Source organism: Kitasatospora sp. NPDC090308 (assembly GCF_044769485.1).
GTDB lineage: Bacteria > Actinomycetota > Actinomycetes > Streptomycetales > Streptomycetaceae > Kitasatospora > Kitasatospora fiedleri.
Genome location: NZ_JBIVXY010000007.1, coordinates 57,672 through 168,078, shown reverse-complemented (window position 1 = coordinate 168,078; position 110,407 = coordinate 57,672). Strand labels below are relative to the sequence as shown.

The 110,407-nt window shown below is 75.4% G+C and carries 111 protein-coding genes and 2 pseudogenes (2 of these 113 only partly in view); 69 read left to right on the top strand and 44 right to left on the bottom strand.

Going from position 1 to position 110,407, the window contains the following annotated elements:
* A protein-coding gene (locus ACIQVD_RS18695; RefSeq protein ID WP_402290381.1) for an LCP family protein crosses the window boundary here: on the top strand, positions 1-1,074 show its 3' portion. Its footprint begins 564 nt before the window's first position; the window shows 1,074 of its 1,638 coding nt (coding positions 565-1,638); its start codon lies off the left edge, out of view; the stop codon is at positions 1,072-1,074.
* 88 nt (positions 1,075-1,162) lie between these two features.
* Here ACIQVD_RS18695 and ACIQVD_RS18690 read toward each other — a convergent pair whose 3' ends face one another.
* Positions 1,163-2,095 (bottom strand): M56 family metallopeptidase, encoded by a 933-nt coding sequence (locus tag ACIQVD_RS18690; protein ID WP_400681234.1) that lies wholly within the window; start codon positions 2,093-2,095, stop codon positions 1,163-1,165.
* A 3-nt stretch (positions 2,096-2,098) separates the two neighbouring features.
* Positions 2,099-2,542 carry a BlaI/MecI/CopY family transcriptional regulator gene (locus tag ACIQVD_RS18685; RefSeq protein WP_400681236.1) on the bottom strand — a complete coding sequence of 148 codons (444 nt, stop codon included), beginning with the start codon at positions 2,540-2,542 and terminating at the stop codon, positions 2,099-2,101.
* Between the two features lie 314 nt (positions 2,543-2,856).
* On the opposite strand from ACIQVD_RS18685, the gene ACIQVD_RS18680 reads away from it, so the two are divergent.
* The 3 genes from ACIQVD_RS18680 (at position 2,857) to ACIQVD_RS18670 (ending at position 4,289) form a co-directional block, all read left to right on the top strand.
* Entirely contained in the window at positions 2,857-3,144 is a 288-nt protein-coding gene (locus tag ACIQVD_RS18680; protein ID WP_400681237.1) for a hypothetical protein, read from the top strand.
* A gap of 225 nt (positions 3,145-3,369) precedes the next feature.
* Positions 3,370-3,852 carry an SsgA family sporulation/cell division regulator gene (locus ACIQVD_RS18675; RefSeq protein ID WP_402290376.1) on the top strand — a complete coding sequence of 161 codons (483 nt, stop codon included), beginning with the start codon at positions 3,370-3,372 and terminating at the stop codon, positions 3,850-3,852.
* A gap of 122 nt (positions 3,853-3,974) precedes the next feature.
* Complete coding sequence (locus ACIQVD_RS18670; RefSeq protein WP_400681241.1) at positions 3,975-4,289, top strand: hypothetical protein; 315 nt, start codon at positions 3,975-3,977, stop codon at positions 4,287-4,289.
* Positions 4,290-4,350: 61 nt separating this feature from the next.
* Here ACIQVD_RS18670 and ACIQVD_RS18665 read toward each other — a convergent pair whose 3' ends face one another.
* A complete protein-coding gene (locus tag ACIQVD_RS18665) occupies positions 4,351-4,989 on the bottom strand; it encodes a gamma carbonic anhydrase family protein (RefSeq protein WP_400681244.1) in 639 nt (212 codons plus the stop codon).
* Between the two features lie 270 nt (positions 4,990-5,259).
* Here ACIQVD_RS18665 and ACIQVD_RS18660 point away from each other — a divergent pair, with 270 nt between their 5' ends.
* Both ACIQVD_RS18660 and ACIQVD_RS18655 read left to right on the top strand, forming a co-directional pair.
* Positions 5,260-5,421, top strand: coding sequence for a hypothetical protein (locus ACIQVD_RS18660; protein ID WP_159072917.1), 162 nt, complete (start codon positions 5,260-5,262; stop codon positions 5,419-5,421).
* Entirely contained in the window at positions 5,418-5,741 is a 324-nt protein-coding gene (locus ACIQVD_RS18655; RefSeq protein WP_402290371.1) for a hypothetical protein, read from the top strand. Before ACIQVD_RS18660 ends, ACIQVD_RS18655 begins: the two co-directional genes overlap by 4 nt.
* 62 nt (positions 5,742-5,803) lie before the next feature.
* On the opposite strand, the gene ACIQVD_RS18650 is transcribed toward ACIQVD_RS18655, so the two are convergent.
* A complete protein-coding gene (locus ACIQVD_RS18650) occupies positions 5,804-6,298 on the bottom strand; it encodes an NTP pyrophosphohydrolase (RefSeq protein ID WP_402290369.1) in 495 nt (164 codons plus the stop codon).
* 125 nt (positions 6,299-6,423) lie between these two features.
* Here ACIQVD_RS18650 and ACIQVD_RS18645 point away from each other — a divergent pair, with 125 nt between their 5' ends.
* A complete protein-coding gene (locus tag ACIQVD_RS18645; RefSeq protein WP_400681251.1) occupies positions 6,424-7,221 on the top strand; it encodes an MHYT domain-containing protein in 798 nt (265 codons plus the stop codon).
* Positions 7,222-7,570: 349 nt separating this feature from the next.
* On the opposite strand, the gene ACIQVD_RS18640 is transcribed toward ACIQVD_RS18645, so the two are convergent.
* Positions 7,571-8,395, bottom strand: a complete 825-nt coding sequence (locus ACIQVD_RS18640) for an NAD(P)H-binding protein (protein WP_402290366.1) — start codon at positions 8,393-8,395, stop codon at positions 7,571-7,573.
* An 88-nt stretch (positions 8,396-8,483) separates the two neighbouring features.
* On the opposite strand from ACIQVD_RS18640, the gene ACIQVD_RS18635 reads away from it, so the two are divergent.
* The 3 genes from ACIQVD_RS18635 (at position 8,484) to ACIQVD_RS18625 (ending at position 10,711) form a co-directional block, all read left to right on the top strand.
* Positions 8,484-8,903 (top strand): winged helix-turn-helix transcriptional regulator, encoded by a 420-nt coding sequence (locus ACIQVD_RS18635; protein WP_402290364.1) that lies wholly within the window; start codon positions 8,484-8,486, stop codon positions 8,901-8,903.
* 82 nt (positions 8,904-8,985) lie between these two features.
* Positions 8,986-9,996 (top strand): GlxA family transcriptional regulator, encoded by a 1,011-nt coding sequence (locus ACIQVD_RS18630; protein ID WP_400681259.1) that lies wholly within the window; start codon positions 8,986-8,988, stop codon positions 9,994-9,996.
* A 94-nt stretch (positions 9,997-10,090) separates the two neighbouring features.
* Complete coding sequence (locus ACIQVD_RS18625) at positions 10,091-10,711, top strand: isochorismatase family protein (RefSeq protein ID WP_402290362.1); 621 nt, start codon at positions 10,091-10,093, stop codon at positions 10,709-10,711.
* An 85-nt stretch (positions 10,712-10,796) separates the two neighbouring features.
* Here ACIQVD_RS18625 and ACIQVD_RS18620 read toward each other — a convergent pair whose 3' ends face one another.
* Complete coding sequence (locus ACIQVD_RS18620; RefSeq protein WP_402290360.1) at positions 10,797-12,068, bottom strand: MFS transporter; 1,272 nt, start codon at positions 12,066-12,068, stop codon at positions 10,797-10,799.
* Between the two features lie 144 nt (positions 12,069-12,212).
* Here ACIQVD_RS18620 and ACIQVD_RS18615 point away from each other — a divergent pair, with 144 nt between their 5' ends.
* Positions 12,213-12,884, top strand: a complete 672-nt coding sequence (locus tag ACIQVD_RS18615) for a hypothetical protein (protein WP_402290357.1) — start codon at positions 12,213-12,215, stop codon at positions 12,882-12,884.
* Positions 12,885-12,981: 97 nt separating this feature from the next.
* On the opposite strand, the gene ACIQVD_RS18610 is transcribed toward ACIQVD_RS18615, so the two are convergent.
* Entirely contained in the window at positions 12,982-13,830 is an 849-nt protein-coding gene (locus ACIQVD_RS18610) for a GntR family transcriptional regulator (protein ID WP_100834439.1), read from the bottom strand.
* Positions 13,831-14,102: 272 nt separating this feature from the next.
* On the opposite strand from ACIQVD_RS18610, the gene ACIQVD_RS18605 reads away from it, so the two are divergent.
* The 5 genes from ACIQVD_RS18605 to ACIQVD_RS18585 all read left to right on the top strand — a co-directional run bounded on the left by ACIQVD_RS18605 (position 14,103) and on the right by ACIQVD_RS18585 (position 20,489).
* A complete protein-coding gene (locus ACIQVD_RS18605; protein ID WP_402290354.1) occupies positions 14,103-15,383 on the top strand; it encodes an extracellular solute-binding protein in 1,281 nt (426 codons plus the stop codon).
* A gap of 71 nt (positions 15,384-15,454) precedes the next feature.
* Positions 15,455-16,369, top strand: coding sequence for a carbohydrate ABC transporter permease (locus ACIQVD_RS18600; protein ID WP_400681269.1), 915 nt, complete (start codon positions 15,455-15,457; stop codon positions 16,367-16,369).
* Positions 16,366-17,208: a carbohydrate ABC transporter permease gene (locus ACIQVD_RS18595; RefSeq protein WP_400681270.1), complete on the top strand. Its 843-nt coding sequence runs from the start codon at positions 16,366-16,368 to the stop codon at positions 17,206-17,208. The genes ACIQVD_RS18600 and ACIQVD_RS18595 overlap by 4 nt, the downstream gene beginning before the upstream one ends.
* A gap of 91 nt (positions 17,209-17,299) precedes the next feature.
* Positions 17,300-18,832 carry a beta-N-acetylhexosaminidase gene (locus ACIQVD_RS18590; protein ID WP_400681271.1) on the top strand — a complete coding sequence of 511 codons (1,533 nt, stop codon included), beginning with the start codon at positions 17,300-17,302 and terminating at the stop codon, positions 18,830-18,832.
* A gap of 193 nt (positions 18,833-19,025) precedes the next feature.
* Positions 19,026-20,489, top strand: coding sequence for a cellulose binding domain-containing protein (locus ACIQVD_RS18585; RefSeq protein ID WP_400681274.1), 1,464 nt, complete (start codon positions 19,026-19,028; stop codon positions 20,487-20,489).
* A 106-nt stretch (positions 20,490-20,595) separates the two neighbouring features.
* Here the strand turns inward: ACIQVD_RS18585 and ACIQVD_RS18580 are convergent, their stop codons facing one another.
* Positions 20,596-21,096, bottom strand: coding sequence for a hypothetical protein (locus ACIQVD_RS18580; protein ID WP_400681275.1), 501 nt, complete (start codon positions 21,094-21,096; stop codon positions 20,596-20,598).
* 273 nt (positions 21,097-21,369) lie between these two features.
* Between ACIQVD_RS18580 and ACIQVD_RS18575 the strand changes: the two genes are divergently transcribed.
* The 3 genes from ACIQVD_RS18575 (at position 21,370) to ACIQVD_RS18565 (ending at position 24,505) form a co-directional block, all read left to right on the top strand.
* Positions 21,370-22,536, top strand: a complete 1,167-nt coding sequence (locus ACIQVD_RS18575; RefSeq protein WP_402290349.1) for an FAD-dependent monooxygenase — start codon at positions 21,370-21,372, stop codon at positions 22,534-22,536.
* Between the two features lie 212 nt (positions 22,537-22,748).
* Entirely contained in the window at positions 22,749-23,906 is a 1,158-nt protein-coding gene (locus tag ACIQVD_RS18570; RefSeq protein ID WP_402290346.1) for a ThiF family adenylyltransferase, read from the top strand.
* Entirely contained in the window at positions 23,903-24,505 is a 603-nt protein-coding gene (locus tag ACIQVD_RS18565; RefSeq protein ID WP_402290343.1) for a GNAT family N-acetyltransferase, read from the top strand. Before ACIQVD_RS18570 ends, ACIQVD_RS18565 begins: the two co-directional genes overlap by 4 nt.
* Before the next feature lie 162 nt (positions 24,506-24,667).
* Here ACIQVD_RS18565 and ACIQVD_RS18560 read toward each other — a convergent pair whose 3' ends face one another.
* Genes ACIQVD_RS18560 through ACIQVD_RS18550 form a run of 3 tightly spaced genes read right to left on the bottom strand, consistent with a single transcriptional unit; the run spans position 24,668 to position 27,369 of the window.
* The gene (locus tag ACIQVD_RS18560; protein ID WP_402290341.1) at positions 24,668-25,462 is read right to left on the bottom strand and encodes an ABC transporter ATP-binding protein; all 795 of its coding nucleotides are present in this window, start codon (positions 25,460-25,462) and stop codon (positions 24,668-24,670) included.
* Positions 25,441-26,265, bottom strand: a complete 825-nt coding sequence (locus ACIQVD_RS18555; protein WP_402290338.1) for an ABC transporter permease — start codon at positions 26,263-26,265, stop codon at positions 25,441-25,443. The genes ACIQVD_RS18560 and ACIQVD_RS18555 overlap by 22 nt, the downstream gene beginning before the upstream one ends.
* Positions 26,266-26,268: 3 nt before the next feature.
* Entirely contained in the window at positions 26,269-27,369 is a 1,101-nt protein-coding gene (locus ACIQVD_RS18550) for an ABC transporter substrate-binding protein (protein ID WP_402290335.1), read from the bottom strand.
* Positions 27,370-27,595: 226 nt separating this feature from the next.
* On the opposite strand from ACIQVD_RS18550, the gene ACIQVD_RS18545 reads away from it, so the two are divergent.
* Genes ACIQVD_RS18545 through ACIQVD_RS18525 form a run of 5 tightly spaced genes read left to right on the top strand, consistent with a single transcriptional unit; the run spans position 27,596 to position 32,649 of the window.
* Positions 27,596-28,618 carry a hypothetical protein gene (locus tag ACIQVD_RS18545; RefSeq protein ID WP_402290333.1) on the top strand — a complete coding sequence of 341 codons (1,023 nt, stop codon included), beginning with the start codon at positions 27,596-27,598 and terminating at the stop codon, positions 28,616-28,618.
* Positions 28,608-29,483: a MurR/RpiR family transcriptional regulator gene (locus ACIQVD_RS18540; protein ID WP_400681295.1), complete on the top strand. Its 876-nt coding sequence runs from the start codon at positions 28,608-28,610 to the stop codon at positions 29,481-29,483. The genes ACIQVD_RS18545 and ACIQVD_RS18540 overlap by 11 nt, the downstream gene beginning before the upstream one ends.
* Positions 29,484-29,520: 37 nt before the next feature.
* Entirely contained in the window at positions 29,521-30,774 is a 1,254-nt protein-coding gene (locus ACIQVD_RS18535; protein WP_402290330.1) for a discoidin domain-containing protein, read from the top strand.
* Positions 30,758-31,771 (top strand): N-acetylmuramic acid 6-phosphate etherase, encoded by a 1,014-nt coding sequence (locus ACIQVD_RS18530; protein ID WP_402290324.1) that lies wholly within the window; start codon positions 30,758-30,760, stop codon positions 31,769-31,771. Before ACIQVD_RS18535 ends, ACIQVD_RS18530 begins: the two co-directional genes overlap by 17 nt.
* Positions 31,768-32,649, top strand: a complete 882-nt coding sequence (locus ACIQVD_RS18525; RefSeq protein ID WP_400681303.1) for an N-acetylglucosamine kinase — start codon at positions 31,768-31,770, stop codon at positions 32,647-32,649. Before ACIQVD_RS18530 ends, ACIQVD_RS18525 begins: the two co-directional genes overlap by 4 nt.
* Positions 32,650-32,826: 177 nt before the next feature.
* Here ACIQVD_RS18525 and ACIQVD_RS18520 read toward each other — a convergent pair whose 3' ends face one another.
* Both ACIQVD_RS18520 and ACIQVD_RS18515 read right to left on the bottom strand, forming a co-directional pair.
* Positions 32,827-33,780 (bottom strand): ABC transporter substrate-binding protein, encoded by a 954-nt coding sequence (locus ACIQVD_RS18520; RefSeq protein WP_402290321.1) that lies wholly within the window; start codon positions 33,778-33,780, stop codon positions 32,827-32,829.
* Positions 33,781-33,882: 102 nt separating this feature from the next.
* Positions 33,883-35,154 carry a cyanophycinase gene (locus ACIQVD_RS18515; protein ID WP_400681308.1) on the bottom strand — a complete coding sequence of 424 codons (1,272 nt, stop codon included), beginning with the start codon at positions 35,152-35,154 and terminating at the stop codon, positions 33,883-33,885.
* A 321-nt stretch (positions 35,155-35,475) separates the two neighbouring features.
* Between ACIQVD_RS18515 and ACIQVD_RS18510 the strand changes: the two genes are divergently transcribed.
* From ACIQVD_RS18510 to ACIQVD_RS18485, 6 genes are all read left to right on the top strand, one after another.
* On the top strand, positions 35,476-36,429 hold the full coding sequence (locus ACIQVD_RS18510; protein ID WP_400681310.1) for an ABC transporter substrate-binding protein: 954 nt from the start codon (positions 35,476-35,478) through the stop codon (positions 36,427-36,429).
* Position 36,430: 1 nt separating this feature from the next.
* On the top strand, positions 36,431-37,381 hold the full coding sequence (locus ACIQVD_RS18505) for an amino acid ABC transporter permease (protein ID WP_402290317.1): 951 nt from the start codon (positions 36,431-36,433) through the stop codon (positions 37,379-37,381).
* A 16-nt stretch (positions 37,382-37,397) separates the two neighbouring features.
* Complete coding sequence (locus ACIQVD_RS18500; RefSeq protein ID WP_400681586.1) at positions 37,398-38,150, top strand: amino acid ABC transporter ATP-binding protein; 753 nt, start codon at positions 37,398-37,400, stop codon at positions 38,148-38,150.
* Positions 38,147-39,361, top strand: a complete 1,215-nt coding sequence (locus ACIQVD_RS18495) for a M20/M25/M40 family metallo-hydrolase (protein ID WP_402290314.1) — start codon at positions 38,147-38,149, stop codon at positions 39,359-39,361. Before ACIQVD_RS18500 ends, ACIQVD_RS18495 begins: the two co-directional genes overlap by 4 nt.
* Positions 39,362-39,583: 222 nt before the next feature.
* Complete coding sequence (locus ACIQVD_RS18490; protein WP_402290311.1) at positions 39,584-40,885, top strand: cyanophycinase; 1,302 nt, start codon at positions 39,584-39,586, stop codon at positions 40,883-40,885.
* 114 nt (positions 40,886-40,999) lie between these two features.
* A complete protein-coding gene (locus tag ACIQVD_RS18485) occupies positions 41,000-41,887 on the top strand; it encodes a MurR/RpiR family transcriptional regulator (protein WP_282206780.1) in 888 nt (295 codons plus the stop codon).
* A 31-nt stretch (positions 41,888-41,918) separates the two neighbouring features.
* Here ACIQVD_RS18485 and ACIQVD_RS18480 read toward each other — a convergent pair whose 3' ends face one another.
* The gene (locus tag ACIQVD_RS18480; protein WP_402290309.1) at positions 41,919-42,755 is read right to left on the bottom strand and encodes an NAD(P)H-binding protein; all 837 of its coding nucleotides are present in this window, start codon (positions 42,753-42,755) and stop codon (positions 41,919-41,921) included.
* Here ACIQVD_RS18480 and ACIQVD_RS18475 point away from each other — a divergent pair, their 5' ends adjacent.
* From ACIQVD_RS18475 to ACIQVD_RS18440, 8 genes are all read left to right on the top strand, one after another.
* The gene (locus ACIQVD_RS18475) at positions 42,756-43,007 is read left to right on the top strand and encodes a hypothetical protein (RefSeq protein WP_402290307.1); all 252 of its coding nucleotides are present in this window, start codon (positions 42,756-42,758) and stop codon (positions 43,005-43,007) included. It begins immediately after the preceding gene.
* Positions 43,008-43,193: 186 nt separating this feature from the next.
* Positions 43,194-43,832: a hypothetical protein gene (locus ACIQVD_RS18470; RefSeq protein WP_402290304.1), complete on the top strand. Its 639-nt coding sequence runs from the start codon at positions 43,194-43,196 to the stop codon at positions 43,830-43,832.
* 59 nt (positions 43,833-43,891) lie between these two features.
* Entirely contained in the window at positions 43,892-44,824 is a 933-nt protein-coding gene (locus ACIQVD_RS18465; RefSeq protein WP_402290302.1) for a hypothetical protein, read from the top strand.
* A 182-nt stretch (positions 44,825-45,006) separates the two neighbouring features.
* Positions 45,007-45,996 carry an aldo/keto reductase gene (locus ACIQVD_RS18460; protein WP_402290299.1) on the top strand — a complete coding sequence of 330 codons (990 nt, stop codon included), beginning with the start codon at positions 45,007-45,009 and terminating at the stop codon, positions 45,994-45,996.
* Positions 45,997-46,084: 88 nt separating this feature from the next.
* Positions 46,085-46,669 (top strand): TetR family transcriptional regulator, encoded by a 585-nt coding sequence (locus tag ACIQVD_RS18455; protein WP_402290296.1) that lies wholly within the window; start codon positions 46,085-46,087, stop codon positions 46,667-46,669.
* A 206-nt stretch (positions 46,670-46,875) separates the two neighbouring features.
* Positions 46,876-47,388: a hypothetical protein gene (locus ACIQVD_RS18450; RefSeq protein ID WP_402290294.1), complete on the top strand. Its 513-nt coding sequence runs from the start codon at positions 46,876-46,878 to the stop codon at positions 47,386-47,388.
* Positions 47,376-47,846, top strand: a complete 471-nt coding sequence (locus ACIQVD_RS18445) for a hypothetical protein (RefSeq protein WP_402290291.1) — start codon at positions 47,376-47,378, stop codon at positions 47,844-47,846. The genes ACIQVD_RS18450 and ACIQVD_RS18445 overlap by 13 nt, the downstream gene beginning before the upstream one ends.
* A 218-nt stretch (positions 47,847-48,064) precedes the next feature.
* Entirely contained in the window at positions 48,065-48,628 is a 564-nt protein-coding gene (locus ACIQVD_RS18440) for a hypothetical protein (protein ID WP_400681341.1), read from the top strand.
* A 42-nt stretch (positions 48,629-48,670) separates the two neighbouring features.
* Here the strand turns inward: ACIQVD_RS18440 and ACIQVD_RS18435 are convergent, their stop codons facing one another.
* On the bottom strand, positions 48,671-49,234 hold the full coding sequence (locus ACIQVD_RS18435) for an EF-hand domain-containing protein (RefSeq protein WP_402290288.1): 564 nt from the start codon (positions 49,232-49,234) through the stop codon (positions 48,671-48,673).
* Positions 49,235-49,489: 255 nt separating this feature from the next.
* On the opposite strand from ACIQVD_RS18435, the gene ACIQVD_RS18430 reads away from it, so the two are divergent.
* Positions 49,490-49,702: an EF-hand domain-containing protein gene (locus tag ACIQVD_RS18430; RefSeq protein WP_100834392.1), complete on the top strand. Its 213-nt coding sequence runs from the start codon at positions 49,490-49,492 to the stop codon at positions 49,700-49,702.
* Between the two features lie 151 nt (positions 49,703-49,853).
* Positions 49,854-50,432, top strand: a complete 579-nt coding sequence (locus ACIQVD_RS18425; protein WP_402290285.1) for a DUF1990 family protein — start codon at positions 49,854-49,856, stop codon at positions 50,430-50,432.
* A 61-nt stretch (positions 50,433-50,493) separates the two neighbouring features.
* Here the strand turns inward: ACIQVD_RS18425 and ACIQVD_RS18420 are convergent, their stop codons facing one another.
* On the bottom strand, positions 50,494-51,489 hold the full coding sequence (locus tag ACIQVD_RS18420; protein WP_402290283.1) for a serine hydrolase: 996 nt from the start codon (positions 51,487-51,489) through the stop codon (positions 50,494-50,496).
* 620 nt (positions 51,490-52,109) lie between these two features.
* Here ACIQVD_RS18420 and ACIQVD_RS18415 point away from each other — a divergent pair.
* Positions 52,110-56,399 (top strand): discoidin domain-containing protein, encoded by a 4,290-nt coding sequence (locus ACIQVD_RS18415; RefSeq protein ID WP_402290651.1) that lies wholly within the window; start codon positions 52,110-52,112, stop codon positions 56,397-56,399.
* A gap of 99 nt (positions 56,400-56,498) precedes the next feature.
* Here the strand turns inward: ACIQVD_RS18415 and ACIQVD_RS18410 are convergent, their stop codons facing one another.
* Complete coding sequence (locus ACIQVD_RS18410; protein ID WP_402290280.1) at positions 56,499-57,338, bottom strand: hypothetical protein; 840 nt, start codon at positions 57,336-57,338, stop codon at positions 56,499-56,501.
* A 213-nt stretch (positions 57,339-57,551) separates the two neighbouring features.
* A complete protein-coding gene (locus tag ACIQVD_RS18405; RefSeq protein ID WP_402290277.1) occupies positions 57,552-58,091 on the bottom strand; it encodes a hypothetical protein in 540 nt (179 codons plus the stop codon).
* Between the two features lie 224 nt (positions 58,092-58,315).
* Here ACIQVD_RS18405 and ACIQVD_RS18400 point away from each other — a divergent pair, with 224 nt between their 5' ends.
* Both ACIQVD_RS18400 and ACIQVD_RS18395 read left to right on the top strand, forming a co-directional pair.
* Positions 58,316-59,128, top strand: coding sequence for a metallophosphoesterase (locus ACIQVD_RS18400; protein WP_402290275.1), 813 nt, complete (start codon positions 58,316-58,318; stop codon positions 59,126-59,128).
* A 348-nt stretch (positions 59,129-59,476) separates the two neighbouring features.
* Complete coding sequence (locus ACIQVD_RS18395; RefSeq protein ID WP_402290272.1) at positions 59,477-59,839, top strand: acetyltransferase; 363 nt, start codon at positions 59,477-59,479, stop codon at positions 59,837-59,839.
* A gap of 91 nt (positions 59,840-59,930) precedes the next feature.
* On the opposite strand, the gene ACIQVD_RS18390 is transcribed toward ACIQVD_RS18395, so the two are convergent.
* On the bottom strand, positions 59,931-60,386 hold the full coding sequence (locus ACIQVD_RS18390; protein ID WP_402290269.1) for an SRPBCC family protein: 456 nt from the start codon (positions 60,384-60,386) through the stop codon (positions 59,931-59,933).
* A 239-nt stretch (positions 60,387-60,625) separates the two neighbouring features.
* Here ACIQVD_RS18390 and ACIQVD_RS18385 point away from each other — a divergent pair, with 239 nt between their 5' ends.
* From ACIQVD_RS18385 to ACIQVD_RS18365, 5 genes and pseudogenes are all read left to right on the top strand, one after another.
* On the top strand, positions 60,626-61,231 hold the full coding sequence (locus ACIQVD_RS18385) for a VOC family protein (RefSeq protein ID WP_402290266.1): 606 nt from the start codon (positions 60,626-60,628) through the stop codon (positions 61,229-61,231).
* A gap of 10 nt (positions 61,232-61,241) precedes the next feature.
* Positions 61,242-61,835 (top strand): annotated as a pseudogene (locus ACIQVD_RS18380) (AAA family ATPase); the annotation flags it as partial.
* A gap of 162 nt (positions 61,836-61,997) precedes the next feature.
* Positions 61,998-62,186 (top strand): annotated as a pseudogene (locus tag ACIQVD_RS18375) (response regulator transcription factor); the annotation flags it as partial.
* 71 nt (positions 62,187-62,257) lie between these two features.
* Positions 62,258-63,343 (top strand): alpha/beta fold hydrolase, encoded by a 1,086-nt coding sequence (locus ACIQVD_RS18370; RefSeq protein ID WP_402290263.1) that lies wholly within the window; start codon positions 62,258-62,260, stop codon positions 63,341-63,343.
* The gene (locus ACIQVD_RS18365) at positions 63,340-63,588 is read left to right on the top strand and encodes a hypothetical protein (protein WP_402290261.1); all 249 of its coding nucleotides are present in this window, start codon (positions 63,340-63,342) and stop codon (positions 63,586-63,588) included. Before ACIQVD_RS18370 ends, ACIQVD_RS18365 begins: the two co-directional genes overlap by 4 nt.
* A gap of 42 nt (positions 63,589-63,630) precedes the next feature.
* Here ACIQVD_RS18365 and ACIQVD_RS18360 read toward each other — a convergent pair whose 3' ends face one another.
* The 6 genes from ACIQVD_RS18360 to ACIQVD_RS18335 all read right to left on the bottom strand — a co-directional run bounded on the left by ACIQVD_RS18360 (position 63,631) and on the right by ACIQVD_RS18335 (position 73,400).
* Complete coding sequence (locus ACIQVD_RS18360; protein WP_402290259.1) at positions 63,631-64,866, bottom strand: biotin carboxylase; 1,236 nt, start codon at positions 64,864-64,866, stop codon at positions 63,631-63,633.
* A 9-nt stretch (positions 64,867-64,875) separates the two neighbouring features.
* Complete coding sequence (locus ACIQVD_RS18355; RefSeq protein ID WP_402290256.1) at positions 64,876-66,105, bottom strand: hypothetical protein; 1,230 nt, start codon at positions 66,103-66,105, stop codon at positions 64,876-64,878.
* Positions 66,106-66,221: 116 nt separating this feature from the next.
* Positions 66,222-67,853: a tannase/feruloyl esterase family alpha/beta hydrolase gene (locus ACIQVD_RS18350; protein ID WP_400681369.1), complete on the bottom strand. Its 1,632-nt coding sequence runs from the start codon at positions 67,851-67,853 to the stop codon at positions 66,222-66,224.
* 847 nt (positions 67,854-68,700) lie between these two features.
* Positions 68,701-71,433 carry an AAA family ATPase gene (locus ACIQVD_RS18345; RefSeq protein WP_402290254.1) on the bottom strand — a complete coding sequence of 911 codons (2,733 nt, stop codon included), beginning with the start codon at positions 71,431-71,433 and terminating at the stop codon, positions 68,701-68,703.
* A 158-nt stretch (positions 71,434-71,591) separates the two neighbouring features.
* A complete protein-coding gene (locus ACIQVD_RS18340) occupies positions 71,592-72,563 on the bottom strand; it encodes a cation diffusion facilitator family transporter (protein ID WP_400681374.1) in 972 nt (323 codons plus the stop codon).
* A gap of 174 nt (positions 72,564-72,737) precedes the next feature.
* Positions 72,738-73,400 carry a TetR/AcrR family transcriptional regulator gene (locus tag ACIQVD_RS18335; protein ID WP_400681376.1) on the bottom strand — a complete coding sequence of 221 codons (663 nt, stop codon included), beginning with the start codon at positions 73,398-73,400 and terminating at the stop codon, positions 72,738-72,740.
* A gap of 68 nt (positions 73,401-73,468) precedes the next feature.
* Between ACIQVD_RS18335 and ACIQVD_RS18330 the strand changes: the two genes are divergently transcribed.
* The 4 genes from ACIQVD_RS18330 (at position 73,469) to ACIQVD_RS18315 (ending at position 76,465) form a co-directional block, all read left to right on the top strand.
* Positions 73,469-74,356, top strand: a complete 888-nt coding sequence (locus ACIQVD_RS18330) for an SDR family NAD(P)-dependent oxidoreductase (protein ID WP_402290251.1) — start codon at positions 73,469-73,471, stop codon at positions 74,354-74,356.
* 204 nt (positions 74,357-74,560) lie between these two features.
* Entirely contained in the window at positions 74,561-75,025 is a 465-nt protein-coding gene (locus ACIQVD_RS18325; protein WP_402290649.1) for an arylamine N-acetyltransferase, read from the top strand.
* Positions 75,026-75,489: 464 nt separating this feature from the next.
* Complete coding sequence (locus tag ACIQVD_RS18320; protein WP_402290248.1) at positions 75,490-75,630, top strand: hypothetical protein; 141 nt, start codon at positions 75,490-75,492, stop codon at positions 75,628-75,630.
* A gap of 16 nt (positions 75,631-75,646) precedes the next feature.
* Positions 75,647-76,465 (top strand): hypothetical protein, encoded by an 819-nt coding sequence (locus ACIQVD_RS18315; protein ID WP_402290245.1) that lies wholly within the window; start codon positions 75,647-75,649, stop codon positions 76,463-76,465.
* A 61-nt stretch (positions 76,466-76,526) separates the two neighbouring features.
* Here ACIQVD_RS18315 and ACIQVD_RS18310 read toward each other — a convergent pair whose 3' ends face one another.
* The 5 genes from ACIQVD_RS18310 to ACIQVD_RS18290 all read right to left on the bottom strand — a co-directional run bounded on the left by ACIQVD_RS18310 (position 76,527) and on the right by ACIQVD_RS18290 (position 81,219).
* Positions 76,527-76,778: a helix-turn-helix domain-containing protein gene (locus ACIQVD_RS18310; RefSeq protein WP_400681390.1), complete on the bottom strand. Its 252-nt coding sequence runs from the start codon at positions 76,776-76,778 to the stop codon at positions 76,527-76,529.
* A complete protein-coding gene (locus ACIQVD_RS18305) occupies positions 76,778-77,269 on the bottom strand; it encodes a DUF2975 domain-containing protein (RefSeq protein ID WP_402290241.1) in 492 nt (163 codons plus the stop codon). Before ACIQVD_RS18305 ends, ACIQVD_RS18310 begins: the two co-directional genes overlap by 1 nt.
* 156 nt (positions 77,270-77,425) lie before the next feature.
* Positions 77,426-77,644, bottom strand: coding sequence for a DUF6480 family protein (locus ACIQVD_RS18300; protein ID WP_402290239.1), 219 nt, complete (start codon positions 77,642-77,644; stop codon positions 77,426-77,428).
* A 117-nt stretch (positions 77,645-77,761) separates the two neighbouring features.
* The gene (locus ACIQVD_RS18295; RefSeq protein WP_402290237.1) at positions 77,762-78,655 is read right to left on the bottom strand and encodes an oxygenase MpaB family protein; all 894 of its coding nucleotides are present in this window, start codon (positions 78,653-78,655) and stop codon (positions 77,762-77,764) included.
* Between the two features lie 1,040 nt (positions 78,656-79,695).
* Positions 79,696-81,219 carry an MFS transporter gene (locus ACIQVD_RS18290; protein ID WP_402290235.1) on the bottom strand — a complete coding sequence of 508 codons (1,524 nt, stop codon included), beginning with the start codon at positions 81,217-81,219 and terminating at the stop codon, positions 79,696-79,698.
* 102 nt (positions 81,220-81,321) lie between these two features.
* Here ACIQVD_RS18290 and ACIQVD_RS18285 point away from each other — a divergent pair, with 102 nt between their 5' ends.
* The 3 genes from ACIQVD_RS18285 to ACIQVD_RS18275 all read left to right on the top strand — a co-directional run bounded on the left by ACIQVD_RS18285 (position 81,322) and on the right by ACIQVD_RS18275 (position 85,256).
* The gene (locus ACIQVD_RS18285; protein WP_400681401.1) at positions 81,322-82,212 is read left to right on the top strand and encodes a helix-turn-helix transcriptional regulator; all 891 of its coding nucleotides are present in this window, start codon (positions 81,322-81,324) and stop codon (positions 82,210-82,212) included.
* A 204-nt stretch (positions 82,213-82,416) separates the two neighbouring features.
* On the top strand, positions 82,417-84,159 hold the full coding sequence (locus tag ACIQVD_RS18280) for a hypothetical protein (protein WP_402290232.1): 1,743 nt from the start codon (positions 82,417-82,419) through the stop codon (positions 84,157-84,159).
* A gap of 521 nt (positions 84,160-84,680) precedes the next feature.
* Positions 84,681-85,256 (top strand): hypothetical protein, encoded by a 576-nt coding sequence (locus ACIQVD_RS18275; RefSeq protein ID WP_402290230.1) that lies wholly within the window; start codon positions 84,681-84,683, stop codon positions 85,254-85,256.
* 109 nt (positions 85,257-85,365) lie between these two features.
* Here the strand turns inward: ACIQVD_RS18275 and ACIQVD_RS18270 are convergent, their stop codons facing one another.
* Positions 85,366-86,070: a hypothetical protein gene (locus ACIQVD_RS18270; protein ID WP_402290228.1), complete on the bottom strand. Its 705-nt coding sequence runs from the start codon at positions 86,068-86,070 to the stop codon at positions 85,366-85,368.
* A 110-nt stretch (positions 86,071-86,180) separates the two neighbouring features.
* Between ACIQVD_RS18270 and ACIQVD_RS18265 the strand changes: the two genes are divergently transcribed.
* From ACIQVD_RS18265 to ACIQVD_RS18255, 3 genes are all read left to right on the top strand, one after another.
* Positions 86,181-86,615, top strand: a complete 435-nt coding sequence (locus tag ACIQVD_RS18265) for an Hsp20/alpha crystallin family protein (RefSeq protein ID WP_100834365.1) — start codon at positions 86,181-86,183, stop codon at positions 86,613-86,615.
* Positions 86,616-86,932: 317 nt separating this feature from the next.
* A complete protein-coding gene (locus tag ACIQVD_RS18260) occupies positions 86,933-87,337 on the top strand; it encodes a DUF2267 domain-containing protein (protein WP_100834363.1) in 405 nt (134 codons plus the stop codon).
* A 109-nt stretch (positions 87,338-87,446) separates the two neighbouring features.
* Positions 87,447-87,842: a DUF2267 domain-containing protein gene (locus tag ACIQVD_RS18255; RefSeq protein ID WP_400681412.1), complete on the top strand. Its 396-nt coding sequence runs from the start codon at positions 87,447-87,449 to the stop codon at positions 87,840-87,842.
* 78 nt (positions 87,843-87,920) lie between these two features.
* Here ACIQVD_RS18255 and ACIQVD_RS18250 read toward each other — a convergent pair whose 3' ends face one another.
* Positions 87,921-88,541, bottom strand: a complete 621-nt coding sequence (locus ACIQVD_RS18250; RefSeq protein ID WP_402290224.1) for an RICIN domain-containing protein — start codon at positions 88,539-88,541, stop codon at positions 87,921-87,923.
* On the bottom strand, positions 88,535-89,194 hold the full coding sequence (locus ACIQVD_RS18245; RefSeq protein ID WP_402290222.1) for a hypothetical protein: 660 nt from the start codon (positions 89,192-89,194) through the stop codon (positions 88,535-88,537). The genes ACIQVD_RS18250 and ACIQVD_RS18245 overlap by 7 nt, the downstream gene beginning before the upstream one ends.
* Positions 89,195-89,365: 171 nt before the next feature.
* On the opposite strand from ACIQVD_RS18245, the gene ACIQVD_RS18240 reads away from it, so the two are divergent.
* The 4 genes from ACIQVD_RS18240 to ACIQVD_RS18225 all read left to right on the top strand — a co-directional run bounded on the left by ACIQVD_RS18240 (position 89,366) and on the right by ACIQVD_RS18225 (position 93,871).
* Positions 89,366-90,229 carry a helix-turn-helix domain-containing protein gene (locus ACIQVD_RS18240; RefSeq protein WP_402290219.1) on the top strand — a complete coding sequence of 288 codons (864 nt, stop codon included), beginning with the start codon at positions 89,366-89,368 and terminating at the stop codon, positions 90,227-90,229.
* Between the two features lie 99 nt (positions 90,230-90,328).
* The gene (locus ACIQVD_RS18235) at positions 90,329-90,664 is read left to right on the top strand and encodes a DUF1232 domain-containing protein (RefSeq protein WP_402290217.1); all 336 of its coding nucleotides are present in this window, start codon (positions 90,329-90,331) and stop codon (positions 90,662-90,664) included.
* 301 nt (positions 90,665-90,965) lie between these two features.
* The gene (locus ACIQVD_RS18230; RefSeq protein ID WP_402290214.1) at positions 90,966-92,249 is read left to right on the top strand and encodes a lycopene cyclase family protein; all 1,284 of its coding nucleotides are present in this window, start codon (positions 90,966-90,968) and stop codon (positions 92,247-92,249) included.
* A 116-nt stretch (positions 92,250-92,365) separates the two neighbouring features.
* Positions 92,366-93,871: an FAD-dependent oxidoreductase gene (locus ACIQVD_RS18225; RefSeq protein ID WP_402290646.1), complete on the top strand. Its 1,506-nt coding sequence runs from the start codon at positions 92,366-92,368 to the stop codon at positions 93,869-93,871.
* A 57-nt stretch (positions 93,872-93,928) separates the two neighbouring features.
* Here ACIQVD_RS18225 and ACIQVD_RS18220 read toward each other — a convergent pair whose 3' ends face one another.
* The 5 genes from ACIQVD_RS18220 to ACIQVD_RS18200 form a co-directional block, all read right to left on the bottom strand.
* Positions 93,929-94,924: a DUF5914 domain-containing protein gene (locus tag ACIQVD_RS18220; protein ID WP_402290212.1), complete on the bottom strand. Its 996-nt coding sequence runs from the start codon at positions 94,922-94,924 to the stop codon at positions 93,929-93,931.
* Positions 94,921-95,919, bottom strand: a complete 999-nt coding sequence (locus ACIQVD_RS18215) for a phytoene/squalene synthase family protein (RefSeq protein WP_402290210.1) — start codon at positions 95,917-95,919, stop codon at positions 94,921-94,923. Before ACIQVD_RS18215 ends, ACIQVD_RS18220 begins: the two co-directional genes overlap by 4 nt.
* A complete protein-coding gene (gene crtI, locus ACIQVD_RS18210) occupies positions 95,906-97,513 on the bottom strand; it encodes a phytoene desaturase family protein (RefSeq protein ID WP_402290207.1) in 1,608 nt (535 codons plus the stop codon). The genes ACIQVD_RS18215 and crtI overlap by 14 nt, the downstream gene beginning before the upstream one ends.
* Positions 97,510-98,619 carry a polyprenyl synthetase family protein gene (locus tag ACIQVD_RS18205; protein ID WP_402290204.1) on the bottom strand — a complete coding sequence of 370 codons (1,110 nt, stop codon included), beginning with the start codon at positions 98,617-98,619 and terminating at the stop codon, positions 97,510-97,512. Before ACIQVD_RS18205 ends, crtI begins: the two co-directional genes overlap by 4 nt.
* A gap of 353 nt (positions 98,620-98,972) precedes the next feature.
* Positions 98,973-99,746, bottom strand: coding sequence for an SDR family oxidoreductase (locus tag ACIQVD_RS18200; RefSeq protein ID WP_400681437.1), 774 nt, complete (start codon positions 99,744-99,746; stop codon positions 98,973-98,975).
* Between the two features lie 102 nt (positions 99,747-99,848).
* On the opposite strand from ACIQVD_RS18200, the gene ACIQVD_RS18195 reads away from it, so the two are divergent.
* Positions 99,849-100,706: a helix-turn-helix transcriptional regulator gene (locus tag ACIQVD_RS18195; RefSeq protein ID WP_402290201.1), complete on the top strand. Its 858-nt coding sequence runs from the start codon at positions 99,849-99,851 to the stop codon at positions 100,704-100,706.
* Positions 100,707-100,830: 124 nt separating this feature from the next.
* On the opposite strand, the gene ACIQVD_RS18190 is transcribed toward ACIQVD_RS18195, so the two are convergent.
* From ACIQVD_RS18190 to ACIQVD_RS18175, 4 genes are all read right to left on the bottom strand, one after another.
* Entirely contained in the window at positions 100,831-101,862 is a 1,032-nt protein-coding gene (locus tag ACIQVD_RS18190) for a serine hydrolase domain-containing protein (RefSeq protein WP_402290198.1), read from the bottom strand.
* Positions 101,859-102,788 (bottom strand): DUF6895 family protein, encoded by a 930-nt coding sequence (locus ACIQVD_RS18185; RefSeq protein WP_400681444.1) that lies wholly within the window; start codon positions 102,786-102,788, stop codon positions 101,859-101,861. Before ACIQVD_RS18185 ends, ACIQVD_RS18190 begins: the two co-directional genes overlap by 4 nt.
* Positions 102,785-103,516 (bottom strand): hypothetical protein, encoded by a 732-nt coding sequence (locus ACIQVD_RS18180; RefSeq protein ID WP_402290196.1) that lies wholly within the window; start codon positions 103,514-103,516, stop codon positions 102,785-102,787. Before ACIQVD_RS18180 ends, ACIQVD_RS18185 begins: the two co-directional genes overlap by 4 nt.
* A gap of 106 nt (positions 103,517-103,622) precedes the next feature.
* On the bottom strand, positions 103,623-103,829 hold the full coding sequence (locus ACIQVD_RS18175) for a hypothetical protein (RefSeq protein WP_100834351.1): 207 nt from the start codon (positions 103,827-103,829) through the stop codon (positions 103,623-103,625).
* A 218-nt stretch (positions 103,830-104,047) separates the two neighbouring features.
* On the opposite strand from ACIQVD_RS18175, the gene ACIQVD_RS18170 reads away from it, so the two are divergent.
* From ACIQVD_RS18170 to ACIQVD_RS18150, 5 genes are all read left to right on the top strand, one after another.
* A complete protein-coding gene (locus ACIQVD_RS18170; RefSeq protein ID WP_402290194.1) occupies positions 104,048-104,416 on the top strand; it encodes a VOC family protein in 369 nt (122 codons plus the stop codon).
* 100 nt (positions 104,417-104,516) lie between these two features.
* Positions 104,517-104,870 (top strand): STAS domain-containing protein, encoded by a 354-nt coding sequence (locus ACIQVD_RS18165; protein ID WP_402290192.1) that lies wholly within the window; start codon positions 104,517-104,519, stop codon positions 104,868-104,870.
* A 373-nt stretch (positions 104,871-105,243) separates the two neighbouring features.
* Positions 105,244-105,618, top strand: a complete 375-nt coding sequence (locus ACIQVD_RS18160) for an ATP-binding protein (protein ID WP_400681455.1) — start codon at positions 105,244-105,246, stop codon at positions 105,616-105,618.
* Positions 105,619-105,855: 237 nt separating this feature from the next.
* The gene (locus tag ACIQVD_RS18155) at positions 105,856-106,785 is read left to right on the top strand and encodes an SDR family oxidoreductase (protein ID WP_402290189.1); all 930 of its coding nucleotides are present in this window, start codon (positions 105,856-105,858) and stop codon (positions 106,783-106,785) included.
* Between the two features lie 209 nt (positions 106,786-106,994).
* Positions 106,995-108,638, top strand: coding sequence for an SDR family oxidoreductase (locus ACIQVD_RS18150; protein WP_402290187.1), 1,644 nt, complete (start codon positions 106,995-106,997; stop codon positions 108,636-108,638).
* Between the two features lie 43 nt (positions 108,639-108,681).
* On the opposite strand, the gene ppk2 is transcribed toward ACIQVD_RS18150, so the two are convergent.
* The gene (ppk2, locus tag ACIQVD_RS18145) at positions 108,682-109,653 is read right to left on the bottom strand and encodes a polyphosphate kinase 2 (protein WP_402290185.1); all 972 of its coding nucleotides are present in this window, start codon (positions 109,651-109,653) and stop codon (positions 108,682-108,684) included.
* 86 nt (positions 109,654-109,739) lie between these two features.
* The gene (locus tag ACIQVD_RS18140; protein ID WP_400681464.1) at positions 109,740-110,087 is read right to left on the bottom strand and encodes a PRC-barrel domain-containing protein; all 348 of its coding nucleotides are present in this window, start codon (positions 110,085-110,087) and stop codon (positions 109,740-109,742) included.
* Positions 110,088-110,402: 315 nt separating this feature from the next.
* Here ACIQVD_RS18140 and ACIQVD_RS18135 point away from each other — a divergent pair, with 315 nt between their 5' ends.
* Positions 110,403-110,407, top strand: partial view of a phosphatidylinositol-specific phospholipase C domain-containing protein gene (locus ACIQVD_RS18135; RefSeq protein ID WP_402290182.1) — the beginning only. The gene runs 1,048 nt beyond the window's last position; the window shows 5 of its 1,053 coding nt (coding positions 1-5); its start codon is at positions 110,403-110,405; its stop codon lies beyond the right edge, outside the window.

The window sequence follows — 110,407 nt, the reverse complement described above, 5'->3', positions numbered from 1 at the left end:
ACCGTGCAGAAGCTGCTCGACATCCCGATCGACCACTTCGCCGAGGTCAACCTGATCGGCTTCTACGACATCGCCAAGGCGCTCGAACCGATCCCGGTCTGCCTGAACAAGGCCGTCGACGACCCGATCGTCTCCCGGGTCACCGACAGCAAGGGCAACGTGGTCAGGCCCGGCGGCGGCACCGGGCTGAAACTCCCGGCCGGGGTCAGCCAGGTGAACGCCGCCGACGCGCTGTCCTTCGTCCGGCAGCGGCACAACCTCACCAACGGCGACCTCGACCGCACCCACCGGCAGCAGGCGTTCATCGCCTCCGTCGAGTACAAGCTCAAGCAGCAGGGCGTGATCGGGGACCTCGGCAAGATGCAGGACCTGCTGAACGTGGTCAAGAAGGACGTGGTGATCGACGATCAGTGGCGCCTGCTCGACTTCGTCCAGCAGGCGCCCAACCTGACCGGCGGCAACGTCGAGTTCAACACCCTGCCGATCGACAAGTTCGCCACCGTCGGCGGCCAGGAGGTCAACCAGGTCGACCCGGTGAAGCTCCGGCGGATCGTCAAGCAGCTGTTCGGACAGCCGCTCGACGCCGACCCGGCGCTCACTCCGGCCACCAGCGCCGCCACCGCGCCGGGTCCGAGTCCGAGTCCGAGTCCGAGTTTGGCGCCGACCGGGGCGTCCGCCGCCGAGACCACCGTCGACGTGCTCAACGGGTCCTCGGTGGCCGGGGCGGCGGCCGACGAGTCCAAGGCGCTCGCCGCCCTCGGCTACCGGGCCGGGAAGGTCGGCACCGCCGACAGCCACCCGCGCACCACCACCGTCAGGTACGGCACCGGTGCGCAGGACGCCGGGCAGCGGATCGCCGCCCGCTACGGCGTCACCGCCACCGCCTCCACCGCCCTCGCCCCCGGCCGGGTCCAGGTCGTCCTCGGCGCCGACCGCGCCGCCCCCGACCCCGCCGGAACCACCGGAACCACCGGAACCGGTGCGACCGGTGACAGCACCGACCCCGCCGCCGCCCCCGCCCTCCAGATGCAGGGCCCGCCGGTGAAGGCCGGCGGCGTCCCCTGCGTCGACTGAACCCGCCGCGGGGGACGACGGGAACGCCCCCCGGACCGGGAGGTCCGAGGGGCGTCGGCGGTGTCGGCGGGGCGTCGGCGGTGCGCCGTCACCAGGGGGTGGCGGCCTTGACCAGCAGGACCAGCGCCACGGCCGCGTTCAGGGCCGAGACCGCCGAGACCGCGGTGCCCGCGGCGGCCACCATCGCGGCCAGGCCCGCCGGGGAGGCCGGCGCCGGCCAGGACTCGCCCAGCGCGGGGCTCAGCAGCGCGGTGACCCGGCGCGGCACGGGACCCGGCGCCGCGAAGGCCGCGAAGGACGGGGCCGGGCCCGCGCCCCGGGTGACCAGGGCGGCCCGGGCCACCGCCCGGGCGGTCAGCCGCCGGTCGCCCACCGAACCCGCGGCCTCCTCGTCCGCCCAGCGCTCCGTCGCGTACCCGACCGCCTTCTGCAACGGGCGCAGGAACGGGTTCACGCAGCTCGCCAACTGCGCCGCCAGCAGGTAGTGGTGGTGCCGGTTCGCCAGGTGCGAGCGCTCGTGCGCCAGCAGCGCCCGCTGCTCGTCCGCGTCCAGGCTGTCCATCATCGCCGTCGACACCACCACCCGGCCCGGCGCGCCCGGCACCGCGTACGCGTACGGCTCGTCGTCGGGCAGCACCACCAGGTCGGAGTCCGGCGGCATCGGGGCCAGCACCCGCTGCGCCCGGGCCCGGATGCGCAGGTGGCGGCGGAGCGAGCGGGAGCACGCCGTCAGCACCGTCACCAGGCCCGCCACCGCCGCCGTGCCCACCGCCTCGTGGAACGGCACCGCCGTGCGGATCTCCGGGTCCGACCAGCTGTCCGGCAGCGGGTTGCCCGGGATCTGCGCGGTGCCCACCACGAACAGCAGGCCCAGCGCCAGGGTGCTGCACACCGCCATCGTCACGCCGATCCAGGACAGCAGCCGCACCGCGTGGCGCGGGTGCAGGTGGTGCTCGGCCAGCCGGGCGATCGGCAGCGAGGTCAGCGGCAGCACCAGCGGGAGGAAGACGAAGGAGCCCATCGCTCAGCGCCCGTCGTCCCGGCCCCCGGCACCCGGGGAGGGCTCCGCCGCGTTCAGCAGCGACCGCAGCAGCTGCTCGTCCTCGGGCGTCAGCGCCGTCACGAACGAGGCCAGCACCGCGTCCCGGTCCGGCTCGGTGTCCAGCATCCGGCGCATCCGGCGGGCCGTCAGCCCCGCCGCGTCCGCCACCGCCGACCACACGTACGCCCGGCCCGCCCGGCTGCGCACCACCGCCTGCTTGGCCAGCAGCCGCGACAGGATGGTCATCACGGTGGTGTACGCCAGCTCGCCGCCCAGCTGCTCCTGCACCCAGGACGCCGTCACCGGCCCCGGCGCCCGGTGCAGCACCGACAGCACCTCGGTCGCCAGCTCGCCCTGCCCGCGACGGCGCGGACGCCCGCTCTCGTCGCCCCCGCCCTGTTCCGGGTCGACGCCCGCCAACTCCATGGGGAGACTCCCTCCGGCACGGCCGCCCGCGCCCGACTCGGACAGTTCGTCCTCCCATCCTAGGGGCGGGCCCGGCCGCGCCGGGCGTCGGGTAAAGAGTTCGTCAAGCGCCCGGCGGACGCCTGGCGGACGCCCGGCCGACGTGCGGCGATACCGGGTGCCACCGGGGCGCGGGCATGCGCGGGCCGTCGGCGGGCAGGCCGTAAGGTGGGGAACGGTGGGTGCCCCGTCGGCGGAACCGGCAGGTGACGCGGCGCCGGCACCGCCGCACGGCTGAGCACTGGCTGAGCACTGACGGAAGGACGGCCCGCGCCATGGCAGTTGACATCCGGGTGGAGCCCCTGGGCGACCGCGAGTACCTGGTCCGGGTCGAGGACGGCCCGGTCGAGGCCGCCACGCGGGTCCGGGTCACCGACGCGGTGCTGGAGCGGCCGGGCCTCGCCGACGGCGACGAGCGGCGGATCGTGCACGAGACGGTGGCGTTCCTGATCGAGCGTCAGCCCGTCATCGACATCCCCCCGATGATCGACCTGGACGACCTGGCCGACGCGTACGGGGACGCCTACCTGGAGGAGCTGGCCCGCCGGCTCGCCCGGGCGTAGCGGGTCCGTTCGGGGGCGGAACGACCGGGGTGTCACCGAACGCGCCCGGCGTCGTTGTCCTGGCGTGCACGTTCGAGAGGCGCTGCGGCGCGCAGCGGGTCGCTGCTCAGCAAGTGAAGAATCGTTTCTCCGCAGCCCCCGGCGGCTCCGCGGTGCTCGGTGGTTCCGTGGTGCTCGGCGACTCTGCGGTTCTCGGCGGTTCCTGACCCGGGGCGGTGGGGCCCGGTGAACCCCGGCGAGGCGCACGGGGACCCGCAGGTCCCGCCGCAGCGCGACAGCGCCGTCCGGGTCGTCCGGCACCTCGTCCTGGAGGTGGTCGTCGCGCCCGAACTGCACGTCCCGGTCGTCGCCCGGCTGCGCTACGGCGCCGACGAGCCCTACACCGTCCACCTGGACAGCCACGTCGACCTGCCCGACCCCGTCACCTGGTCGCTCTCCCGCGACGTCCTGCTGGCCGGCCTGACCCGCCCCGCCGGCCTCGGCGACATGTCCGTCGCGCCCGGCCACGGCCCCGACCGCGGACACCTCCTGCTCACCCTGCACGGCGAGGAGGTCGACGCCCTGCTCCGCCTGCCCGCCCGGACCCTGCGCGACTTCCTGCGGCGCACCGAGTGCGTCGTCCCGGTCGGCTGCGAACAGGAGCACGTCGACCTCGACGGGCTGGTCGAGCGGCTGCTGGGGGAGGACGACGACGGGGACGGCGGGTGAGCCGGCGTGCCGACCTGGGCGGGTGGCGCGGGGTGTTCCGTTCGCCGAGAGGCTCCGCCGGGTCCACTCCGTCCGGATTGCGGGATTTGCGCGGTTCCGGGGGCCTCCCGCACCCTCTAGGCATGACCTCACCCGTGTACCGGGGCCCCGCCCTGCTGCTGGCCGACGGACTGGAGATCCCGGTCCAGGCCGAACTGACCGGCAACGTCCCGGACGTGGGCCTGCCCGGCTGGACCGGCATGCTGGAGAGCGGGGACACCCGGTTCAGCGCCGGGACCGTCCGCTCCGGCCGGCTGCGGCTGCCCGGCGGCTGGGAGGGCGGCTTCGCGGTGATGCGCCGGATGCTCGGGGTCTCCACGGTCTGGGTGCGCGGCAACGACGTCGAGGCGTCCCCCGCGGACTGGCCGCGTCCGGCGCGCGGCCGTCCGGCGTCCTGACCCGTCCGGCCCGTCCGGCCCAGGTGGGGCGGGCGGGACGCGGGGTCGGCGGGGCGGCCGGTCAGCCGGTCGCGGGGCGGTCGTCCAGGTGCGCCGCGAACTCCGCCGCGCGGACCTCGGCCATCCGCTCGTGCCGGGCGACGCGGTCGGTCCAGGAGGCGTCGACCCCGAAGGCCGTGGCCGCGAAGCCGAGCCGTCCGAGCACCTGCGGCACCTCGGGGTCGCCCGGGGCCAGCAGCCGCACCGGGTCGCCGACGGCCATGGTGTACGGCGGGACGAAGTACTCCTCGGGCAGCACCGTGCGGGCGTGCACCAGGGCCGCGACCGCGACCACCGAGCCGGTGCCCACCACGGCCCCCTGGAGCACGTGCACCGAACTCGCCAGGTAGCAGGCCCGCCGCACGGTGCAGCCCAGCAGGGTGGCGTGCGGGCCGACGAAGACGTGGTCGCCGAGCAGGACCGGCCGGTCGGCGGCGACGGCGGAGGCGCGCAGCACCGCGTTCTCGCACACCACCGCCGCCTCGCCGACCTCGATCCGGGAGCCCTCCGCGTCCAGCACCGCTCCGTACATCACCCGGGCGCGCGGGCCGATCCGGACGTCGCCGACCAGGGTGGCCGTCGGCGCGACGTAGGCGGTGGGGTGGACCTGCGGGACGGCGCCGCGGTGCTCGATCCGGATGCCCGGGGGGTTCGTGGTCATGGCAGTGATCATCGCGCACCGCGGGCCCGCCCTGCCGACGGGAATCGGACCCGGCGCGCGCCATCGCCCGCGGCGCGCCCCGACACCCGCCCGGCGCGTGTTCCCCGCTGCCCGCGCCCCCCGGGCGGCGACCCGCGCCCCCTGGGCCGGAGGCGGGCGCAGGTGCCGGGCGGCGGTCAGGCGTACGGGCAAAGCTTGGGGGTGGTCCGGTGGCGAACCGCTGTCGCGGACGGGATCGGCGCGCTACGGTCTGTGGTCTGGAGGTGACCGATGGCTGAGCAGCAGACCTGCCCCGGCTGCGGCGGGGCGCGCGGAACGGAGAAGACGGAGCACTCGGTGGAGACCGACCCGCGCGGGGGACAGCGACCGGTGCAGCGCAGGTACTGGTCGCCGTGCTCGGTGTGCGGCGGCTCGGGGGTGGTGCAGCGATGAGGCTGCTCTTCGTCTGTCAGGACTGCGGCTGCCACTACCTGGTGCCGCTCGGCCTGGACTACCCCGACGGCGGTCGGGCCAGCTCCGTCTGGTGCTCGGCCTGCCAGCGCGCCGCCGCCGCCCGGGGCACCGTCGAACCCGCCGAACTCGCCGCCGTCGCCGTCCTGTTGGCCGTCCGCGCGCTCAAGGCCGCGCTCGCCGCCCGCCCCGCCCCGGCTGCCGACGGACGGCCCGCCAAGCCGGACCGCCGCCCCACCCGACCCGCCGTCAGCTCCCGCGGCCGCACCCGCCCGGCCGCCACCCGGAACAGACTGGCCTGAGGTCCCGTCACCTCCTCGACAGCGGCTCACCCTGCCTCTGAGGCAAAGTTCCTGGCGCGGTGTCAGTCGTCGCGGGCACCGTCCGTCCGGTCCCGGCCGCCGTTCCTGCCGCTGCTGCCGCCGTCGTTGCCGCTGCCGCGCACCGTGCGCGGGCCCAGCGGCTCCGCGCCCAGTGCGGCGACCCGTCCGCGCAGCTCGCGGTCGGCCGTCACCACCAGCAGGCGGCGGCCCGGCGCGGCGGCGGACTCGGCGGCGACCAGCTCCACGATCCGGTCGTCCCCGCTGCCCGGGGCCGACACCACCCGCACCTCCGGCACCCCGTCGACGCCGCGCGCCGCGCCCTCCACCACCAGGACCACCGCCAACGGGCCCGGCACGCCCGGCACCCCGGCCGCCGCCACCGGCACCAGCGCGTCGCGCAGCCGCTCGGCCGCGCCCCGCCGGTCCCGCCACCACCCGTCCGGCACGGAGCCGACGACGTTCGCGCCGTCCACCACCAGCAGCGGCGGCGGCACGGGCGGGTGCGGGACGCGGGATGTTCCGGCGGGCTGCTCCATGGACACCAAGCCTGCCACGTCCGGACGGGACGGATGGCGGGGTGTTGGTACGGACCAATCCCTACCGGACGGTATTGTCTCGGAGGCAAAACCCGCACCCGCAGTCGTTCCCGATCGGACCCTTCATGCACCACGGCACCACGGCCCACCTCGACGGTTTCCAGTACGGGTGGGTGAACCCGGTCGTGGCCTACCTGATCGCCTGCGTCGGAGCCGCGATCGGACTGCGCTGCACCGCACGGGCCATGACGCTGCGCCCGAACCGGCGCTTCGGCTGGCTGGCGCTGGCCGCCGGGGCCTTCGGGTGCGGCATCTGGTCCATGCACTTCATCGCGATGCTCGGCTTCATGGTCGACTCCTCCACCCTGGTCTACGACATCCCGCTCACCGTGCTCAGCCTGCTGGTGGCGGTCGTCGTGGTCGGCCTGGGCATCGGCTTCGTCGGCTACCGCGGCAAGGGCACCGGCACCCTGCTGGCCGGCGGCGTCCTGACCGGCGGCGGCGTCGCGGGCATGCACTACCTCGGCATGGCCGCGATGCAGGTCGAGGGCGAGGTCTCCTACGCCGTCCCGCTGGTGGCCGCCTCGGTGGCCATCGCCGTCGCCGCGGCCACCGCGGCGCTGTGGATGACACTGAACGTCAAGGGCCTGCCCTCGGCGCTCGGCGCCGCCCTGATCGCCGGCGTCGCGGTGGTCGCCATGCACTACACCGCGATGGCCGCCGTCACCGTCACCCTCGACGGCCGCCCGATCGGCGACGGCACGCCCGCCTCGCAGTTCGTCCTCCCGCTGGCCGTCGGCATCATGGTCGTCCTCGCCGTCGCGGGCATCGCGATCGCGCTCTCCCCGCAGGACCCGGAGGACGGCCGGACCCCGGCCGTCGAACCGATCCGGGTCGACCTGTTCGGACAGGAACGCCACTGACGGCCGCACCCGACACGGCGCGGGGCCCCGGACGCGGACGGCGACACGCCCGCACCGGGGCCCCGCGCCGTACGGCGGAGCCCCCGACGGGTGGTCAGCCGCCGTGCCGGTCGTGCCGATCGGAAGGGATCAGGTCGCGGGTGCGCGAAGGCCGTCGACCAACGGGTGTGCCGTCGGCACGGCCGGGTGCACCCGGCCGTGCCGGGCCCGGGGCGCGGTGACGGTTCCGGACGCCTGCCGCCGCGAGGAGCCCACGGTGACCAGCGAGGTGCAGCAGGCGGTAACGCGGCCTTCCAGGATCTGACGGACCTGACGGCCCCGACCGCTCGGCGCCGCTACCGGACGCCCGCTACCGGACGCCCGCCACCGGGCGGGTGGCGGAGGCGGCGGTCGCGGCCACGGTCAGGGGGTCGAGGGCCGGGCGGCCGAGGAGGTCGGTCAGGGTGGGGTCGGTGCCGTCCAGGAAGCCGTGCCGGACGCCGGTGGCGATCGAGACGAGCATGGGGGGCTGGAAGAGCAGCAGCCCCGGCGTCTCCTCCAGCAGCCTGCGCCGGTACTCGCCCAGGCCGATGGTGCGGTGCGGCACCCCGAGCCGGTCGGCGACCCGACCCGCCGTGACCGGCGTGCCGACCAGGTCGTGGACGCGTCCGCGGTGCGTCGCCGGGTCCGCCGCGACCAGTGCCGCGACCTCGGCGAGGTCCGCCCGCGCGACCGCGGCCAGCGCGCCGTCCCCGAACGCGGACTCCACGCCGTCCCCGGACCAGCGCAGCAGGCCGCCGAAGAGTTCGGCGTACAGGCCGTTGCGCAGGATCGTCCAGGCCAGCCCGCTCTCCCGGACGAGGCGCTCGGTGGCGCGGTGCGCGAGCGCGAAGCCGAGGTGGTCGCCGGCCGTGGTCAGGCTGGTGTAGACGACGTGGCGGACGCCGTCACGGACGGCCGCGTCCAGGGCCGCCGCGTGCCGGGCGACCACCCGGTCGTCCTCGGCGTAGCCGGCGGAGACCAGCACCAGGGTCGACACCCCGGTGAGGTCCAGGCCCGCGGGGTCGTCGAAGTCGAGCCGCCGGGCCCCCGGGCCCGGCGAGCGGCTGCCGCCCGTCGCGGCGACGCCGCGGGCGCGCAGCGCCGCCAGGGTGGCCGCGCCGAGGTTCCCGTTCGCTCCCGTCACCAGGATCATGTCCGTCCCAGCCTTCCGTCGTGGTTCTCTTCGGTAACTACGCTTGATCCTCGGCCGCACCGCCGACCCGCCACAAGGAGGCAGTCCCGTGTCACTCACGCACACCGGGGTAACCACCCCCGCCGACCTCGACCCCTGCGGACGCCACGACCACCCCGACTGCGGCATCCGCGACGTGCTGGACCGGATCGGCGACAAGTGGTCGGTGCTGGTGATCGTCGAACTGGCGGGCGGGCCGCGGAGGTTCCGCGCACTGCAGCGCGCCGTCGAGGGCATCTCCCAGCGCATGCTCACCCTCACCGTGCGCCGGCTCGAACGCGACGGCCTCGTGCGGCGCACCGTCTACCCGACCGTCCCGGCCCAGGTCGACTACCGCCTGACCGACACCGGGGCCGGGCTGACCCACCTGGTCAAGGCGCTCGCCGACTGGTCGCTCGACCACCGCGCCGCCATCGCCGAGGCCCGCCACGCGTACGACCTGGCCCACCCGGACCACGACATCCGCTGAGGCGGCCGGTGCCGGGGGGATGGCCGGATCCGACAGAACGGTGTCATTGCGGACACCGGGCCGAGCGGTCGAGGATGGGGGCATGCCCAGCAACCGCCGCGTCGTGATCGCGGTCTTCCCCGACGTCGACCTGCTCGACGTCACCGGCCCGGCCGAGGTGTTCGCACTGGCCGAGCGGGAGAGCGGCGGCCGGGCCGGCTACCGGGTGGAACTGGCCGGTCCGGAGCAGGGGCTGGTGCGCACCTCGGCCGGCGTCCGGCTGGCCGTCGACCTGACGTTCGACCAGGTCGACGGCCGGCTGGACACCCTGCTGGTGCCCGGCGCGGTCCGCCCGGGCCCCGACGGGCCCCGGGCCCGGATCGACCCCGAGGTGGTCGCCTGGGTGCGCCGGACCGCCCCGTCCGCCCGGCGGGTCGCCTCGGTCTGCGTCGGCGCGCACCTGCTCGCCGCCGCCGGGCTGCTGGACGGGCGGCGCGCCACCACGCACTGGTCGACGGCGGCCCAACTCGCCGCCGACCACCCGGAGGTGACGGTCGACCCGGACCCGATCTTCGTCCGCTCCGGAGCGATCTGGACCGGCGCCGGGATCAGCGCCTGCATGGACCTCGCGCTGGCCCTCGTCGCCGAGGACCACGGCGAGGAGCTCGCCATGGCCGTCGCCCGGCAGTTGGTGATGTACCTCAAGCGGCAGGGCGGACAGAGCCAGTTCTCCGTCCCGCTCAGCAGCCCGCCCACCTCCCGCCGGGACATCGACGAACTGCGCCTGCACATCGCCGACCACCCGGACGGCGACCTCTCCGCCCGGGCGCTGGCCGCCCGGATGTGCCTGAGCGAGCGCCACTTCGCCCGGGTCTTCCGGCAGGAGACCGGGACGACACCGGCGGCGTACGTCGAGGCCGCGCGACTGGAGGCCGCCCGGCGGCTGCTGGAGAGCACCGACCAGCCGCTCGAACAGGTCGCCGCCGCGAGCGGCCTCGGCTCCGTCGAGACCCTGCACCGCACGGTCCGCCGCCGCCTGGGCACCACGCCGGCCGCCTACCGCAGGCGCTTCCGGGTGGAACCCGGCGCGACCCGGGGCGTGGACGGGGCCTGAGCCCCCTTTTCCCGACCGAAGAATCCGACCGCGGGCCCGACCACGGGTCCGACCACGGGCCCGACCACGGGTCCGACAGAACAGGGTGAGTGACATGAGCATGGAAAATGCGTCCGCGACGCTGCGCACGGTGATCGGACTGGACGACGCGCTGCCGCGCCTCGCCGATTCGGTGTTGGTCCTGATCGACTACCAGAACACCTACCGGGAGGGCGTGATGGCGCTGGAGGGCGCCGAACCCGCCCTCGCCGCCGGGGCGCGCCTGCTGGCGGCGGCCCGGGAGGCCGGCGCGCCGGTGGTGCACGTGGTCAACGACGGCGGGCCGGGCACGCCGTACGACATCCGGGCCGAGATCGGGGCGATCAGCGCGCCGGTCGCCCCGGCGGAGGGCGAGCGGGTGGTGGTCAAGACCTTCCCGGACTCCTTCCACGGGACCGAACTGGCCGAGGTGCTCCAGGAGTTGGACGGGGACGGGCCGCGCCGCGACCTGGTGCTGGCCGGCTTCATGACGCACATGTGCGTGGCCTTCACCGCGCAGGGCGCCTTCCGCGGCGGGTGGCGGCCGACGGTGGTCGCCGAGGCGTGCGCGACCCGGTCCCTGCCGGGGCCGGACGGGCGGGTGGTGCCGGCGGCCCAACTGCACGCCGCCGCGCTGGCCACCGTCGGAGACCTGTACGGGACGGTGGCCGCGACGGTCGCCGATCTCGTGGGGTGAGGCCCGGGACGGCCGTGGGCCTCGCGGGGGCGGGCCCGCGGCCGTCGCCGGCTTCGCGCGGTGAGGCCCGGGGCGGTCGCCGGTCTCACGGCGTGAGGGCCAACCGGATGGCGCCGTAGCGGCGTTGGGCGTAGGCCGCCGCGGTGGTGGCCGCGCCCAGGGTCAGCCAGCCCAGGGGGCCGGTGGCCAGGACCGCGCCGGTGAGCAGGAGCGGGCCCGCGGCCTTCTCGGTGGAGTGGGCCATGCCCGCCACCCCCAGGTACTCGGGGCGGGCCCGTTCCGGGGCCAGGGCCACCGACAGCTCCCAGGAGACCACCGAGCGGATCAGTTCGGCCAGCGTCACCAGCACCGCCGCGAGCAGCAGCAGGGCCGAGGCGGGCAGCGGTCCCGTCCGGTGGGCCAGGGCGGCGGCGGCGCAGCAGCCCAGGACGGCGAACCCGTACAGCGGGACCACCCGGACCGCCTGGCGGGCCGTGCTGACCAGGGCGGAGACCCGGAGTTGGGCCAGCACCACGACCACGGTGTTGATCGCCAGGAAGGCCGGGACCAGCGCGTGCGGGGCGCGGGTGGAGTGGATCAGCCAGAGCGGCAGGCCCACGTTGAGGATCGCGTCGTCGATGGTGAGCATCGCGTCCAGGGCGACGAAGCGCAGGTACCCGGCGTCCCGCCAGGGGTTGGGCCGGGGAGCCGGGGCGGCGGCCCCGCCCACCGTCGCCGTCGGACCGTCCGTGGCGGCGGCCGTGGCGGCCCGGCCCGGCTCCCGGAGGGTGGCCACCAGGGCGGCGGCGACCAGGAAGGAGGCCACGTCGGCGATCACCAGCACCCGGTACGCGGCCGGGGTGCCCACCGCCAGGCCGAGCGCGGCCAGGCCGGCGCCCGCCGCGTACCCGGCGTTCATCGAGGTGCGCGACAGCGCCCGGTAAGCCGAGCGGCGCTCGCCCGCGACCTCGGTGGCGTACAGCATCTCCATCGCGCGGGCCGCCCGGTCGCCGAGCGTGGCCAGCGCCACCACCAGCAGCAGCGGAATGAACGCGGCGCAGAACAGCACCGCCGTCAGCGCCGCCACCCGCAGCAGGTGGCAGCCGATCAGCACCCGCCGCACCCCCCAGGAGGCGGCCAGCCGTCCGGCCAGCGGCGTCCCCGCGATGCCCGCCACCGAGGAGACGCCCAGCAGCAGCCCGACCTGTGCGGCCGTCAGCCGCCCGACCTCGGTGAAGTACAGCACGCAGGCCGCCGCCCAGACGCCGGTGCCGGTGCGGTCGACGAACAGCGTCAGCAGCATCGCCCGCCCGTCCCGTCCGCCCGGTGGCCGCCGCAACTGCTCCAGCAGCCCGTCGCCGCGCGTCCGCTCGCCCATGGTGCTCCCCGTCCGGTGTGAGGGTGGTCCGTCCGTACGGAGAGCACTCTGCCCGAGAAGTCTCTTGATATCAAGAGACTTGATGTCGAGAGGTAGTGTCGATGAGGGGGCGGAGCCGGCGCCGCCGACGGGTACGCTCGGCCCATGGTTGATCATGTACGCGCGCAACACCCCGTCGGCGTCGGCCCGGTGACGGCGGAGGACCTCGCCGAGGGCGTCCGGCTGGTCGTCGCCCTGCTGAGCGGGCCGGACGCGGCGGCGGCCGACTGGGACCGGCCCGCCGGAACGCTGGAGTGGAGCTGCTGGGAGACCGCGGAGCACCTGGCGGACGACCTGTTCGCCTACGCCGCCCAGCTCGGGCCGCAGTCGCCCCCCGCGGACGGGTTCGTGCCGTTCGCCTACCGGCAGGAGGCGCCGGGCAAGCCCACCAGCGTGGTCTTCGCCCAGCGGGCGGCCGGGCCGCGGGGCCTGGTCCAGGTGCTGGAGGCGTGCGGGGCGCTGCTGGTGGCGATGGTCCGCACGGCCCGCCCGCAGGACCGCGCCTTCCACGGCTTCGGGACGGCGGACGCGGAGGGCAGCGCCGCCATGGGGCTGGTCGAACTCTTCGTCCACGCCGAGGACTTGGCGCTCGGTCTGGGCCTGGACTGGACGGCGCCCGCCGGGATCAGCGCCCGGGTGCTGGCCCGGCTCTTCCCGGCGGCCCCGACCGGCACCGACCCCTGGCCGACCCTGCTGTGGGCCACCGGCCGGGGCGACCTGCCGGGCCGCGAACGGCCGCCCACCGGGTGGCGCTGGTACAGCGCCCCGCGCGACTGAACCGCCCCGCGCCCGTGCGACTGGTCCCGCGCCGCTGAGCCCGGTCCGCGCTGCCGAGGCCGCGCCGCTGGGCCCGCGCCACCGCTCCCCGGCCGGGTCAGAGCAGCGGCTGGATGTCCCCGGTGGTGACGGTGGGGCCGGTGCCGCGGGTGGTCAGGTCGTTCGGCGGGATGCCCGGGTGGTGGCGGGAGTCGCCGGGGGTGGCGGGGGTGGGGTCGGCGAGCGAGATGCGGGAGACGATGCGGTAGCGGTCGCCGCGGTAGAGCGAGTGGGTGTACTCGACGGGGCGGCCGGTGGCGTCGCTGGTGAGCCGCTCGAAGCGCAGGGCGGGGGAGAGGGCGGGGATGGTCAGCAGGCGGGCCTCGCGGTCGTTGACCACGGTGGGCTCGATGGCCTGGACGGCCTCGTGGACGTGGGCGCCGCGGGCGGCCAGGAGCTGGTAGAGGTCGCCGTGCTCCAGCTCGGCGGGGGCCAGGTCGGGCAGCAGGTCGGCCGGGATGTGCAGGTGCTCGATGGCCATCGGCTCGCCGTCGACCAGCCGGAGCAGCACGAGGTGCAGGATCGGCGCGGCGGGGGACAGCCGCAGCTTGCGGCCGATCGCCGCACCGGCCGGCAGCGGGGTGAACTCCAGCACCTGACTGGTCCAACTGCCGGACGCCCTCGGCACGTTGAAGGACGGGTCGCCGCCGACGGACGGGGTCAGCTCCTGGACGATCTTGGCGGGGGCGACGAACGTGCCGCGCCCGTGCTCGCGCACCAGCAGGCCCGCGGCCACCAGTTCGTCCACCCCGGCGCGCAGCGTCGGGCGGGAGACGCCGAGCTGGGCGCAGAGCGCCCGCTCGGAGGGGACCGGGTCGCCCGGGGTCAGTGACTCGACCAGTTCGCGCAGGTACTCCCGGACCTGATCGCGTTTCAATCCCGCCCCGCCGGACGAATCCGTCGCCATCGTGCCATCCCTTCGCTCCGAACTGGTCAGACCATACCAGACCAGTTCGCGGACCTTACCAGTGCTCGCCCCGCCCTCGGAACCCCCGAACTGGAAGGTTCCTTTGCAGGTGGGAGGCCGGTCGGGGCGGGTGCGGGGGGCCTTGACGGGCTGCACCGGCTGTGCCACCTTCTCTTACCACCGACCGGACCAGTTCACTCTACTGGTAAAAAGTCGGTCTCCTTGGAACCACCCCCACACGCATCCCCAGTCACCTTGAGGCGGCACCCACCGTGAGATCCACCGCACTTCCGACCGTCCTGCGCTCCGCGATCGCCCTGCTGCTCGGTGCGGCCACCCTGACCGCCTGTTCCTCCGGCTCCGGTTCGGGCTCCCAGGAATCGGCCGGACCGGCCGAGCTGACGGTCTGGATCATGAAGGACAGCGTCACCGACCCCTTCCTGAAGGACTTCAAGGCCGACTTCGAGTCCTCGCACCCCGGCACCACCCTGAAGGTGCAGATCCAGGAGTGGGACGGCATCGGCCAGAAGGTCACCAGTGCGCTGGCCAGCAACGACGCCCCGGACGTGATCGAGGTCGGCAACACCCAGGTCGCGCAGTACGCGGCCAGCGGCGGCGTGCACGACCTCAGCGACAGGACCGCCGAGCTCAACGGCTCCGACTGGATCCCCGGCCTCGCCGACCCGGGCAAGATCGACGGCAAGCAGTACGGCATCCCCTGGTACGCCGCCAACCGCGTGGTCATCTACAACAAGGACCTGTTCCAGCAGGCCGGCATCACCACCCCGCCCAAGACCCGCGAGGAGTGGATCGCCGACACCCAGAAGCTCAACACCGGCGGCAACGAGGGCATCTACCTGACCGGCCAGACCTGGTACGTGCTGGCCGGCTTCCTCTGGGACGAGGGCGGCGACCTCGCCGCCAAGGGCTCCGACGGCAAGTGGAAGGGCGCCCTGGACACCCCGCAGGCCAAGGCCGCGATCGGCTTCTACCAGCAGCTCCAGGCGCTCGGCAAGGGCCCCAAGGACGCCGACGAGGCCAAGCCGCCGCAGGCCGAGGTGTTCGCCCAGGGCCACACCGCGCAGTTGATCTCCACCCCCGGTGGCGCCAACGCGATCATCAAGGCCAACCCCGCGCTCAAGGACAAGCTCGGCTTCTTCCCGATCCCCGGCAAGAGCGCCGACAAGCCCGGCGCGGTGTTCACCGGCGGCTCCGACCTGATCGTCCCGGAGTCCTCCCACCACCAGCAGGCCGCCTACGAGGTGGTCAAGGCGCTGGCCGGCGACAAGTGGCAGACCGAGATCGCCAAGCAGATGAACTACGTCCCCAACCGGACCACCCTGGCCTCCGTGCTCAGCGGGAACGAGGGCGCCGCCGCGATGGCCGCCGGCGCGGTCAGCGGCCACGCCACCCCCAACTCGCCCGAGTGGGCGGCCGTCGAGGCCGACAACCCGATCAAGCAGTACATGACCCAGGTCCTCACCGGCGCCGACCCGGCCGCCGCGGGCAAGACCGCCAGCGAGGCCATCACCAAGGCGCTCAGCGGCAAGTGACCCGGCCGGGCCCCCGCGCCCCCGCCGGCCCCCCGGGTCCGCACCACCGTCGAACAGGAGTACACCCCGCCGTGCCCACCAACGCGTCACCGCCGCTCCGCACCAGGATCCGGCCCTACCTGCTCATCGCCCCGACCCTGGTGGGCGCGGCGTACCTACTGCTCTACCCCATCGCCCGGAACCTGGTGATCTCCTTCCAGCACTTCCGGCTGGCCCAACTGATCCGCGGCGGAGCCCCGTTCGTCGGGTTCGACAACTACACCGAGCTGCTCTCCGACTCCAAGTTCTGGACCGTCACCCTCCGCACCCTCGGCTGGACCGCGCTCAACACCGCGCTGATCACCGGCCTCGGCACGCTCGTCGCGCTGATGCTGGTCCGGCTCGGCCGGCGGATGCGGCTGGCCGTGATGAGCGCCCTGGTGCTGGTCTGGGCCACCCCGGTGATCGCCGCCACCACCGTGTTCCAGTGGCTCTTCCAGTCCCGTTTCGGAGTGGTCAACTGGGCACTTGACCAGTTGGGGCTGCACGGCTACCGCGACTACGCCTGGTTCGCCCACTCCGGTGCCACCTTCACCGTCCTGGTGCTGCTGGTGGTCTGGCAGTCCGTCCCGTTCGCCGCGCTCACCCTGTACGGCGGACTCACCACCATCCCCGCCGAGCTCTACGAATCTGCCCGGATCGACGGCGCGAGCGCCTGGCAGACCTTCCGCCTGGTCACCGTCCCCGTGCTGCGGCCGCTGTTCGCCCTGGTCACCTCGCTGGAGGTGATCTGGACCTTCAAGTGCTTCGCCCAGATATGGGTGGTCAGCCAGGGCGGCCCCAACGGCGCCACCACCACCCTGCCCGTCTACGCCTTCCAGATCGCCCAGAACCTGCACAAGTACGACCTCGGCTCCGCGGCCTCCACGCTCACCGTGCTGATCCTGCTCGCCGCGCTCGTCACCACCCTCCGGCGGATGCACCGCCAGGAAGGAGCCGAGGCGTGAAGCTCCTCGCCCCCCGCCGACTGCGCCGGCTGCCGCTCAACCTCGCCGCGCTCGCCGTCCTCGCCACCGCCGCCTTCCCGGTCTACTGGATGGTGGTCACCGCCTTCAAGCCCACCGCCGAGATCCAGGCCGCCACCCCCGCCTTCCTCCCGCTGCACCCCACCCTCGAGCACTTCTCCACCGCGATCCACGCTCCCGGCTTCGGCGGCTACTGGCGCAACAGCCTGTACGTCACCCTCAGCGCCGTCCTGCTCTCCCTGATCGTCGCCCTGCTCGCCGCGTACGCCGTCGGCCGACTGCGCTGGAGCGGCCGCCGGGCGTTCCTGCTGCTGGTGTTCACCGCGCAGATGGCGCCCTGGGAGGCGCTGCTGATCCCGATGTACGTGATCGCCCGCGACACCGACATGCTCGACAGCCTCAGCATGCTCACCCTGGTCTACTTCATGACCACCCTGCCCTTCACCATCGTCACCCTGCGCGGCTTCCTCGCCGCCGTCCCCGCCGAACTGGAGGAGGCCGCCCAGGTCGACGGCTGCACCCGGCCGCAGGCCTTCCGGCGGATCACCCTCCCGCTGCTCGCCCCCGGCCTCCTGTCCACCTCGCTGTTCGGGTTCATCACCGCCTGGAACGAGTTCGCCTTCGCCAACACCCTGATCATCAAGAACCAGGACGCCCGCACCCTCCCGGTCTGGCTCTCCTCCTTCGCCAACGTCTTCGGCACCGACTGGGGCGCCACCATGGCCGCCGCGAGCCTGTTCATGCTCCCCGTCCTGATCGTCTTCCTCTTCCTGCAGAACAAGGTCACCACCGGCATGACCGCCGGCGCGGTCAAGGGCTGACCCCCACCGCCCCCGCCCGCCGGGCTCCGGCCCCCGCCCGCACCGTCCGCAGAGCCCGCCAGCCTCCCTACCCCCGGAAGAAGACCACCCCGTGATCCTGCCGACCCCGGTCGAACTCGTCCCCGCCGCCGGACGGTTCACCCTGACCGAACGGACCACCGTGCGCGCCGACGGCGAAGCCGCCGCCGCCGCCGACCTGCTGCGCACCCTGCTGCGCCCCGCGACCGGCCTGCCGCTGGCCCCCGGGGCGGAAGGCACCGTCGCGCTCGTCCTCGCCCCCGACGACCGGGAGCTGGGGGAGGAGGGCTACCGGCTGACGGTGGACCCGTTCCAGGTGACGCTGCTCGCGGCCCGGCCCGCCGGCCTGCGGCACGCGGTGCAGACGCTGCGCCAACTGCTGCCGCCCGAGGCGCTCTCGGCGCAGCCGGTGGCCGGCGTCGAGTGGAGCCTGCCCGCCGTCCGGATCACCGACCGGCCCCGGCACGCCTGGCGGGGGTTCATGATCGACACCGCCCGGCACTTCCAGCCCCTCGACCGGCTGCTCACCGCCGTCGACCGGATCGCCCTGCACAAGCTCAACGTCCTGCACCTGCACCTGACCGACGACCAGGGCTGGCGGCTGCCCGTCGACGCCTACCCCCGGCTCACCGAGATCGGCGCCCGCCGCGAGCGCAGCATGGTCGGCCACGCCGGCTCCACCAGGTACGACGCGCTCCCGCACCAGGGCTCGTACACCAAGGCCGAACTGCGGCACCTGGTGGCGTACGCCGCCGAACGCGGCGTCACCGTCGTCCCCGAGATCGACATGCCCGGCCACACCCGGGCCGCCCTCGCCGCCTACCCGCACCTGGGCAACCACCCCGAGCGGCAGCTCGACGTGTGGACCGAGTGGGGCGTGTGCGAGACCGTGCTCGGCGTGCACGACGAGGCGCTCGCCTTCTGCCGCGCCGTATTGGACGAGGCCACGGAGCTGTTCCCCTCCCGCTACGTCCACCTCGGCGGGGACGAGTGCCCCACCGTCGAGTGGGAGACCAGCCCCGCCGCCCGCCGCCGGGCCGCCGAACTCGGCCTCGCCGCCCCCGCCCACCTGCGCGGCTGGTTCCTCGGCGAGGTCGGCCGGCACCTGCTGGCCGCCGGCCGCGTCCCGATCTGCTGGGCCGAGACGGACGGCGCCACCCTGCCGGTCGAGTTCACCGTGATGCCCTGGCGGGACGCCGAGCACGGCCGGGACGCCGCCCGCCGCGGCCACGACATCGTGATGGCCCCGCACCGCGCCACCTACCTCGACTACCCGCAGTCCGACCGCCCCGACGAACCGCTCGGCCAGGCCGAGTACGTCGTCGACCTGCCCACCGCGCACGCCCACCAGGCCGCCCCCGCGCACTGGGACGAGGCCGAACGGGCCCGGGTGCTCGGCACCCAGGCCCAGCTGTGGAGCGAGTTCGTCACCACCGCCGAGCACTTCGACTACCTCGCCTACCCCCGGCTGTGCGCCATCGCCGACCGGGCCTGGAACCCCGACAGCGACTACACCCGGGACTTCCTGCCCGCCCTCGCCGCGCACCGCCCCCGCCTGGCCGCCCTCGGCATCCACCACGCCGAACGCGAACTGCTCACCACCTGAGCGCGCCCAGGACGCGTGACCCGGGCGCGCGCCCCGCCGCGCGCGCCCCCCACAGACCCGGCCGCCGACCCACCGTCAGCAGCCGCCCGCAGCACGCGGACCACCTCCGCGGCCGCACCCCGCACGTGCACCGCCGGAACGTCCACCGCCCCGCCGCACCGCGGGGCACCCTCCCCCCACGGAAGGAACCACCGTGTCCGCACGTCCCCGCACGACCAGCCGGCGCGCCCGGCTCGCCACGGCCGCCGCGATCGCCGCGGCCGGCCTGGCCGCCACCGCGCTGACCGTCGCCCCGGCGTCCGCCGCCGACAAGTTCAGCGTGCAGTACCGCACCAGCGCCTCCGGCGCGACCGCCGACCAGACCGAGCCCTGGCTCCAGGTCACCAACACCGGCAGCAGCACCGTCGCGCTCAACCGGATCACCCTGCGCTACTACTTCAAGTCCGACGGCCCGTCGGTCAGCTACCGCTTCGCCTGCTCCTGGGCGGTCAAGGGCTGCGGCAACATCACCGGCACCTTCGGCACCCTGGCCAACCCCACCGCCACCGCCGACCGCTACCTGGAGATCGGCTTCACCGCCGGCGCCGGCTCGCTCGCCCCCGGCCAGTCCACCGGCGACATGCAGCTGCGCTTCTACCGCTCCGACTGGCAGACCCTCACCCAGTCCGACGACTACTCCTTCAGCGGCACCCAGACCAGCTACGTCGACTGGCAGAAGGTCACCCTCCAGGAGGACGGCGCGCTGATCTGGGGCACCGCCCCCGCGGGCAACAACCCCTCCCCGTCGCCGAGCTCCTCCCCCTCGCCGTCGCCGTCCGGCTCCACCTCCACCCCGCCGGTCGACCCGAACGCGCCCGTCCTGTTCGACGACTTCTCCTACAACACCAGCGCCGACGCGGCCGTCCAGCAGCACGGCTGGACCGTCAAGTCCGGCCAGGGCGGCCCCGGCGTCTCCGGCGCCACCTGGTCCCCGGCCGACGTCACCTTCCCCACCGTCGGCGGCAGCAAGGTGCTCAACCTGCGCCTGACCACCGACGGCACGGCCTCCGGCACCAAGGAGACCGAGATCCAGACCACCGCGCGCAAGTTCAAGAACGGCACCTACGCGGCCCGGGTCAAGTTCGCCGACGCCCCCAACAGCGGCCCCGACGGCGACCACATCAACCAGACCTTCTTCGCCTTCACCCCGCTCAACGCCCCGATGGACCCCAACTACAGCGAGCAGGACTTCGAGTACCTGCCCAACGGCGGCTGGGGCGAGCAGAGCAACATCATGTACGAGACCACCTGGGAGACCTACAACCCGGACCCGTGGAACGCCGTCAACACCCACGGCGAGCAGCGCCAGTCCTTCGACGGCTGGCACCTGCTGCAGTTCACCATCGACAACAGCAACGTCACCTACTACATCGACGGCCAGGTCGTCGCCACCCACGGCGAGCCCTACCTGCCCGAGACCCCGCAGTTCATCGACTTCAACCACTGGCTGATCGACCTCGCGGGCCAGTACTCCACCACCCCGCGCTCGTACGACCAGCAGGTCGACTACGTGTACTTCGTCAAGGACCAGGTGCTCAGCCCCGCCCAGGTCGCCACGAACGTCGCCGCGCTCCGCACGGCCGGCACCGCGTTCAAGGACACCGTCCCCGGCAGCTGACCCCGCCCGCACCAGGCGCCCCGCCCCCGCCACGCCGCTCGGCAGGGGGCGGGGCGCCCGCGCGCGCCGGAACGCCCGGGGCGGCCCGCCGCCGGGGCCGTCGCGGTCACGCCCGGGTGGTCAGCACCCCGGCGGCGCGCAGCCGGAGCTCCTCCAGCAGCTGGGCCTGCCGGTCGGCCCGCTCGGCGAGTTCGTCGAGCCGGGACCGGTCGACGCGGGAGTCGGCGCCGAACCGGTCGGCCAGCACGGCCCAGAGCTGGCGCTTGCCCAGGACGCCCAGCCGGAGGGCCTCCAGCTCGACCAGGTCGGTCAGCGGGGAGCGGCGCAGCACGGCGCCGTTCGGTTTGACCAGGCCCGCCAGTTCGCCGGCGCGTCCCAGCCAGGCGTACGGGCGGCGTTCGCGGACGCCGAGTTCCCGCATCACCCGGCGCAGCGACGCCGTGTCGCAGGCGATGTCCGCGGCCAACTGCCGCAGCGCCTCCCCCCGGTCCGGGCCGGGGTGGGCGTCGGCGATCCGGCGGGCCCGCCGGGTGCCGGCCTCGGCGCCGGCCAGGTGGTTGTTCAGGTAGATGGTGAGCATGCGGTGGCTGCTCGGTACCTCGGCCATGGGCGTTGTCCGTCTCTCGCGTCCTGTCGTGCCGAGCGGTTGCCCAGGGAGCCCGCGCGGAATCCTCCGGCCCGGACGGAAGGGACGGAAGGGAAGGAAGGGACGGGAGCAGCCGGGAGGGACGGGAGCAGTGGGGAGGGACGGGAGCGGGCGGGGCGCGCGGCCGGTTCTCGGCCGTCCTTCCCTCCCGTCCCCGCCGGGGCGCCGTCCGCGCGGACCGCTCTGCGAGGATGGGACGGTCGGTGACGGCGCGGACACGGTGAGGGGCGGCCCATGGCGCGGATCGTGGTGGTCGGGGGCGGGATCGCCGGAACGGCGGCCGCACTGGCCCTGCACAAGGCCGGTCACCAGCCGGTCGTCCACGAGGCGCACCCCGACAGCGACGGGGACATCGGCGCGTTCATGACCCTGGCCAGCAACGGCATGCGCGCCCTGGCCGGGTTCGACGCCGCCCGGGCGGTGGCCGGCACCGGGTTCGACGTCACCCGGATGAGCGTCCTGGACGCGACCGGAACGGAACTGGCGTCCGTACCGCTCGGCGAGCACGACCGGCCGCTCACCCGCTACCGCTGCCTGCGCCGGGCCGCACTCGCCGCCGTCCTGCGGGCCGAGGCCCGCCGGCGCGGGATCGTGCTGCGGCACGCCGCCCGGCTCACCGGCGTCACCGAGACCGACCGGGCCGTCACCGCCCGGTTCGCCGACGGCAGCACGGCCACCGGAGACCTGCTGGTCGGTGCCGACGGCCTGCACTCCACGGTGCGGGCCTGGCTCGACCCGGACGGCCCCGGCCCTGCGTACGCCGGACAGCGCGTCTTCTACGGCTACAGCGACACCGCGCCGCGCCCCGCCGCCGCACCCGGCCTGATCACCATGGTCCGCGGCAGCGCCGCCGCCTTCGGCTACCTCGTCCCGCCCGCCGGCCGCACCCACTGGTTCGCCCGCGTCCCCGGCCCGCCGCTCGGCCCGCAGGAGCGCGACCGCACCACGCCCGCCCAGTGGCGCGCCCGGCTGGAGGAGCTGCTGCGCCCCGACCGCACCCCCTGCGCGGACATCGTGGCGGCCACGGGCGACGACCTCATGGTCACCGACGCCCTCCACCTGCCGCCCGGAGGCCGCTGGCGCAGCCGCCGCGCGGTGCTGATCGGCGACGCCGCGCACGCCGCCTCCCCGGCCACCGGACAGGGCGCCTCGATGGCGCTGGAGGACGCCCTCGTCCTGGCCAAGGCACTCCGGGACACCCCCACCACCGAGGCCGCGCTCGCCCGCTACGAACACCACCGCCGCCCCCGCGCCGAACAGAACACGGCAGCCAGCGCCCGCCTGACCGCCGCCCGCCCCTCCGAGGACACCCGCCCGCCCGGCGACACCCGCCGCCCGACGGACAGCCGCCCCGACGAGGCGCTGCTGCGCCTGCTCGACTGGGACACCCCGCTGCGCTGAGGGCTCCGGACCCGGACGGTCCCGGACGGTCCCGGACGCCCCCGGCCGGCGGCGACGACCGGCCGCCTCACGCACGCGCCCGCCCTTCGAGCGCAGTTGCGACCCCCTTCACCCGATCGGACACGTCCCCCCGTACACGGACTGGTGGGGATGCCGCCGGGCGGGTGAAGACACCGCGGCCGACGATCTTGTTGTTGCTAGCGTCGGACGACGTGACCCACACCCCCTCTCTCGCCGATGCCCCGATCGACCGGCCCCGGCAGGCGGTTTCGCCTGCCGAATCGTTCCGTCCCGTCCTGCTCGACCCGGCCTCGGCCGACCACGCCGTCGAACTGAAGAAGCTGCTGGACTCGCCCGCACTGCGCGAGGTCCACGACCGCGTCGACGAGCAGCTGGTCGAGCTCGTGCGCTGTCTGAACCCCGGAGAACCGTTTCCTCCCGCAGCCCTGGAGCGCGCCGTCGACGAGGCCCGCGGCGGCCTCCTGCCGGACGAGTACGGGACCTGGGTCTGGTACCCGTGGTCGGGCCGCCTGGTCCGGGTCCTGCCCGAGGCCGAATTCCGGCTGGTGCGCACCGACCGCAACCGCGACAAGATCACCCGCGAGGAGCAGGGGCACCTGCTGGGCCGCCGCATCGGGGTCATCGGCCTGTCGGTGGGATCCAGCGCGGCACTGACCTGTGCGATGGAGGGCGTCGGGGGCTCGTTCCGGCTGGCCGACTTCGACCGGCTGAGCCTGTCGAACCTCAACCGGCTGCGCGCCGGCGTCCACGAGATCGGCCTGGAGAAGACCGTCGTCTGCGCGCGGCGCCTGTACGAGCTCGACCCCTACCTCGACGTCTCCGTCCACCGGCGCGGAGTGAGCGAGGAGAGCATCGAGGAGTTCTTCGCCCCGTGCCGGGGCGAGGGCCGAGGAGTGGACCTGCTCGTCGAGGAGTGCGACACCCCCTGGGTCAAGACGGCGGCCCGCGAGCACGCCCGGAAACGACGGGTGCCCGTCCTCATGGACGCCAACGACCGCGGCCTGCTGGACGTCGAGCGCTTCGACCTGGAACCGGAGCGCCCGCTCTTCCACGGCCGCGCAGGCGCCGTGACGGCCGACGACGTGCGCGCGATGGACCCGGGCGAGCAGATGCGCTTCCTGCTGCGGGTCGTCGACCGGGAGCAGCTGAGCCCGGCGATGACCGACGCACTGACCCGCATCGGCACCGACCTCTCCAGCTGGCCCCAGTTGGCCAGCGGCGTCATGCTCGGCGCCGCCCTCGTCACCGACACCGCCCGCCGCATCCTGCTCGGCCACCCCGTCCCCTCCGGCCGCTCCTACGTCGACCTCGAAGCCCTGATCCCCGCGGACCCGGCGGGCGCCCGGTGAACCGCGTACCCGACCTGCACGGCGAGCACCTGCGGCTGCGCGAACTCCGGGCGGGCGACCACCCGCGCTACGAGCGGATCATGACCAGCCGCGTGCTCACCCGCTACCTCGGCACCGACCGGATGGACGCCGCCCGGGCCCACGACGCCTTCGCCGCCGCCCTCGCCCAGCCCCTCGCCCGCCCCCGCCGCACGTACACCCTCGCCGTCTGCGCACCCGACGACGACACCATGCTCGGCACCGCCGGACTCCTGGTCGAGGACTACGGCAGCAACGCCATGCTGACCTCCGTCGTCCTGCTTCCCGGATCACCCGTCGTCGGCCACGCGCACGAGACCGGCCGGCTCCTCATGGCCTACGGCTTCGGCCCCCTGGGCCTGCACCGCATCTGGGCCGGACACCGCACCGACCACGACCACATGCCCCCCGTCATGCACGCCGCCGGACTGACCCGCGAAGCCACCCTGCGCCAACTCTTCCGCACCCGGGGCTGCTGGCACGACGTGACGACCTACGCCGCCCTCGCCCCCGACTGGAAACGCCAGGCCACCCCCGCCGAACTCGCCATCCTCGACATCCCCGCCCCCGCCGCCACGTGACGGACCGCGCCGCCGGACCCGCCCGGCCGCGCCGACCTCCGCCGGCCCCCTCACCCGTCGAGGTCTCCCGGCGGAGGACAGCGCGCCGCCGGTGCTGCCCGGCCGGATGGGGGCGCGCTCTTGTCCGGTCAGGATCACCGGTCGAACGGTCAAGACCGCCGGTCAGGGGAGATCCGCCCCCGGTTCCGACTCCGGGACGCCGAGGGCCCGCAGCAGGCGCTCCCGCTGGGCGGGGAAGGCCGGGTCCCGGCGGCGGTCCGGTCCGGCCGGGCCGGGCAGGGGCAGGTCGAGGCAGAAGCGGCCGTCGGCGAGGACCAGGACCCGGTCGGCGAGCAGCAGGGCCTCGTCCACGTCGTGGGTGACCAGCAGGACGGCCGGGCGGTGCCGGGCGCACAGGTCGCGCAGCAGGGCGTGCATCCGGATCCGGGTGAGGGCGTCCAGGGCGCCGAACGGCTCGTCCAGCAGCAGGAGTTCCGGTTCCCGCACCAGGGCCCGGGCGAGTGCCGCGCGCTGCGCCTCGCCGCCGGAGAGGGTGCCGGGCCAGGCCCGCTCCCGGCCGGCCAGGCCGACCTCGGCGAGTGCGGCCCGGCCGCGGGCGAGCGCGGCGGAGCGGGGCCCGGGCAGGCCGAGCACCACGTTCTCCAGCACCCGGCTCCAGGGCAGCAGCCGGGCGTCCTGGAAGACCACCGCGCTGGGCTCGGGCACCTCGACCAGGCCCTCGCCCCCGCCGTCGAGGCGGCCGGCGGCCCGCAGCAGGGTGGACTTGCCGGAGCCGGAGTGGCCCAGCAGGGCGGTGAACTCGCCCTTGGCGACGTCCAGGTCGACGCCGTCCAGGACGGTGCGGCCGTCGAAGGCGCGGCGCAGGCCGCGCAGCCGCACCCCGCCGCCGGCCGGAGCCGGGCCCGGGGGCGTAGCCGGAGCCGTGGCCGGGTCGGTCAGCCGAGTGTCGTGCGCCATCGCAGGGCTCGCCTCTCCAGGAGTCGTACCAGGGTGTCGGAGGCCAGGCCCAGCAGGCCGTAGACCACCAGGCCGACCACGATGACGTCGGTCTGGCCGAAGGTGCGGGCCTGTTCCATCAGGTAGCCGATGCCGCTGTCGGCGTTGATCTGCTCGCTGACCACCAGCACCAGCCAGGAGACGGTGACGGCCAGCCGCAGGCCGGTGAAGAAGCCGGGCGCGGCACCCGGCAGGGCGATCCGGCGCAGGAACTGGCGGCGGTTCAGGCCGACGGTGCGGGCGAGTTCGGCCCAGCGCAGGTCCAGGCCGGTGAGGGCGGCGTGGGTGTTGACGTAGATCGGGAAGAAGGTGCCGAGCGCCACCAGGATGACCTTCACCTCCTCGCCGATGCCGAACCACAGGATGGCCAGCGGGACGAGGGCGAGGATCGGCAGCGCCCGGAACAGCTGCGCCGTCCCGTCGATCAGCGCCTCGCCGAGCCGGGAGAGCCCGGCCAGCAGCGCCAGCAGCACGGCCGCGGCGCCGCCGAAGGCCAGCCCGAGGGCGGCGCGTTGGAGCGACACCCACAGGTGGTGGCCGAGCTGCCCGTCGCCGAGCAGCTCCCAGCCCTGCCGGGCGACCGCCCCGGGCGGGGCGAGGGTCTGCGGGTCCAGGACGCCGGTGGCGGAGCAGGTCTGCCAGAGGGCGAGCAGCAGCAGCGGGCCGAGCGCGCGGGAGAACGGGACCCGGCGGCGGCCGCCCGGGCCGGGCGGCCGGACGGAGCGGCGCCGGGCGGCGGGCGCCCCGGTGGTGGTGGTCGTCATCGCTCAGCCCTTGGCCGCGGCGGCCTGGACGGCGTCGAAGCGGCGGTCGAAGGCGGCGGAGACGTCGAGCGCCCCGATCGCGCCCGACTCCGCCAGCACGTCGGTGATCCGCTGCAGCCGGGCGGCGGCGGTGGTGTAGTCGGGGATGGTGGCCGTCCCGTTGTTGGCGACCACGGCCCGGCCGACCTCGGCGGGCAGCTTCTGGGAGTCCACGTAGTAGGACTGCACCCAGGCGTCCTTGTGGGCGGTGATCCACAGCTCGGCGCGGGTGAAGCGGGCCGCCAGGTCGGCCAGGGCGGCGCTGCGGGCGCCGTCCGCGACGACGGCGCCCGGGGCGATGAGCAGTTGCAGGCCGCTGGTGAGCGCCTTGTCGTCGGCCAGCTCGTGGGCGCCCTTGTCCTGGTAGCCGGTGCCGTACTTGCTGACCAGCGGCTCGGTCAGGGTGCCCGCGTCGACCTGCCCGGCGGCCAGCGCGGCGGGGATCTCCGGCGGGTTGAGCTTGACCAGGGTGACGTCGGAGGGCTTCAGCCCGGCGTTCTTCAACGCGGTCAGGACGGCGGGCTGGAAGGTGGTGCCCTCGGTGTAGGCGATCTTCTTCCCCTTCAGGTCGGCCACCGTCCGGGCCGCGCTGCCGGGCGAGGTCCACAGGTGGACGGCGTCCGGGCTGTTCTGCACCACGCCGACCACCCGGGCGTCCTGGCCGTGCGCCTGGGCGAAGACCACCGGCGCGTCGGAGACGAAGCCGACGTCGGCGGCCCCGGCCCGGAACGCCTCCAGCACCGCCGGGCCGCCCTGGAAGGAGGACCAACTGACCTGGTACGGCAGGTCCTTGTCCTGCCCGGCGGCGGCCAGCGTGGTCTTCAGCAGGTCGTTCTGGTCGGCGATCCGCAGCGTGACGCCGGCCGGTACGGCGGTGGGCAGCGGCGCGGTGACGGCCCCGGCCGGGGCGGCCTTCCCCGCGCTCGGGGCGCAGCCGCCGAGGGCGGCGGCGACCAGCAGGGCGGCGCCGAGGGCGAGGACGGACGAGGCGGACGGAGCGGACGAGGCGGAAGGTGCGGACGGAGCGGACGGGGCGAGGGCGGACGGGCGGCGGTGCGTGGGCATGGCGAAGCTCCCGAACGGGCGGTGTGAGCAGGGGGTGAGGTGGCCTCAGCCTGGCCGCGCCGCTCGGCCGGTGTCAACGAAATCCCGTAAATATCTTTCGATTTCACCGCTGGAATTGCGGAAATGTTTCACCGTGTTGCGCCACGCTACGTGATGAACTGCGAACCTTCGGATCGGCACGAAAGTTATTTACGACTTTCTCGGCAGCTGGCTAGAGTCGGTCGCCGTGCGCTCCTGCTACCTCCTCGACCCCGGCTCGCCGCGGCTGCCCCGTCTGCTCGACCGGGCCGCCGCGGCCGGACTGGACACCGTCGTCACCAAGCTCGAAGCGGTCACCCCCGACCTGGCCGACCTGGTCCGCCGCCGCGGCCTGCGCCTGCACGGCAGCTTCGCCTGCTTCCGTGGCCCCGACGGCCCGCCCGCCGTCGACCAGGACGGCGGCCCCTGGCAGCCGATGGAGTGGTACACCGGCGTACGCCCCAACGACCCCGACTGGAACGCCCGCCTGGCCGAACGGCTCACCACCGCCCTGCGCACCGCCCCCGTCGACGGCCTGCTGCTGGACTTCCTGCGCTGGCCGCTGCACTGGGAGCTCGAACTGCGCCCCGGCGCCCGGCCCCGCTCCGCCTCCTACGACCCCGACACACTGCGGCAGTTCACCGCGCGCACCGGCCTGCGCCCGCCAGGCCCCGGCGCCGCCGCGGCCCGCTGGATCGCCGCGCACCACGCCGACGCCTGGACGGAGTTCCGCACCGCCGCCGTCACCGGCGCCGCCCGCCTGCTCGCCGCCGCCGCCCGCACCGCCCGCCCCGGCCTGCCCGTCGGCGCCTTCCTGGTCCCCGCCGCCGACGAGACCGAACGCCGCGCCCTGGTCGGCCAGGACGCCCGCGAACTCGCCCGGGTGCTCGACCTGCTGCTCCCGATGGCCTACCACGCCATCCTGCATCGCGACCCGCGCTGGCCCGCCCGGCTGCTGCGCGGCCCGGCCCTCCCCGTCCCGCTGGTGCCCGTCGTGCAGACCACCGCTGACGCCGCCGCCGCCCTCGGCCGCCCCGCCGACTGGGGGCCGCCGATCGACACCGCCGACTTCACGGCCCTGCTCGACCACACCCTGGCCGCCGGATCGGGCAGCATCTGCCTGTTCCCCGGCGAGGGCCTCGGGCCCGACCGCTGGAACGTCCTCACCGACCGGCTGGCCCGCACCCGCCCGCCGCACCACCCCCAGGAAGGACCGACCCGTGCCCGATGACCTGCTCGCCCGGATCCGCCACCACCGCGACCTGCTCCCCAAGGCCGAACGGGGCATCGCCGACCTGGTCCTCGCCGACCCCGGCACCGCCGCCACCCGCACCATCACCGAACTCGCCCGCGCCGCCGGGACCTCCGAGACCACCGTGCACCGCTTCTGCCGCAGCCTCGACCTGCGCGGCTACGCCCAACTGCGGCTCGGCCTGGCCGCCGAGGCCGAACGGCTGCGCGCCGACACCCGCCCCGACCTCGGCCTCGGCACCGACCTCGGCCCCGACGACACCCCCGAGCAGCTGGTCCGCAAGGTCGGCTGGGCCAACGCCCGGGCCGCCGAGGAGACCGCCGCCGCCCTCGACCTGGCCGTCCTCGCCGCCCTCGGCGACCACGTCCGCGGCGCCCGCCGCATCCTGGTGGTCGGCGTCGGCTCCAGCGCACTGGCCGCCCTCGACGCCACCCAGAAACTCCAACGCCTCGGCTACGCCGCCGTGTTCGCCAGCGACGTGCACGCCGCACTGATGACCGCCGCCCTGCTGGAACCCGGCGACCTCGCCCTCGGCATCAGCCACTCCGGCCGGGCCCGCGAGGTGGTCGAGGTGCTGGAGGAGGCCCGCCTCGCCCGGGCCGCCACCGCCGCCGTCACCAGCAACCCGCGCTCGCCCGCCGCCCAGGCCGCCGACCTGGTGCTGCTCACCGCCGCCCGGGAGACCGCCTTCCGCAGCGGCGGCACCGCCTCCCGCACCGCCCAACTCACCGTCGTGGACGCCCTCTACGTCACCCTCGCCCAGCACGACCACGCCCGGATGCTGGACGGCCTGGAACGCGCCCACGACGCCGTCCGCCGCCACAGCCTGCGCCGCGCCCGCTGACCTCGCCCACCTTCCCCCGTACGTACGGAGACCGCCGATGACCAGCCCCCGCCCGACCGGAACCCCCCGCCCGGCCGCCGCGCCGCACCGCGTCCTGACTCTGCTGCTGGCCGTCGCCGCCGCCCTGCTGCCGCTCGCCCCGGACCCGGCGCACGCCGCCCCCGCCCCCGCCGCCTTCACGCTGTACGACGACACCGCCTACGCCGGCGTCGACATCGGCCACGGCGCCGTCCCCGCCAACCTGGTGCCCAACCGGGTCTGCACCCCGCTGGTGGCCGGCGGCGCGCTGCCCGCCGAGGCGACCTGGAAGTCCCTGGTCGCCCAGTACGACACCCACCCCGACGCGCCGCTGGTGCTCGACTGCGAGAGCCTCTACCTCACCGGGGACGCCGCGACCGCCGCCGACCACCTCAACCGGCTGGCCACCCTCCAGACCTGGGCCCGCCAGGTCGCGCCGACCCAACTCATCGGCTGGTACGGCCTGCTGGGCAACACCGCCACCGCCCACCAGGGCCTGTACCGGCAGCTGATCGCCCAGGACCGCAACACCGCCTTCTTCCCCTCCGCCTACACCTACGCCACCGGCTACGACAGCTGGCTGACCACCCTGAAGGGCAACCTGGCCGCCGCCGCGCAGATCGACCCGGCGGTCCCGGTGCTGCCCTACGTCTGGCCGCAGTACCACGACGGCACCGGCGCGCTCTCGCTCACCTGGGTGCCCGCCGCCCAGTTCGCCTTCCAGCTCGCCACCCTGCACGACCTCGGCCTGCCCGGCGCGGTGATCTGGGGCGGCTCCAACCCCGCCGTCTGCGACACCGCCTGCCAGAGCGGCGCCGGCAGCCAGGGCTGGCTGCCCGCCACCCGGGCGTTCCTCGACTGGTCCGCCGGGCCCGAGGGCACGGCCGCCGACCTCGCCCTCGGCCGCCCGGTCACCGTCTCCAGCAGCTACAGCTCCACCCTGACCGGCCCCAACGCGGTCGACGGCAGCCCGTACACCCGCTGGGCCAGCGCCTACGCCGACCCGCAGAGCCTCACCGTCGACCTCGGCGCCGTCCGCACCGTCGAGGGCGTCCGGCTGGTGTGGAACACCGGCTACGGCAGCGCCTACCGCGTCCAGCTCTCCACCGACGGCAGCGCCTGGACGACCGTGCGCACCGTGACCGGCGGCACCGGCGGCGTCGAGTACCTCACCGGCCTGCACGGCACCGGCCGCTACCTGCGGCTCGACCTCACCACCCGGGGCACCGCCTACGCCTACTCGCTGTGGAGCCTCGATGCCCACGCCGTCTGAGACCACGTCGTCCGAGCCCGCGCCGCCTGAGGCCACCCCGTCCGGCACCCGCTGTCCACGCCCCCCGACCGAGCACCGGCACCCGCTGAGCACCGGGCTCGACACCCTCGACACCCCCGCCCTGCTGGAACTGATCAACGACCAGGACGCCACCGTCGCCGCCGCCGTCCGCGCCGCCCTGCCCCGGCTCGCCGACCTGGTCGACGCCGCCGTCCGGGCCCTGGACCGCGGCGGGCGGGTGCACTACTACGGGGCGGGCGCCGGCGGCCGGATCGCCCTCGGCGACGCGCTGGAACTCGGCCCCACCTACGGGGTCGGCCCGGAGACCCTGGTCGCCCACCTGGCCGGCGGCCCGACCGCCGCCGGCCGGGCCGCCGAACCCGCCGAGGACACCGGCCCCGACGCGGCCGACCCCGACCGCCCCGGGGCCGACGACCTGGTCATCGGCGTCACCGCGAGCGGCCGCACCCCGTACGTCCTGCGCGCCCTCGCCGCCGCCCGCGCCACCGGGGCCGCCACCGCGCTGCTCACCGCCGACCCCGACGCGCCGGGCGCCGCCCACGCCGACCTGCTCGTCGTGCTGGCCACCGGCCCCGAGGTGGTCACCGGCTCCACCCGGATGAAAGCGGGCACCGCCCAGAAACTCGCCCTCAACGCCTTCTCCACCGCGCTGATGGTCCGCACCGGACGGACCTGGTCGAACCTGATGGTGGCCGCCTCCGCCCGCAACGGGAAGCTCCGCGAACGGGCCGTCCGCACCCTGACCACCTCCTGCCGGGTCACCGCCGAGGAGGCCGCCGCCTGCCTCGACACCTGCGCGGGGGAGACCGCCACCGCCCTGGTCGCGCTCACCACCGGCGCCACCCCCGCCCGGGCCCGCGCCGCCCTCGCCGCCCACCGGGGCCGCCCCTTCGCCGCCGTCCGCGCCCTCACCACCGGCGCCCTGATCGAGGGCGACCCCGCTGCCGTGGCCGCCCGGGCCGGGGCCGGCGGATGACGCTCCGCCTCGGGATCGACGCGGGCGGCAGCCACACCCGCGCCGTCCTCACCGACCGGACCGGCACCGTCCTCGGCCGCGGCACCGCACCCGGCGCCAACGCCGCCGGCACCGACCCCGCCACCGTCACCGCCCGGCTGGCCGCCGCCACCGCCGCCGCCCTCGGCGACCGGGCACCCGGCCGGATCACCGACTGCACGATCGGACTGGCCGGCTACCGGGCGCTGCCCGACCCCGCGGCCCTCGCCGCCCGCTGCCGTGCGGCCCTCCGCCTGGACGTGCCCGTCCGGCTGGTGCCCGACACCGTGCCCGCGCTGGCCTCCGGCGGCGTCACCGACGGCACCGGCACCGTCCTGATCGCCGGCACCGGCGCGATCTGCGTCCGGCTCGACGCCGGACGCACCGTCGAACAGCACGGCGGACTCGGCTGGCTGCTCGGCGACGAGGGCGGCGGCTTCTGGCTCGGCCGCCAGGCCCTCCGGCACGCCCACGCGCACCCCCGCAGCGCCCTGGGCGCCCTGGTCCGCGCGCACTGCGCCGACGACCCGCTCCGCTGGGCCTACGACGGACCGCCCCGCCGTCTCGCCGAACTCGCCGCCCCCGTCTGCCGGCTGGCCGCCACCGGCGACCCCGACGCCCGCGCCCTCACCGACACGGCCGCGGACCACCTCGCCGCCCTGGCCCGCGCCACCGCCCGCCCCGGCGAGCCCCTGGTGCTCACCGGCTCGGTCGCCACCTCCCCGGGCCCCGTCCGCACCCGGCTGCGCCACCTGCTCGCCGACCTCGCCCCCCGCCTCCCCACCACCGACGCGGCCACCGCGGCGGCCGCCCTCCGCCCGCCGGGCACGCCACGGCGCCCCGGGCACGGAGAGCGGTGACCCCCGGCCCCGCCGCTCCCGCCACCGGTCCGGAGCCAGGGGCGGCTGACGTCGATGGCGACCTCGTGGGTGGCGGCCACGCTGCTGCCCCGGTCGCCGAGGACGTCCTTCGTCCCGCCCCGGCCGTGCGGTTCGGCGGCGGTCCGCGGAGGGGCGGCCGTCGCGGGGCGGGAGGCGTCAGTCGACCGCGCCGTTGACGGTCGCCTTCGCGATCGCGATGTCCGGGACGTGGTACGCCTGGAGGATCTTCTGGTAGGAGCCGTCGTCCATCAGGGACTGCAGCGCGCCCTGGATCGCCTCCTTCAGGCCGGGCACGGACTTCGCCACGCCGATGCCGATCGGCGAGGCGCTGACCGGGCCGACGGCCGCGGTGCCGGCCACGGTGTCGAAGACGGCGCCGCCGTCCGCGGTGTCGGCCACGTACGCGGCGGTCACCTCGTCCAGGAAGTCGGCGCTCACCTTCCCCGAGCGCAGGGCGAGCTGGGCCTCGGAGTCCTTCCCGAAGGCCAGCACGGTGATGGCGGGCAGGCCCTGCTGTCGGCACAGCTCCTGGCGCTGCTCCAGGAGCTTCTGGTGGTTGGTGCCGGACTGGACGGAGACGCTCTTGCCGCAGACGTCGGTGACGGCCGCGATGTGCTCGGGGTTGCCCTTCCTCACCAGCCAGCCGGGCCCGGCGTTGACGTAGTCGACGAAGTCGACGGCCTGCTGGCGCTCCTTCTTGTCGGTCATCGCCGACATCACCGCGTCGAACTTGCCGGCCTGGACCGCCGGCAGCAGGCCGTCGAACTTCTGCGCGGTGAACTCGAAGCGGACGCCGAGCTTGGCGCCGACGGCCTGCCCGAGGTCGTAGTCGATGCCGGTCATCTCCTGGCTGCCCTCGGAGACGTACATCTCGAACGGCGGGTAGGGGACGTCGGTGGCGACCCGGACCTTGCCGGACTTCCTGACCGCGTCGGGCAGAGCCCCGGCCAGCTTCGCGTCGGCGCTGATCGTGACGCCCTTGACCGTGACGGCGGCCGTCGTCGTGGGGGCCGGTGCCGGAGCGGAGCTCGAACAGGCGGTCAGCGCCAGCGCGCAGACGGTCGCCGCGGCGGCGGCCGGGAGCACCCGGCGGGTCGGGGAGAGGGGCATGGCGGACGTTCCTCCGGGATCGGGCGGCGGGAAGACGGACGGGCGGGCGGGCGGCGCCTGGGTGCGCCGCCCGCCCGGTGCGGTGGGGGTCAGTAGTGGGGGTCAGTAGACGTACAGGTGGGTGGTCAGGTTGACGAAGGAGATCGCGCTGCCGCTCTTCCACGCCTTGTAGCCGGTGCCCTTGGTGAGGTCGGCCTCGAAGGTCGGGCCGCTCTCGTAACTGATGCCGTACTGGGTGGTGCTGCGGCCGGCGCCGACCAGTTCCTTGGCCATCTTGACCATCTGGTAGGCGTGGTCGGTGGGGGAGTCGGGCGAGGAGAAGACGTCGCTCCAGCGGCTGCCGACCGTCCCGCTGGTGGGGGCGTAGGCGGGCTTGGCGGAGGTGGCGGTCCAGGTGGCGGGGTTGTAGGTGTCGCCGCTGGTCAGGTAGCTCCACTTGACGCCGTCGACCGACCAGTAGCCGCTGTGGGTGCCGACGGTGTCGCCGCGCAGGTCGAGGACCGAGACGCCGTTGGTGCCGACCACGGCGTCGGACTCGTTCGCGGTACCGGGGTTGGTGACGACCAGGGCGGTGTCCTCGTCGATGCCGAAGGCGCGGGTGTGGCCGGTGGCGGCGGCGAGGCGGACGATGCGGCCCTCGCGGCCGCGGGCGGCGAAGTGGGTGTCGATCAGGCCGGAGGTGAAGAGGTTGAAGCCGCCCTCGGGCCGGTAGGTGAGGTCGTCGGGGTGACTGTCGCTGATCGTGGTGTACGGGCCGTAGCGCAGGGCGTCCCAGCTCTCGCCGCCGGTGACCATGTCGCGGCCGTTGGCGATGGCGGTGCCGGCGCTGGTGCCCATGATCGCCGCGCCGGCGGCGAACTTGGCGCGGATCGCGGCCAGCGCGGGGGAGTCGCTGTTGTCGCTCTTCATCAGGGTGGTGACCAGGCGGCTCTGGTCGCCGCCGCCGAAGAAGAAGCCGGTCATCGAGTTGATCTGGTTGATGACGCTCTGGCTGGCGTTGTTGGAGATGTGGTCCAGGTCGATCGGGATCCACTGGGCGTCGGCCGCACCGTAGCTGTTCTTCAGCAGGCCGGTGTAGTAGGCGCCGTTGCAGACGGAGTTGGAGCAGGTGGCCGGGTCGTCGGCGTCCGGGTCGTCGGCGGGGACGACGGAGGCGGCGGTGATCACGCCGATCCGCGCCGCGGAGCCGCCGGACTTGGCGACGAAGGTGCCGTAGACGGCGCTGTTGGTGTCGGCGATGGCGCCGCCGCCCAGGATCAGGGCGCCGGGGCCGGTGGCGGCGTGCGCCGCGCCGACCGGCGCGAGGGCGCCGAGCGCCGCGGTGAGGGCGGCGGCGACGGCGAGGGCGGAGGTGCGGCGAGCGGTGGAGGGCACTGGCTGCTCCGTGGGGGAGGGCCCGGGCGCGGTGGGGCTCCGGGCGGAGGGGCCCGGGCGTCGGATGCGCACGGGCAGGTGCTCGGACGACGGGGGGTGGGGGCCCGGCGAGCGATGAAACGGAACATACAGAAGCTCGACGGAGACGGATAGATGTAATGACCGGTTCGCCGGAGGTTTTACACGGACGTGCCATTGTGGTCTGGTTCACCGCCCACAAGGTCGCCGTTACCCATTCGTATCCGCCATTACATCTAGCGCCACAACTGGCTGATCTGTAACGTCTGCGGGGCCTGCTTCGGCACCCCTGAAAGGTCCCCCATGCCTCGCTCCGCCCTGCGCAGAACCGCCCTGCCCGCCGTCCTGCTCGCCGCGGCCCTCGCCGCCACCGCGTGCGGCTCCACCGCCCCGGCCGCCGTCGGCGCCTCCGCCACGGCCCCCGTGACCGTCGCGGGCGTCAGCATCACCCCGGACCGGGCCCTGCACGACGCGCTGCCCGACGCGGTCAGGAAGTCCGGCAAGGTCCGGGTCGCCACCGACGTCCCCTACCCGCCGTTCGAGATGTACGTCTCCGAGGGCAGCCAGGAGATGACCGGACTCGACTACGACCTCGGGCAGGCCGTCGGCGCCAAGCTCGGCGTCCGCTTCGAGTTCACCGCGCAGAAGTTCGACGGCATCGTCCCCGCTCTCCAGGCCGGCAAGTACGACGCCGCGATCAGCGCCATCACCGACAACAAGGAGCGCGAGCAGGTCGTCGACTTCGTCGACTACTCGGTCTCCGGCAGCGGCATCCTGGTCGCCAAGGGCAACCCGCAGAAGATCGCCACCCTCGACGACCTGTGCGGCCACCCCGTCGCCGTGCAGACCGCCACCAACCAGCAGAAGCTGCTGGAGAAGCACCAGGACAGGTGCCGCGAGCTGGGCAAGGGCGCCGTCGACGTGCAGACCTTCCCCAAGGACTCCGACGCCCAACTCGCGCTGCGCTCCGGCAAGGTGGTCGCCGACGTGCTCACCAAGCCCGCCGCCGGCTGGACCGCCAAGACCGCCGACGGCGGCGCCGCCTTCGAGCTCGCCGACGACCCGGCCGCGCTCGGCGGCTACAACGCCTCCCCGAACGGCATCGCCGTCGCCAAGAACCTGCCGCAGCTGACCGACGCCGTGCAGAAGGCACTCCAGTCCCTGATCGACGACGGCTCGCTCGCCAGGATCTACGACAAGTACGGCGTCGCCTCGATCGCCGTGCAGCAGGCCACCAAGAACAGCGCGGTGGACTGACATGCCCGTCACCGCACGCCCCGCCGAGGCGGCCCCCGCCCGGCCGGACGACCTGGTGGCCGTCCCGGTCCGGCACTGGGGGCGGTGGATCGCCGCCGCCGCGGCCCTGGTCGCGCTGGTCGGCCTGGTCGGCTCGCTCGCCAAGAATCCCAACCTGCACTGGGACGTCGTCGGCCACTACCTCTTCGCCGGCCTGATCTTCGACGGCCTGGCCACCACCCTGTGGCTGACCGCCGCCGCGATGGCGGTCGGCCTCGGCCTGGGCACCCTGGTCGCCGTCCTGCGGCTGTCCGACAACCCCGTCCTGTACGGCCTGTCCACCGGCTTCGTCTGGCTGTTCCGCGGCACCCCGCTGCTGGTCCAGATCCTCTTCTGGGGCTACGCGGCCGCGCTCTACAAGCACCTGATGATCGGCATCCCGTTCACCACCGTCACCTTCGTGGAGTTCGACACCAACGACCTGCTCCCGGCGTCCGTCGCCGCGCTGCTGGCGCTGGGCCTGAACGAGGCCGCCTACGCCTCCGAGATCATCCGGGCCGGCATCCAGTCCGTCGACCCCGGCCAGACCGAGGCCGCCCACTCGCTGGGCATGAAGCCCGTCCTGACGATGCGCCGGATCGTGCTGCCGCAGGCCATGCGGGTCATCATCCCGCCGATGGGCAACGAGACCATCAACATGCTCAAGACCACCGCGTACGTCTCGGTGATCGCCGCGCACGACCTGATGTCCAACATCCAGGACGTCTACGCCCAGAACTACCAGGTCATCCCGATGCTGGTGGTCGCCGCCCTGTGGTACCTGGCGCTGGTCACCGTGCTCTCCGTGCCGCAGTCCTGGCTGGAGCGCCGCTACGGCCGCGGCACCGCCCGCGCCGGGCACGTCTCCCCGATGCGGCGGATGCTCACCGGCCTCCCCGGCCTGCTCCCCACCACCCGCGAACGGAAGGGCTGAACCGATGGCCCGGCCCATGGTGCACGCCGAGGGCGTGCGCAAGCACTTCGGCAGGCTGGAAGTCCTCAAGGGCGTCGACCTGACCGTGGAGCGCGGACAGGTCTGCTGCCTGCTCGGCCCGTCCGGCTCCGGCAAGTCCACCTTCCTGCGCTGCATCAACCACCTGGAGAAGGTCGACGGCGGACGCCTGACCGTCGACGGCGACCTGGTCGGCTACCGGCAGTCCGGCACCCGGCTGCACGAACTGCGCGAGGCCGAGGTCGCCGAGCGCCGCCGCGAGATCGGCATGGTCTTCCAGCGCTTCAACCTCTTCCCGCACCTGACCGCGCTGGAGAACGTCACCGAGGCACCGGTCCGGGTCGCCGGCGTCAACCGCGCCGCCGCCCGCGCCGAGGCGCTGCGGCTGCTGGACCGGGTCGGCCTCGCCGACCGCGCCGACCACTACCCCGCCCAGCTCTCCGGCGGCCAGCAGCAGCGGGTCGCGATCGCCCGCGCGCTGGCCATGGAGCCCAAACTGATGCTCTTCGACGAGCCGACCTCCGCCCTCGACCCTGAACTCGTCGGCGACGTCCTGGACGTGATGCGCGACCTGGCCGCCGACGGCATGACGATGGTCGTGGTCACCCACGAGATCGGCTTCGCCCGCGAGGTCGGCGACACCGCCGTCTTCATGGACGAGGGCGTGGTCGTCGAGGCCGGACACCCCCGCACCGTGCTGGTCGAACCGGAGCAGGAGCGCACCCGCGCCTTCCTGTCCAAGGTCCTGTGAGCGCCGCCCCCACCCGGGCCGTCCCCGACCCGCGCGCCGCGGTGCTGCTGGACGCCGCCCGGGCCGCCCTGCCCCGCTACCTCGCCGACCTGGCCGACCTGGTCGCCGTCGACTCCGGCAGCCACCACCGGGACGGGGTCAACCGGGTCGCCGACCGGCTCCGGCACCGCCTGCACGGCATCGGGTTCAGCACCGAGCGCCTCGCCGTCGACCCCGTCGGGGGCCGCACCTTCGGCGACGTCCTGGTGGCCCGGCTGCCCGGCACCCTGCGGCCCGAGGAAGGCGGGGCCCGGATCGTCCTGATCGGCCACATGGACACCGTCTTCGAGGACGGCACCGCCGCCGCCCGACCGTTCCGCGCCGTCGGAACCCGGGCGTACGGGCCGGGAGTCAGCGACGACAAGGGCGGCCTGCTGGCCGGCGTCACCGCCGCCGAACTGCTGGTCCGCCACCGGCGGACCGCCTTCGCCGAACTCGTCCTGATCGCCACCCCCGACGAGGAGGTCGGCTCGCCCGCCAGCCGCCCGGTGACCGAACTGCTCTGCCGCGGCGCGGACTTCGCGCTCGGCCTGGAGTGCGCCCGGGAGAACGGCGACCTGGTCGTCCAGCGCAAGGGCGTCGCCGACCTGCTCGTCACCGTCACCGGACGGGCCGCGCACGCCGGCATCGAACCCGAACGCGGCGCCAACGCCGCCCTCGCCGCCGCCCACCTGGTGGTCGCCCTCCAGGCCCTCAACGACACCTGGCCGGGCGTCACCCTGAACGTCGGCGTCGTCCGGGCCGGCACCCGGCCGAACATCGTCTGCCCCGAGGCCGAACTCCAGGTCGAGGTCAGGGCCGCCACCAGCGCCGCCCTGCGCACCGCCCTCGACGCGATCCGGGCCACCGCGAGCCGCACCGCCGTCCCGGGCACCACCGCCCGGGTCGACCAGCTCGACCTGTGCCCGCCGATGGAGTTCGGCCCCGCGACCCGCGCCGTCCTCGCCCTGGCCCGGAGCGCCGCCGCCGACCTCGGCCTCACCGTGGGCGGCGCCGCCACCGGCGGCGTCGGCGACGCCAACCTCACCTCCGGCCTCGGCGTCCCCACCCTCGACGGACTCGGCCCCGTCGGCGGAGCCGACCACACCCCCGAGGAGTGGCTCGACACCGCCAGCGTGCCGACCCGGATCGCCCTGCTGGCCACCCTGGTCGAACGCCTCCGGCGGGCCTGAGCCCGCACCCGCCGTACCCCCTCGCACCAACCGTTCCCCCCTCGCACCACCGAACGGCCCGCACCACCGAACGGCCCGCACCACCGAACGGCCCGGCTCCGCCCGGGCACCCGCGAACCGCCGCTCCCACCCCCGGCGGGCCCGCACCGGACACCGCCGGGTGCCGGTCCGGGCCCGCCGCACCCCCGCACGCACCGGCCCGATCGCACCTGGAGACCACGGATGAACCGCCACCTCCCCGCCCGCCCCCGCCGGGTCGCCCTCGTCCTCGCCGCCGCCCTGGCCGCCCTCGCCGCGTCCGCCCCGTCCGCCCTCGCCGCCCCGGCCCCCGCCCACCCCGGCGGCACGCTGGTCCTGGTCGGGGGCGGGCTCAAGGACGACAACGCCGAGATCTACCAGGAGATCATCGCCAAGGCCGGCGGCGCCGGGAAGGCCCGGATCGGCGTCCTCACCGCCGCCTCCGTCCCCGAGAGCCAGGACCCCGACGCCGCCGACCCCGCCACGTGCTCCAACTCGGCCTGCAACGGCGCCTACTACGCCGACCTGCTGCGCCACCACGGCGCCGCCGACGCCCAGTGGATCCCGGTCGACCTCGACCACCTCGACGCCGCCGACTCGGACGCCGTGGTCGCCCGGGTCGAGTCCATGACCGGCTTCTTCTTCGGCGGCGGCGACCAGTACCGCTACGTCACCACCCTGCTGCACGGCGACGCCCACACCGACTCCAAGGTCCTGGCGGCCATCCGCCGCAAGCTCGCCGCCGGCGCCGTCGTCGCGGGCTCCAGCGCCGGCGCCCAGATCGCCTCCGGACCGGACATGGTCACCGGCGGCGACAGCTACCAGGCCCTGCGCGACGGCAGCGCTCCCGGGTACTTCGACGACCCCACCCGGCTCGGCTACCTCCCGCGCGGCGGCTTCGGCCTCTTCGACGCCGGCCTGCTGGACACCCACACCGGCACCTACGGCCGCGAGGGCCGCGCCGTCCGGCTGGCCGCCGACACCGGCCACGACCGGGTGTTCGCCCTGGACGAGGACACCGCGATCGAGGTCGAGCACGCCGGCACCCGCGACGAGACCCTGCGGGTGCTCGGCACCCACGGCGTCACCGTCCTCGACCTGCGCCACGCCCGCGCCCGCACGACCGGCGGCCGCTGGAGCGTCGACGGCGTCCGCTACAGCTACCTCACCGACGGCGACCGGTACGCCCCGCGCACCTGGACCGTGCGGCCCGCCCCCGCCAAGGACCGCCTCAGGCCCGCCGGCACCGCCCCCGTCCCCGCCAACCACGACGCCTTCTACTCGATCGACGACCCGGACGGCACCCCCTACTCGCTCTCCGGCACCGCCCGCGCCCTCACCGCCCAGCGCACCCGGCGCACCGCCACCGCCACCACCTACGAGACCGGCCCCGCCTTCACCGTCACCCTCCGGCGCCGACCCGACACCCGGGCCTGGACGCTCGACGGCGCCACCGCCGCCTCGTTCACCGACCTCGACCTGGCGATCGCGCCCACCCGGCAGTAGGCCCGCGGCCGACATCCCCGAACAAGATCCCCGCGGCCCCGCCCTTCGCTAGGCTGCGGACCACCACAGCTCCGGACCGTCCACCCCGCCGACGCCCGGGAAAGGAACCGCGCCATGGCACCCGTCACGCTCGCCGAGGACATCCGCCAGCGCCTCGGCGACTGCAGCCCCGCCGAGCGGAAGGTCGGGCGCGTCCTGCTCGCCGGGTGGCCGGCCGCGGGCTTCGAGACGGTCGCCACCCTCGCCGAACGCGCCGACGTCAGCGCCCCCACCGTCATCCGGTTCGTCAACCGGCTCGGCTACCGCGGCTTCCCCGACTTCCAGGCCGCACTGCGCACCGAACTCGACGAGCGCCAGGCGTCGCCGCTGACCCTCTACAGCACCGCGCGCCACGGCGGCACCGGCGAGGACGGCGGGCGCCCTCCGCAGCCGGGCACGGCGGGTCTGCTCGCGCACGGCCGCGAGGTGTTCACCGCGGCCGTCGACCGCACCCTGGCCGAGGTCAGCCCGCACGAGCTGGAACGGGCCGTGCAGCTGCTCGCCGACCCCAAACGCCGCGTCACCCTGGCCGGCGGGCGCTTCACCCACCTGCTCGCCCAGTACCTCGGCCTGCACCTGATGCAGCTCCGCGACGACGTGCGCTTCCTCCCCGACCGGCCGGTCGAGCGGACGGCGCTGCTCGCCGCGCTCGGCCGCCGCGACGTGCTGGTCGTCTTCGACTACCGCCGCTACGAGACGGACAAGGTCACCCTCGCCGAACTCGTCCGCGAAGCCGGCGGACGCGTCATCCTGTTCACCGACGCCTGGCTGTCGCCCGTCAGCACCCAGGCCGAGGTCGTCCTCTCCAGCCAGGTCGGCGCACCGTCCCCGTACGACAGCCTGGTGCCGACCCTCGCCGTGGTGGAGACCGTCGTCGCCGGTCTCGTCACCGCGCTGGGAGAGCGGGCCCCCGAGCACCTGAAGCACGTCGAGGAGACCGCCGGACGCATCGGCCTGACCTGATCCCGGGCCGGGAGGGGGGAGGGGCGGGCGGTCAGGTGAAGGCGGGGGCGTGGTCGGCGGCCCAGGTGGTGAAGGTGCGGGCCGGGTGGGAGAGGAGGCGGGGGAGGGCGTCGGTGGTGGGGCCCGGGGCGGCCAGGCAGGCGGCGGCGTAGCCGATCAGGCGGTCGGGGACGTCGGCGGGCAGGCCCTGGGCGAGCAGGGAGCGGCGCAGCACCTCCGGGGGGACCTCCTCGAAGGTGACCTCCCGGCCGAGCACCTCGCCGAGCAGGCGGGCCCGGTCGTACTGGGTGAGGGACCGGGGGCCGGTGAGGGCGTACGCCCGGCCCGCGTGACCGTCCTCCCGCAGGGCCAGGACGGCGGCCTCGGCGACGTCCCGCTCGTGGACGGGGGAGGTGGCGGCCGCGCCGTGCACGCCGCGGGCGGTGCCGGTGGCCCGGATCTGCGGGGCCCAGGCGAGGGTGTTGGCGGCGAAGTCGGCGCAGCGCAGGAACGTCCAGGTCAGGTCGGAGGCCCGGGCCGCCGCCTCGATCCGTTCGAACTCCGCGGCGAAACGCCGGTACCCGCCGCCGTACTCCACGGTCACGGCCGACAGCACCACCACCCGCCGCACCCCGCGCTCCGCCGCCAGCGCCAGCAGCTCGGCCGCCGCCCCGCCGACGGCCCGCGGGCTCAGCAGCAGCGCCGCCACCCCGTCCAGCGCCCCCGCCAGCGACCCGGGCCGGGACGGGTCGCCCACCACCCGCCGGACCCCGTCGGGGAACCGCGCCGCCGGATCGCGGGTGACGGCGGCCACCTCGACGCCCCGGGCGGCCAGCAGCCGCACCACCTCGCGTCCGACCGTTCCGGTCGCGCCCGTCACCATGATCATGTGTCCGCTCCTCGTCCGCTCGCGCCGGCGGGGCCGCTGCCCCGCCGTTCGAACCCGAGAGTCGGACGGGGCGCCGGGTGTGACATCCCGCGGTGCACCGCCGGACGGGCCCGCCAGTTCGCCTTCACCGCCGCCGTCCCCGACGGGACCCCCGTCACGCTCACCGAGCACGACGCCCACCGCTGGTCCCCGCTGGACGGACTGCGGGTGGTCAGCGGCCACCACCGGGAGATCCTGGACCGCCTGCAGTAGTGCCCCCGCTGCCGGCGGCGCCTCGCCCGACCAGGTCGCGCGGGAGGGGAAGGGCGGCGGACGCGGGGGGTTCCTGACGGGCCGTCAGGAGAGCTGCGGTGTTTGGGGAGCGTGATACGGGTCACCCGAAACCGCGAGCGAACCGAACAGGGCGGCCCGAGCGGCCCCCGCGTCAGGAGGCAGAGCATGTCCAGCGGTCTGATCGTGGCGATCGTCGTGATCGTCGTGGTGGTGGCGGCGCTCGGTGCGTTCGCCCTCCGCCGTCGCCAGCAGCACCCGAGCCTGAGCCGCCGGTTCGGGCCCGAGTACGAGCGCACCGTCGCCCGCCACAACGGCGACACCACCGCGGCCGAGCGCGAGCTCGCCCAGCGCGTCGAACGCCACCGGGAACTGACGCTCACCCCGCTGAGCAGCGCCGAGCGCGCCCGGGCCGAGCAGCAGTGGGCGCAGGTCAAGACGCGTTTCGTCGACGACCCCCGGCAGGCCCTGGCCGACGCGGAAGCGCTGCTGGCCCGGGTGGCCCGCGAGCGCGGCTACCCCGACTCCGACGTGGACGCGCAGATCGACACCATCTCGGTCGACCACGGCGAGCACGTCGAGTCCTACCGGGTGCTGCACGCGATCTCCCGGCCGGACACCGCCGGGCGGGCCAAGAACACCGAGGAGCAGCGCGCGGCCCTGGTCCGGGCCCGGGACCTGTTCCTCGCGCTGATCGGCCCGGACGGCGAGCCGGAGCGCGTCGCGACCCACACCACCACCAAGGACCGCACGCCGACCGCCCGCCGCACCCGGCAGGTGCCGACGCAGCGCGAGCACCACGCCTGAACACGGGCCCGGACCCCCGCCACGACACCGCCGCTCCACCGTTCTTCGAGGAGGACCGCATGACCATCAGCGACCACGGCCGACGCACCGACGCCCTCAACGCCGACGCCGACACTGACACCGACACCGACACCGCTCAGGACGGCGCCCGCACCCCCGCCGCCGACCGCAACCGCGACGCCGACCGCAACCGCGACGCCGCCGGCCGACTGGGGCGGCCGGAGCAGGACGGGCAGGCGGAGGAGGTGCGGCGCGAGACGGCCGACGCGACCGACCCGCACCGCTTCCCCCGTAACGGCGCCCCGGGCCGGTTCGTGACGAGCGACGAGACGCCGCGCGGCACCGGTGACACCCGGCCCGTGACCGGCGGCGCCCAGCGCCCCGCGCCGACGGGCACCACCATCGCCGCCGCCACCACCGGTGCGGGCACCGCCACCGGCGTGACGGCGAAGGACGAGGACCGCGACCGCATCCGGGCCGCCGCCACCGGCGTGGAGACCACCGGTGCGGGCGCCACCTCCGGCGTGACGGCGAAGGACGAGGACCGCGACCGCATCCGGGCCGCCGCCACCGGCGTGGAGACCACCGGTGCGGGCACCGCCACCGGCGCGACAGCGAAGGACGAGGACCGCGACCGCACCCGGGCCGCCGCCGGGCAGCCGCGCACGGCGGACGGCTCCGGCACCCACCAGCCGCTCATCCCCTCGGACCTCACCTCGCAGCTGACGCAGCGGATGGACCACGCGATAGGCACCTTCGTGGACGACCCGCGCCAGGCCGTGCAGGAGGCGGACAAGGCGCTGGACGAGACGGTGCAGCGGCTGACCGAGGGCCTGCGCGAGCGCCGCACCGCGCTGCGCGACTCGTGGCACGCCGACGGCGACAAGAACGGCGAGCGCCGGGGCGCGGCGGACGACTCCTCCCGCACCGAGGACCTGCGCCTCTCGCTGCGCGAGTACCGCGACCTGCTCCAGCAGCTCCTCGCGGTCTGACCGCGACCACGACCGCGCCCGCGGCAGTGCCTGCGACCGCGCCCCCGGCCGAGCCCCCGACCAGATCCCGGCCGGGGGCTCGGCCGCGCGCCGCCACTGTCACTGCGGGCGCGCCACACCGTCCCGACAGAATTGGACTGACAGTTTTTGAAATCTGTCAGCGGCGCGCGTACGGTGGAGCCATGGAGAACACCACGCTCGGCACCACCGGCCCGTCCGTCTCCCGCCTCGGCCTGGGACTGATGGGCATGTCCGGCATGTACGGCCCGGCCGACCGGGCCGAGAGCATCGCCACCGTGCACGCCGCCCTCGACCGGGGCGTCACGCTGCTCGACACCGGCGACTTCTACGGCATGGGGCACAACGAGATGCTGCTCCAGGAGGCACTGCGCGGACGCGACCGCGAGCGGGCCGTCATCAGCGTCAAGTTCGGGGCGCTGCGCGACGCGGACGGCGCCTTCCACGGGGTGGACCTGCGCCCCGCCGCGATCAGGAACTTCGTCGCCTACAGCCTCCAGCGGCTCGGGACGGACCACATCGACGTCTACCGGCCGGCCCGGATCAGCCCCGAGTTCCCGATCGAGGACGTGGTCGGCACGCTCGCCGAACTGGTCGAGAAGGGCTGGATCCGGCACATCGGCCTGTCCGAGGTGAGCGCGGAGACACTGCGCCGCGCCCACGCCGTCCACCCGATCACCGACGTCCAGATCGAGTACTCGCTGATCTCGCGCGGCATCGAGCAGGACATCCTGCCCACCGCCGACGAACTCGGCGTCGCCGTCACCGCCTACGGCGTGCTCTCGCGCGGCCTGATCAGCGGCCACTGGAAGCCGCAGGCCGCCGCCGGGGACTTCCGCGCCCACCTGCCGCGCTTCAGCGGCGACGCCCTCGACCACAACCTCGCCCTGGTCGAGGCGCTGCGGGCGATCGCCGAGGAGAAGCGGGTGACGGTCGCCCAGCTCGCCATCGCCTGGGTGCTCGGCCGCGGCGACGGACTCGTCCCGCTGATCGGCGCGCGCCGCCGCGACCGCCTGGACGAGGCGCTCGGCGCCCTCGACGTCACCCTGGCCCCGGCCGACCTCGCCGCCATCGAGGCCGCCGTGCCCGCCGACGCCGCCCGCGGCGAGCGCTACGACCCGGCGCAGATGGCGATGCTCGACAGCGAGCGGTAGGCGCGGACGCGGAGCGGGTCCGGCCCGGTCCGGACCGGTCGTCCGGCCCGGACCGGGGACGACGTGGGCGAACGGTAACCTCGAGGCCATGACCGAACAGCTGACCGCCGAGCGGATCCTCGACACCGCCGAGGAGGTCCTGCGCCGCTACGGCCCGGCGAAGGCGACCGTGGTGGACGTCGCCCGCGCGCTCGGCGTCAGCCACGGCAGCGTCTACCGCCACTTCGGCACCAAGGCGGCCCTGCGCGAGGCGGTCGCCGAACGCTGGCTGCGCCGGACGTCCGCGCCGATGGCCGCGATCGCCGACGACCCGGCCCTCCCGGCCCCCGAACGGCTGCGCCACTGGGTGCGCGCCCTCAACGCGACCAAGCGGCAGTACGCCCTCCAGGACCCCGAACTACAGCGCACCTTCCGGGAGTTGATCGGCGAGGCGACCGCCGTCGTCACCGCGCACGAGGACGAGCTGGCCGGGCAGCTCGCCCGGATCGTCGCCGCCGGAGTCGCCGCGGGCGACCTCGCCGCGGCGGACCCGGCCGTCGCGGGCCGGGCCGCCTTCCAGGCCACGGCCCGCTTCCACCACCCCGCCCACGCCGCCGACTGGACCTCCCCGACCAACGACGCCGACCTGGACGCCGTCGTCGACCTGCTGCTGACCGGGCTCGCCCCGCGCTGACCGGCACCGGCCGCCGTGGGTCGACGCTCCGTCACCGGTCGGGCGGCGGTGCCGGATCGCCCGGGCGTGGCCCCGGGGCTGGCCGATCGGGTGACAGTGCGTCAACGAAGCGCTAGCGGGCGCCCCTCCTGGTGATGACTGGGCGTGACCGCCGAGCGGATCGGCGGCCGTCCCGTCCCACGGGCTTCCAGCCGAGCAGGAGAGACATGCCCCGCACCCCCTGGCGCCGCCGCCTCCCCGCGGCCCTCGCCGTCCCCGTCGGCGTCCTCGCACTGACCGCCGTCGTCCCCGCACCCGGTCCCGCCCCCGCCCCCGAGCCCGGTACCGGTGCCGCGATGCCGCCCGCCGCCCGCGACACCGAACCGGTCTGCACCGGCGCCGCCGGGCCCGCCCTCCCCGTCACCGGGGGCACCGTCACCTGGTGCCAGACCGCCGGCGGCGGACGGCTCGCCTTCACCAACACCGGCCACGCGCCCGCCGACCTCTCGCTGGTCGTCCACGACTGCGACGGCGGCAAGGCCCCCAACCTCGACGCCGCGAAGTGCGCCGCCACCCTGCGCGGCACCAGCGACGTCATCTGGCGGCAGATCGAGCCCGGGCGGACCGCGACCGCCGACTTCGCCATCGAGAAGGGCGCCAACGCCCAGGTGTGGTGGACCGCCGACACCCCCGACCGGGCCACCGACCTCAAACTGCTGGGGACGCCGTGGAACTCCTGACGCCCCCGCGCCCGCGCCGCGCCCTCGCTGCCGCCGCCACCGCCGTCCTGCTGCTCACCGCCGCCGCCCCGGTGGCCGCCGCCCCGGGCACCGCCCAGCCCGCCGCTCCCGCCGCCGCGAGCAACCCGCCCGGGGTGCACGTCCTGAACGGGGACAGTCGCACCGCCCGGCAGGTCGACTGCCCGGTCGGCTGGGTCTGCCTCTACGACGGCGTCCACTTCGACCACGCCGCCGTCGCGCTGCTGCCCGGCACCGAACTCCCCGACACCGAAAGCCTCCGGCTCCCCGACGGTTTCCGGTTCACCGGCGCCGGCGGCGTCTCCGCCTGGGTCGACAACTCGCCCGTCGCCTACTGCTGGTACCCCGGCAAGGACTACCAGGGCACCGCCACCGCGATGGCCCCCGCCACCCGGGGCAACGCCTTCAACGACGCCCTCAAGTCGCTCCGCCCCTGCTGACCCGACCCTCCGCCAGGGGCGGTCGGCCCCCGCCGCGCACCGTCGCACGCCGTCGCACACCGCCCCGTCCGGACGCCCGGGTGGCATGATCCGTCCAGCCGACGAAGTGTCATGATCCGTCCAGCGAACGGGCGGTGTGCCCGGTCCCCGTAGTGGATATCCTGCGGAAAGACGGCCTGAGGAAGTGTCGGCCGACCATCGAGGGGGATATCGCACCCATGTCTTACCTGCGCACGTTCCTGCCCTGGATCATCTTCGCGGTGGTCCCTTCGTCCCAGTGGCAGTGGGCCGCGCTGGCCGGCCTGGTGGTCGCGGCCGCCGTCATCGTCCAGCAGCGCGCCGCCGGCGCCGGATGGGACGCGCTGATCATCGAGACCGGCTCCGCCCTGTACTTCGCGGTGCTCGCCGCGATCGCCTTCGCCGACCCGCACTCCGGCGTCCGCGACTACTCCGCGACGCTGTCCTCCGCCGTCCTCGCGGTGATCGCCGGCGGCTCGCTGCTGATCGGCAAGCCGTTCACGCTCGGCATCGCCAAGCGCACCACCCCGCGGGAGTTCTGGACGCTCAAGCCGTTCATCCGGGTCAACGTGATCATCACCGCGGTGTGGACGGCCGCCTTCGCGGTCACCGCCGTGGTGCTGGGCGTCCTCGCCCACGGCGGCCACGGGCACTCGACCGCCTCGCTGATCGTCCAGATCGCCGGCTTCGTCGTCCCGATGGTCTTCACCATCCGCTACGTCGCCCTCGTCCAGGCCCGCGCCCCGCGCGCCCAGCAGGGCTGAGCCGCCGGCACCCCCGCACCCGCGCTTGTCCGGAGGCCGTCCTCAGGCTCCGGCGGCGCTGTCCGCCGCCGGAGCGAGCGCCCCGCACAGGTGGTTGCCCGGGTCCGCCGGGTCCGCGCTGATCCAGAACTGGGCCCACAGCTCGGTGAACTCCTCCCGGGAGAGGAAGCCGTCGCCGTCCAGGTCGACCAGTTCGAAGACGCCGGTGGTGTCCGTCGGCTGCCCGTTCCACACGTCGACCAGGCGGCGGTGCTCCTCCCGGGAGATCCGGCCGTCGCCGTTCTCGTCGATCGCGTCGAAGATAGTGTCCGAGGTCTCCGCCACCGCCGGGCGCATCTCCGGCAGCCGGTCCACCACGGCCAGGATCTCGTCCATGTCGACCAGGCCGTCGCCGTTGGTGTCCGCCGCCGCGTACAGGGTGTCCCACCAGCCGAGCATCACCCGCTCCACCCGGGCCGCCAGCTCCGGCTCCGCCGCCACCCGGGGCAGCTGCTTCCAGCGGTCCGCGAGGGCCCGGAAGTCCTGCTGGTCCAGGTAGCCGTTCCGGTCCGTGTCGAAGGCGTGGAACATGCTCGTGAGCTTGTGACGCTGGAACTCGCTCGCCATGGCGGTGCCTTTCTCGAAGCCCGGCCCGGATCCCCACCTCGTCCGGGTGCGAGGTGATCCTTTCCACCCCGGCGCTCCCTACGGCAGCGCGCGGTCGCACGGCGCCCACGCGGCCCCGCGCCGGGGGAGCGCGGAGCCCGGCGCGCGCCGGACCGGGACCGGCTTGTCGGACGGCCGGGAGCGGCGGCTATTGTGGCCCGCGCGTCGAACACGGCGTCGAGTAAGCAGTGGAACAGTGAGAAAAGGGGTGGGTTCGTGGCGGACATCGAAGCGGCACGGGCGGCATTCGCGCGCTTGGACGTCGACGGCGACGGGCGGATCACCGCGCGTGAGTACAAGACGGTCATGGCCCAGCTCGGCGACTACCACGTCACCGAGACGGTCGCCCAGGCGATCATCAACGCCAAGGACGCGAACGGCGACGGCAAGCTGTCCTTCGAGGAGTTCTGGGCCTCCCTCCAGGGCTGACGACCGACAGCGGACGGCCCCTCCCCGGTCGGCGCACGGCGCGGCACACGCGGCGCGGCGCGCCGACCGGGCGCGGCCGGCCGGCCGAGCGGACGCGGACGCCGCGGCGGCGAGGTTGCCCGACCGCCGCCGGACGCCGTACAACTGACCGGTGCCGTCGAACGACCTCCGTGCGCGCCACCGGGCCGCCTGCGCCGCCGCGCCCAGCTACCCCGAGGTCGGCGCCACCCGGTCCGCCGCCCCGCCCGCCGGGTACGCCCGGCTGCGCCGCCGCGTCCACCTCGGCCACGGGCCCGCCGTGCTGGAGCGCGCGGGGGCGTACGTGCTCGGCTGGGGCGTCCAGTTGGGCTCGGGCTTCGCGATCCACCCGGCGCCCGGCCGGATCCTCCCCGGCGACACCGTCCTGCTCCGGCTCGCCCTGCCCGGACTGCGGCTGCCCCGCCTGGTCATCCCGTGCCGGGTGGTCTGGACGGTCGAGGAACCCGACCGGATCGGCTTCGCCTACGGCACCCTCCCCGGGCACCCCGAACGCGGCGAGGAGTCCTTCGTGGTGAGCCGGGACGCGGACGGCGAGGTGTGGTTCGAGATCACCGCGTTCTTCCGGCTCGCGACCTGGTACGCCCGGCTCGGCCGCCCCGTCGCCCTGCTGCTCCAGCACCTCGCGGTCGAACGCTACCTGCGGGTGGTCGCCCGCGCGGCGGCCCGGACGGGGAGCGGACGGCCGGCCTGAACGGGGCCGCCGGGCGGGCCGCCGACCGGGTAGCCGTCCGGGCCGCCGGGCGGGGCCGGGGCTACTGCGGGACGGCGGCGAAGGCCCGGACCGCCGCCGTCGCCACCGACTCGACCAGCGCGATGCCCGCGTCCTCGCTCGCCGAACCGTCGCTCAGCACCGACACCAGCAGGGACCGGCCGCCGTACTCGATCCGGCCGATGCTGTTGACCACCCACAGGCCGGTGCTGTCCCGGGGCAGCCAACCGTTCTTCAGCTGCACCGCGCCGCCCTGGTCCGCCGCGGAGACGCCCCAGTCCTGGTCGTCCGCGACCAGGCCCATCAGTTTCGCCAGGTAGGCGCGGGAGGCGGAGCCCAGCGGGGAGTCCGCGGTGAACACCACCCGCAGCAGCCGCGCCTGGTCGGCCGCGGTGGTGCTGGTCAGCCCCCAGAAGCCGTCCGTCCCGGCGACCGTCCCGGTCAGGCCGAAGGCCGCGTTCGCCCGGTCCAGGCCCGGCGCGCCGCCCACCGCGTCGAACAGGGCGGTCGCCGCGTCGTTGTCGCTCTGCTCGATCATCAGCGCCGCCGCAGCCCGCTGGTCGCCGGTCAGCACGCCGTCGTTGTCCAGCAGCAGGGCCGCCAGGATGTCGACCTTGACGATCGACGCGGTGACGAACGCGTCGCCGCCCCAACCGGCGGTGGCACCGGAGCCGGGGTCGGTCACCGTGACGGCGAAGTGCCCGTCGAGGCCGTCGAGCGCGGCGGCCAGCGCGGAGTCCGCGTCCGTGTTCGCGCCCGTGTTCGGGTCCGCGTCCGGCGTGGTGCCGCTGTCGGCCGTCGGGTCCTGGGCCGCGTCGTCGGCAGTGTCGTCGGCGGTGTCGGCGGTGTCGGCCGACGGCACCGAGGCGGACGTCACCGCGCTCGCCGGGGCGCCGGTGGTCGAGCGGGAGAGCACCAGCCAGGCCCCGAGTGCCGAGAGCACCACCACCACGGCGACCGCCCGCCTGATCCGCCCGGCGCGCCTGGTCCGACGCTCCTGTCGGCGGGAGGAGGTCCGGGGTTCCGATGGTGCTGTCATGCGGACGATGCTCTGCCGCCCGCCTTGACCTGCGATGAGCCCCGCCTGAGCGGCCACTGAGAAGCCGGGCGGGGGAGTGGTCGCGCAAGAAAGTGACAGTCTGCTTGCGTTATTTGCGCAAGCGGGCGGACGGAATCGATCCGAGAGGACGGTGCGGCACCCCATCCCGCCTGCTCCCGTCCCGCGTCTGGGTGGCTTCCATCCCGCCACGACTCCGCCGGGCTGCGGTGATGCGCGGCGGCACAGGCGTTCCCGGCAGTCGAGATTTTGCACCAGCCTCTCTACTTCTTGCCGTTGACCCGTTTACCTCAAGGAAACGGTTCGTTCCACGGGGCGGTGGCGGAGCCCGCGCGCGGCTCTCGCCCCCGCAGCCCAGCCCCGACCCCCTGCGCACCGTCGCCCGTTGCCGCCCGTCGGTCGATCCGTATGCGGAGCCTCTTTAGAGTCCGTTGACACTCTCATCACCCCTCTGTAACTCTTGAGTGCCCTCGCGCAAAAAACAGACAGATGTCTGTCGTTTTCTCGACTTTCCCCTCCCCCCACCCACCCCCAGACAGAGGGACGTCATGAGATCCAAGCGCCTACTGCCACGCCTGACGGCGACGTCGGTCGTGGCGGGAATGCTCCTGCTCACCGGCCCCGTGCTACCGGCCCACGCGGCCGGCGGCCCCAACCTGGCCGCCGGGAAGCCCGTCACGGCGAGCAGCGCCAACGGCCAGTACACGGCCGCGAACGTCAACGACGGCAACCAGGCCAGCTACTGGGAGAGCGGCAACGGCGCCCTCCCGCAGTGGGTCCAGGTGGACCTGGGCAGCGCCTCCTCGATCGACCAGGTGGCGCTGAAGCTGCCCACCGGCTGGGGCGCCCGCACCGAGACGCTGACCGTGCTCGGCTCCACCGACGGCAGCACCTTCGCGCCGCTGGTCGGTTCCGCCGGGTACTCCTTCGACCCGGCGACCGGCAACACCGTCCGGATCACCTTCCCCGCCGCCAGCGCCCGCTGGGTGCGCGTCCAGGTCTCGGCGAACAGCGCCTGGACGGCCGCCCAGTTCTCCGAGCTGGAGGTCTACGGGACGAGCGCCGCCTCCGCCAACCTGCTGGCCGGACGCACCCTCACCGCCAGCGGCACCTCGCAGAACTACACCCCGGGCAACGCCGCCGACGGCAACCAGGCCAGCTACTGGGAGAGCAGCAACAGCGCCTTCCCGCAGTGGATCCAGGGCGACCTGGGCTCCGCCGTCAAGGTCGACAGGCTGGTGCTGAAGCTCCCGCCCGGCTGGGAGCAGCGCAGCGAGACCTTCAAGGTCCAGGGCTCCACCGACGGCAGCTCCTTCACCGACCTGCTGGCCCCCGCCGCCTACAGCTTCGACCCGGCGGCCGGGAACCAGGTCACCGTCTCGCTGCCCACCAGCACCACCCGCTACCTGCGGCTGCTGTTCACCGCCAACTCGGCCTGGCCCGCCGCCCAGTTGGCGGAGTTCGAGGCGTACGGCCCGACCTCCGGCGACACCCAGGCGCCCACCGCGCCGACCGGCCTGACGTACAGCCAGCCCGAGGCCGGGAAGATCAAGCTGGTCTGGGCCGCGGCCACCGACAACGTCAAGGTGACCGGCTACGACGTGTACGCCAACGGGCAGTTGGCGGCCTCGGTGGCCGGCGACGTGCTGACCTGGACGGACAGCCGCCCGGCGAGCGAGACGGTCACGTACACCGTGCGGGCCAAGGACGCCGCGGGCAACCAGTCCAACCCCAGCGCCCCCGTCACCCGCACCGGCGAGGCCCCCGGCGACACCGTCAAGCCCAGCGCGCCCGGCAACCTCGCCTACACCGAGCCCGCCGCCGGACAGATCAAGCTGACCTGGGACGCCGCCACCGACAACGTCGGCGTCACCGGCTACGACGTGTACGCCGACGGGCAGTTGAAGGCCAGCACCGCCGCCACCGTCCGCACCTGGACGGACAGCCAGCCCGCCACCGCCACCGTCACGTACACCGTGCGGGCCAAGGACGCGGCCGGCAACCAGTCCGACCCCAGCGCCCCCGTCACCCGCAGCGGCAGCGGCACCGGCACCCCCGGCAGCAACCTCGCCGCGGGCAAGCCGATCGAGGCCTCCGGGCAGGCCTGGACCTTCGCCCCGGCCAACGCCAACGACGGCAGCCTGTCCACCTACTGGGAGGGCAACTCCGGCGCGTTCCCCAACACCCTGACCGTCCACCTGGGCACCGACGCCGACCTGCAGAGCGTCGTCGTCAAGCTCAACCCCGACCCGGCGTGGGGCGCCCGCACCCAGAACATCCAGGTGCTCGGACGGGTCGACGGCGCCACCGGCTTCACCAGCCTGAAGGCCGCCGCCGACTACCGCTTCGACCCCGCGAACGGCGGCAACAGCGTCACCGTCCCGGTCACCGGCCGGGTCGCCGACCTCCAGCTGAAGTTCACCTCCAACACCGGCGCCCCCGCCGGACAGGTCGCCGAACTCCAGGCCATCGGCACGCCCGCGCCCAACCCCGACCTCACCGTCACCGACGTGGCGTGGTCCCCGGCCGACCCCGACGAGGCCACCGCGATCACGCTGCGCGCCACCGTCAAGAACACCGGCAACCTGCCCGCCGCCGCCACCAGCGTCGACCTGCTGCTCGGCGGCGCGCTCGCCGACAACGTCGCCGTCCCCGCGCTGGCCGCCGGCGCCTCCGCCACCGTCAGCAAGGAGATCGGCACCCGCCCGCAGGGCAGCTACCTGCCCAGCGCCCGGGTCGACCCCAAGAACACCGTCCGCGAGCGCAACGAGGACAACAACCTGCTCGCCGCGGGCAGCCCGATCACCGTCCGCCAGGCACCCGGACCCGACCTCGAGGTCCTCGACGTCACCCCCAACCCCGCCAGCCCCGCGGCCGGCGCGGCCACCTCCTTCACCGTCAAGCTCCACAACCGCGGCATCGACCCGGCCCCCGCCGGCGTCACCCGGCTCACCGTCGGCACCGCGACGCTGAACACCACCACCCCGGCGATCCCCGCCGGGCAGACCCTCACCCTCCCGGTCACCGGCACCTGGACCGCCGTCGCCGGCGGCGCGACGATCACCGTCACCGCCGACGCCACCGGCACCGCCAAGGAGACCAACGAGAACAACAACACCCTCAGCAAGGCCATCGTGGTCGGCCGCGGCGCCGCCGCACCCTTCACCAGCTACGAGGCCGAGGACGGCGCCTACCAGGGCGAACTGCTCCAGGCCGACGCCACCCGCACCTTCGGGCACACCAACTACGCCTCCGAGTCCTCCGGCCGCAAGTCGGTGAAGCTCACCGCCACCGGCCAGTACGTCGAGATCACCTCCACCGTCCCGACCAACTCCATCGTGGTGCGCAACTCGATCCCCGACGCCCCCGGCGGCGGCGGCATCGACGCCACGCTCAGCCTCTACGCCGACAACGTGTTCGTGCAGAAGCTGACCCTCTCCTCCAAGCACAGCTGGCTGTACGGCAACACCGACCAGCCCGAGGGCCTCACCCAGACCCCGCAGGCCGACGCCCGCCGGCTCTTCGACGAGACCCACGCGCTGCTCCCCAAGAGCTACCCGGCCGGCACCAAGCTGCGCCTGCAGCGCGACAGCGGCGACACCGCGTCCTTCTACACCATCGACCTGGTCGACCTGGAGCAGGTCGCCCCGCCCAAGGCCAAGCCGGCCGAGTGCACCTCGATCGCCGACTTCGGGGCCGTCCCCGACGACGGGCAGGACGACACCGCCGCCATCCAGGCCGCCGTGACGGCCAACCAGAACGGCACCATCCCCTGCGTGTGGATCCCGTCGGGCCAGTGGCGCCAGGAGAAGAAGATCCTCACCGACGACCCGCTCAACCGGGGCATGTACAACCAGGTCGGCATCCGCGACGTCACCATCCGCGGCGCGGGCATGTGGTACTCGCAGTTCTACACGCTCACCGAACCGCAGAACGCCACCGGCAGCATCAACCACCCGCACGAGGGCAACTTCGGCTTCGACATCGACGACAACACCAGGATCTCCGACATCGCGATCTTCGGCTCCGGCCGGATCCGCGGCGCCTCCGACGGCGCCGAGGGCGGCGTCGGCCTGAACGGCCGGTTCGGCAAGAACACCAAGATCGAGAACGTCTGGATCGAGCACGCCAACGTCGCCGTCTGGGTCGGCCGCGACTACGACAACATCCCCGACCTGTGGAACCCCGCCGACGGCCTCCAGTTCAGCGGCATGCGCATCCGCGACACCTACGCCGACGGCATCAACTTCGCCGACGGCACCCGCAACTCCTCGGTGTTCAACTCCACCTTCCGCACCACCGGTGACGACTCGATGGCCGTCTGGGCCAACAAGTACGTCAAGAACACCGCCGTCGACATCGGCCACGACAACGCCTTCGTCAACAACACCGTCCAGCTCCCGTGGCGCGCCACCGGCATCGCGGTGTACGGCGGCTACGGCAACCGGATCGAGAACAACCTGGTCTACGACACCGCCAACTACCCCGGCATCATGCTCGCCACCGACCACGACCCGCTGCCCTTCTCCGGGCAGACCCTGATCGCCAACAACGCGATCTACCGCAGCGGCGGCGCGTTCTGGAACGAGGCCCAGGAGTTCGGCGCGCTCACCCTGTTCGCCGCCAGCCAGGACATCCCCGGCGTCGTCATCCGCGACACCGAGATCCACGACAGCACCTACGACGGCATCCAGTTCAAGACCGGCGGCGGGGCCCTCCCCGACGTCAAGATCAGCAACGTGCGGATCGACAAGTCGAACAACGGCGCGGGCATCCTGGCGATGTCCGGCGCCCGCGGCAGCGCCGTCCTCACCAACGTGCAGGTCAGCAACTCCGCGGACGGCGACATCGTCCGCCAGCCCGGCACCAGCTTCACGATCACCAACGGGTAGCCGCTCCCGGCGCCCCTGGCAACCGGGTGCGACGGCCCCGGCCGGACGGAGGAACCACTCCGCCCGGCCGGGGCCGGACCGCGTCGCGGGGCGGACGGCTCAGCGGGCGGCGGTGGCCGGGGCGTCGGCGTGCAGGTGCGGGGGGCTGTCCGGGGGACGGTGCCAGGAGGTGCGCAGGCCGCAGGCGGTGAGCACGGAGCCGACCGCGTGGTGCATAGCCTCCCGGACGGCGGTCGACACCGCCGGGGCACCGGGCAGCTGCGGGGACGGGTGCCAGGCGACGTCCACGACGTCCGGGACGTCGGTGGTGAGCGCTGCGTCCGGTGCGTCCGGTACGGGCGGGCAGCTGGTGAGTGCGACGCCGGCCGCGCGGGGGTGCCGGGCCAGCGGGAGGCCCGCGAGCGCGGCGCTGCGGCGGACGGCGGCCAGGGTCTCGGCGGGGAGGTGCGGCGCCGGGTCCGTCGGCGGGGCGGTCGGGGCCGGTGCGGCCGCGACGGCGACGGTCTGCCGGGCGGGATCGGCGGGATCGGCGGGGGCGGTGGGACCGGCCGGCCCGACCCGGGTCGGGCCGGCGGGTGTCTCGCGGACGGCGGCCAGACCGAGGGCGGGCAGCAGTTCGGCGAGCGCGGTCTCGACGCTGTCCGCCACCACCTGCCGGGTCCGGGGCCACGGGCTGCCCGCCCCGGCCGCCGCGGCGGCTTCCTCCAGCCGGGCAGAGCAGAGCCAGCGCAGCGTCAGCGGCCAGCGGTCCGGATCGACCCCGCGCCCGTCCCCGTCCCCGGCCGCGCCGCCGGTGGCGAACAGGTGGACGCCGGGCCCGTGGCCGCCGTGCGCGACGGGCAGACCGACGAGCAGCAGCGCCTCGACCACCCGGTCGGCCAGCAGCGGATCGACCCGCGCCGCCCGCGCACCGGCCGCCGCCACCCCGTGGACTCCCATCCCGACACCCCTTCCGACCGGCGGGGCGCTCCCGCGCGTGAGACTATCCATGAACGCGTAAAGGCCGTCAACAGCCCCGCCGCGCAAGGACCTTGAAGGACCACCGCCCCTCCCGCGCCGCACCGGCCCCGGCCGGAAACCGCGAGCGCCGCCCCGCACGGCGGCGGGGCGGCGCTTCGGTGAACAGGGCTTCGTGGAGCGGTGGCCGAGCCGTCAGGCGCTGTGGTCGGTGCCCACGGCACCGGCCGCCGGCTGGACCGGAGCCGTCGGCTGGGTCGGGATCTGCTGCTGCGGGGCCGGCGGCTGCACCGGGGCCTGCGGCTGGGCCGGGGCCTGCGGCTGGGCCGGGATCGGGCCCGGGTACGGCGGCTGGGCCTGGGCCTGCTGCGGAGCCTGGCCCGGGTACGGGGCCTGGCCCTGGAAGGGCGCCTGGCCCGGGTACGGGACCTGGCTCTGCGGGGGGACCGGGGTGCCCTTGGCGCGGTTCATCATCGACCGGACGAAGTTGGCGACCAGCACGATCGGAACGATGAACGCCTTGAAGATGATGAAGTACTCGCTGCCCTCGAAGAAGAAAGCGAGGTAGACGCCGTAGCCGAAGAACGCGGCACCGGCGAGGCCGCTGAAGATTCGCAGGCCGGTGCTCAGGCCGGAGGCGGGGACGAGAGCGGTGCAGATCGTTATCAGACCGCTGATCATCAGCAGGACGACGTACCAGGAGAAGCCCGGGTCGAGGCTGAAGTCAATGTTCACAGAAATCCCAAACTGGACATAAGGTGTGCATAAAGAGTCGATCGGTTGACGTACCGTACCGGAGTCCCGCCCTTCCGGTCGCCCCGGTTCTCCCGCCGGTTCGAGAACCCGGAGAAAAGGCTCCCGGGTAAAGCGGGACCCACCGTCGAAAAGGGCGCCAAAACGGGCGGACGGCCGTCGGCCCGGCCGAACCGGGACGCCGCCCTCCTGATAGCGTCCCGGCCGTGTCCCCTTCCCCTGCTTCCCCCGCCCCGCTGTACGCCGCCGCCGACATCCACGGTCACCGCACGGAGTTCCGCGACGCACTGCGGGAGGCGGGGCTGACCGGCGAGGACGGGGGCTGGACCGGCGGGCGGGCCCGGCTGTGGCTGCTGGGGGACTACGTCGACCGGGGGCCGGACGGGATCGGGGTGATCGAGGACGTCCGGCGGCTCGCCGAGCAGGCCGCGGACGCCGGCGGCCAGGTGGGGGCGCTGCTGGGCAACCACGAGGTGCAACTGCTCGCCGCCCACCGCTTCGGCACCGCGCCCGTACCCGGGTGGAGCCAGCCCGGCGGGTTCCACGGCGGCTGGGCCCGGTTCGGCGGGCAGGAGCGGGACCTGCGCCGCCTGACCCCCGACCACCTGGACTGGCTCGCCGCACTCCCCGCCGCCGTCCTGGTCGACGACCACCTGCTGGTGCACTCCGACACCACCCAGTACCTCGAACTCGGCACCGGGATCGCCGCCGTCAACCGCGCCGCCGCCACCGCCCTGGCCGACGAACGCCCCGGAGCCTGGCTGGAGTTCAGCCGCCGGATGAGTTCCCGCGGCTCCTTCCGGAACGCCCGGTCCACCGACCCCGGCGACCCGGTCGCCCGGATGCTGGACGCCCTGGGCGGCACTGTCCTGGTGCACGGCCACAGCACCCTCACCAAGCACTTCGGCATCCCCCCGGAGCACGTCCGGGAGGCGCTGCGCTACGCCGAGGACCGGGTCGTCGCCATCGACGGCGGCGTGTACGAGGGCGGTCGCATCCTGCTCACCCGCCTGGCCTGAGCCCGCCCCGGCCGCCCCCGCGCCCTCGCGCCCCGCGTCCTCGCGCCCCTGCGTCCTCGCGCTCCAGCCCCCGCCGCGCGGGCCCGGTCCGCCCCGGGTCGCCGTTCTCCGTCCGGGCGGGCCCTGTCGGCGGGCCGTCGGCCGACCGGGGGTGCGGTCGCGCCCGTGGCTGGTGGACACCGTCAGTTCCCTTGCGAAACAGGCCGGTTGGCGGCTTACTGACCGGTAGTCAATTGATCTTGGTCGCTGCTATCGTGCCTGCGGAAGTTCCGAGACCAGTACCGAAACAAGGGGAGATTCATGCGCACGTCACAGCGGAGGGCCGCCCTCGCGCTCAGCGTTCTGGCCATGACCGCGGGGATGGTGTCCGTCTCCGCTCCGGCCGAGGCCGCCAGCACCCCGAGCGGGGCCTGCGGCAGCGGCTACTACCAGATCGACCACCACGCCCTCGGCTCGGTGGCCGACATCTACCTGTTCTACAACGGGTCGAGCAACTGCGCCGTCACCTGGGTGCGCAGCCCGACCGGGACCAGGACGTACGACCTGCGGGTGCACATAGACCGGGAGAGCGACCTGGCGGGCTCCGCCGACGGCGGCTACTACAAGTACTACGCCGGCCCGGTCAAGCTCAGCGCCAAGGGCACCTGCATCTCGTGGGGCGGCTACGCGGAGGGCATCAGCTGGGGCTCCGACTGGGAGCACTGCGGCTGACCGACCCCGCCGCGACCCGCCCGGCCGGTTCCCGGTCCGGCCTGGCGGGGCCTTCGGACCGGGGACGGACCGGGGGCGGACCAGGGTCGGGTCAGGGACGGGTCAGCCGGTGGCGGGACTCCACCGCCGCGACGGTCTTCTTCAGTGCGCTGCCCAGGACGCCCCTGCCGACGCTGCCCAGCAGCAGGCCGGTGATCCGGCCCTTGAGGTTCTTGCCCTCGCGGACCACCACCGCGTCCAGCCGGGTCGTGCCGTCGGGCAGCGGGGTGAAGGTGTACGTGTGGCCGGAGGCGCCGCCCCAGAGGTTGGAGTCGACCGTGGTCATCACGACGCGGTGCGGGTCGGACCAGTCGTAGCGCAGCCGTTCCCAGACGCCGCCGGAGCCCTCGGTGACCTCGGCGTGGTCGGGGCCCTCCGTGTGGACCCGGAGGAACTCGTCGGCGCTGTTGGGGAACAGTTCCCGGCGGCCCGGGGTGAAGTCGGTGAGGCACGCCACGAACTGCTCCGGGGTGGCCAGGGTCCGCTCGGTGAAGTGGATGGTTGCCATGGGGTTTCTCCCTGCGCTCCTCGCGTCGGTCTGCCGGACGGCCCCCAGACTGCCCGGTGCCCGCACCCCGTCGAGCCGGTGCCGGACCCTGGCCCGGGCCGACCCGTGCCCGGCCCGTGCCCCGGCCCGGGTACGGGACCCGGGGGACCAGGGTCCGGCACCGGCTCGACGGGCCCGCGGTCCGGGGATCGTGGTCGGTGGGACGCCGACCGGCGTCCCGGGCCGCAGAGGAGCCGACGATGGTGGAATTCAAGATCGAGGTCGTGGTCGTCCCGGTCTCGGACGTGGACCGGGCCAAGGAGTTCTGGACCCGGATCGGGTTCCGCGAGGACGTCGACCACACCGGCCCCGGCGGCTTCCGGGTGGTGCACCTGACCCCGCCCGGCTCGGCCGCGTCGCTGATCGTCGGCAGCGGCGTGACCGCCGCGGCCCCGGGCTCCGAGCACGGCGTGCACCTGGTGGTGGACGACGTCGCCGCGGCCCGCGCCGAACTGGCGGCGGCCGGGGTCGAGGTCAGCGAGGTGTTCCACGACGCGGGCGGGGTCTTCCACCACGCCGGCACCGCCGAGCGGGTCACCGGCCCGCACCCGAAGCGGCAGTCGTACGGCTCGTTCGCCTCGTTCGCCGACCCGGACGGCAACACCTTCGTCCTCCAGGAGGTCACCGAGCGGCGCCCCGGGCGGATCGACCACGCGGTGTACCGCTCCGCCGACGCACTCGAATCGGCGCTCCGCGACGCCGCGACCGCCCACGGCGCGCACGAGGCCGAACTCGGCCACGCCGACCCGGACTGGCCCGCCTGGTACGCCGCCCACATGGCGCGCGCGGCCGGCCTCGGCCGCTGAGTGGGCCGGCGTGAGCGGCACGGGCGGCACGGGCGGGGCGGGCGCGGGCGGCTGCGGGCGGTGCGCCGGTACCGCGACGACGGCGGGACCGGTGACGGCGGTGGCGGCGGCGGGCCGCGAGGCCGAGCGGGCGGAGCTGGCGGCGTTCGTGACGTCCGCCGCCGGCCGGGCCCTGGTGCTGCGCGGGGCGGCGGACGCCGACCGGTCCGCCCTGCTGGGCCACGCCGCCGCCCTCGCCGAGCGGGAGGGCCACACCGTCGTCCGGGCGGCCGGCGTCGAGGTGGAGTCGGCGCTGCCCTGGGCCGGGCTGCACCAGCTGCTCCACCCGCTGCTCGCCGACGCCGCACGGCTGGACGAGGCGGCCCGGACCGCGTTCGACACCGTGTTCGGCGGCCCGCTCGGTGGCTCGCGCGGCGGCTCGCGCGGCGGCCCGGGCGGTGCCCCGGACTGCGGCCCGCCCTCGGTCATGACGCTCGGCATCGCGGTGCTGCGCCTGCTGGCCCTCGCCACCGAGCAGCGTCCGCTGCTGCTGGTCCTCGACGACGGGCAGTGGCTGGACGAGGCCAGCGCCGACGTCTGCGGCTTCGTCGGCCGCCGCCTGACGGGCCGTCCGGTGCGGCTGCTGGTCGCGGTCCGCCCCGGCCTGCCGTCCCGGTTCGACGCCGCCGCCCTGCCCGAGCTGCCGATCGCGGCCCTCCCCGACGAGCCCACGGCCCGCCACCTGCGGCTCGCCGGGGCCCCGCCCCACACCCCGCCCCCGGCGCCGGGCGCGCTGACCTGGCAGGAACGCCGCATCGCCGACCTGGCCGCCAGCGGCCTGACGAACAAGCAGATCGGCGCCCGGATGCACCTGTCGCCGCGCACCGTCAGCTCGCACCTGTACCGCGTCTTCCCCAAACTGAGCGTCACCAGCCGGGCGGCCCTGCGCGACGCGCTGACCCGCCACGCGGGCTGACCTCCCGTCACCTGTCTTCCTCTCCCTCCCTCTCACCCCGGGGCGCCGCGCGCCTCCGGAAAGGACCGGAAATGATCAGCAGGCGCACCTTCACCACCGCGGTCGGCCTCGGCGTCGGCGCCACCGCCCTCCCGGCCACCGCCCCGGCGGCCGGCGCGCTCACCGCCGACGGCCGGCCGACCGCCCCGGCCACGACCGTCCCCGCCACGACCGTTCCCGCCGTCGCCCCCGGCACCCACACCGGCTTCGCCGACCTGAGGCGGGTCCAGGCCGGCGTGCTCGACATCGGCTACGCGGAGACCGGCCCGAAGGACGGCCCGGTGGTGATCTGCCTGCACGGCTGGCCGTACGACATCCACAGCTTCGTCGACGTGGCCCCGCTGCTCGCGGACGCCGGCTACCGGGTGATCGTGCCGTACCTGCGGGGCCACGGCACCACCGCGTTCCTGTCGCCGACCACGGCCCGCAACGGGCAGCAGTCCGCGATCGCGCTCGACGTCGTCGCCCTGATGGACGCCCTGAAGATCCGCCGGGCGGTGCTGGCCGGCTTCGACTGGGGCTCGCGGACCGCCGACATCGTCGCCGCGCTGTGGCCGGAGCGGGTCAAGGCGCTGGTGTCGGTGAGCGGCTACCTCGTCACCCACCTCCCGGCGCAGCGCACCCCGCTGCCGCCGAAGTACGAGCGGGCCTGGTGGTACCAGTACTACTTCGCCACCGACCGCGGCCGGGTCGCCATGGAGACCAAGGCGAACCGGCACGACCTGGGCCGGCTGGTGTGGGACGAGGTCTCCCCGACCTGGGACTTCGACGAGGCCACCTTCGAGCGCACCGCCGCCGCGTTCGAGAACCCCGACTACGCCGCCATCGTGGTCCACAACTACCGCTGGCGGCTGGGCCTGGCCGACGGCGAGCGCCGCTACGACCGCTACGAGCGGCTGCTCGACGCCCAGCCGCCCGTCACGGTGCCGACCATCACCCTGGACCCCGCCCTCGACCCGTTCCTGGCCTCCACCGACGGCACGGCCTACCGGAAGTTCTTCACCGGCGCCTACGAGCACCGGGTGCTCGCCGGGATCGGCCACAACGCGCCGCAGGAGGCGCCGACCGCGTTCGCCCAGGCCGTGGTGGACGCCGACCACCTGGCGGCGCGGCCGTGAGCGGCCCGGCCGCCAACGGGCGGACGGGCGGCCCGGACGCCGACACGCACGTGCGCGGCCCGGACGCCGACGCGCGGGCCGCCGAGGTCCGCCGGGCCCGGTTCGGCGCGCTCCCGGAACGGGTCGCCCTCGCCGACCTGGTCGAGGAACGTCCGGTCCCGCCGCCGCACCGGACGGCCGACGCCCACGACCCCGACAGCCAGGAGGTGCGGTTCTCCTGCCTGGCGGCCGACCTCGGCCTCTGAACCCGCCGGTCCGCCCCGAGCCCCGCGCCCCCCCGCGCCCCGTCACTCGATCTCGTACATCCCGTCGCCGTCGAGGTGGCGCACCGTGTTGAGGTCGCGCTGGAGCACCGCGTCCACCGGGTGCTCCAGCGTGAGGGTGGCCGGGTAGCCCCGGTCGTACGTGGTCGGGCTGATCGGGTCGCCGGGGCCGACCAGCACGGTGAGGTCGCGGAAGCTCTCCAGCTCCGCGATCCGGTCGAGCGCCCGGTAGCGGACCAGCCGCCCGGCCGCCGGGGCGACCAGCGCGGCCCAGGCGAACGCGTGCCGCCGCCGGTACCCCCGGCCGGCCCGGGCCCGGAAGCGCTCCGGGCGGACGTAGGCGTCCACGACCCACTCCAACTGGCCCTCGCCCAGCAGGTGGGCGGTGTAGTAGGGCAGCCCCGACATGCGGGCGCCCGCCTCGACCAGCCGCGGACCGTCCGGCGTCAGCTTGACCTCCAGGTGGGCGGCGCCGTACCGGATGTCCAGCGCGTCCAGCACCCGGCGGCCGTACGCGGCGAGTTCGGGCACCGGCGGCTCGTCGCAGCGCAGCAGCACCTGGGCCACCACCAGGTCCCGCACCCCGTTGGCGGTGATCCGCTCGGTGCGCCAGGCGTCGGTCAGCTGGTGCGTCCCGCCGCTGCTGACCGTGTTCAGGACGTACTCGGTGCCGACCAGGTACTCCTGGGCCACCACCTCCTCGATCGGCTCGCCCTGGACCGTCCCCCGGGCGCGCAGCCGGTGCAGCGCCGCGACCGAGTCCCCGGGCGCGTCGCAGAACGACACGCCGTCGCCCCAGTAGCTGCGCAGCGGCTTGACCACCGCCACCCCGCCCAGCCGCCGGTGCCAGGCGCGCAGCTCGTCCGGGTCGCCGGTGCGCAGCTGGCGCATGCCGGGCACGCCCCGGGCCTTGAGCGTCTCGATCTGCACGTACTTGTCGCGGCGCGCCGCGCTGGCCGCGGTGCCGTTGGAGGGCAGCCCGAGCCGCTCGGAGAGCGCGTCGGCCAGCTCCACCCCGGTCTCGCGGCCCGCCAGCACCGCGACCGGCCGCAGCGCCGCCAGCCGCTCGGCCAGGGCGTCCACCCCGCCGTCGTGGACCAGCACGCGGCCGAACCGTCCCGGGTCCACCGGGTCCACGCCGAACGGGAGTTCGGGCGTGCTCTGCACCTGGACGACCTCGCCGCCCGCCGCGCCGAACGCGTCGACGTGGCCGAAGGCCGCCCCGAACGCGTCGACGACCGCCACGCGGAACGCTGCCATGCCTGCCTCCTACGGATGGGGGTGGGTCGGGGCCGCGACGAGGTCGAGCACCTCGCGGCGGAGTTCGAGCAGCCGGTGCACCGCGTTCGTCAGCACGTGGCGCACGCTGAAGCCCGAGGTGCCGGTGTCCCCGGGGTGCTGGGCGTCCCCGGCGGCCAGGACGCTCCGCTCGCCGTCCTGCGCGCCGATCTCCCGCCGGGTCAGCCCCGACCGGTCCGGGAACGCCTCCGGCAGCAGGCGCCGGGTGATCCCCAGGTGCACCATCCGGAAGTCGACGAACCCGTCGATCAGCCGGACCAGTCGCTCCGTCCCGGCGTCGTCGAGCACCAGCCGGCCGTCCCGCACCGACTGCCGCACGTTCGCGCCCAGGCCGGAGGCGCTCCGCCAGCGGGCGACCACCGGCCGGGCCCAGGACGGGAAGTAGGACATCGCCTGGTCCAGGTAGACGCCGTACTCCCCGGTCGGCGGCAGCAGCACCAGTTCGAGGAGCTGGACGCTGGGCATGAACGCCCCGCTCGCCCCGCGCGGACCGCCGGGGTGGCCCAGGTGGTACGGCCGGAAGCGGCCGAACGCCTCCCCGGACAGCCTGCGGTAGCTCGCCATGTCCGAGGTGAACTCCGCGACGCAGCGCGCGGCGTCCTCCAGCACCGCGGCCGGCTTCACGGCGTCCGGCGCCGCCACCAGCGCGCGCAGACCGTAGGCGGCCGACCTGATCCACGGCTCGGAGAGGTGGTGCCCGAGGTAGAAGTCCCGTTCGAGGGTGCCCAGCCGCCCGGGCGAGAACACCCTGATGTCACCGCAGCGCGCGTACTCCTCGCTGTTCACGTCGATCAGCAGCTCGTAGCTCAGGTGCGGGTCCAGACCGGGGAAGCGCGCGCACTGCGCGGAGACCAGCTCCACCAGCTCGCGCGGAGCGGCGTGCGGCCCGGCCGGAACGAACCCGTTGAGCATGAAGAGCAGGTCGAGCTGGGTGACCCGGGCCGCGCGCGGGTCGTCGTCGGCGAGGCAGCGCCGACCGTACTCGATCAGCAACTCGCGCTGTTTGTCGGCGAGTTGGTGGTACGTCAGGCCGTCCCCGCCGACCTCGGACAGGTCCTGCGGAAGTTCGCGCAGGACGTAGTCGCGGAACGGCGAGGAGGACCGCAGGAGCACGCGCGGCCCGCCCGGCCCGCTCGGCCCGCTCGGCGGGAGGGTCCGGCGGGGGTCCGCGGAACCGTTGAAGAGATCACTGCTGTCCATGTCCGCTCCTTGTCCGCAGCAGGGGGAAGTGAGGGGCGGGCGGGCCGGTGACGTCGCCGCCGGCCCGCCCGGGCGCTTGAGGGCGCTTGAGGACGCTTGGGGCGCTTGGGGGCGCGTCAGGGCCGGACGCAGCGGAAGCTGCCCGCCGCGGCCGGGTCGCCGCGGGTGTAGCGGGAGACCATCGGGTAGCGGCACAGGTCGCGGGCGACGCTCCGGCCGTCCGCGGTGGTCAGGGTGGCGTGCAGGACGTCCGGGGCCTGGCCGCGCTCGACCCAGGCCGTCAGCGCCGCCAGGTCGTCCACGCCGCCGCCGCTCAGGCCGCAGTGCGCGACGCCCGGAGCCAGGAAGACCCGGTAGAAGCCGTCGACCCGGGCCGCGCCGCCCATCCGGGCCTCGACGCGCTCGCGGTAGTCCACCGTCCCCCGGGTGGGGATCAGCTGGTCGGCGCTGCCGTGCCAGGTGAGCAGCTTGCCGCCGGCGTCGCGGAACGCCGACAGGTCCGCGTCCCGGGAGCCGATCACGGTGTCGTACTCGGCGCGGGCCGCGCGGAAGATCCGCTCGAACTGCTGGTACGTCAGGTCCGCCGAGTCGAACCCGGGCTGCTTCAGCACGAAGTCGGCCACCCACTGGGCCGGGACGGTGAACGGCTGACCGGTGGGCACGCCGTCCACGGGGGTGCTGGCGGCCAGCGGGGAGAAGTCGGCGCCGACCGGCAGCCCGTACCAGAGCCGTCGGCCGCCGCCGTCCCGCGGGCCGTCCCAGATCCGGCGGACCACCTCGGCGTCGGCCGCGTCGATCGTGTACTCCTCGCCCTCGCACACCACCTTGCTGCCGATCAGCCGGCGCGGGTCGAAGTCGCAGCGGTCCGGGTCGCCGACCAGCCCGTCGGCCACGCCGTCCAGCCGGTCGCAGGCCCGCAGCGCGGCCCGGTTGAAGGCGTCGAACTCGCAGGTGGTCGGATAGGTGTGCTCCTGCTTCATCACCACCTGCGGCCACAGCGTGGCCACTTCGAACTGGTTCCAGTTGATGCCCGGAGCGGCGGCGTTGATGCCGTCGAAGTCGGTCGGGTACCGCTGCGCCTCCACGTAGCCCTGGCGGCCACCGGTGGAGCAGCCGTTGAAGTACGAGTGGAACGCGCTGCCGCCGTACCCGTCGCCGACGACCTGCTTGGCGACCAGCGCCAGCTCGTGCACCGAGCGCGAGGCGAAGTTCTCCAGCAGCGCGGCGTCGACCCGGCCCTGCGGGTCCAGTCCCCAACTGCCGTCCAAGCCGGTGGTGTACACGCCCGCGTCGGTGGTGGCCGCCGCGTAACCCTGCTTGACCGCCGCGGCCACCGCACCGATGTCCCCGGCGGCGTAGCCGGCACCGCCGACCGCCTGGAACCGCCCGTTCCACCCGGCCAGCGGCAGCCAGACCTGCACCCTGGCCCGGTCGTCCGCGCCCGGATGGGTCAGCGTGACAGTCACCTCGCAGTGCGCCGGGACGTCGGCCACCGGGTAACCGCCCAACGGCGGGGACCCGGGCACCTGGAACGTCCCCGCCGGCACCGCCGCCGCGGCCACCGACTCCACCACGGCGCCCTCCGGCGCCGCCGGCCGGAACGCGGCACAGGCCGCCACGGCGGACCCGGGACCGGCCCGGTCCGCACCACCCGCCGGGCCGGTCGACGCGCTCGCCGGCGCGCACAGGGCCACGGCCGCCGCCAGCGAGAACCCCGCCGCCGCGAGCCTCGGAAGCCGTCGGTTCATGTGTGTCTCTCCTCGGATTCGGCAATCGCGACCCCACTGTCGCCGACCCACCGACCCGGGCACATCGGTCAACTGACGCCCCGCCGGGTAATCAGTCGACGTACAGTCAGATGACGGATACGGACGGACGGCCGACCGGCTGACCGCCCGACCGGCCGGTCAGCGCCCCGGACGGTGCCAGGTCCCGGCACGGCCCGCCGCCACCGGCGGGGACGTCCGCCGTCACGGGGCGGTGGACCGGTGGTCACCGGCGGGGGCAGTTGCCATAGCCGTGCCCGCCGCTGTCGCCGTTCAGCGAGCACGTCGTCACCGGTCGGCAGGCAGCATCCGCCGTCAGCCGCCGTGCCCGCTGCTGCCGCGTCCGCCGTTCACCGAGCATGCCGTCACCGATCGGCAGGCAGCGTCCGTCGTCATGTCCGCCGCTGCCGCCGTTCACCGAGCATGCCGTCATCGGTCGGCAGTCAGCATCCTCCGTCGCGCCGCCGCGCCCGCTACCGCCGGGCCCGTCGTCACCCTCCGGCGAGGGCGTCGTCGCCGTGCTCGTCGTCTTCGCGTCCGCCGCTGCCGCGTGGGCCGCCGTCATGTCCGCCGCTGCCGCCGTTCACCGAGCATGCCGTCATCGGTCGGCAGTCAGCATCCTCCGTCGCGCCGCCGCGCCCGCTACCGCCGGGCCCGTCGTCACCCTCCGGCGAGGGCGTCGTCGCCGTGCTCGTCGTCTTCGCGTCCGCCGCTGCCGCGTGGGCCGCCGTCATGTCCGCCGCTGCCGCCGTTCAGCGAGCACGTCGTCACCGGTCGGCAGTCAGCATCCTCCGTCGCGTCGCCATGCCCGCTACCGCCGGGCCCGTCGTCACCCTCCGGCGAGGGCGTCGTCGAGCTCGCGGCGGGAGGAGACCCCCAACTTGGTGAACACCTTGCGCAGGTGCCACTCGACGGTGCGCGGGCTGAGGAAGAGCTGGGCGCCGATCTCCGCGTTCGGGTGCCCGGTGGCCGCCAGCCGGGCGATCCGGGCCTCCTGCGGGGTGAGGACGGGCTCGCCGCCGGTGTCGCGTCGGCGCACCGTCTCGCCGGTGGCCAGCAGCTCCCGTCGGGCCCGTTCCGCGAACGCCTCCATGCCCATCGCCGCGGCCGCCCCGTGCGCGGCGCGCAGTTCGTCGCGGGCCTGCGCCCGCCGGTTCCGGCGGCGCAACCACTCGCCGAACAGCAGCCGGGCCCGGGCCTCCAGCCCGTCCAGCCCGCCCACGGCGAAGTGGTCGACCGCCTCGCGGTAGCGCTCCTCGGCCCGCTCCGGCGCCCCGGCCAGGGCCTCCGCCAGCGCCCCGGCCCCCCGCGCCCAGGGCGTCCCGGCCCGGGCCCAGTCGGCCAGTCGCTCGCGCGCCCCGGCCGCCGCGTCCGGCCGCCCGGCCCGGACCGCCGCCTCGACCAGCTCCCCGCACGTCCAGTGGTGCACGGCGAGATCCCGGTGCTCGGTGCCCCGCAGCGCCGCCTCCAGCGCGAGCGGGTAGTTGCCCAGGCCGTTGTGCAGCACCGCCCGCGCCAACGCCGCGGTGGCCGCCAACCGGCCCAGACCGCGCTGCTCGCACTCCCGCTCCACCCCCTCGACCTCCGCCAGGGCCGACCCGTCCCGCCCCCGGTACGCGCCGATCAGCGCGGCCGTGACCGCCCGGGTCGCCGCGCCCGCAGCCTCCTCGACGGCCGCCGCCCCGGCCAGCAGCGCCCCGGCCTCGGCGAACCGCCCCGCGAAGCCCAGCGCGGCCGCCCGGTACGGCAGCGCCGCCGCCAGGGTCGACAGCGCCCCGGTCGCCCGGGCTGAGCGCACCGCCCGGTCGGTGACGTCCAGCCAGGCCCGGAGGTCGCCCAGCTCGGCGGCGGCGTTCACGACCGCCCACAGCAGGGCCGGGTCCTCGACCTCGGTCCGCGACCGCAGCGCCCGCGCCAGCAGCGGCCGGGCGGCGACCGGCCCGTCCGTGCTCCACACGGTCAGCGCCCGCAGCAGGACACCGGCCTGCTCGTCCCCGGGCGGCAGCGCGCGGGCGGCCGCCGCGACCCGCCCGAGCGCCTCCCGGTCGTAGCGGCCGGCCCGGACCGCCGCGCCGAACGCGGTCAGGCAGGTCTCCCGCGCGGCGGCCGGATCGAGCCCGCCGAGCCGCTCCGCCGCGTCGAGCAGCGGCCCCACCGCCCCGGCCCCCCGGTCCCGCAGGGCGGACGCCCGGGCCCGCAGCCGGTGCACGTCGGCCTGCTGCACCAGGTTCAGCGGCCCCAGCTCGGCGGCGGCCAGCAGGTCCGGCACCCGGGCCGTCAACCCGGCCGCGAGGGAGGCCGCCGCAGCCGCCAGTGCCCGCCGCGCCTGCCCCTTCGGCTCGGGGGAGAGCGCGGCGGCCCGCTCCAGGAAACCGGCCGCGGCGGCCCGGCCGCCCCGGGCCAGGGCCCGGTCGGCGGAGTCCTCCAGGGCGGCGGCGACCTGCTCGTCCGGCCCGGCCGCGGCGTGCGCCAGGTGCCAGGCCCGCCGGTCGGGGTCGCGCCCGCCGTCGGTGGCCTCGGCCAGCGCCCGGTGGGCGGACCGCAGGGCGGCGGCGTCCGCGCCCCGCCACACGGCGGAACGCACCAGCGGGTGCCGGAACCGCACCGGGGCGCCCAGGGTGACCAGCCCGGCCGCCTCGGCCGGGGCCGCCGCCTCCGGCCCGATGCCCAGCAGCCGCAGCGCGTGCCACAGCAGCGGCCCGTCGCCGACCGGTTCGACCGCCGCGACCAGCAGCAGCGCCCGGGTGTCGGCCGGCAGCGCCTCCACCCGCCGCCGGAACCCCTCCTCCACCCGGGACGCCAGCGGACCGGCCCCCGGCCCGCCGAACCCGAACGCCAACTCCGCGGACGACAGGCCGCGCGGCAACTCCAGCAGCGCGAGCGGATTCCCGCCGGTCTCACCGACCACCCGGTCCCGCACCCGGGCGTCCACCGGCCCCGGCAGCACCCGGTCCAGCAGCGCCCTGGCCTCGGCGTCGCCCAGCCCGCGCAGCGGGAGGTCCGGCAGTCCGGCGAAGCCCGCGTCGCCCACCCCGTCGACGGTCCGCTCGGCGAACACCAGCGCCACCGACTCGGCGTCCAGCCGCCGGCCGACGAACGCCAGGATCCGCTGCGACATCAGGTCCAGCCACTGGGCGTCGTCCACCAGGCACACCAGCGGACCACCGGCGGCGGCCTCCGCGAACAGCCCGAGCACCGCCATCCCGACCAGCAGCATCTCGGGCGCCGCCCCCGCGCTCAGCCCGAACGCCACCCGCAGCGCCTCCCGCTGCACCGGCGGCAGCCCGTCCAGCCCGTCCAGCAGCGGAGCGCACAAGCGCTGCAACGCCGCGTAGGCGAACTCCGCCTCCGCCTCCACCCCGGCCGCCCGGACGACCCGCCACCGCCCCGCCCGCCCGGCCCGCTCGGCCACCAGGTCCAGCAGCGCCGACTTGCCGACCCCGGCCTCCCCGCGCAGCACCAGCACCCGGCTACGGCCCTCCCGCACCTCCCGCAGCAGCTCCTCCAGCGCCCCCGACTCCCGCTCCCGGCCGAGCAACCGCTGCACCACGTGATCCGACATCACACCTCCGCCCGGTCCCCCCTCCCCGGAGGGACCGGCCCCATCCTACGAACCACCCCGCCCGCGCCCGTCGCGGCGTCAGTTCGTGGGCGCCCCCGCGGTACCGCCGGGGGCGCCGGAGTCCGCGCCGCCGGAACGCCACCCGACGGCGTGAACGGTCAGCCCCCGTCGGCCGCCTGACGCGCCACCGTCTCGCGCAACCGCCGCCGGCGCTCCGTCGCCCGCCGCCGCTCGTCCTCGTCGGCGGCGGTGATGTCCAGGAAGACCTGGTCGAAGTCCGGGCACACCGACCTGATCCGCTGCTTCAGCTCCACGCACAGCCGCTCGACCCCGGAGCTGTCCAGCCCGTCCACCAGGTCCATCCGGGCCGCGAGCAGGGCGGAGTCCGGGCCGAGCTGCATCGTCAGCAGCCGGGTCACGGTGTCGATCTCGGGCCGCTCGGTCAGCACCTCCAGCGCCCGCTGCTGGAGGACCGGGTCGACGGCCTGCCCGACCAGCCGGTCCTTGGCGTCGCGGCCGAGCCGGTAGGCGACGTACATCAGCAGCACCGCGATGGACAGCGCCGCGCCCGCCTCCCAGACCGGCTGCCCGGTCCACTGGTGCAGCCCCGCGCCGACCAGGGCCAGCAGCACGCCGAGCACCGCCGCCGCGTCCTCCGCGAACACCGTCCGCACGGTCGGGTCGTCGCCCCGCCGCAGCTGCGCCACCACGCCGCGTCCGGCCTGCCTGGCCTGCCCGCGGACCTGCACCGTCGCCCTGACCAGCGAGGCGCCCTCCGCGAGCAGCGACACCGCCAGCACCACGTAGACGATCAGGTAGCCGCCGGTCTCCTCGGCCTCCGGGTTCAGCAGGGTGTGCAGGCCCTGGTAGAAGGAGAAGCAGCCGCCGGTGACGAAGATCCCGACGGCCGCCAGCATCGACCAGAAGAAGCGCTCCTTGCCGTACCCGAACGGGTGCCGCGCGTCCGCGCGCCGACGGCTGCGGCTCAGCGAGGCCAGCAGGAACACCTCGTTGAGGCTGTCCGCCACCGAGTGCGCGGCCTCCGACAGCAGTGCGGGCGAACTCGCGACCAGCCCGCCGGCCACCTTGGCCAGCGCGATCACCAGGTTGGCCACCAGCGCGATCAGCACCGTGCCCCTGGTCTCACCGTCCCCCTGCCCGCCGCCCCCCTTCCTCCCGGCACCCGGGTCCGTGTCCGTGTCCGCGGCCGTGCCGCGCCCGTCGTCGTGTTCGTCGCCCCTCGTCACGCCCGCCGTCTGCCCCGGCTCCTCCCGCACAAGCGCCGAACCGGGCGTCCGGCCGCCTCAGTCGGCGACGGCCGCCCCGGTCCCGATCAGGAAGGCGGTGAGGACGCGGCGCAGGCGGGGTTCGACCTCGACGACGGCGTGGGCGAGGCGGGGGTCGGAGGTGTAGAGCTCGCGCAGGAGCGGGCCGGGGCTGGCGATCTGCCACAGGGCGCCGGCCATCCCGGTGGCGGTGGCGACCAGGTCGAGCACCTGCTGCTCGGACAGGCCCAGCAGGCGCGCCAACTCCTCGCCGATCAGGGCGACTTGCTGCAGGGTGAGGAGCTTGAACGCGCGCACCGCCTCCAGCGACACGTTGCGCTCCAGGTTGAGCGGCGCCTGCGCGAGCAGGTCGCAGAACACCGGGCGGTCCGCCAGCGTCGAGGCGAGGAGCGCGGCGACGTCCGCGGGGGAGGCGTCCGTCCGCGCCGCCAGCTCGGCGCGGAGCGTCGCGGACCACTCCCGCCAGCCCTCGGCGGTGAGTTCGAGGAAGATCTGCTCCCTCGTCTCGAAGTAGCGCAGCAGCGCCGACTTGTGCATGCCGACCTCGGCGGCGATGTCGGTGAGGCTGACGTCGCGGATGCCGCGCTCCCGGCCGAGCGTCCGGGCCGCGTCCAGGATCGCCGTCTCGCGCACCTGCTTGGCCTCGGCGCTGCGGGCCCGTCGGAAGGCTGGCTGACTCATGGCCCCATCATAGGAGCAGCTAAGAGAACGGTGTTGCTTTATTTGGAGAACGGTGTTGTACTAACTGTATGAGCGAACACGTGCACAGCACCCGGCAGGTCTGGTTCATCACCGGCTCGTCCCGCGGGCTCGGCCGCGCCCTGGCCGTCGCCGCCCTCGACGCGGGCGACCTCGTCGTCGCCACCGCCCGCCGCCCCGAAGCCCTCGCCGAGGAACTGGCCCCCTACGGCGACCGGGTCCTCGCCCTGCCGCTGGACGTCACCAGCCCCGACGCGGCCCGCGCGGCCGTCGACGCGGCGCTCGCCCGCTTCGGCCACATCGACGTTCTGGTCAACAACGCGGGGTACGCCAACGTCTCGCCGGTGGAGAGCGCGGACGACGACGACTTCCGCGCCCAGTTCGAGACCAACTTCTGGGGTGTCTACCACGTCACCAAGGCCGCGCTGCCCGCCCTGCGGCGGCAGGGGTCGGGCACCGTCGTCCAGTTCTCCTCGATCGGCGGGCGGGTCGGCGGCTCCCCGGGCCTCGCCTCCTACCAGGCGGCCAAGTTCGCCGTCGACGGCTTCACCCGGGCGCTGGCGGCGGAGACCGCCCCGTTCGGCATCCGCTTCATGGTCGTCGAACCGAGCGGCTTCGCCACCGACTGGGCCGGCCCGTCGATGACCGTCCACCCCGTCCCGGAGGCGTACGAGGAGACCGTGGGCGCGATGAACCGCCTGGTGCGCCAAGGCGCTTCCGGCGCGGCGGGCGACCCGCGGCGGGCGGCCGGGATCATCGTGCGCACCGTCCACCGCGGCCGGGTGCCGGGCCACCTGCTCCTCGGCGTCAACGCAGTGGAGATGGCGCTCGACCACTCCCGCCGCCAACTGGCCGAGGCGGGCGCCTGGGAACAGGTGAGCCGTTCGGCCGACTTCGCCGAACCCCACCCCGTCGACCTGCCGCCCGAGACGGCCTGAGGGCCGACGGTCTGACGGCCGGTCGGGTCCGACCCGGGGTGACGGAACGTTCCGGTGCGTCAAGAACCTTGGGCGCGTGCGGTGGTGCCGCCCCGTCGAGCGGTGCCTTCGCGCCCGGGCCCGCCCGCGGTGACCCACCGGAACGTTCCGCCCGAAAGGCGCCGCGCCCCGATGACCGTCTAGCTCGACGAGTACTTCACCCGCATCGCGTGGGACGGCGACCGGACCCCCACCCTCGCCACCCTCCGCTCCCTCCACCGCGCCCACGTCCTCGGCATCCCGTTCGAGAACCTGGACGTCGTGGTCGGCGAGGTGCCGTCGCTGGACCTCCGCGACCTCCAGGCCGAGCCGGTCGAGTCCTCCCGCGGCGGCTACCGCTTCGAGCACAACAGCCTGTTCGCCGCCGTTCTGGAACGGCTGGGCTTCGCCGTCCGCCGCCTCACCGGCCGGGTCCGGGCCGGGGCCCGCCCGTGGGAGGAGCGTCTCCGCACCCGCATGGTGCCGGCCGTCGAGACACCCGGCGTCCCCGGCCGGTACCTCGCCGACGTCGGGTACGGCAGCATCGGCGCACTGCTGGAACCGCTGCCGATGGCCCCCGGCCAGCAGCACGAGGCCGCCGGAACCGCCTGGTCCTGGAGGAGGCCGACGGCCCGGCCCCGGTCCGGGTGATGCAGGCCCGCGGCAGCGGCGGCTGGCAGGACCGGACCGCCTTCACCCCGGACCGGACACCCGTCGCCGACCTCGTGCTCGGCAACTGGTTCACCGCCACCTACCCGCGCTCGCCCTTCCACCGGCTCCACGTCCAGCGCACCCTCGCCACCGGCCACCACCTCCTGCTCGACGGAACCACCTTCGTCCGCACCGCACCCGACGGGACCCGCTCCGTCCGGAGGTCGAGAACCCCGGCGACCTCCCGGACCTCCTGCACTCCGAGTTCGGCCTCACCCCGCCCGCCGGCTTCCGCCCGCCGGCCCGCCACGCCTGATCCGCGCCACCACCGGGGACGGCTCCGCCCCGGCCGCGGGGCCTGGGCCTGGGCCGGTCGGGGCGGCCGCACCGTCCGCGCCCCTTGCCCCGGGCCCCCGCCGACGGGCACGCTCGACGGCACGTCGGATCCGACACCCGGGGGCCCCGTGAACGACATCGACCGCCGCAACCGCCGAGGCGCCCTGGGCTGCCTCCTCGTCGTCCTCCTCCTCGCCGCCGCCCTCGCCGCCTTCGTGGTGTGGGCCTGGAACCAGCCGGGCGGGAACACCCCCAGCTACTGGCACTGACGGCCGCGCGGCCACCGTGCAGCGCTTCGCCCGCACGGCCGCCCGCGCCGAACAGGCCGGCTTCGACGGGGTCGAGGTGCACGCCGCGCACGGCTACCTGCTGTCGCAGTTCCTCTCCCCGCTCGTCAACAGGCGCACCGACGCCTGGGGCGGCCCCCTGGAGAACCGGGCCAGGATGCTGCTGGACACCGTGCGCGCCGTCCGCGCGGCCGTCTCGCCCGCCTTCACCGTCGCCGTGAAGATCAACTCCGCGGACTTCCGGCGCGGCGGATTCGACGCCGACGACGCCCGCCAGGTGATCGCCTGGCTGGCACCGCTCGGCGTCGACCTGGTCGAACTCTCCGGCGGCGGCTACGAGAGCCCCGCCGTGACCGGCCGCGCCACCGACACCCGCACCCGGGCCCGCGAGGTCTACTTCCTGGAACTGGCCGAGGACCTGGTCACCACCAGCCCCCTCCCGCTGATGCTCACCGGCGGCATCACCCGCCGCGCCACCGCCGAACAGGTCCTCGCCGGCGGCGTCGCACTCGTGGGCACGGGCACCGCCCTCGCCGTCACCCCCGACCTCCCGGACCGCTGGCGCCACGGCCGCGAAGCCGACCAGCGGATGCGGCCGGTCACCTGGAAGGACAAGCCCCTCGCCTCCGCCGCCTCCATGGCCCAGGTCCGCCGCCAACTCCGCCGCCCCGCCCGCGGCAGCCGCCCGCGCCCCGGCCTCCACCCGGCCCTCGCCCTGCTGACCGAGCAACTCCAGCAGCGCCGGGCCCTGCGCCGCTACCGCGCCTGGCTGCCGACGCGGCGGCACGCCGCCGCCCACGGCCACCCGCACCGGTGACGGCGGGCCGGGCCCGCGTCCGGCGGAGCCGTCCGCCGGACGCGCCGGTCTCGGTTCCGGCTCAGTCGCCCACCGCGACCTCGGCCCCGGCCCCGGTCTCGACTTCCGCCCCGGCCTCCCAGCGCAGCAGGTCGCCCGGCTGGCACTCCAGCACCTCGCAGAGCGCGGCGAGGGTCGCGAAGCGCACCGCCTTGGCGCGGCCGTTCTTGAGCACCGCCAGGTTGGCGGGCGTGATGCCCACGCGGTCCGCGAGTTCGCCGACGGACATCTTCCGCCTGGCCAGCATCACGTCGATGTCGACCGCGATCGGCATCAGATCACCTCGTCCAGCTCGGCCTGCATCCGGGCCGCTTCGACGTCGCGGGCGACCGCCTGGGCGAGCAGCGTGCGCAGCACGAACACGATGAGCGCGACTCCCAGGACCGCCACGCCGATCCCGCCCATGATGAGGGTGACGCCGGGGTCGTCCCGCTGGCCGGGCGCGTTCAGGGCCGCGACCGCGAACCACACGACGGCCGCCGCGACGATCGCGCCGATGATGCCGTCCACGTACCGGAAGGCGGCGGAGGAGAACACCGTCCCGCGCCGCACCATCGTGACCAGCCGCCACACGCAGACCACGGCGGCCTGGGCCGCCCCGATCCCCAGGATCGTGACCACGCGCAGCGAGGTCAGCGGAAGCGACCCGTCCTCCGGGTCGTTCCCGCTGACCAGCACCCACACCATCAACGCCTGCACCAGCACGCTGCCGGTGAACACCACCGCGAGCACGGCGCGCAGCGCGCGCACCACCAGCTCTCCCATGCCCCATCCTTCCATCGAGATGCGATGGAAATCTATCGAAAATCGATAGGTGGAGCAAGATTCGAGCCGGAGGGCGGACAGCGCCCCCGCGCCACCGACTCCTCGGCCCCTACGGCCGCGGCGGCCGGAGCCGCCGCCTCACCACACTCACCACGCTCACCACGCGAAGATCCGCCCGACGGCGAAGCCGATGCAGCAGACGACCATCACCACGATGACCAGGAGGGGAATCCAGCCGGGCCAGGCCGTGTGCAGTTCCACCGGCTCGGGGGTGGAGATGCCGTGCGTCGTCGAGCCTTCGCACTCGGGCGTCTCGGTCGGCATGGAGTGGCCCGGCAACTGCACCGGGGCGGGAACAGAGCTGCTGACGGACATGGCGTCCTCCCGATTTCCCGAGTGGCCTGGTGCGTCGACGTGCTTCCACCTCCACGGTCCACCCGACGGCGCCCGAGCGCAAAACCCGGGCCGGAACCGCTGCGCCGTCGCGCCGCCTCAGACCTGTTCGCGGGGCACGGGCATCGCCCAGCGGATCGCCCGCACCACGGCCAGGCCCAGCGGCCGGACCGCCGCGGCGCTGAGGGGATCGGACGGCAGGCCCAGCAGGGCGCGGTGTTCCGGGGCGGGCAGGCCCGTGGCGGCCGCGGCCAGCGCACCGTAGGCGGGACGCACGGCCAGCGGGAGCGGCGGGCGCAACAGCAGGAAGCGGGCGGCGGCCCGGGCCTCGGCCGTCCTGGCCAACTCCGGCCGGTAGGAGCGCAGGACGGCGGCGAGGGCCGCGCGGTCGCGGGGCGGGTCCTGCACCCCGAGGGCGGCGGCCACCTCGGCCGTGTCCGCCACGTAGGCGTCGCAGCCCGCGGCGTCCAACGGCCTTGCCCCGTAAGCCTGGTGGGCCCGCAGGAAACTGTCGGTCTCCGCCGCGTGCACCCAGGCCAGCAGGTGCGGGTCGTCGGCGCGGTAGGGGAGCCCGGCGGCCGTGGTGCCACGGACGCGGGCGTGCACGGCGCGGACCCGGTCCACCGCGGCCCGGGCGTCGTCCACGGTGCCGAAGGTGGTGACGGCGAGGAAGGTACTGGTGCGCTGGAGCCGCCCCCACGGGTCGCTGCGGTAGCCCGAGTGCGCGGCGACCGCCGCCATGGCCGACGGGTGCAGCGACTGGACCAGCAGCGCGGCCAACCCGCCGACGAACATCGAGGCGTCACCGTGCACCGTCCGGATCGGCCGGTCCGGAGCGAACCAGCGCGCCCCCGGAGTCCCGTGGATCCGCTGCCGCACCGCCGGCCCGTCCGGCCCGGCCACCCTCGCGAACAGCGCCGCCCCCAACCGCTCCCGCAGCCCGAGCCGCTCCTGCACCCCGCCCGACGACACCCCGCCGCGCTCCGCGTCCATGCCCTCCACGGTAGGCGCTGACCCGGACGGCACCAAGCGGCGCGCCCGCCCGCCTGTCCGCCTGCTGATCGGTCCTGCCCGGGGCGCGGGGGTGCGGGCCTTGGCGTGGAACTGCCCCGGTACGACGTTCACGTCCCCGTCGACCGGCCTCGTCCCGGACGCTCGGGCCCGGGCCTCGGTGCCAAGCGGCGCGCCTGCCCGCCTGTCCGCCTGCTGATCGGTCCTGTTCGGGGCGCGGGGGTGCGGGCCTTGGCGTGGAACTGCCCCGGTACGACGTTCACGTCCCCGTCGACCGGTCTCGTCCCGGACGCTCGGGCCCGGGCCTCGGCACCAAGCGGCGCACCCGCCCGCCTGTCCGCCTGCTGATCGGTCCTGTCCAGGACGCCTGGGACCGGGCCCCGGTGTGGAACCGCCCCGGCGCCACGTCCACGCCCCCGCCGGAGCGACACGAGACCAGCGGGCGCGGTAGCCGTCGGCCACCGGGCCCAGGCCCGAGCAGCGGGCCCCCGCCGTGCCAGCGAGCCGCCGTGGCGGACTCCTGCCCGGGTGACGGCCGGTTCGGGCCGAGCCCGGGTCCTGTCGCGCGGGGGCCGGTTACCGCTGAGGTCCGTCCTGTCCGCCGCCACGGCCGTTGCGCCGTTTGCCGCCCCGGTTGCCCGACACGGTCTTCGCAACCGGGCCCGGGGCGGTCCGCCTGGTTGCCGCTGGACCCCGGCCCTGGCGGCAGCCGTGGAACGGTTCCACCGGCCTGGCCGGTCAGCAGGCCGACCACCCCGGTCGGCGACGGCTCCCGCCTCGGTGGGGGAGACCCCCCGTCAGGAACCGACCGCACCGTCCGCCACCATGGTCGTTGCCGTCGCTGGCTCGCCGTCCCGGTCGGTCGGCGCGGTCTTCGCGGCCGGGCCCGGGGCGGCCCGCCTGGTTGCCGCTGGACCCCGGCCCGCGATGGTAGCCACGCAACGAGCTCCGCCGGCCCGGCCGGTCAGCAGGCCGACCACCCCGGTCGGCGACGGCTCCTGACCCGGTGGGGGAGACCCCCGTCAGGAACCGACCACACCATCCGCTTCGCCCGCGTCCACCTCCGCCTCGTCCCCGTCCCCGTCCCCCTCCCCGGACCGGGCGATCCGGGCGGCCAGGAAGGCGAACGCCAGGGCCAGCACGGCCTGCACGGTCACGGCGACGGCGAAGCCGCGCGACAGCCCGCCATCGGCACCGCCGCTCGTACCGCCGCCGCCCGCCGTCGCGGTGGCCACGGCGTGGAAGAGCCCGCCCAGGAGGGCCACGCCCAGGCCGAGGCCGAGTTGCTGCAGCGTGGTGAAGAGCCCGCCGGCGACGCCCGCCGCCCAGGTGGGGGTGCGCGACAGGACCGTGCGCAGGACCGGACCGTACATCAGGGCCTGGGTGACGCCGAGCAGGATCAGCAGCGGCTGCAGGGCCGCCGGGGCCCCGCCGCGGGTGCCGTCCACGGTGAGGGCGAGTCCCAGCAGCACGGCCGCCTGCCCGACGGCCGCGCCGGTCATCGTCCAGCGCCCGGTGCGGCGTTCCACGGCCGGCAGGACGAGGGCGGTGACGACGAACGCCGCGCCGAAGCCGAGCAGCAGCAGGACGGTGCCCCAGGCGTCCACGCCGAACGCGCTCTGGGCGAGCGCCGAGAACTCGTACAGGAAGGCCCCGTAACCGGTGAAGAACAGCAGCGTCATGACCAGGCCCCGGCGCACGGCCGGGGTGCGCAGCACGCTCGGCGGCACGACGGGCAGCTCGCCGCGGCGCTCGGCGGCGCGCTGCGAGCGGGCGAAGACGGCGAGCACCGCGGCGCCCGCGGCCAGCATCACGGACACCGGGGCCGGGCCGCCCGCGGAGGTGCCGAGGGTCAGCGGCACCACGACGAGGAGCAGGCCGGTGCCGAGCAGCGCGGCCCCGCGCAGGTCGAGCGCCAGCGGGGCCGTCGAGCGCGACTCGGGCACGGTGCGCAGGGCGAGCAGCGCCGCCGCGCCCAGCGCCCCGGTGAGCACCTGGACCAGCCGCCAGCCCCAGTGCTCGCCGGCCGCCTGCGCCACCGCGCCCGCCAGCAGCTGGCCGGTGACGGTGGCGATGCCGCTGACGGCGGCGAACAGCGTGACGCCCAGCGCCCGCAGCCGCCCGGGCGCCGTGGACTGGATGGTGGACAGCACCTGCGGGGTGAACAGTCCGGCGGCGGCGCCCAGCACGGCGCGCAGCACCACCAGGACGGCCAGGTTCGGCGCGAGCGCGGCCAGCACCGAGGCCGCGCCGAACGCGCCGACCCCGGCCGCGAGCAGCCGGCGCCGCCCGAACCGGTCGCCCAGGCGCCCCGCGACGACGAGGGTCGCGGCGAACGCGGTGGTGTACGCGGACAGCACGAGCTGCCCGCCCGACACGCTCACCCCGAGGTCCGCGGTGATCGCGGGTTCGAGCAGGTTGACCGACCCGAACGTCATGTTCACGGGCAGGTAGGCGAGCAGCAGGACGGCGAGGCCGCCGCCGGTGAGGGCGCGCGCCGGACGCGGCACCACGGGACGGGTGAGGGGAACGGTCTGTGCGGTCATGACCACGACCCTGCGCCCCGTCCGATCCTGGTACCAGGAGCCTGGTCATACGGGTACCGGCACCACCTGGATCCGCCCGCCGCGAGCCGCGACACTGGGGCGGTGACCACCTCGACGCCCGACCGCAGCGCCCTCGGCGCCTTCCTGCGCGCCCGCCGCGCCCGCCTCACCCCCGGCGACGTGGGCCTGCCCGCGGCCGGCCGCCGCCGCACGCCGGGCCTGCGGCGCGAGGAGGTCGCGCAGCTCGCCGGCGTCGGGGTCACCTGGTACACCTGGCTCGAACAGGGCCGGGCCAAGAACGCGTCCGACCAGGTCCTGGACGCGGTCGCGCGCGTCCTGCGCCTGGACGCCGCCGAGCACCGGCACCTGATGGCGCTCGCGGGCCGCGGCCCGGCCGCCCGGCCGGGGCCGCCGATCGACCTGCGCCCCGAGCACACCGCCCTGCTGGCCAAACTGCTGCCGTACCCGGCCGCCGTGCAGACCGACTGCTACGACCTGGTCGCGGCCAACCGCACCTACCGCTACCTGTTCGCCGACCTGGACGCCTACCCGGTCGAGGAACGCAACTGCGCCTGGCTGATGTTCACCGAACCGAGCTGGCGCAACAGCCTGCTCGACGAGGACACCGTCCTGCGCGAGATCACCGCGAAGCTCCGCACCCGCCAGCCCGAACACCGCGACGACCCCCGCTGGAACGCCCTGATCACCCGGCTGCGCCAGGAGTCCCCGGACTTCGTGCGGCACTGGGAGTCGTACGAGGTCGTCGGCGACCGCACCCAGCTGCGCCGCTACCAGTCCCCGCGCGTCGGCACCCTCGACGTCCAGTTCCAGAGCCTGTGGCTGGACCGGGCCCGGGACGCCCGGATCGTCGTCATGACCCCCACCGACGCCGCCACCACCCAGCGCCTGGAACGCCTCGACTCCCTGGTCGGCGCCGCCCCGGCCTGGACCTCCCGCGACGACTCCGCCGCCGACGCGGCCACCGGCGCCTGAGCACCCCGCCCCGAGCCCCGCCGGTGCCGGGCGTCCTCGCAGGTCGGGGCGGTCCGCGCAACGGGTGGTGGTGCCCGCTTCGACCACGGTGGATGGCAGGCATATGATCCGTTCGCCGACGCGCGCGTCGGCCTTTCTCCGGGCGGATTCGATCACGCCGGTCGCAGTTTCCGCTGCCCGCGGGGCAGCGCAGGGGGGGCACACATGAAGAGTTTGCGAAGCGCCGTGGTCGTCGGCACCGGTGTCCTGGTCGTCGCGGGGGCGCTGCCGCTGCAGTCGGCCGCCGCCGACCAACCGCACATCTACCTGTCGTACGCGCAGTGCGACCAGCCCATCAACACGTGGTTCGACTGGCAGAAGCAGCCGCTCCAGGTGAAGGCCGGCGAGGACGCCGGAGCGCTGTGCCGGGTCGAGTTCGGGGCCGACCAGCGAGGCGCGAAGAACGTGAAGCTGGCCCTGACCCTGTCGGCGCAGTCCGTCGCCGACTCCGGCTACTCCGCCCAGCAGCTCGCCCAGCGGCTGTCGGTCAGGAGCTTCTACTCCACCGCCACTGCCACCGACCGGCGGGCCGGCCGCGCCTGGGTGGTGAACGACGACGGCTCGCTGACGCTGGACCTGCCGGCCCACGACTTCCCGGCGGGCGGGACCTCGGGCTCGCCGGACGGCCTGGGAGTGGTGGACCTGGAGATCTCGGGCGCCCCGTCGGCGAAGTCCGTGCTGCTCCAGGGCCGGCTGGACCTGACCGCCGACGGGACCACGGAGAAGCTCACCAAGCCGATCTCGATCAACTACGTCGGCAACGGCGGGAGCGTCGACCTCGGCGCCCCCAGCACCCTGGTGCCGGTGAGCCCGGCCCGGCTGCTGGACACCCGCGCGGGCATCGGGGCCGCCAAGGGCAAGCTAGGCCCCGACGGCACGCTCACCCTGACGGTGGCCGGCCGGGGCGGGGTGCCCCTCACCGGAGTCAGCGCCGTCGTCCTCAACGTCACGGCCACCAACCCCACCGACGCGAGCCACGTCACCGCCTACCCGCACGGCAGGAACCGGCCCACCGCCTCGAACCTCAACTTCACCCCGGGCGAGACCGTCCCGAACCAGGTGACCGTCCCGGTCGTGGACGGCAGGATCGACCTCTACAACCAGCTCGGCACCGTCGACCTGATCGCCGACGTCAGCGGCTACTACACCCCGGGCGACGCGGGCTCCCGGTACACCGCCCTGGCCACCCCGGCCCGGCTGCTGGACACCCGCGCGGGCACCGGCGCCGCCAAGGCCAAGCTCGGCGCCGACAGCACGCTCACCCTGGCGGTGGCCGGCCGGGGCGGTGTCCCGGCGGAAGGCGTCACCGCGGTGATCCTCAACGTCACCGCCACCAACCCCACCGACGAGAGCCACGTCACCGCCTACCCGCACGGCACCGGCCGGCCCACCGCCTCGAACCTCAACTTCACCCCCCGCGAGACCATTTCGAACCAGGTGGTGGTCCCCGTGGTGGACGGCAGGATCGACCTCTACAACCACACCGGCACCGTCGACCTGGTCGCCGACGTCAGCGGCTACTTCTCCGCCTCCGGAGCCGTCTTCGTCCCCACCGGACCGGCCCGCGCCCTCGACACCCGCGACGGCACCGGCGGCATCCAGGGCAAGGTCGGCCCCCGCGCCATCGCGCTGACGGTCGGACGCTGGGAGAACGGGGTCCCCCCGTACGGGATCACCGGCGTGGCGCTGAACGTCACCGTGACCAACACGACGGACAGCAGCTTCCTGGCCGTCTACGGCGCCACCCCGGGCGGGCCGATCCCCGACACGTCGAGCCTCAACTTCAGCGCCGGCCAGACGATCGCGAACGCCGTCACCCCGAACGCCGCCGACGGCGTGGTCTTCGCCAACCACGTCGGAAGCACCGACGTGATCGCCGACGTCTCGGGCTACTTCACCACCGGCTGACCCACCGCATCCCGGGGGCCCGACCGAACCCGGCCGGGCCCCCGCGCCTGCTCGGCGGCCGCGATCCGCAACCCGGACAGCGACGCCACCACCGCCCAGCCGACCCCCGACCGCCCCAACTCCCTTGTCCCACCGCCCCCTCCACACCCGCCACCGCGCGAACGGATCGGCCGGGCGCGGGCCGTCCGGCGGCGGTAGGGCAGACTGTGCCCATGAGTCCCGACCGCCGCCCCCTGGGGCTGGCCTTCTCCGAACCCGCAGCCGACCACGCCCTCCCGGCAGGCGAACACCCGCGCCCCCTGTCCGTCGACCGCTCCCCGTTCCTCGAGCCGGCCCCGGACGCGCCCACCCCGCCGACACTCCACCGCCCGCCCACGTCAACCAGGGCCGGGTCCCACCAGCCGTAGGTGCGGGCGCCGTTCGGCACCACGTGCTCCGGTTCTCGCCCCCGCGCTCCTGTCGCCACCCCTACCCGGGCCGGCACGCAGACCCAGGGAGCACCGCGACGAGAGGGTGAACGCATGAGCGGCAGCGGCCTGGACGGGCTCATCCACCGCTTCCGGATCGGGAGGCACGTCCAGGGCGAGGTCCGCGCCCCGCTCATGCCACGTGGTGACACCGCGGTCGGAGCCCTCGTGGAACTCGACGGCCTCCCGGTCGGCTTCGTCGACGGCGAGCATCTGCCACGTCGGCTCGACCGGTGGCCGCAGGCCGGGACGACCACCGGGTTCGAGATCCTGCGCCACGACGTCCGCCGCTCGGGCCGCCTCCAGATCAGGCTCTGGCCGCTGGAGGCTTCCTTCCGTAATCCCGAGGCCACTCACCGGGGGCATTCCGAAGAGCAGTGGCAACGGATCAAGGAGCGCTGTCCCGTCGGCACGAACGTGATCGGCACCGTCACTTCGACAGCGCTGCCGCACCGCTGGTCCACCGTCACCTTCGACGGGACACGGACCCGGGTGACCTGCCTCGACGACCCACCAGCCCTGGGTTCCGAACTGCGCCTCCGTGTCGTTGAACTCCTCGAGGCCACCCACCGCGTCATCCTCGTCCGCATCGACGGCGGCCGCGAAGAACCGGTCCGTCAAGACCGCTGATCCGCTCTTCCCCGCCGACGCGGGCGGAGTCGGTTTCCACGACCCCCGTCTCCGGGTGGCGTCGTCTCCGGTGAACATCCACTGCCACCCACCCTCCCCGGCGACGCGGTCAGGCGCGGCGGCGGTCGCTGCCGTCGCGGAGGCGGGTGGTGTGGTGGATGAGGGTGTCGAGGCGGGTGGCGAGGTCGTTCCGGTCGGTGTCGAGGTGGGGGCGGATGGCGGTGAGGGGCGGGAGGAGGTCGGCGGGGTCGGTGGTGCCGAGGGCGGTGGTGAGGGCGGCTTGGGCCGGGTGGGCGTCGCGGGGGAGGGGGGTGGCGGTGAGTTGGGCGGCGAGGACGCGCAGTTCGGCGGCGTGGTCGCGGGCCCAGGCGGTGACCGTGCGGTCGGCGGCGCGGCGGTCGCGGACGGCCTTGACGCGTTCGGCGCCGGTGGCGGTCCGCGTCCCGCCGCCGCGGCCGGTGGGGGGTTTGAGGCGCAGGTAGCGGTTCTCGGCGGCCTGGCGGCTGGCCACGCCCATGGGGTGGGCGAGGTCGGCCCAGGTGGCGCCGGCTTCCCGGGCGGTCTCCACCAGGCCGGCCTCCCAGCCGGCGAGTTCGGTGCGCAGTTCGCGCAGCAGCAGCAGCGCGGCCAGGGCCGGTTCGGGCCCCTGCTGCGCGTCAGGGGCGGTGGAGGCGGCCGGGGTCCGGGACGCGGGGTCGTGGGCGGTGCGGACGGCGTCGTCGATGGCGGCCAGGGCCGCCGCGGCGGCCAGGAACGAGGCGGGCTCGGGCGGCCGGGGGCCGTCCGGGGCGGCGCTGCGGGGCTTCTCACTCATGCAGTCACTCTATCGGTGACACGGCGACTTGTCATCGGATGGATGACGCGCTACAAAGGTGTCAGGTGAAGCGCACTGGCAACCCATTCGATCCATGGAGGTGTTTCGCGATGCTGCTGCGCACTGACCCGTTCCGCGAGCTGGACCGCCTGACCCAGCAGTTCGTCAACACGGCCGGTACCTGGTCCCGGCCGACCCCGATGCCGATGGACGCGTACCGCACCGGCGACGAGTACGTGATCTGCTTCGACCTGCCGGGGGTGGACCCGCAGGCGATCGACATCGACGTCGAGCGGAACATGGTGACCGTCAAGGCCGAGCGCCGCCCGCACCAGGAGGGCGAGGGCGTGAAGTGGGAGCTGTCCGAGCGCCCGCTCGGCGTGTTCTCCCGGCAGGTCATGCTCTCCGACACCCTCGACCCCGCCGGGATCAGCGCCGACTACGACGCCGGCGTACTGACCCTGAAGATCCCGGTCGCCGAGCGGGCCAAGCCCCGCAAGATCGCCATCGGCCACACCGGCGACCGCAAGCAGATCCGGGCCTGACCCGTTCCCGGAAGCAGTTCCCGGAAGCCGTTCCCGGAGACCGTTCCCCGAAGCCGTTCCGAGCCGCCCCCGATCCCGCTCCCCCCGCGATCGAAGGGGCGGCCGGAACGCCCTCCGACCCCCGGCCGCCCGGCGGCGGGCCGGCCGGGGGAGCGGGGCAACGCCGTGAACCACCGGCGCGTCGCCCGCCTGCCCGTGGGCGGGTCCCGGCGCCGCGCCGCCCGCCCGCTCAAACTCACGGGCCCGCCCCGGTACCCGGCAGCCGAGACCGACCGGGCACCGGCCGCGTCGGCCCTCTGGACGGAGGGAGAACCGCGATGACTCTTCGATGGGAGGCGTTCCTGGACGAGGTCCGGGAGCGCGGCGAGTACGGCACCCCGCAGGAGGCGGAGCGCGCGGCCCGGGTCGTCCTGGCCCTGCTGGGCGCCCACCTGGTCGGCGACGTGCGCGCCGAACTGGCCGCCCGCCTGCCGGAGACGATGGCCCTGATCCTGCTCAACCCGCTGCCCGCCGCCGAGCCGCTCGGCCCGGACCGCTTCGTCCGCGCGACCGCCGCCTGGATCGAGGGCGCCACCGAGGCCACGGCCCTGTGGGACGTCGGCGCCGTCCTGTCCACGGTGGCCGACGCCGCCGGCGAGGACCTCACCGGGCGCATCCTGCTCCAACTGCCGCCCGGCTACGACCTGTTGTTCGGCCGCCCGGCCGCAGGCGAACGACCCTGACCACGCCCCACCCCGACCACGCCCCACCCCGACCACGCCCCACCCCGACCGCCCCTCCACCCCGACCGCCGCCGCCGTCGGCGGCCAGCCCCCGGAAGGTCCCACGGCCATGACCCGTTACCGCCACCTCCTCCAGCAGGTCCGCGACTTCGGCCGCTACTCCAGCGACGAGGAAGCCGAACGCGTCCTCGACGCCGTCCTGTCCGTCCTGGGCTCCCAGCTCACCGGAGACGAACGCCGCGACCTCGCCGCGGCCCTGCCCGAGCGGGCCCGCGCCGTCCTCACCGCCCAGATCCCGCTGCCCCGCCCCGTCGCCGCCCCCGCCTTCGTCGAAACGCTCGCCCACACCCTGGGCACCAGCCTCACCACCGCCCGCTGGGACGCCTCCTCCGTCCTGGCCGCCCTCACCACCCTCACCGACGCCCCCCTCACCGACCGCCTCCTTGCCCACCTGCCCCGCGGCTACGCCCTGCTGTTCGGCCGCGCGGACCTGGCCGCGGCCTGAAACGGCGGAGCCGTCCCGGGCCGCGACCGTGGCTGCGGAGCAGGTGGAGACGGAGCAGGTGGAGACGGGGCCGACCGGTCAGGCGGGTGAGAGGGAGAACACCCCCGCGTGGTCGGCGTACTGGACGAGGCGGGCGCGCGAGACGCTGTACAGGCCCTGGTCGACGGACACCCACGAGGAGGAGGAGAGCACCTGCAGGGCGAAGGTGGAGGTGCCCGGCAGGTAGTCGAGCCAGAACTTCTGGTCGTCGTAGATCCAGCCGTTGCAGTCGCCCTCGATGAACCAGGAGCCGTCGCTGGTCGACTTGTCCCAGATGGTGATGCAGCGGCCGTTCATCCGGTTCTTGAAGATGTAGGGCGTGGTGGACGTGGTGTCCGCTCCCCAGTGGCACACGCGCCACTGCTGGTTGGCGAGGCCCTGGTACTGGTACTGCACTATCGCGCCCTTGCTGTCGGGCCCCTGGGAGAGGTCGAAGACCATGCCGCCGGAGGTGTTGATCCGGTAGTAGCCGGGGGCGCAGGCCCAGCCGTCCCGGGTGGGGTCGGAGGAGGCGGACGCGGAGGACGGGGCGGCGACCAGCGCCGCCGCGGCGACGGCGGCGGCGCACAGCACCCGGACCGTCCGGGAGGTGGAACGCGGCGTCCGCCGCGGGGAGTCGGTCACGGTGGTCTCCTCGGAGCGGGTGGTCGGGGTCAGCACGTGCCGAGCCGGTCCTGCGCGGCGCGGCGCACGGTGCCGGCCGGTTCCGGCGCCGCGCAGTTGCGGGTGACGGTGCCGATCTCGGGGGTCTCGTACGTGGTGTAGGTGCCGTAGCCGCCCCGCTGCGCGTTGATCCAGACCCCGGTGGCGGGCCCGGTCTGGGCACAGACGTACTTCGCGTACGTGCCGTCCACCCGGCGGGTGCCGCGGTAGAGGCCGTAGTAGCCGGCCTTGGCGAAGTTCCAGGTGGTGCTGACCGTGCTGGTGCTGGTCGACGACGTCGTGTTGGAGACCGAGAAGCCGACCTTCGCCTCGACCTTGACGAACACCGGGCCCGCCGAGGCGGAGATCTCGACGCTCTTGTCGACCGTGGTGCTCACCGTGCTGACCTGGCTGAGTGTCTCGGTGCGCTGGCCGGTGGTGCCGTCGCCGACGTTCACCGCCAGGAAGTCGGTCACCACCGGGGTGACCACGGCGGTGACGCTGTAGTAGGACGAGTCGGTGGCCGGATCGCAGCTCGTGGTGGGCGGTGGCGGCGGGGCGGGGTCGGCGTGCGCCCGCTCCGCGCCGACCACCCCCGCCGCGGTGAGCCCGGCACAGAGGAGCAGCGCGGCGGGCAGGACGCCACGCCTCCTGACAGCGGTGATCGACACGAAGGACTCCCTCGACTGTGATGACGCGTTCGGAGGGCCAGGATCACCGCGCGGCACCCGGGCCGGGGAGTGCAAGCCCTGCCCTGGCATCCGGCCCGGCCGGATGCCGCCGGGCGCACAGTGGCCGGTTGCGGTCTGTCGCGGACCGCGATCACCTCGCAGAATGCGGGCGTGGAAACCACCAACGCCATCCGGGACTTCCTCCTCTCCCGGCGCGCCCGGCTGCGGCTCCAGGACGTCGGACTCCCCGACGACGGCCACCGCCGGGTCAGCGGCCTGCGCCGGGAGGAGGTCGCGCTGCTCGCGCACGTGAGCGTGGACCACTACATCCGGCTGGAACGCGGCCAGGCGTGGCGGGTCTCGGACGCGGTCCTGCACGCCGTCGCCGACGCCCTGCGCCTGACGCCGGGCGAGCGCGGCTACCTCTACAGCCTCGCCCGGCCGTCCCCGCACCCGCCCGAGGAGCCCGCGGGCGCAGGCGTGCGCGACAGCGTCCAGCACCTGCTCGACTCCCTCACCGACGCCCCCGCGTACGTGGTCGGCCGGGACGGCGCCGTGCTGGCGTGGAACCACCTGGCCGCCGCGGTCTTCACCGACTTCGCGCTGGTCCCCCCGGGCCGCCGCACCATCGGCTGGCTGGTCTTCACCCACCCGCAGGCGCGCACGGTGTACGCCGACTGGGAGTTGAAGGCGCGCGAAACAGTCGCCTACCTGCGGACCGAGTGGGGAGCCCGGCCCCGGGACCGGGCCCTGGCGCGGCAGATCCGCGAACTCGGCGACGCCGACGACTGCTTCCGGCGGCTGTGGTCGGAGCAGGTCGTCGTCGACCTCACCCGCGGCAGCACCCGGATCAACGGCCCGTCCGGAGTCCAGCTGCGCCTGTCCTGGGACACCTTCCGCACGACGGGCGACCCCCACGAAGTGGTCATCGCCTACACGGCCGCGGACCGGGACACCTCGGCCGCCCTGCGCGGCCTGTCGGCGGCCGGCCGGACGCCCTCCCGGCGCCTTCCCGACGCCCCGTCAACCTCCTGACGTCTCCTCGACGCGTGCCCGGCGGGGAGGAACGCTCGGCCCGAAGCGGGGCAGACGTGTTCCGACCGGACGGGCAGGAACGCTGGAAGAGGTGGACGGATGGACGAGGGGACGAGCACGCTGCTGTGGGTCGCCGGCACGGCGCTGGTGGCGGCGACGCTGGTCGCGGCGGTCGTGCTGGTGGTCAAACTGGTGCGCACCAAGCGGCTGTTGGCCGACACCGGCATCCCGATGTCGAAGAAGGTGCTGTTCTGGGGAGCGATCGTCTACCTGGTCTCCCCGGTGGACCTGCTGCCCGACCCGATCCTGCTCGACGACCTCGGGGTCCTGCTGCTGGCCCTGCGCTCGCTCGGCAAGGCCGTCCCCAAGGGGGCCGTCCAGGGGGCCGTCCACCGCACCGCCCGCCGCGCGGGCCGCCGCGACCGCCGGCCGTGACCGCCGGCCGCGGCCGGGGAGCGGGGCACCGCACCGAGGCCCGCCCGGCCGCGGACGGGTCCGCCGGACGGCCGACCCGTCGGCGTGTACCGGCGGATGACGCGGCCGACTCCCGGCGCGGGTGCCAAGGTTGGGCACGGCCTTCCCGCGACGCGCCGGCCGGCGGCGGAGGCGGCCGGTACCCGCGGGCCGCCGCGCGGCGGCACCCACCCGGCGGCCCCCGGGCCGCCCACCGCGCGGGACCGTCCGGGACCGCGCGCACGGCCCGCGGTCCCGCCCAGACCCGGAAGGCAGGGGCGAGTTGAGAAGAGCCGCGGAGGCCGAGCCGCTCCGGCTGGCCGTCATCGGCGGCGGAGCCGCCGGACTCAGCCTGGCCCACTGGCTGGTCAGGCAGGACCTGGCGGGCCGCCCCGACGGCCCGCGGTTCGACGTGACCGTCCTCGAGGCGCCGGAGGGCCCGCTGCGCCCGGCGCCGCGGACCTGGTGCTTCTGGGACGACGGCCCGGGGGAGTACGACGAGGCCGTCCTCGCGCAGTGGTCCCGGCTGCGGATCACCGGCCCGGACGGGAGCACCGTCGAGGCGGCGCCCGCCCCGCTGCGCTACCGGATGCTGCGCTCCACCGCCTTCGAGGAACTGGTGCACGCCCGCCTCGCCGCCCACCCCCGGGCCAGGGTCCTGCGGGCCACGGTGCACCAGGTGCGGGCCCGGCCGGACGGGCGCCCCGGCGCCCGGGTGCGCGCCGAGGACGCGGCGGGCCGGCCGCTCACCCTCGACGCCGGGTACGTCTTCGACTCCCGCCCGCCCACCCGGCTCCCCCCGGCCCGCACCACCCTGCTCCAGCACTTCCGCGGCTGGTTCGTGCGCACCGCCCGCCCGAGCTTCGACCCCGGCACGGCGCACCTGATGGACTTCCGGGTCCCGCAGCCCGCCCACGGCCTCGGCTTCGGCTACGTGCTGCCGCTGGCCCCCGACCGCGCCCTGGTGGAGTACACCGAGTTCTCCCGGCACCCGCTGACCGTCCCCGGGTACGAGCGCGCCCTGCACGGCTACGCCCGGCAGGTCCTCGGCCTGGACGAGTTCACCGTCGAGGAGGTCGAGCAGGGCGTCATCCCGATGACCGACGGCCGCTTCCCCCGCCGGGTCGGCCCCGCGCACGTGCGGATCGGCACGGCCGGCGGCGCCACCCGCCCCGCCACGGGGTACGCCTTCGCCGCCGTCCAGCGGCAGAGCCGCGCCATCGCCGCCGCCCTCGGCCGTCCGGCGGCGCCGGGCCGCCCCGCGCCGGCGCCCGCCCCCCACGGACGGCGGGCCCTGGCCATGGACGCCGTCCTGCTGCGCGCCCTGGACACCGGCCGCGTCGACGGGCCCCGGTTCTTCACCGATCTGTTCCGCCGCACCCCCGCCGAGCAGGTGCTGCGCTTCCTGGACGGCGGCAGCACACCCGCCGAGGAGCTGCGCATCGGCCTGCGCTGCCCCGTCGGCCCCATGCTGCGCTCGGCCGCCGAACTGCCCCTGCTGCCGCGCCGGACCCCGCCCGGCACCCGCCCCGAAACCGCCCCGGACCCCCGTGAGGACGACCGTTGACAGCGCACCAGCACGACCAGCACCCGCACCAGCACGACCAGCACCCGCACCAGCACAACCAGCACGCCGCGCACCGCCCGCCCGCCGCCCGGCGCGGCCGGGACCGACGGGCCGAGGTGGTGCGGGCCGCCCCGGGCCACGCCCGCTTCCCCGGGTCCCGGCCGCCCAGGGTGGCCGTCGTGGGCGGCGGGATCGCCGGGCTGGCCGCCGCGACCGCGCTCGCCGAACGCGGCATCGAGGTGGTGCTGCACGAACGGGAGCCCGTGCTGGGCGGGCGGGTCGCCGGGTGGACCACCCGGCTCGCCGACGGCTCGACCGCGACCATGAGCCGCGGCTTCCACGCCTTCTTCCGCCAGTACTACAACCTGCGCGGTCTGCTGCGGCGCACCGACCCCGGCCTCACCCGGCTGACCGGCCTGCCCGACTACCCGCTGCGCCACCGCTCCGGAACGGCCGACAGCTTCGCCCGGGTGCCGCGCACCCCGCCGCTCAGCGCCGCCGGCTTCGTCGCCCGCAGCCCCACCTTCGGCCTGCGCGACCTCGCCGCCCTGGACGCCCGGGCGGCCCTGCCACTGTTGGACGTCCGCCTCCCGGAGGTCTTCGAGCGCCACGACGCCACCAGCGCGCACGACTTCCTGCGCCGGATCAACTTCCCCGAAGCCGCCCACCACCTGGCCTTCGAGGTGTTCTCCCGCAGCTTCTTCACCGACCCGCGCGAGCTGTCCGCCGCCGAACTGCTGCTGATGTTCCACATCTACTTCCTCGGCTCCTCCGAAGGGCTGCTGTTCGACGTCCCCACCGAGCCCTACCCGCAGGCCCTGTGGGAGCCGCTGGCCGCCTACCTGGGCGCCCGCGGCGTCGACCTGCGCACCGGGTCCGCCGTCGAGGGCGTCCGGCCGCTGCCCGGCGGCGACCTCGAGGTGCTCTCCCCGGACCGGGGGGCCGAACGCCACCAGGCCGTGGTCCTCGCCCTGGACGCCGCCGGCCTGCGCCGCCTGGTCGCGGCCTCCGAGCAGCTGGGCGACCCGGCCTGGCGCGCCGACGTCGCCGCGCTGCGCACCGCGCCGCCCTTCCTGGTCTCCCGGCTCTGGCTGGACCGCCCGGTCGCCGCCGACCGGCCCGGCTTCCTCGGCACCAGCGGCTACGACGGACTGGACAACGTCAGCGTGCTGAACCACTGGGAGGGCGAGGCGGCCCGCTGGTCCGCCCGCACCGGCGGATCGGTCGTCGAGCTGCACGCCTACGCCGTGCCCGAGGACGCCGAACCCAAGGAGGTCCAGGAACGGATGGCGGCCCGGCTGCACGAGGTCTACCCGGAGACCCGGGACGCCCGCACGGTGGACGTCCGCCACGAATGGCGCCGGGACTGCCCGGTGTTCCCGGTCGGCGGATGGCCGCGCCGCCCCGGCGTCACCACCCCGCACCCCGCCGTCGTCCTGGCCGGCGACCTGGTCCGCACCGACCTGCCCGTCGCCCTGATGGAACGCGCCGCCACCACCGGCTTCCAGGCCGCCAACGCCCTGCTCGCCCGCTGGGGCGTGGCCGGCCAGACCCTGTGGACGGTGCCCCGGGCCGGCCGCTCCCGCCTGCTGCGCGCCCTGGCCCGCCGGGCGGCCCGCTGACCCCCCGGCGGGCCGCCGCCCCGTCCGCCGCCCGCCCGGGTGCGCCGCCCGCCCCCGTCAGCCGGGAAAGCGGCCGGTGCTGCGCAGCGCCCAGCGGCGCTCCGCGTAGGCCAGGTCGTCGCGCCACAGCCGGGCCGCGGCCCGGCGCATCAGCGGCCGCAGCGCCGGAGCCAGCGCCCGGGCCGCGGCGAAGCCGCGCCGCCCCGAGGAGGCGATGACGGCCTCCACCACCGCGGTGCGCGGCGCGGGGGAGGAGGGGCCGGTCAGCGGGGTGGCGTGGGTCTCCACCACCGAACCCTCCCCCTCGCCCTCGACGATCCGCATGACGACGGTGCGCGGCCCGGGCGCGGTGAAGACCGCCCGCACCGGCACCACCAGCCGCCCGGCCACCCGGAAGGACACGTCGACCACGAACCGGTCCTCCCCGGCGCCCTCCGGCGTCTCCACCACCGCGAGGTCCACGAACGAGTACGGGTGGAACCAGGAGCCGTGCCACGGGTCCAGACGGTTGGCCACCACGTCCGTGGGCTCGCACCGGCCCAGCCCCGTGTACACCGCCGTGACCGCCCCCCGCGCCTCCGGCCGCGCCACCGCCACCGGCCGCCCGGTGGGCTCCCCGCCGCCCACGGCGTCCAGCCGCACCCACGCCAGCACCCCGTCCTCGTGCACCGGGTAGGGCTCCCAGCCCGCCACCGGACCGCCGTTCAGGGCCAGGCCGTGCCAGTGGCACACCAGCGTGCCGCACACCACCCGGCTGTCCTTCAGCGGCGCGCCCAGGTGCGGGCAGCTCCCCGGCCCGGCCCGCAGCGCCCCCGCCGCGTCCCGCCACAGCACCACCTCCGCGCCGCCGACCAGTCGCCCGCACGGCCGTCCGCCGCCGGCGATCCCGGCGCGGCCGACGACGAACCAGTTCCCGGCGGGCCGGGCCGCCGCCCGTTCGAGCGCGGCGGCGATCAGCGCGGGCCGCGCCGCCCGCCACGACGGCTCCTGCCGCGCCCAGCCCGGACCCCGGCGCAGCCGCAGCGGGGGCGTCCAGCGGGACGGGGCGCTCACCGGACCCGCCCCCGGGCCGCCGGACGGCGGCGCGCCGGGCCCGGCGGCGGGCCGGAGCGCCCCGGAGCCCGCACCCTGGCGGCCAGGATCCGGGTCAGCCCCGACGCGGCGACGGCCGCCCGCCGGCGCAGCGGCACCACCGAACGCCGGTGCAGCACGGCGTAGCCGTCCTCGGCGATCGCGTCCAGGATGCCGCCGTAGAGCAGGAAGGCCGTCCGGATGCAGGGCCGCACCCGGGGCTCCAGCATCGCGATGCCCGGCTCGGCGTCCCGGTAGACCCCGCGGGCCAGCGCGGCGCCCGCCGTCAGCGCGGCCCGGATGCGGGCGTCGTCCCGGCCGGTGCGGCGGCTCCACTCCAGCAGCGGCCGGTCCACCCCGTGGGCCGCCAGCAGGTCGGCCGGCAGGTACACCCGGCCGCGGTCCAGGTCCTCGCCCACGTCGCGCAGGAAGTTGGTCAGCTGGAACGCCACCCCCAGCGCCGCCGCGTGCGGCTCGGCCTCGGCGCGGCCCGTCACGGTGCCGAGGACGGGCAGCATCTGCAGGCCGATCACCGCCGCCGAGCCGTGCATGTAGCCGTACAGGTCCCGGTAGGTCGGGTAGTCCGTGACGGTGAGGTCGGCGCGCATCGAGGCCATGAAGTCCGTGAACAGCGCCGGGTCGATCCCGTACCGCTCGGCGGTGTCCGCGACCGCCCGCACCACCGGCTCCGCCGCGTCGCCGCGCCGCAGGCCCCCGGCCAGGTCCCGCTCCAGCGCGCCCAGCAGCCGGTCGCGCTCGGCGGGCGTCTCGCGCCGGTCCAGCCCGTCGACGATGTCGTCGGCCCAGCGGGCGAAGCCGTACAGCGCGTGGACCGCGCACCGGCGCTCCGGCGGCAGCAGCCGGGTGGCCAGGAAGTAGGTGCGGCCGTGCCGGGCGTTGAGCTCGCGGCAGACGGTGTACGCCGCCCGCAGGGCGGGGGCCGTGATCCCCGCCGCGTCCAGTTCACGGGCCGTCATGCGGGGCTCCTGCCGTCGGGGACGAGGTCGAGGTCGAGGACGGGACCGGCGCCGCCTCGGGTCCGGGCGGCGCGGCGGACGCCGCGGGCGGGCGGCGGCGCGCCGGGCCGGGGCGGGCCGGGCCGGTGATCCGGGCGGCGGCGAGCTTCCCGCTGATCAGGACGGTCGGCACGCCGACCCCGGGCGTGGTGCCGCAACCGGCGAGCACCACGTTCTCCAGGCCCCGCACCAGGTTGCGCGGCCGGAACGGGCCGGTCTGCGCGAAGGTGTGGGCCGCCGAGAACGGGGTGCCCGCCGCGTGCCCCCGGGCGGTCCAGTCGGCCGGGGTCACCAGGCACTCCTCCTCGACGGACGCGCCGAGCCCGGTCAGCCCGCGCCGCTCCAGGGTGTCGAGCAGGTGCCGGCGGTAGCCCGGCGCGAGGTCGCCCCAGGCCGCGGCACCCGGGCCGACGGCGGTGTTGGGCACCGGCGCCAGCACGTAGTGGGTGTGCCGGCCGGCCGGGGCCAGCGACGGGTCGGTGCCGGTCGGCCGGGTGATCAGCAGCGAGGGGTCCGTCATCAGGCTGCCGGTGCGGGTCAGTTCGTCGAAGGTCCGCTCCCAGGCGTGGCCGAAGGACAGGGTGTGGTGGGCCAGCTCGGGCCAGGTCCGGTCGGTGCCCAGGTGCAGCACGACCGCCGAGGGCGAGAACCGCAGCGGCAGCGCCCGCCGCGGAGCCCGCCCCAACAGCCGGTACGCCACCGGCAGGTCGGGGGTCAGCACGACCGCGTCGCAGGCGATCCGCCCGCGGTCCGTGACCACGGCCGTGACCCGGCCGCCCCGGCGCTCCAGCCCGGTGACGGTGCTCCCGTACCGGAACCCGGCACCCGCCGCGGCGGCGGCGCCGGCCATCGCCCGGGGCAGCGCGTGCATGCCCCCGCGCGGGAACCACACCCCGGCCACGGTGTCCATGTAGGCGATCACCGCGTAGGCGGCCAGCGCCCGGGCCGGCGCCACCCCCGCGTACAGGGACTGGAACGAGAAGACCCGTCGCAGCCGCTCGTCGCGCAGGTGGCGCCCGATCCGCGGGGCGAGCCGGCCGAACCCGCCCAGGGCGGCCAGCCGCGCCAGGTCGGGGTTGAGCAGCTGCCACGGCGAGTCGAAGTTGGTGTCGATGAAGCGCCGCATCTGCGCCCGGTAGAGCCGGGTGAGCCAGTGGCGCAGCTCCCGGTAGCCCGCCGCCTCCCGCGCGCCCGCGAACCGCGCCACCTCGGCCTCCATCGCCTGCGCGTCGGTGTGCACGTCCAGCGCGCTGCCGTCCGCGAACCGGGCCCGGTAGGCGGGGTGCAGCGGCAGCAGGTCGACGTGCTCGCGCAGCGAGGTGCCCACCGCCGCGAACGCCTCGTCGGCGAGCTCGGGCATGGTCAGCACGGTCGGCCCGGTGTCGAACAGGTACCCGCCGCGCCGGATCCGCCCGGCCCGCCCGCCGGGCTCCCCGTCCCGTTCGACGACGGTCACCCGCCGCCCCGCGCCGACCAGGTGGCAGGCGGCGGACAGCCCGGCCAGGCCCGCCCCGACCACGACGACGTGATCGGCCGACGGCACGGCGCGGCTCACCGCGCACCCCCCGCGCCGCCCGCGCCGACGGGCGGCAGCCCGGCGGTCGCCCGCAGCAGGGCGGCCAGCCGCTCGGCACCGGGAGCCAGCGGACGGGCCCGCTCCAGGTACTCCGTGCTGCGCTCGGAGAGCCGCTCGATGCGGGACTGGACGGCGGCCCGCGCCCCGGTGGCCACCAGCGCCTCCCGGACCCGGTCCAACGCGGCCTCGTCCAGCTCCGGGTCGCCCAGGCACCGGGCCAGCACCTCCGAGGAGGCGCGGTCGCGCCGGGCGACCGCCCGGGCCCGCGCCACCGCGAACAGGTAGGTGGGCTTGCCGGCCCGGACGTCGTCGCCGCAGGGCTTGCCGGTCCGCGCCGGATCCCCGAAGACCCCGTCCAGGTCGTCCTTGAACTGGAAGGCGACGCCCGCGCAGCGGCCCGAACGGCGCAGCGCCTCCACCTGCTCGGGCCGGGCCCCGGCCAGCACGGCCCCCAGGTGGACCGGCCGCTCCACCGAGTACATCGCGCTCTTGAGCTCCGCGACCCGGATCGCCCGGGCCGGCGAACGCGACCCGGTCACCTGGCCGTGCACGTCGAGGTACTGGCCGGCGACCATCTCCATCCGCAGGTCCGACCAGACCTCCCGCACCTGCTGCCGCCGGGGCTCCCGCAGCTCCGAGCGCGCGGCGGCGGCCAGGTCGTCGGCCCAGACGAGCGCCAGGTCCCCGGCCAGCACGCCCGCGGCCGCACCGAGGTCCGCGGCCCCCCGCCCGCCCGCCCCCGGCGCGTACTGGGCGGCCACGTCCACGTGCAGGGCCCGACGGCCGCGGCGCGTCGCCGACCCGTCCATCACGTCGTCCTGGACGAGCGCGCAGGTCTGCAGCAGCTCCAGCGCGGCCCCCGTGGCCAGCGCGGCCCCGACCGGCACGTCCGGCCCCCCGCACGCGCGCATCGCCCACCACAGCAGCCGCGCCCGCACCCGCTTGCCCCCGCGCCCGGTGAAGTCCGCCACCCGGTGGGCGAGGTCGGCCGCGAACGTCCCGTCGAGGGCGCCCGCCCGCGCCACCCGGCCCGCCAGCCACTCGTCGAGCGCCCGGCCGACCGCGCCCGACACGTCACCGTCCACGCCCTCCGCGCCCCGCACCGCCGGCGAGGCCCGGGCCGCGACCGGCAGCCCCGGCCCGCCGGGGGAGCGCCCCCGTCCGCCCAGCGGATGGACCGCGCCGGAGCGACCGCCCCGCTCGGACGGGGCGGCCGCGCTCCCCGTGGATGCCGACAGCGATACGGAGGACATCGAGCTCGCTTTCCCGTCGGATAACGCTGCGCACACCCGGGCGGGGCGCCGCGCGGGCGCCGCGCGCCGACGGCGCAGGAGGCTCTCTTCGTCTATCCCCGGACCGGCCCGCCCAGTCGCTCCCGGCGGACGATTCACCCCGCGAGCGGCCCCTCCCGTGCCCGGCGCCGTCCCGGCCGCCGGGGCTACTCCCCTCCGTCCGCCCGGTCCCCGGCGGGGTTGAGCGCGGCGACGACCCGGTCGTAGTCGCCGCGGGCCTCCCCGTAGCGCAGGAACTTCACGCGCTCCACCTGGATCTCCTTCGCGTCGGGCCGGGCCTCGATCAGCCCGATCACCTCCGCGGTGAACTCCTCCAACGGCATGGCCGCCTCGTTGTCCTCGTGCCCGGGCATGAGGGCGGTGCGGACGGCCGGGGGCACCAGCTCCACGACCTTGACGGAGGTGTCGGCGAGCTGCAGCCGGACGGACTCGCTGAGCATGTGGACGGCGGCCTTCGTCGCGTTGTACGTCGGGGTGGCCTTCAGGGGAGCGAACGCCAGACCGGACGAGACGGTCATGATCGTGGCGTCCGGCTGCTGCTGGAGGTGTTCGACGAACGCCGCGATCAGCCGGATCGTGCCGAGCAGGTTCGTGGTGACCGTGGACTCGGCGGTGGCCAGGAACGACGCGGGACCGTGCCAGTCCTCGGCGCTCATCACCCCGGCCATCGGCACCAGGACGTTCAGGTCGGGGTGGCGGGCGAGGACCTCCTTCGCCGCCGCGTCGATGCTCGCCGGGTCGGCGGCGTCCACGAGCACGGTGTCGACACCGGGGTGCTCGGCCGCGATGCGCTCCAGCAGCTCGGCGCGCCGGCCGCCCACGATGACGGTGTTGCCCCGGTCGCGCAGCGCCAGTGCGAGCGACAGCCCGATGCCGCTGGTGGAGCCCGGGATGAAGACGGTGTTTCCGGAGATGTTCATGCCTCCGACTATCGTCCGCCGCCGAGGCCGGTGGCAGGGACGCCTCATCGGGGGATCACCGGTCCCTGGCTGAGCGGCGGCGACGGGACGACAATCGGATCCATGGACCGCGCCGCACTCGCCGACTTCCTGCGCCGCCGCCGCGAGGCACTGCGCCCCGAGGACGTCGGCCTGCCCCTGGGCGCCCGTCGCCGGGCCCCCGGGCTGCGCCGGGAGGAGGTCGCCTCGCTCGCCGTGATGTCGACCGACTACTACACCAGGCTGGAGCAGCGGCGCGCCCCCCAGCCCAGCGCGCACATCCTGTCCGCGCTCGCCCGCGCCCTGCGGCTGACCAGGGACGAACGCGACTACCTGTACCGGATCGCCGGGCACAACGCCCCGGCCGCCCTGTCGGCCTCGCCCCACGTCGCCCCCGCGCTGCTGCGCGTGCTCGACCGCCTCGCCGACACACCGGCGCTGGTCCTCAGCGACCTGGGCGAGACACTGGTGCAGAACGGCCCGGCCGCGGCCCTGTTCGGCGACGCCTCGCACCTGACCGGCCCGGCCCGCAGCGCGATCTACCGCTGGTTCACCGACCCCTCCGCCCGGCTCCTCTACCCCGAGCAGGACCGGGACCGGCAGAGCCGCGCCCAGGTCGCGAGTCTGCGCGCCGCCTACGGCGTCCGCGGCCCGCGATCCACCGCGGGCGAGCTGGTCCGGGCCCTGAGCCGGGCCAGCGAGGAGTTCGCCGACCTGTGGGCGCGCCACGAGGTCGCCCGGCGCTTCGAGGACCACAAGACGCTCGTCCACCCCGAAGTCGGACCGATCGAGGTCGACTGCCAGGCCCTGTTCACCGAGGACCAGTCCCAGGTGCTGCTCGTGCTCACCGCCGCACCCCGCAGCGAGAGCGAGGAGAAGCTCCGCCTGCTCGCCGTCCTGGGACCCAACCGCTTCGCCGCACTGGCACCGGACCGCCGATGAGGGCCGGGTCACGGGCGGCCCCCCGCCGGTAGGCCGTCCGACCGGCCGCCCGCGCCGCACGCTCGCCCCGACCCGCGCGAAACCGCCCGGGCCGCCCGGCCCCGCCGGGCACCGTCCGGGCGGGCTACGAGGCGGCCCGCAGCACCTCGTAGCCCGCCTGGACGAACCGCCCGTTCAGGGTGGGCCCGGCGTTGGCCAGCGCCGCCACCGCGGCCCGCCCCTGCGGGGAGAAGCCGACGAAGGCCGTGAAACCCCGGGTGCCGCCGGAGTGGAAGTACAGGTCCCGCCCGCCGGAGCGGCGGCGGTTCCACACCAGGCACAGCTCGTCGCCGGAGGCCGGCAGCCGCAGCCGCGGCCGCTGGACGTCCGCCAGGGCGGACGCCAGCGCGTCGGGGCGGGCGGCGGGGCGGGCGTCGAGGTGGGCCCGCAGGTAGCGCAGCAGGTCGGCGCCGCTCGCCCGCACCGCGCCCGCCCCCGGCAGGCCCGGGATCCGCCAGGGCGGCAGCGCGCGTCCGCGCCGGTACCCGACCGCGCGTCCGGCCGCGTCCGGATCGCACGTCGTGGCGCCGAGACCCAGCGGCGACAGGACCCGGTCGGCGAGCAGTTCGCCGTACGGCAGCCCGGCGCGCTCCGCCATCGCCCGGCCGAGCAGCCCGACCCCGTAGTTGGAGTACCGGTACCGGCTGCCCGGCCCGACGCGCACGGTGGTCCTGGCCAGCGCCGCCCGCAGCTCCTCCTCGCCGAAGGACGCGTACGGGTTGCTGCGCCACGCGGGCAGGGCCGCCGCGAGCAGCCCCGGGGGCAGCCGGGGCAGGCCCGCGGTGTGGGTGGCCAGGTGCAGCAGCCGGACCGGCTCGCGGGAGCGGACGGCCACCGCGGGCCAGTGGGCGGGCAGCAGGCGGTCCACCGCCTCGTGCAGGGCGAGCTCCCCGCGCGCGGCCATCGCGGCGAGCAGCAGCGCGGTGAACGTCTTGCTGACGGAGCCGAGTTCGAAGACGGTGTCCGGGGTGCACGGGCCCGCCCGCCCCCGCCCGGCCCGCCCGAAGCACCGCACCTCCTCCCGGTCGCCGCGCACCACCGCCACCGTGACGGCGGTCGCGGACGACGACACGGCCGCCCGCACCGCCGCCGCGACCGCGGCGTCCACCCCGCTCACACGGCCGCCGTCGCCCGCAGCGCCCGGGCCAGCGTGACGTCGCCGGCCACCACCGCGACGACGGCGGTGTGCTGGTGGTCCAGGAACGCCCGCTCGCGGTCCTCGTCCACCGGGTCGGTGTCGCGGGGCAGCAGCCCGTCCTCGTGCTGGGCGGCGGCCAGCGCGTCCCAGCCCTGCCGCCCGGTGGCCGGCTCGCCGATGCAGGCGTCGACCACCAGCAGCTCCGCGACGAGGTCCCACTGCCCGACCTCCACCCAGACGTCGAGCCAGACGGGGAGCCAGTCCCGGACGTAGTCGTGCATCGGCCGGGGGAGGCCCTCCGGGCGGGCGCCCCAGTCGGTGAGGTGGAAGACGGTGTGGGTGATGTCGTACCCGGTCATCCAGTTCACGGCCCAGGGCTCCGGCCCGGCGCCGAGCCAGGTGCCCAGGGCGAGCGCCTCCCAGTCCGGCCGATGGTCGAGCCCGACGACCCGCCGGGCATTGGCGACGCCCAGGCGCCGGTTGGCCCGGATCTCCTCGGCGTGCGCGGCCCGCAGCCGGCTGAGCGAGTCGAGCAGCTCCTCCAGCGCCGGGTGCCGGTAGCCGGCCCGGGCGAAGTGGCCGTAGGTCTCCAGCGGGTCGGTCATGGTGAAGTGGTGCAGCTGGCGCTCGTACAGCAGGTCGCCCTCGCGCAGCTGCGCCCAGCAGCCTTCGAGCAGGTCGCGCGCGGCGCGGGCGTCGGCGGGCGCGCTGACGCCGTCGCGCAGGACGAGGGAGGCGGCGAGGGCGACCTCGCCGAGCGGTTTGTAGGCGTTGTCGGGATCGGCGAAGTCGATCAGGGTGCTGTCCGGGATCCGCCCGAGGCCGTCCCGGTGCGCGGAGTGCAGCCAGGACAGCGCGCGGGAGCCGAGCCGCTGCGCGGTGGCGAGGACGCGGGTGTCGGTCATGCCGCCCGCCTCCCGTCGGCGGGGCCGTCGAGCAGGCGGCGGGCGACGGCGAGGCCCAGCCCGGTGCGGGCGCTGCCGTCGCCGGCCAGCCGGATCCGGTCCAGGACGGGTTCGACCTCCAGGCGCGGCGGCAGGCCCTCGGCGCCGGTCCAGGCGAGCCAGCGGACGAGCCGGGCGGCGGTGGTGAGGTCGTGGCGCAGCAGGGAGCGGACGGTGCCGCGGGCGAGGTCCAGGGAGTGCACGCGGGCGTGCGCGTGCACCGGCCCGTCGAGCCCGGGCAGCGCCAGCCCGGACAGCTGGGACATCCGCACCGACCAGACCTGCCAGCCGGCCTCCTCCGGTCCGGGGAGCACGGGCGGCTCCGGTGCGGCCTCCCCGTACGGGGTGCGGGCGAGGAACCGTCCGACGGCCCAGTCCTGCCACTCGACCACCCGGGCCGCCTCCGGGGACGGGGCGGCCGGGGCCGGGAACGTCCGCCGGGCCCGGGCCAGCAGCGCGGCGGTGGGCCCGTCGGGCCCGGCCCCGGCCAGCAGCTGCGGGGCGAACAGGTCGGCCCCGAGGACCCGGACCGCGGCCAGCAGCGGACGGGAGTCGGTCGCCTCCGGGTCCGGCGGCTCCGGGAGCGCGGCCACGGGAGCGCCGTCCCGGAGGGCGTCGAGAGTACGGCGCGCCAGCTGTTCGACGGCGGCGGCGTACTCGTCGCGCAGTGGTGTCTCGGCGAACGGCATCTGCGAAGTCCCTCCTGGTACGCGGCGGCCGCGCAGCGGATACGCGGCGGGTGCGCACCGGGCCGGCCCGTGCAGGCGGACCGGCCCGGTGATCAGACCTCCCCGACTACCGGGTCGGCTTCTCCTTCGGGGGCTTCGGCGACAGCAGCAGCCCCAGCACCAGGAGTCCGCCTCCCAGCGCCTCGGGCGAGTACGTGGGCGCGTCGGACACGACGGCCTCGTCCTCCACCATCAGGCTCGCCAACGCGGCGGCCTCGGTCGACGTCGCGCTGCGTGACGTCGGGGCCGTTTCGGTCCGGAACTGAGTAAGCATCAGATGTGCCTCCTCGTCTGGATTTCACCATCCGGTCGGGTGGCGCCCCCTCTTCCGACACTACGAGCACGAACGGCCTCCTGCATCCCCAACCCCGCAGGGCGGGACGCCGCCCGCGGCGCGGGGGCCCCGCGCCCGTCGGTGCACGGGACCTCGGGCCCGCTCCGGTCCGTCGGGCCTCGTGCCCGCTCCGGCCCGGAGTCCGGCACACTGGAAGGATGTTGACGATGGGTTCGGTGGTACTGGGCGTGGCGGACGTGCCGCGGGCGGTGGCGTTCTGGACGGCGGCGCTCGGGTACGTCCCGCGCGGGGAGTTCGACGAGGACTGGGCGGTCCTGCTGCCCCCGCACGAGGGCGGGGTGCAACTGGCACTGGACCGCAGCGTCAGCCCCGTCCAGGAACACCCGCGGATCCACCTCGACCTCTACGCGGACGACGCCGCCGAACAGGCCGCCGAGGTGGAACGACTGGTGGCGCTGGGCGCCGAGCGGGTCGACTGGGACAGCTACCCGCCGGACCCGGACTTCGTCGTGCTCGCCGACCCGGACGGCAACCGCTTCTGCGTCATCGACACCGCGCACGGCTGACCCCGCCCGGCACCGCCCACGAGGTGCGCGAGCCCCGGGCCGGGCGGGTCCGCAGGACGGGCGGGTCGTCGCTACGGGCTCCGGACGGACGAGGCCGAGGGTGTTCTCGGTCCAGGTCGCGCGGGAGGAGCGGGGCACGGTGCTGTGCCTGCGCGGGGAGCTGGACTTCGACAGCGCGGTCCAGCTGCCCGAGGCCACCGGCCGGGAACCGGCCCGGGGGCACGGAGCGGGCCCGGCGGTGGCCGACTGCGCACGACTGGAATTCTGCGACTCCTCCGGCATCGGCGCCCCGGTGGAGCTCCTCCAGCGGCTGACGGCGCAGGAGCGGATGCTGCGGCTGGCCGCGGTCCCGAATCCGGTGGCCCGCCTGTTCGCGATGACGGGCCCGGACCCGCTCCTCACCCTGAGCGTCCGTGCGCGTGCGGGCCCTCGGCACGGACGCGCACGGACGTGACGCCGCCGCCCGCCGCCGGGTCGGCCGGACCGCAGGAGGACGGGAGCGCCTGGCGGGGCGGGGGAGGGGCCGCGGGAACGCGCGGGAACAGTGAGGGGGATGGCGAGCGGGGACGGGGGCACAAGGATCGGTGAACGTTCCGTGTGCACGGTCCACCGCCGATGCCGAGAGCCGATCGAACAGAGGCCACGCCATGCCGCACCGCCGCTTCACCGTCCACCTTCCCCCCACGGCCGCCGGGGACGCCCTGCCCGGTCTCCGGCGTTCCCCGCACGCCGCCCGTGGCGCAGGTGGGGCCGCGGGCGGGGACGGGGACCGGCTGCCGACGTGCGCCGGGACGCCGGTGCGCACGCCGGCGCAGGCGCGGCGGGCGGTGTCGGACGTACTGGGCGCCGAGGGAGCCGTCTCCCCCGCCGGGCGGCGGAACGCGCTGCTGGTGGCCTCCGAACTCGTCACCAACGCCGTGCGCCACGCGGGCGGCGTGGTGGGTTTCGCCGTCGGCGTCGAGACCGCGCCGGTGGGCGCCGCCGCCGGGGGGACCGACGGCCGCCCGGGCGGCGGCACGTGCGTGCGGATCGACGTCGAGGACGCCGTCGGCAGCCGCCCGCGAACCGACCCGACCGCCCTGCGGGACCCCTACCGCCTGAGCGGGCGCGGCTGGGCACTGGTCCAGCTCCTCGCCGCGACCGGGGACGTCCTCCCCCTGCCCGGGGGCGGCAAGCGGGTGAGCGTCACCGTCCCGCTCTAGGGCCTGCCGCCGAACCCCCGCCCGCCCCACGGCGCCCAGCGCGCGCCCTCCTTGCCCGCCACCGGGCAGGGGGGCCCGCTCGCCGCACGGGACGTCGCGGGACCGCGCCGGGTGCCGGGCCCCCGTCCCGCCGGGCCCGTCGGCGGCGGTGCGGTTGCGGCGGCCGGCGGCCGGACCGAGGGTGGGGCGGGGCACGCGGAGGCCGTCCGGCGCCCCGACCGCGAGCGAGGAGGAGCGATGCGCACTGCGTCCGGCGGAGACGGGCTCCGCGGCGGGGCGTCTCCGCTGCGCGGGCGGGTGGCCGTCGTCACGGGGGCCGCCCGCGGCGTCGGGGAGCACCTCGCGCGGAGCCTGTCCGCGGCCGGCATGCGGGTGGCCCTCGCCGGGCGGGAGGAGGCGACCCTCCGGGAGACCGCCGCGGCCCTTCCCGGGCCGACCCTCTGCGTCGAGTGCGACGTCACCGACCGGGCCGCCCTGGCCGGGGCCGCCCGCCGGGTCGAGGCCGAGCTGGGACCGGCCAGCGTGGTGGTGGCCAACGCCGGCATCGCCGTGAGCGGGTCGTTCGGCCGCACCAGCGCCGAACTCTGGCAGCGGGTCATCGACGTCAACCTCATCGGGTCCGCCAACACCGCCCGCGCCTTCCTGCCTCAACTCATCTCCACCCGGGGCTACTTCCTCCAGATCGCCTCGACGGCGGCCTTCGGTGCGGCCCCGATGATGAGCGCCTACTGCGCGTCGAAGGCGGGAGCCGAGTCGTTCGCGCTCGCCCTGCGCGGCGAGGTCGAACCCGACGGCGTCCAGGTCGGCGTCGCCTACCTCCACTGGACCGGAACCGAGATGCTCGACGGCATCGACGACAACCCGGTCCTGGCGGCGCTGCGCCGCAACCAGCCACGGCCCGCCCGCCGCGTCCACTCCCCGGAGCAGGTCGCCCGGTGGCTCACCCGGGGCATCACCGGGCGCGCCCCGCAGATCTACGCCCCGCCGTGGCTGCGCTGGTGCCAGCCGCTGCGCCCGGTCTTCCCCGCCCTGGTGGCCCGGACCACCCGCCGCGAGCTGCGGGCCGCGGCGGACGGCGCGTTCTCCTCCGCGGGCGAAGTGCTGGGCGCCGGCGGGCACGCGGACTGGAACTCCTACCGGGAGTCGCACCCGCCCCCCTCCGGGTAGCGCCCGCGGGCCGCCGCCCGGACCCCGCCGCCCGGACCCCGCCGCCCGGACCCCGCAGCGCCCCCGCCCCGGCCGGGCCTCGGCCAATCGGGGCGGTACCCGCCCGGCACCGTCTTGCCCGTCCCCGCAGCGGGTAGCAGAGGAGGAATCCCAGCCGGCCGCTCCCCGGGCCGGTTCCCACGACACGCTCCCACCCGCGAAGGCGACTCATGACCCACGACAGCAACGGACACTCCTCCGAAGAGGCCGCCGCCCCCGCCCCGTCCGGGCCGACCGAGGACGGCGCACCCGCCGGGCTCTGCCTGGTCACCGGCGCCAGCGGGTACATCGGCGGCCGTCTCGTCCCGGAGCTCCTGTCGGCGGGCTACCGGGTGCGCTGCCTGGTCCGCACGCCGGACAAGCTGCGCGACTTCCCCTGGATCGACGAGGTGGAGGTGGTGCGCGGCGACGTCCTGGACGCGGACTCCGTGGCCCGCGCCCTGGACGGCGTGAGCGTCGCCTACTACCTGGTGCACGCCATGCGCGGGGGCGACGACTTCGAGGAGACCGACCGCCGCGCCGCCCGCACCTTCGCGGACGCGGCCCGCGCCACCCGGCTGGACCGGCTGGTCTACCTCGGCGGGCTCACCCCCAGGGACGTGCCCGAGAGCGACCTGTCGCCGCACCTGCGCTCGCGGGCCGAGGTCGGGCGCATCCTCCTCGACTCGGGCGTGCCCACGGCGGTGCTGCGGGCGGCGACGGTCATCGGTTCCGGATCGGCGTCCTTCGAGATGCTCCGCTACCTCGTCGAGCGCCTCCCGGTCATGGTGACGCCGCGCTGGGTGCGCACCCGCATCCAGCCGATCGCGGTCGCGGACGTCCTGCGCTACCTGGTGGGCAGCGCGACGCTGCCGGCCTCCGTCTCCCGCACCTTCGACATCGGCGGGCCCGAGGTGATGGACTACCGCGCGATGATGCAGCGCTACGCCCGGGTGGCGGAACTGCCGCACCGCCTCATCGTCTCCGTGCCGATGCTGTCACCGGGGCTGTCCAGCCACTGGATCGGCCTCGTGACGCCCGTCCCGCGCAGCATCGCCCGCCCGCTGGCGGAGTCGCTGCGCCACGAGGTGGTCTGCACCGAGCACGACATCGCCGACCACATCCCCGACACCGCGACGTCCCCGCTGGACTTCGACGAGGCGCTGCGCCTGGCCCTGCAGCAGGTCAAGGAGGCGCAGGTCGCCACCCGCTGGTCGTCCGCGGCCCTGCCCGACGCGCCCAGCGACCCGCTGCCCACCGACCCCGACTGGGCGGGCGGCAGCCTGTACATCGACCGCCGGGCCCGGCGGACCCAGGCGCGTCCCGAGGAGCTGTGGCAGGTCATCGAGGGCATCGGCGGCGAGAACGGCTGGTACTCCTTCGGGCTCGGCTGGGCCGTCCGCGGCTGGCTGGACCGCCTGGTGGGGGGCGTGGGGCTGCGCCGGGGCCGGCGCGACGCCACCCGGCTGCGGCTCGGCGACGCCGTGGACTTCTGGCGCGTGGAGGCCGTCGACCGCGGGGAACTCCTGCGGCTGCGCGCCGAGATGCTGCTGCCGGGGCTCGCCTGGCTGGAGCTGCGCGTCGGCCGGGACCGGCAGGGGCGGACGGTCTACCTCCAGCGCGCGCTCTTCCACCCGCGCGGCCTCGCCGGCCAGGCCTACTGGTGGAGCGTGTCCCCCTTCCACGCCTTCGTCTTCGGCGGGATGGCCCGCAACATCACCCGCGCGGCCGAGCGCCTGGGCCGCCACGACCCGCACGGGCCGTCGGAGTCCGCCGACCCGGGCGCGGGCGCGGGCGCGGAGACCGGGGCCGACGCGGCCCGGGACCGGGACTGACCGCGGTGCGGGACGGGGCTGAGCCCGGCGCGGGGCGCCGGGCTCAGCCCCGTCCGGGGTGGCGGCCCGGACCGTGGTGCGGTCCGGCCAACGGCGTGGGCGACAGGGCGGTGTCCTCCTCGCCGGCCTCCAGCAGCGTGTCCGCGGCCCCCACGATCAGCGGGTCGGGCCGCCCCACCGCGTCGCGGTCCTTGCTCTCGTAGTCGACCCGGTCCAGCAGGCTGCGGATCGCCTCCACCCGGGCCCGCCGCTTGTCGTTGCCCTTGACCACCGTCCAGGGTGCGGAGCGGGTGTCGGTGGCCCGGAACATGCCGACCTTGGCGCTCGTGTAGGCGTCCCACAGGTCCAGGGAGGCCAGGTCGGTGGGGGAGAGCTTCCACTGGCGCACCGGGTCGACCCGGCGGATCGCGAAGCGGGTGCGCTGTTCGGAGCGCGAGACCGAGAACCAGAACTTCACCAGCACGATCCCGTCGGCCACCAGCATGTCCTCGAAGGCGGGGCACTGCCGCAGGAACCGCTCGTACTCCTCCGGCGAGCAGAACCCCATCACCCGCTCGACCCCGGCCCGGTTGTACCAGGAGCGGTCGAAGAAGACGATCTCACCCGCGGTCGGCAACTGGGCGACGTACCGCTGGAAGTACCACTGCCCGGCCTCCCGGTCGGTGGGCTTGTCGAGGGCGACGATCCGGGCGCCGCGCGGGTTGAGGCGCTCGGTGAAGCGTCGGATCGCGCCGCCCTTGCCCGCCGCGTCCCGGCCCTCGCAGACGACGACCAGCCGCGTCCCGGTGGCCTTCACCCAGCGCTGGAGCTTCAGCAGTTCGATCTGCAGGATCCGTTTGGTCCGCTCGTACTCGCCGCGGCCCATCCTGCGGTCGTAGGGGTGGTTCTCCTGCCAGGTCTGTATGGGCGCGCCGGCCGCGTCCAGCAGCACCGGCTGCTCCGGCCGCTGGTCGTCCACGCTCAGACCCGCCAACAGGTCCTCGGCCCCGGTGCGCCGGGCTTCTCGCTCGTCCACGGCGGGCTCCTGCTCCCTTCGGTCGGGTGGTTCCGTCCCGGTTCCGGGACGGCCGCCCCGTCCGGTCGGACGGGGCGGCGCGGGGCTCAGGCGGTTCCCAGGTAGTAGGCGCCGAGGGCCTGGTGGTAGTCGGAGCTGTCGGCATGGGTGTCGGGATCGAACTCGGGCGAGTTCCGGATCTCCTCCATGGTCCGGTCCAGCCACACCGACCTGTCGTCGTGGTCGACCCGGTTGACGGTGCCCGCCGGGACGAGCACCGTGCGCCCGAAGATCCACGGCCCGGTGTCCACCACGAGGTAGGCGTGGCCGACGTCCTCGCTGTGCTTGTCGACCTTGCCGATCCGGCCGTCCGAGGCCTCCACCCGGTATCCCGCCAGATCGTCGCCCGAGGCGTACCCCTCGGCGCTCTCGTAATCCCAGATCCCTCTGGCCACGTTGGCCTCCCCTGTCCTCGACGTGCTGCTTCACCGACTCCGTTACCCGCGTTCCGACGGCCCATCCGCCCCGGTTCCACCGCGGGGTCTTGACGCCGCGTCAGCTTCCGTGGCAGTTCGTTGTCATGTCACGTGAAAGTCATTCAGGGGGCCCACGCTGCTGGCTGACCGCCTGACCGCCTGACCGCCTGACCGCCTGACCGCCTGACCGCCTGACCGCCTGACCGCCTGACCGTCCGCGCCGCCCGACCGTCCGCGCCGCCCGACCGTCCGCGCCGCCCGACCGTCCGCGCCGCCCGACCGACGAGGGACCGAATGAA

What these genes read in the sequence shown, in the direction of transcription:
- ACIQVD_RS18690 (WP_400681234.1), bottom strand. Translation starts at nt 2,095, where the DNA reads ATGGGCTCCTTCGTCTTCCTCCCGCTGGTGCTGCCGCTGACCTCGCTG.
- ACIQVD_RS18685 (WP_400681236.1), bottom strand. Translation starts at nt 2,542, where the DNA reads ATGGAGTTGGCGGGCGTCGACCCGGAACAGGGCGGGGGCGACGAGAGC.
- ACIQVD_RS18680 (WP_400681237.1), top strand. Translation starts at nt 2,857, where the DNA reads ATGGCAGTTGACATCCGGGTGGAGCCCCTGGGCGACCGCGAGTACCTG.
- ACIQVD_RS18670 (WP_400681241.1), top strand. Translation starts at nt 3,975, where the DNA reads ATGACCTCACCCGTGTACCGGGGCCCCGCCCTGCTGCTGGCCGACGGA.
- ACIQVD_RS18665 (WP_400681244.1), bottom strand. Translation starts at nt 4,989, where the DNA reads ATGACCACGAACCCCCCGGGCATCCGGATCGAGCACCGCGGCGCCGTC.
- ACIQVD_RS18660 (WP_159072917.1), top strand. Translation starts at nt 5,260, where the DNA reads ATGGCTGAGCAGCAGACCTGCCCCGGCTGCGGCGGGGCGCGCGGAACG.
- ACIQVD_RS18655 (WP_402290371.1), top strand. Translation starts at nt 5,418, where the DNA reads ATGAGGCTGCTCTTCGTCTGTCAGGACTGCGGCTGCCACTACCTGGTG.
- ACIQVD_RS18650 (WP_402290369.1), bottom strand. Translation starts at nt 6,298, where the DNA reads ATGGAGCAGCCCGCCGGAACATCCCGCGTCCCGCACCCGCCCGTGCCG.
- ACIQVD_RS18645 (WP_400681251.1), top strand. Translation starts at nt 6,424, where the DNA reads ATGCACCACGGCACCACGGCCCACCTCGACGGTTTCCAGTACGGGTGG.
- ACIQVD_RS18640 (WP_402290366.1), bottom strand. Translation starts at nt 8,395, where the DNA reads ATGATCCTGGTGACGGGAGCGAACGGGAACCTCGGCGCGGCCACCCTG.
- ACIQVD_RS18630 (WP_400681259.1), top strand. Translation starts at nt 8,986, where the DNA reads ATGCCCAGCAACCGCCGCGTCGTGATCGCGGTCTTCCCCGACGTCGAC.
- ACIQVD_RS18625 (WP_402290362.1), top strand. Translation starts at nt 10,091, where the DNA reads ATGAGCATGGAAAATGCGTCCGCGACGCTGCGCACGGTGATCGGACTG.
- ACIQVD_RS18620 (WP_402290360.1), bottom strand. Translation starts at nt 12,068, where the DNA reads ATGGGCGAGCGGACGCGCGGCGACGGGCTGCTGGAGCAGTTGCGGCGG.
- ACIQVD_RS18615 (WP_402290357.1), top strand. Translation starts at nt 12,213, where the DNA reads ATGGTTGATCATGTACGCGCGCAACACCCCGTCGGCGTCGGCCCGGTG.
- ACIQVD_RS18610 (WP_100834439.1), bottom strand. Translation starts at nt 13,830, where the DNA reads ATGGCGACGGATTCGTCCGGCGGGGCGGGATTGAAACGCGATCAGGTC.
- ACIQVD_RS18580 (WP_400681275.1), bottom strand. Translation starts at nt 21,096, where the DNA reads ATGGCCGAGGTACCGAGCAGCCACCGCATGCTCACCATCTACCTGAAC.
- ACIQVD_RS18575 (WP_402290349.1), top strand. Translation starts at nt 21,370, where the DNA reads ATGGCGCGGATCGTGGTGGTCGGGGGCGGGATCGCCGGAACGGCGGCC.
- ACIQVD_RS18560 (WP_402290341.1), bottom strand. Translation starts at nt 25,462, where the DNA reads ATGGCGCACGACACTCGGCTGACCGACCCGGCCACGGCTCCGGCTACG.
- ACIQVD_RS18555 (WP_402290338.1), bottom strand. Translation starts at nt 26,265, where the DNA reads ATGACGACCACCACCACCGGGGCGCCCGCCGCCCGGCGCCGCTCCGTC.
- ACIQVD_RS18550 (WP_402290335.1), bottom strand. Translation starts at nt 27,369, where the DNA reads ATGCCCACGCACCGCCGCCCGTCCGCCCTCGCCCCGTCCGCTCCGTCC.
- ACIQVD_RS18535 (WP_402290330.1), top strand. Translation starts at nt 29,521, where the DNA reads ATGACCAGCCCCCGCCCGACCGGAACCCCCCGCCCGGCCGCCGCGCCG.
- ACIQVD_RS18530 (WP_402290324.1), top strand. Translation starts at nt 30,758, where the DNA reads ATGCCCACGCCGTCTGAGACCACGTCGTCCGAGCCCGCGCCGCCTGAG.
- ACIQVD_RS18525 (WP_400681303.1), top strand. Translation starts at nt 31,768, where the DNA reads ATGACGCTCCGCCTCGGGATCGACGCGGGCGGCAGCCACACCCGCGCC.
- ACIQVD_RS18520 (WP_402290321.1), bottom strand. Translation starts at nt 33,780, where the DNA reads ATGCCCCTCTCCCCGACCCGCCGGGTGCTCCCGGCCGCCGCCGCGGCG.
- ACIQVD_RS18510 (WP_400681310.1), top strand. Translation starts at nt 35,476, where the DNA reads ATGCCTCGCTCCGCCCTGCGCAGAACCGCCCTGCCCGCCGTCCTGCTC.
- ACIQVD_RS18505 (WP_402290317.1), top strand. Translation starts at nt 36,431, where the DNA reads ATGCCCGTCACCGCACGCCCCGCCGAGGCGGCCCCCGCCCGGCCGGAC.
- ACIQVD_RS18500 (WP_400681586.1), top strand. Translation starts at nt 37,398, where the DNA reads ATGGTGCACGCCGAGGGCGTGCGCAAGCACTTCGGCAGGCTGGAAGTC.
- ACIQVD_RS18490 (WP_402290311.1), top strand. Translation starts at nt 39,584, where the DNA reads ATGAACCGCCACCTCCCCGCCCGCCCCCGCCGGGTCGCCCTCGTCCTC.
- ACIQVD_RS18485 (WP_282206780.1), top strand. Translation starts at nt 41,000, where the DNA reads ATGGCACCCGTCACGCTCGCCGAGGACATCCGCCAGCGCCTCGGCGAC.
- ACIQVD_RS18480 (WP_402290309.1), bottom strand. Translation starts at nt 42,755, where the DNA reads ATGATCATGGTGACGGGCGCGACCGGAACGGTCGGACGCGAGGTGGTG.
- ACIQVD_RS18470 (WP_402290304.1), top strand. Translation starts at nt 43,194, where the DNA reads ATGTCCAGCGGTCTGATCGTGGCGATCGTCGTGATCGTCGTGGTGGTG.
- ACIQVD_RS18465 (WP_402290302.1), top strand. Translation starts at nt 43,892, where the DNA reads ATGACCATCAGCGACCACGGCCGACGCACCGACGCCCTCAACGCCGAC.
- ACIQVD_RS18460 (WP_402290299.1), top strand. Translation starts at nt 45,007, where the DNA reads ATGGAGAACACCACGCTCGGCACCACCGGCCCGTCCGTCTCCCGCCTC.
- ACIQVD_RS18455 (WP_402290296.1), top strand. Translation starts at nt 46,085, where the DNA reads ATGACCGAACAGCTGACCGCCGAGCGGATCCTCGACACCGCCGAGGAG.
- ACIQVD_RS18450 (WP_402290294.1), top strand. Translation starts at nt 46,876, where the DNA reads ATGCCCCGCACCCCCTGGCGCCGCCGCCTCCCCGCGGCCCTCGCCGTC.
- ACIQVD_RS18440 (WP_400681341.1), top strand. Translation starts at nt 48,065, where the DNA reads ATGTCTTACCTGCGCACGTTCCTGCCCTGGATCATCTTCGCGGTGGTC.
- ACIQVD_RS18435 (WP_402290288.1), bottom strand. Translation starts at nt 49,234, where the DNA reads ATGGCGAGCGAGTTCCAGCGTCACAAGCTCACGAGCATGTTCCACGCC.
- ACIQVD_RS18420 (WP_402290283.1), bottom strand. Translation starts at nt 51,489, where the DNA reads ATGACAGCACCATCGGAACCCCGGACCTCCTCCCGCCGACAGGAGCGT.
- ACIQVD_RS18415 (WP_402290651.1), top strand. Translation starts at nt 52,110, where the DNA reads ATGCTCCTGCTCACCGGCCCCGTGCTACCGGCCCACGCGGCCGGCGGC.
- ACIQVD_RS18410 (WP_402290280.1), bottom strand. Translation starts at nt 57,338, where the DNA reads ATGGGAGTCCACGGGGTGGCGGCGGCCGGTGCGCGGGCGGCGCGGGTC.
- ACIQVD_RS18395 (WP_402290272.1), top strand. Translation starts at nt 59,477, where the DNA reads ATGACCGCGGGGATGGTGTCCGTCTCCGCTCCGGCCGAGGCCGCCAGC.
- ACIQVD_RS18390 (WP_402290269.1), bottom strand. Translation starts at nt 60,386, where the DNA reads ATGGCAACCATCCACTTCACCGAGCGGACCCTGGCCACCCCGGAGCAG.
- ACIQVD_RS18385 (WP_402290266.1), top strand. Translation starts at nt 60,626, where the DNA reads ATGGTGGAATTCAAGATCGAGGTCGTGGTCGTCCCGGTCTCGGACGTG.
- ACIQVD_RS18370 (WP_402290263.1), top strand. Translation starts at nt 62,258, where the DNA reads ATGATCAGCAGGCGCACCTTCACCACCGCGGTCGGCCTCGGCGTCGGC.
- ACIQVD_RS18360 (WP_402290259.1), bottom strand. Translation starts at nt 64,866, where the DNA reads ATGGCAGCGTTCCGCGTGGCGGTCGTCGACGCGTTCGGGGCGGCCTTC.
- ACIQVD_RS18355 (WP_402290256.1), bottom strand. Translation starts at nt 66,105, where the DNA reads ATGGACAGCAGTGATCTCTTCAACGGTTCCGCGGACCCCCGCCGGACC.
- ACIQVD_RS18350 (WP_400681369.1), bottom strand. Translation starts at nt 67,853, where the DNA reads ATGAACCGACGGCTTCCGAGGCTCGCGGCGGCGGGGTTCTCGCTGGCG.
- ACIQVD_RS18345 (WP_402290254.1), bottom strand. Translation starts at nt 71,433, where the DNA reads ATGTCGGATCACGTGGTGCAGCGGTTGCTCGGCCGGGAGCGGGAGTCG.
- ACIQVD_RS18335 (WP_400681376.1), bottom strand. Translation starts at nt 73,400, where the DNA reads ATGAGTCAGCCAGCCTTCCGACGGGCCCGCAGCGCCGAGGCCAAGCAG.
- ACIQVD_RS18330 (WP_402290251.1), top strand. Translation starts at nt 73,469, where the DNA reads ATGAGCGAACACGTGCACAGCACCCGGCAGGTCTGGTTCATCACCGGC.
- ACIQVD_RS18310 (WP_400681390.1), bottom strand. Translation starts at nt 76,778, where the DNA reads ATGCCGATCGCGGTCGACATCGACGTGATGCTGGCCAGGCGGAAGATG.
- ACIQVD_RS18305 (WP_402290241.1), bottom strand. Translation starts at nt 77,269, where the DNA reads ATGGGAGAGCTGGTGGTGCGCGCGCTGCGCGCCGTGCTCGCGGTGGTG.
- ACIQVD_RS18300 (WP_402290239.1), bottom strand. Translation starts at nt 77,644, where the DNA reads ATGTCCGTCAGCAGCTCTGTTCCCGCCCCGGTGCAGTTGCCGGGCCAC.
- ACIQVD_RS18295 (WP_402290237.1), bottom strand. Translation starts at nt 78,655, where the DNA reads ATGGACGCGGAGCGCGGCGGGGTGTCGTCGGGCGGGGTGCAGGAGCGG.
- ACIQVD_RS18290 (WP_402290235.1), bottom strand. Translation starts at nt 81,219, where the DNA reads ATGACCGCACAGACCGTTCCCCTCACCCGTCCCGTGGTGCCGCGTCCG.
- ACIQVD_RS18280 (WP_402290232.1), top strand. Translation starts at nt 82,417, where the DNA reads ATGAAGAGTTTGCGAAGCGCCGTGGTCGTCGGCACCGGTGTCCTGGTC.
- ACIQVD_RS18275 (WP_402290230.1), top strand. Translation starts at nt 84,681, where the DNA reads ATGAGCGGCAGCGGCCTGGACGGGCTCATCCACCGCTTCCGGATCGGG.
- ACIQVD_RS18270 (WP_402290228.1), bottom strand. Translation starts at nt 86,070, where the DNA reads ATGAGTGAGAAGCCCCGCAGCGCCGCCCCGGACGGCCCCCGGCCGCCC.
- ACIQVD_RS18265 (WP_100834365.1), top strand. Translation starts at nt 86,181, where the DNA reads ATGCTGCTGCGCACTGACCCGTTCCGCGAGCTGGACCGCCTGACCCAG.
- ACIQVD_RS18260 (WP_100834363.1), top strand. Translation starts at nt 86,933, where the DNA reads ATGACTCTTCGATGGGAGGCGTTCCTGGACGAGGTCCGGGAGCGCGGC.
- ACIQVD_RS18255 (WP_400681412.1), top strand. Translation starts at nt 87,447, where the DNA reads ATGACCCGTTACCGCCACCTCCTCCAGCAGGTCCGCGACTTCGGCCGC.
- ACIQVD_RS18235 (WP_402290217.1), top strand. Translation starts at nt 90,329, where the DNA reads ATGGACGAGGGGACGAGCACGCTGCTGTGGGTCGCCGGCACGGCGCTG.
- ACIQVD_RS18215 (WP_402290210.1), bottom strand. Translation starts at nt 95,919, where the DNA reads ATGACGGCCCGTGAACTGGACGCGGCGGGGATCACGGCCCCCGCCCTG.
- ACIQVD_RS18200 (WP_400681437.1), bottom strand. Translation starts at nt 99,746, where the DNA reads ATGAACATCTCCGGAAACACCGTCTTCATCCCGGGCTCCACCAGCGGC.
- ACIQVD_RS18195 (WP_402290201.1), top strand. Translation starts at nt 99,849, where the DNA reads ATGGACCGCGCCGCACTCGCCGACTTCCTGCGCCGCCGCCGCGAGGCA.
- ACIQVD_RS18185 (WP_400681444.1), bottom strand. Translation starts at nt 102,788, where the DNA reads ATGACCGACACCCGCGTCCTCGCCACCGCGCAGCGGCTCGGCTCCCGC.
- ACIQVD_RS18180 (WP_402290196.1), bottom strand. Translation starts at nt 103,516, where the DNA reads ATGCCGTTCGCCGAGACACCACTGCGCGACGAGTACGCCGCCGCCGTC.
- ACIQVD_RS18175 (WP_100834351.1), bottom strand. Translation starts at nt 103,829, where the DNA reads ATGCTTACTCAGTTCCGGACCGAAACGGCCCCGACGTCACGCAGCGCG.
- ACIQVD_RS18170 (WP_402290194.1), top strand. Translation starts at nt 104,048, where the DNA reads ATGTTGACGATGGGTTCGGTGGTACTGGGCGTGGCGGACGTGCCGCGG.
- ACIQVD_RS18155 (WP_402290189.1), top strand. Translation starts at nt 105,856, where the DNA reads ATGCGCACTGCGTCCGGCGGAGACGGGCTCCGCGGCGGGGCGTCTCCG.
- ACIQVD_RS18150 (WP_402290187.1), top strand. Translation starts at nt 106,995, where the DNA reads ATGACCCACGACAGCAACGGACACTCCTCCGAAGAGGCCGCCGCCCCC.